The following is a 114627-nucleotide window of genomic DNA, read 5'->3' as shown; positions in this document are numbered from 1 at the left end:
CTCAACGTCGGCACGTCGCACATCGGTGAGTTCGGCTCACAGGAGGCGATCGCCCAGGCCAAGGGCGAGCTGGTCGAGGCGCTGCCGGCCGACGGGCTGGCCGTGCTGAACGCCGACGACCCCCGGGTGGACGCCATGGCGAGCCGTACGCGGGCCCGGGTGGTCCGCTACGGCGAGGCGCCGGACGCCGACCTGCGCGCCGAGGACGTCACGCTCGACGAGCGGGGGCACCCGTCGTACACCCTGGTCACGCCGGAGGGGCGCGCGGCCGTGCGGCTCGCGCTGACCGGCCGCCACCAGGTCGGCAACACGCTCGCCGCCGCCGCGGTCGCCCGGGAGCTGGGCATGCCGCTGGCCGAGCTGGCCACGGCGCTCGGCGAGCTGGGGCTGAAGTCCACCCGGCGGATGGACGTCTTCGACCGGCCCGACGGGGTGACGGTCATTGACGACTCGTACAACGCCAACCCGGCCTCGATGGCGGTCGCGCTCCGGGCGCTTGGCAGCCTCGGACGCGAGAGGCGTACCGTCGCGGTGCTCGGTTACATGGCCGAGCTGGGCCCGTTCGAGCGCGACGGCCACGCCGAGGTCGGCCGGCTGGCGGCCGAGCTGGGTGTCGACCGGCTGCTCGTGGTGGGCGAGCCGGCCGCGCCGATCCACGAAGGCGCGACAGCGGTAGCGAACTGGGGAGGAGAGTCGGTGCTGCTCACCGATCAGGCGGCGGCCGTCGAGGTGCTGCGGGGCGAGCTACGGCCGGGCGATGTCGTCCTGGTCAAGGGCTCCCGGTACCGGACCTGGGAGGTGGCTGACGCCCTGCGCGCCGACGCCGCCGAGGAGGCCACTCGATGAGGGCCATCATCGTCGCCATCGGGGTGGCCTTCGTCGTCTCGCTGTTCTGCACCCCGATCGCGATCAAGGTGTTCACCCGGCTCAAGGCCGGCCAGCCGATCCGGTCCGACGGCCCGGCCATGCACCAGGGCAAGAAGGGCACGCCGACGATGGGCGGCGTGGTCTTCATCCTGGCCACGGTGATCGCGTACGTGGCCGGCCACCTGGCCCTGACCACGCTGCCGGACGCGCAGATCGCGCAGGTGGAGCCGACCATCACGGCGCTGGTGCTGCTGGGGCTGATGGTGTTCTCCGGCGCGGTGGGCTTCCTCGACGACTTCCTCAAGGTGCGCAAGCGCAACAGCGCCGGCCTCAACAAGCGCGGCAAGCTGCTCGGTCAGATCCTGGTCGGCGCGGTCTTCGGCGTGATCGCGCTGTGGTTCCCGAGCACGATGACCGACGCGACGGGCCGGGCCACCAACACCCAGACCGTGGGCAGCACCACGCTGAGCTTCATCCGGGACATCGACTTCCTGGAGGTCAGCAAGGTCGGCGCGGTGATCATCTTCATCTTCGTGGTGATGGCCGCGACGAACGGCGTCAACCTCACGGACGGCCTGGACGGTCTGGCGACCGGCGCTTCGGTGATGGTGCTCGCCGCGTACGCGCTGATCGCGTTCTGGCAGTACCGCCACTGGTGCGCCGACCCGAGCTACCGCCAGCCGTACTGCTACGAGGTCCGTGACCCGTTGGAGATCGCGCTGATAGCCGGGGCCGCCGCCGGGGCGTGTGTGGGCTTCCTGTGGTGGAACACGTCCCCGGCGCGGATCTTCATGGGCGACACCGGGGCGCTGGGGCTGGGCGGCCTGATCGCCGGCATGGCCATGTCCACCCGGACGATCCTGCTGCTGCCGATCATCGGCGGGCTCTTCGTGATCATCACGATGTCCGTGGTGATCCAGATCATCTCCTTCCGAACCACCGGTAAACGTGTGTTCCGGATGTCCCCGTTGCAGCACCACTTCGAGTTGGCCGGCTGGAGCGAGGTCAACATCGTGGTCCGGTTCTGGATCATCGCCGGCATCGGCGTGGCCATCGCCCTGGGCCTGTTCTACAGCGAGTTCCTCGCCAACATGACCTAACCCCCCCCGGGGGGGCCTGCCCTGCCCCGCCGATCTTGCACCTTCTGTCGGTGGAATGTCCCGCTCTACGGCTTAGGTCGGGACAGAAAGTGCAAGATCGGCGGGGAGTGGGCTCGACACGCCCGGGGTGGCGTTCTGGAGCCGTCGGGGGTGTCGAGCGGTGATGATGTCGGGGTGGGGGAGGACATCGGCACTGAGGACAGAGCTGACGGCCGGCGGCGTCGGTCACCGAGCGCGGCGCGTACCGCGGTGACCGGTGGCGCTCGCGGGCCCGACGGCGCGCGTGGGCCGGAGCCGGGGGCGGCTCCGCGGGAGAGCGGCGCGGCGCGGGAGAGCAGTGCGGCGGAGAGCGCCGCCGGGGCGTCGGCGTCGCTGCGCGGGCTGGACGCGGCCGGTGGACTGGCCGCGCTGCGGGGCCTGCTGGACCGGCCGCTGGCCTCTTACTACCTGCTGCTGTCCAGCGCCGGCCTGCTGCTGCTCATCGGGTTGACCATGGTCTTCTCGGCGACCAGCGTGAAGGACTACGCCGAGGACGGCAACGCGTCGGCCTCGTTGACCAAGCAGGCCATCTTCGCGGTGATCGGCATCGGGGCGTTCTGGGTGTGTCAGCGGCTGCCCGCCAGCACCTACCGCTCGCTCGGCCGGCCGCTGCTGTTCACCGCGGTGGCACTGCTGCTGGTGCTCAACCTGCTGGTCGCGTACGGCCGGCTCGCCCACCTGAAGTCGGTTTCGTTCGGGCCGATCGAGGCGCGGCTGAACTGGCTGTTCGTCGGCGGGATCCAGCTCCAGCCCTCCGAGTTGGCCAAGTTCGCGCTGGTCCTCTGGGGCGCGCACGTGATCGCCCGCAAGGGGGCCGCGCTGGGCTGGTTGCGGGAGCTGGCCACCCCGCTCTTCCCGGTGATGGGCCTGCTCTTCGTGCTGGTCGGCTACAACGACACCGGCACGATGCTCTGCCTGTTGGCCCTCGTGGTCGGCCTGCTCTGGGCCGCCGGCGTGCGGATGCGGGTCTTCGGCGCGCTGACCGTGGCCGGTCTGCTCGGCGTCGGCCTGCTCATCGCGGTCGCCTCGCTGGGCGCCGGTTCCGGCGAGCGCGGCGCGGACAACTACCGGCTGGCGCGGCTGACGTCGTTCATCAACCCGCCCGACCCGCAGGAGTGCAAGCTCGACGGCTGCCTCCAGCTCTATCAGGGTCGGCTGGCCATCGAGCACGGTGGCTGGTTCGGAGTCGGGCTGGGCAAGGGCAGCGTCAAGTGGGACTGGCTGCCCGAGGCCCACAACGACTTCATCTTCGCGATCATCGCCGAGGAGTTGGGCGTGATCGGCTGCGCCGTGCTGCTCGCCCTGTTCGCCGTGCTCGCGTACACCGGTCTGCGGATCGCCCGGCGGGTCGACGACCCGTTCCGCAGGCTCGCGGCCGCCGCCGTCACGACCTGGCTGGTGAGCCAGGCGGTGATCAACATCGGCGGCGTGGTCGGGCTGCTGCCGATCACCGGTCTGCCGCTGCCGTTCATCTCCGACGGCGGAAGTGCCCTGGTCGTGACGTTGGCGGCGATCGGGATGCTGGCGTCCTTCGCCCGCGCCGAACCCGATGCGGCCAGAGCACTGCATGCCCGTCCGCCGGCCCGGTGGGTCCGACTACTCTGGGCCCCGTTGCCGCCGCTTCCCGGCCGGCGTCGCCGACCGGCGACGCCACCGGCGGCCCGAGGGCCAGTGCCCCGGGCGCGGGAGCGGCGGAAGGACGACCAGGCCGTACCGCGCGGTGTCCGGCAGGGCCGGAGCCGTCAGGGTACGGCGAGCGAGAGGAGACGCTGATGGGTCCGCTGCGTTCGGTGGTGCTCGCGGGAGGTGGCACCGGGGGGCACATCTACCCGCTGCTCGCCTTCGCCGACTGCCTGCGCCGACACGACCCGGGCGTCCGGATCACCTGTCTCGGCACACCCAAGGGCATGGAGAACGAGCTGATCCCACCGCACGGCTACGACCTGCGGCAGATCCCGGCGTACCAGCTACCCCGGTCGGTCAACATGAACCTGGTGCGTACCCCGGGCCGGATGTGGACCGCGGCCCGCGCGGCGGGCAAGGTGATCGACGAGGTGCGCGCCGACGCGGTGGTCGGCTTCGGCGGGTACGTCTCGGTGCCGGCCTACCTCGCCGCGTGGCGGCGTGAGCTGCCGATGGTGATCCACGAGGTGAACGTGCCGCCGGGCGTCGCGAACCGCCTCGGCATGAAGTTCACCAAGAACGTGGCGGTCGGTTTCCCGCACCAGCCGAGTCAGGCCGAGTCGCTGCGGGACGCCACCGTGGTGGGTGTGCCGCTGCGCCGCAGCATCGCCGCGCTGGACCGGTACGCGATGCGCAACGCCGCCCGCGCCCGGTTCGGCCTCCGCCCGGATCTGCCGGTGCTCTTCGTGGCCGGCGGGTCGTCCGGCGCCCGCTCGGTCAACCTGGCGGTCTCCGGCGCGGCCAAGGAGCTGGCCCGCAACGGCGTGCAGGTGCTGCACGTGATGGGCGCCCGCAACGAGCCGGTGCCGATCCCCACCGACCTGCCGGTTCCGTACGTGACGCTGCCGTACCTGTCCGAGATGGAGCTGGGCTACGCCGCCGCCGACCTGATGCTGGCCCGGGGCGGGGCGATGACCGTCGCCGAGGTGGCCGCGATCGGCCTGCCGACGATCTTCGTGCCGTATCCGCACAGCAACCAGGAGCAGCGGCGCAACGCCCTGCCCGTGGTGGAGGCCGGCGGCGGTCTGCTGGTCGACGACGCGGAGCTGACTCCGGACTGGCTGGAGCGTGCGGTCATCCCGCTGATCCGTGACCCGCAGCGGCTGTACGCGATGGGCGCGGCGGCGTCCGCGTACGGGCGGCGCGACGGTGACGAGGCGCTGCGCTCGTTCGTCCTCGAGGCGGTGGCCCGATGACCGCGCAGTTCACCCCGGCCGGCACGCTGACCGCCGAGGACCTGGGCGCGGTGCACCTGATCGGCGTGGGCGGGGTGGGCATGCTCGGAGTGGCCCGGCTGCTGCTCACGAGGGGCATCCAGGTCTCCGGTAGCGACCTGCGCGAATGGCCGTCGCTGGCAGGCCTGCGGGCGCTCGGCGGCACCATCTACCTCAGCCACGAGGCGTCCAACCTGGACGGGGTGGACACGGTCGTCTACTCCTCGGCCATTCCGAAGGACCACCTGGAGTTGGTCGAGGCCCGTCGCCGTGGCCTGCGGGTGCTGCACCGCTCGGAGGCCCTCGCGGCGGCGATGACCGGCCGCCGGGCGATCGCGGTCGCCGGTACGCACGGCAAGACCACCACCACGTCGATGGTGACGATGGTGCTCCAGCAGGCCGGTGTGGACCCGTCCTTCGTGATCGGTGGGGAGATCTCCGAGGTCGGCTCGGGCGCCCACCACGGCACCGGCGAGCACTTCGTGGTCGAGGCCGACGAGAGCGACCGCTCGTTCCTCATCTACCGCCCGTACGTCTCGGTCATCACCAACGTCGAGCCGGACCACCTGAACACCTACGGCGACCTCGCGACGCTGGAGGCGGCGTTCGCGGAGTTCGCGCGGCTCACCGACCCGAGCGGGTTCATCATCACCTGCGCCGACGACCCGGGCGGTCGGCGGCTGGCCGAGACCCTGCGCGCCGAGGGGCGGCGGGTGTTCACCTACGGCGCGGCCGAGGACGCCGACCTGCGGCTGACCGACATCGCCTCCTCCGCGCGCGGCGTGCGCTACCTGGCCGCGATCGACGGACGGTCGCTGGGCGAGTTCCGGCTGCCGGTGCCCGGGCGGCACATGGGGCTCAACAGCGCCGCGGCGGTGCTGACGGCGTACCTTCTCGAACTGCCCCTGGAGGCGGCGGAGGCCGCGCTCGCGGTCTTCCCCGGGGTGCGGCGGCGCTTCGAGCGCAAGGGCGTCGCGGACGGCGTGCTGGTCTACGACGAGTACGCCTACCACCCGACCTCGATCAGGCTGGCGTTGCAGACGCTGCGCGAGGTGGCCGGGGACGGGCGGCTGATCGTCGTCTTCCAGCCGTACCGGCTGTACCGCACCCGCGACAACCAGGCGGAGATCGCCGAGGCGCTGGCCATCGCCGACGAGGTGGTGCTGCTGGAGGTCTTCGGGCCGGGCGAGCTGCGCCAGCCCGGCGAGGGCTCGGCGGCGCTGATCGCGGCGGTGGACCTGCCAGCCGACCGCAAGGTGTTCGTCGACTCGTGGGAGGCTGTGCCGGGCGAGGTGGCCCGGCGGGCCGGTACGGGCGACGTCGTGGTCACCATGGGCGCCCCACCGATCTCGCTGATGGGTGACGAGCTGCTGGCGGCGCTGGGGGCGCGTACCGCCGGCTCCTCGGCGGCCGCGGCCGTTGATCCGCTGGCGACGACCCCGGCGATCGGCCAGCCGGTGCCGGGCGGGTCCACGGCGGGTGGCGACGGGGCGGCCCTCGGCGCCGCCGCACCGGACGGCGCGACGCCCACGGCCGGATGAGCCCCGGCCCCGCCCGCGGGCGGACCAGCCCTCCCGACGGCGGCTCTGCGCGGCGCGGTCCGGTCCGGCGTTGGCAGCTGGTCCGGGCCGGCAGCGACGCGGTGCCGGCGTCGACCCGCCGGTTCATGGCCCGCGCCCGCCAGCGCCGGATGCGGGCGGCGATGCCGTGGGCGGTGGCTGCCGGCGTGCTGGCGCTGCTCGGGCTGATCGCCTGGACGGTGCTCGGCACCGGACTGTTCGGTGTCCGGTCGGTCAGCGTCCAGGGCGCCAAGCTGGTCACGGACGTGCAGGTACGCGACGCGGTGGGGGTTGCCGACGGGGTGCCGCTGGCGCGGGTGGACCTCGCGGCCGCCGCGCGTCGGGTCGGTGGGTTGGCGCCGGTGGAGCGGGCCACGGTGTCGCGGGACTGGCCGGGCACGCTGGTGGTGAAGGTTACCGAGCGGACGCCGGTGGCGGTGGTGCCGCAGGCGGACGCGTTCGCCGTGATCGACGGCAGCGGTGTGGCGTTCCAGACGGTGGACCGCCGCCCGGCCGGGCTGCCGCTGGTGCGGGTGGTCCGACCCGCCGCGGCCGACCCGGACACCCGGGCCGCGCTGGAGGTGCTCGGCGCGCTGACCCCGCAGTTGCGTGCCGAGTTGGTGGACGTGAGCGTGGCGGGTCTGGCCCGGATCAGCCTGCGGCTGCGGGGGAACCGCACGGTGGTCTGGGGAGACGCCACGCGGAGCGCGGACAAGGCCCGGGTGGCCACCGCGCTGCTCGGGGAGGAGAGCGAGCGGATCGACGTGAGCGCGCCGGACGTGGTGACCTTCCGCTGACCGACTGAGCGGGCCGTGGACGTGACGAGTCGCGCTCCGGCCGGCGACACGCCGACCGGGTCCTTGGCTCATGGCGCGGCGGCGCTTACGTTGCCCCGAAGAGGTTCAGTGGTTGACATAACTGTAAGCCTCTAGTAGAGGGTGAGGGTTCACCTCTGATCCTCGCTGGTGGCGCTGTCGTCGGCCGCTGGGCTGGCCACGCCGTACCCGGTCGGCCGAAGCCAATCTCGAAGGGAAAGGACCGGAGATGACACCTCCGCACAACTACCTGGCGGTCATCAAGGTCGTCGGCATCGGGGGTGGCGGCGTCAACGCCGTCAACCGGATGATCGAGGTTGGGCTCAAGGGCGTCGAGTTCATCGCGATCAACACCGATGCCCAGGCGCTGCTGATGAGTGACGCCGACGTCAAGCTCGACGTCGGCCGCGAGCTGACCCGCGGGCTGGGCGCGGGCGCCAACCCGGACGTCGGCAAGAACGCCGCCGAGGACCACCGCGACGAGATCGAGGAGGTGCTCAAGGGCGCCGACATGGTCTTCGTGACCTGCGGCGAGGGCGGCGGCACCGGCACCGGCGGCGCGCCCGTGGTGGCGAACATCGCCCGCAAGCTCGGCGCGCTGACCATCGGCGTGGTGACCCGGCCGTTCTCGTTCGAAGGCAAGCGCCGGCAGGTGCAGGCCGAGTCCGGGATAGACGAACTGCGTAACCAGTGCGACACCCTGATCGTCATCCCGAATGACCGGCTGCTGGCGCTCGGCGACCGCAACATCAGCATGATGGACGCGTTCCGCACCGCCGACCAGGTGCTGCTCTCCGGTGTGCAGGGCATCACCGACCTGATCACGACCCCGGGTCTGATCAACCTGGACTTCGCCGACGTCAAGAGCGTGATGAGCGGCGCGGGCAGCGCGTTGATGGGCATCGGTAGCGCCCGCGGGGAGAACCGCGCGGTCGAGGCGGCCGAGGCGGCCATCTCGAGCCCGCTGCTGGAGCAGAGCATGGACGGCGCGCGCGGCGTGCTGCTCTCCATCGCCGGCGGCTCCGACCTGGGCCTCTTCGAGATCAACGACGCGGCGCAGCTGGTCACCGACGCGGCCCACCCGGACGCCAACATCATCTTCGGCGCGGTCATCGACGACGCGCTCGGTGACGAGGTGCGGGTGACGGTCATCGCGGCGGGCTTCGACGGCGGCACGCCGGCCTACAAGGCGGCCGAGCCGTCCCGCAAGACCAACACCAACCAGCCGGCGCCGCAGACCACCCCGGTGCCGCCGCCGGCCACCCTGCCGGCCCCGACGCAGTCGCCCCGCCGGGTGCTCTTCGACGACGTGGACGTGCCCGACTTCCTCAAGAACGGCTCCTGAGCGCCGCCGATGACCGACAGCTCAGCCACGGTACGACCGGACCGGAGCGCCGAACTCGCGGCCGGTCTGGCGACGGTACGGGCCCGGATCGCCGAAGCCTGCGCCGAGGCGGCCCGGGATCCCGCCGACGTCACCATGATCGCCGTGACCAAGACCTACCCGGCCGGGGACGTGCTGGCGTTGGCCGGGCTCGGGGTGACCGACATGGGGGAGAACCGCGACCAGGAGGCCGCCGGTAAGGCGGCCGAGGTGGCCGCCGCGGGGATACGTCCACGCTGGCACTTCATCGGGCAGTTGCAGCGCAACAAGGCCCGTTCGGTGGTCCGTTACGCCGACGTCGTGCACTCGGTGAACAGCGTACGGCTGGCCCGGGCACTGGATGGCGCGGCGGCGCAGCGGGAACGGCCGTTGGACGCCCTGGTGCAGGTGAGCATCGACGGTGACCCGGCGCGGGGCGGCGCTCTGCCCGGGTCGGCCGACCCGGAGTCCGGCCTGGACACGGTCGCCGCGGCGGTCGCCGAGTCGCCGGCGCTGCGCCTGGCCGGCCTCATGGCGGTCGCGCCGCTGGGCTGGCCGCCGGATCGCGCCTTCGCCCGGCTGGCCGAGATCGCCGAGGCGTTCCGATCGGTCCATCCGGGAGCGACAGCGTTGTCGGCGGGGATGAGCGGCGATCTGGAAATCGCGATCCGTTACGGCGCGACACATGTCCGCGTCGGTAGCGCGTTGCTCGGAATGCGTCCCACGCTGCGGTAGCCTGACCGCGAGACAGGCAAATTACATCAGTGTTGTTTCAGGGACGGCTGATCCTGTGGGGGTCGTGACACGCGACGCGAATCGCATGTCACGGGATTGCCGTCCCGGTCCGATGGGCATGGTTGTCCACTCGCGACGGGCGACATGGCACGGGGGCGAGTGCCGCACGGCGGACGGAAGGGCGCGGGATGGGTGCACTGCGCAAGGCGGGGGTCTGGCTCGGTCTCGTCGAGGAAGACGACGAGCGGGCCTACGACGACGGTGACTACGACAAGGGTGGTTACCGTGACTCGCGCTACCGGCAGAGCCGGTACGCCGAGGAGTTCGCCGACGAGGACGACGACGACACCGAGGAGCCGCCGGCTCCCCGGACGCGCGCGAGCGAGCGGGGCCGGCTCTCCGAGCGGTCGGCCGGGCGGCTCGCCGACTCCGACCGTGGCGACTCCGACCGGGCTGAGCGAGCCGAGCGGGCTGAGCGCTCCGAGCGGGCTGAGCGCTCCAGCGTACGGTCGATCACGCGGTCCTCGGCGAGCGAGACGTCGGGCGCGCTGACCTACCACACCCGCGACAACCTGGCCCTCGCGCCGCAGGCCGTGACGCGGGAGCGCGTGGTCGTGCCCGAGGAGGAGCAGCGCTACCAGATCACCACCCTGCACCCGACCACCTACCGGGAGGCGCGCACCATCGGTGAGCACTTCCGCGACGGCGTACCGGTGATCATCAACCTCACCGAGATGGACGAGGCCGACGCCCGCCGTCTGGTTGACTTCGCGGCCGGTCTGGCGTTCGGGCTGCGCGGTACGATCGAGCGCGTGACCAATCGGGTGTTCCTGCTCTCACCGGCCAATGTCCAGGTCACCGCTGAGGACAAGGCCAAGATCGCTGAGGGCGGTTTTTTCAGCCTGAGTTGACCCCGCCCGACCCGAGGGACGTCGCTGACCGTGTTGTCGATCTTGCTGCAAGTGTTGTACCTGGTCCTTTATGTCTTCCTGCTTCTTCTTCTGTCCCGGTTCGTGTTGAGCGCCGTCCTGCAGTACGGCCGCCGGTGGCAGCCGGGGCGCGGAGCGGCGGCAGGACTGGAATCCGTGTGGAGCGTCACTGATCCCCCTCTCAACGCGTTGAGGCGTGTGATCCCTCCGCTGCGAATTGGTACCGTGAGCATCGACCTGGCCTCCCTTGTGCTCCTGGTTATCCTGTTCGTGCTGATGGAGTTCGTGTTAGGGCCGTCGATCAGGGCATCTGCCTGATGACCGACGCGCTTTCGCGGCCGCAACTGACCCGAGGAGTTTCGATGCCGCTGACCCCGGCCGACGTACACAACGTCGCCTTCAAAAAGCCGCCGATCGGCAAGCGGGGGTATGACGAGGAGGAGGTCGACGCCTTCCTGGACGAGGTCGAGCGCGAGCTCGCCCGTCTCATCGAGGAGAACAACGAGCTGCGCGCCCAGGTGGAGCGCGGCGGCCGTGGCGGTGCCCCCGCCGGCCCCGGCGGCGACGCCCGACTGGCGGCGGAGCTCAACGACGTCAAGGCCCAGCTCGACCGGGTCCAGCGCGACAAGTCCGCCGCCGAGCAGGCCGCCCGCGCCATGCAGGCCGAGCTGGAGCAGGTCCGCGCGACCGGCGGCCCGGCCGGCGTCACCGGTGACGGTGAGCAGCAGGCGCTGCGGGTGCTGATGATGGCCCAGCGCACCGCCGACGACCACGTGTCCGACGCGCGCCGCGAGGCCGACTCGCTGCTGTCCGAGGCGCGGAGCAAGGCCGAGGAGGTGACCCGCGAGGCTCGCGCGAAGGCCGACGCCCTGGAGCGGGACGCCCGCCAGCGGCACCAGGAGGCCATGGGCGGCCTGGACGCCAAGCGCACGGCCCTGCAGAAGCACATCGAGGAGCTCAAGCAGTTCGAGCGCGAGTACCGCACCCGGCTCAAGGCGTACCTGGAGAGCCAGCTGCGGGACCTCGACGGTCGCGGCCAGGGCCTCGAAGCCGAGATGACCCGCTCCGAGGCGGGCCGGGTCGCCGGCGGCAACGGGCTGGCCGCGGCGGGCCTCGCCGGTTCGTACGGCGGCGGGCGCTCCGGCGCCCTCGAAGCCGGACGCTGAGCACCGGCCGGCGATCGCTCTCCGCAGATGGTGACGGTCGCCGGCCCCGCCTGGACGGTACGACGCGGCAGGGGTGAGCCGTGATAGTCGCGAGTCTCCTGCTCATCCTCGTCGCCGTGGTGCTGCTGGTGTTCGGCCTGGCCGGTGGCTCCAGCACTCTGTTGACCATCTCCATCGCGGCCAGCCTGCTGGCCGCCGTGGCGCTGGTGGTGGGCGCCCGCCAGGCAGCCGCCAACCGCGCCTCGGCGGATCCCGGCCGGGCCGGCCCGCGGGACCGCGGGGCATTCCGCACGGCCAGCCGGGCCGAGCCGGGTGCCGCGTACGGGCCACCGCTGGCCGAGCCGGATGTGCCGGTCCAGCACGTACCTTCGACGGTCGGCGACGGCGGCACCGGGTGGCGGCAACCACCCGAGCCGCCGTCCGACCCCGAGCCGGCGTATGACGTGGCCTCGCCGTACGAGCCCGACGCGGCGGCCGACGGCGGTGCACGCACCTCGCCCGTCAGCCCGGCGTCCCCGTTCGTGGCCCGCGCCGACGAGGCGTACCGGGCCGACGCCGTGACCGCCGACCCGCTGGCCGACGAGCCCGCGGAGCAACCGGTCACCCCCGCCGAGGCGGCCCGGATCTCCCGGCTGCCCGACTCCGTCGAGGTGGTGGACGGACGGCCCCGCTACCACCTGGCCGCGTGCCCGCACCTGATCGGCCGGACCCCGGAGACGCTTCCCGTCGCCGAGGCGGTCGAGCTGGGCTTCACGCCGTGCGCGGCGTGCGCGCCGGCCACCGCCCTGCTCATCGACGCCCGGCCGTTCTGAAAAGCGGTGCCGGTGCCCCCGCAGGACGCGCTCACCGTTGCGGTACGGGTGAAGCCGGGCGCCTCCCGCGATGCCGTCGGTGGTCGCTTCGACGGCCCGCACGGCCCCTCCCTGGTGATCGCCGTCCACGCTCCGGCGGTGGACGGTCGGGCGACCGAGGCGGCCCGCCGCGCCCTCGCCGCCGCGCTCGGCGTCCGGCCGGCGGCGGTGTCGCTGCGGACCGGCGCGACCAGCCGGGACAAGCTCTTCCTCGTCGACCGGCCCACCCCCGAGCTGCCCGACGTGCTGCGCCGACTGCGCGACGGAGCCGCGGGGTGAGGATCGCCCGGGCCCGGCGACCGTGACGCCCGGCCTGGACATCGCGCTGTTGCTCGGCGCGGCCGTGCTGCTGGTGGCGGTTGGCGCGGTCCGGCTCTCGACCCGCCTCGGGGTGCCCAGCCTGTTGGTCTACCTGGCGCTCGGCGTGGCCATCGGCGAGGCCGGGCTCGGTATCCGCTTCGACGACGTCGACCTGACCCGGACCCTCGGATTCTGCGCGCTGATCGTGATCATCGCCGAGGGCGGCCTCACCGCACGGTGGAGCACGCTGCGTCCGGTGCTCGCGCTGGCGTCCGCGCTCTCCACGGTCGGCGTGGTCGTGAGCATCGTGGTGGTCGGCGTCGCCGTACACCTGCTGCTGGGCCTGGACTGGCGGTTGGCGCTGCTCTACGGCGCGGTGCTCTCCTCCACCGACGCGGCGGCGGTGTTCGCCACCCTGCGGCGGCTGCGGTTGCCACCCCGGCTGGTGGCCACCCTCGAGGCCGAGTCGGGCATGAACGACGCCCCGGTGGTGCTGCTGGTGGTGCTGTTGTCCCACGAGGGTTGGGCGCACCCGTGGTGGTACGAGGTCGCGCTGGTCTGTTACGAGCTGGGCGTCGGCGCGGCCGTCGGTGTGGGCGCTGGCCTCGCCGGCACCTGGGCGCTGCGCCGGGCGGCGCTGCCCTCGGCCGGCCTGTACCCGATCGCGGCGGTGGGGATCACCGTCCTGGCGTACGCCGCCGGCGCCGTGCTGCACGCCTCGGGCTTCCTCGCCGTATATGTGGCGGGGGTGCTGCTGGGCAACGCCCGCCTGCCGCACCGACAGGCGATCCTCGGCTTCGCCGACGGGCTGGCCTGGCTCGCGCAGATCGGCCTGTTCGTGCTGCTCGGCCTGCTGGTCGCGCCCGGCCGGTTGGACGCCGCGGTGCTGCCGGCGGTGGTCGCCGGTCTGGCGCTGGTGCTGCTGGCCCGGCCGCTGTCGGTGGCGGTCTCGGCGTTGCCGTTCCGGGTCGGCCTTCGGGAGCAGGCGTTCCTGTCCTGGGCCGGACTGCGCGGGGCGGTGCCGATCGTGCTGGCCACCATCCCGCTCTCGCAACGGGTGCCGGGCGCGGAACGCCTCTTCGACGCGGTCTTCGTGCTGGTGGTGATCTTCACGCTGGTGCAGACCGGCACGCTCGGTCCGCTCGCCCGCCGGCTGGGGACCACCGCGCCGGCGGAGGCCGCCGAGATCCACGTGGAGACGGCGCCGCTCGAGCGGATGCGCGCCGACCTGTTGCAACTGGAGGTGCCGCCGGGCTCCCGGCTGGCCGGCGTGCACGTCGACGAGCTGCGGTTGCCGCTGGGCGCCTCGGTGACCCTGGTGCTGCGCGACGGGGTGGGTTTCGTGCCCGGCCCGGACACCCGGCTGAAGACCGGCGACAGCCTGCTGATCGTCGCCGCCGGTGGGGTACGCGACGCCGCCGAACGGCGGCTGCGGGCCGTCAGCCGACGGGGTCGGCTGGCCCGATGGTTTGGCGAGTACGGAGATGAAGCGGTCGGTTGATCTGCTAGCGTTCCCTTTGCCCCAGTTAGGCAGGGCTAGGGGCAGTTGAGCGGTGCGACGGTGCGCCACGTTGTCGGACGCCTGTACGTTCCGTATTCTTGCCAACCTCGGGAGTGCGCGGCCATTGTCGCCGTGCGCCCCTTTTCGTACTCAGGGGACGCCTTCGTCGGCGCCCCCTGACCAGGTGCCGCGACCGCGCGGCTCCCCGGCCGAGGGAGCGACCCATGGCGAAGCCAGCCGACACCAGGACCGCCGGCCGCAAGCCGGTGGCCAAGGCCACCCGCAGCGCGGCGGAGACCGAGAAGATCCGGGCGGCGCTGGCGGCGCGCCGGGACGAGCTTCGCGCCGAGTACGATCAGACGCTGAGCGAGATCACCGAGCTGCAGCGCGAGCGGTTGACGGACTCGGCCGGGGACGACCAGGCCGACACCGGCACCAAGACCTTCGAGCGGGAGCAGGAGATCTCTCTCGCCAACAGCATTCTGGAACGGATCACGCAGGTCGAGCGCGCCCTGGAGCGCCTCGACGAGGGTGGTTACGGCTGGTGCGAGCGGTGCGGCAACCCGATCCCGGTCGAGCGCCTCGCCGCCTTCCCGTCGGCCACCCTGTGTGTGACGTGCAAGCAGTTGGAGGAGCGGCGCTGAAAGCCCGGTCCCCGTCTGCGACGAGACGGTGAGCGATCACCGCCGAGACACCTCGATGGGGAGCGCATGACCGCAGCACCGCCCGCCGAACCCGGCCGCACCGACCCGGACGGCGGCAAGGCCCGTCCCCGGGCTGTCGCGATCCTCGCCGCAGTGGCCCTGGTGGCCCTGCTGGCCGACCTGGTGACCAAACACCTCGCCCTGGCCGGCCTCACCGACCGCGAGCCGGTCCGGATCCTGGGCGGGCTGGTCTACCTGAGCCTGACCCGCAACAGCGGCGCCGCGTGGAGCATCGGGGCGGACTACACCTGGGTGTTCCCGCTGATCACCATCGGCGTGGTCGGCTGGATCGTCTGGATGGCGCTGCGGCTGCGCTCGCTGCCGTGGGCGATCTCCCTCGGCCTGGTGCTCGGCGGCGCGCTGGGCAACCTCATGGACCGGATCTTCCGGGCGCCCGCGCCCTTCCACGGGCACGTGGTCGACATGATCAGCGTCTTCGGGCCGTACGGCGAGTACTTTCCGGTGTTCAACCTGGCGGACAGCTCGCTCGTCTGTGGCGTGGTGCTGGCCGTGCTGCTCGAGCTGACCGGTCGGCAGCGCGACGGCCGGCGGGCCGGCGGTGACGGCGCCAGCGGCGACGCGAACGCCACCGCCGATGCCGAGCAGCGGGAGCGGGCATGACCTCCGCCTTCGCCGCCGGCGGCGACCACCGTTCCCTGCCCGTACCCGACGGTCTCGACGGCATGCGCCTGGACCAGGCGGTGTCCCGGCTCTTCGGTCTCTCCCGGACCGCCGCGGCGGCCCTCGTCGACGCGGGCGACGCCCTCGTCGACGGCGCCGCCCGACCCAACTCCCACAAGGTCAAGGCCGGCTCCTGGCTGGACGTCACGCTGCCCGCTCCGGTCGCGCCGCCGACCGTGGTGCCGCAGGCGGTGCCGGGCCTGCGCGTCGTGTACGCCGACGACGACATCGTCGTGGTGGACAAGCCCGTCGGGGTGGCCGCGCATCCCAGCCCGGGATGGACCGGCCCGACGGTGATCGGCGCGCTCGCCGCGATCGGCCACCGCATCTCCACCAGCGGCGCCGCCGAGCGCCAGGGCGTGGTGCACCGCCTCGACGTGGGCACCACCGGGATCATGGTGGTGGCCAAGAGCGAGCAGGCGTACACCGCGTTGAAGCGGGCCTTCAAGTACCGCGAGGTCGACAAGGGCTACCACGCCGTGGTGCAGGGCCACCTGGACCCGTTGCGGGGCACCGTCGACGCGCCGATCGACCGGCACCCCACCCACGACTACCGCTGGGCCGTGGTGTCCGGCGGTAAGCCGAGCATCACCCACTACGACACTCTCGAGGCGTTCCCGGCCGCCAGCCTGGTCGACGTCCGGTTGGAGACCGGCCGGACCCACCAGATCCGGGTGCACTTCTCCACCCTGCGGCACCCCTGCGTGGGTGACCTCACGTACGGCGCCGACCCCACCCTCTCGGCCCGTCTCGGCCTGGCCCGTCAGTGGCTGCACGCCCGCGAACTGAGCTTTTTGCATCCCCGTTCGGGGGACGAGGTCCGGTTCGTCAGCGACTACCCTGACGATCTGGAACGTGCGCTTGAGATCCTGCGTGACTGAGCGGCGACCACCCGACATCGATCCGACGAGGGGATCCCGCCCGTGCGCGCCGGCGACCTGCTGCGGCAGCTGGACCAACGGCTGCTGCCGCCGTTGACCCGGGCGGTGGCCCGTCTCGGTGACACCCCGACGCGGTCCGGCGTGCTCAGCTGGGCCGCGGTGCTCTCCGCGGCGGCGGTGCTGGGCACGGCCGTCTGGGCCGTCGACGACGCACCGGTCAGCGACCCGACGGTGGGCGAGGTGACCCGCGTCGGGGTGGCCGACGGCGACTCCGTGCCGGGCTACCTCAGCTCCGCGGCGGCCGACCTGGCCGCGTTGGGTCCGACCGCGCCGGCCACCGGGGACGGGACGTACGCGTTGGTCACGCTCGGCACGTACCTGCCGCCACAGCGCCTGGCCACGGTCCTCGGCGACGTGTCGGTCTCGGCCGTCTTCGGGCGGGTCCCGTTGCCCGGTCGGCAGACCGAGATCGTCCGCATCCCGGCCCTGCGGGTGCCCGACGACGTGGTCGCCCAGATGGAACGCGTGGCCGCCCGCAAGGACGGCGAGGCCGCCGACTACCGGGCGCGGGCCGCCGCGGTGCGCGGCGACGGCGTCGCCGAGCGCGAGCTGCGGGAGCGGTACGCCGTCGACGCGGACGTGGCCGGCGCCGAGGCTCGGGCGTACCGGGCCGGCTGCGCCTGCGTCTACGCGGCGGTGGTGCGGGCCGCGCCGGAGGCGCTGCGCCGGGTGGCCGCCCGCCCGGACGTGCGGGCCGTCGATCCGGCGCCCGAGGTGTACCGGCTCGACCGTACGGTCTTCACGCCGCCGCTGCCCGAGCAGCGCGACGTGGTCCGCCCGCCGGCCGACACCGGGCCGAGTCCGTCGTCGACGCCGCGCCCGAGCGCCGGGTCGACGTCGAGCACGCCGATGCCGCCGGTGCCGATGGGCGAATCGTCGGAACCCGCACCGCTCGTAACGATTGCGTCACCCGAGCCGACCCCGGCGCAGTCCACCGCGCCTGCCCCGCCGGCGCTCACCACCTCCCCGGACGCGACCGACGCCGGGTTGCTGGCAACCTCCCCGCCGTGATCTACGCCGGGCGGCGTGCGCCCACAGGAGTGGTCCGAATAGGGTTTGGTTCGTAGCCTGTCAGGCAGAGATCGATGGCGCTGGGAGGGCGGGCCGTGGAGGGCAGTGAGACCGGCTGGGGCCGGCCGGCCGAACCAGCGCCGAGGTGGCGGGCGTTGCTCGACCGTGCCCGGCTGGGCGGTCGGGCGGCGGAGCAGCCCGAGTCCGAGCGCCGTGCCGACGAGGCGGCCCCGGACCCACTGCCGCGACGCGCGGCCCCCAACGGCTACGCGGGGCGCGCGTCGGCCATCGGGCATCCGGCCGATCTGTCGTACGGCCAGGAGCCCGGTTACCGGGCCGAGGGGACGTACCGGGTCGACCCCGCCTACCGGGCCGAACCGGGATACCGCTCGGAGCCGGATTACCGTGCCGAGCCGGCGTACCGCTCGGAGCCGGACTACCGCGCCGAGCCGGCGTACCGGTCCGAGCCGGACTACCGTGCCGAGCCCGCGTACCGCGCGGAGCCCGGGTACCGGTCCGAGCCGGACTACCGTGCCGATCCGACGTACCGCGCCGAGCCCGGCTACCGGGCCGAGCCGACCTACCGGGCCGAGCCGGGCTATCAGGTGGAGCCGGGTTACCAGGCGGAGCCCGAGCCGCCGCGCCGCGCCGAGCCGGAGTCGCGCTACGCCATCCTGGACAACGGCTACCGGCCGGGCAATCCCGTCGGCGAGTCCCGCTACGCGCTGCTGGAGACCGGTTACCAGCCGGAGACCGGCTACCCGGCGCCCGCGCCGCCGGTGACACCCGCCCCCCCGATCGCGCCACCGCCGGTCGTTCCACCCCCCGCCCCGCCGGTCGCGCCGCCGCCGGTCGCGGTGGTCACCCCGCCCGGCTCGGCCCTCGCCGAGCGCGGCTACCCGGCCCGGGTCGAGTGGCGCCCGCAGGGCGTCGACCAGGAGTCCGAGCGCGCCACCGGGGTGCTCCGCCGCGACCTGGGCACGCCCCGGGTGTTCGCGTTCGCCAACCCCAAGGGCGGGGTGCACAAGACCACCGCCACCGTGCTCGCCGCCGCCACCGTCGGCAGCGTGCGGGGGCGGGGCGTACTGGCCTGGGACGACAACGAACTGCGGGGCACCCTCGGGTTGCGGGCCGGCAGCGCCCGGCACGCCCGCACCATCCGACACCTGGTCAGCGACCTCGCCCAGATCGAGATCCTGGAGGGCGCGACCCTGCTGGAGCGGCTGGACGACTACCTGCGACACGCCTCCGACGGCTCGTACGACGTGCTGGCCGGCGAGGAGAGCCCCCGTTTCGCCCAGCGGCTCGACCAGTTCACCGTCAAGCGGGTGCTCGAGCTGCTGCGGCGTACGCACGACGTGATCTGCGTGGACACCGGCAACAACGTGGAGAGCCCCAACTGGCGCACCGTGATGCACGCCGCCGACCAACTGGTGGTCACCACCGTGCCCCGCGAGGACGCGGCGTTCAGCGCCGACTGGATGCTCGACCTGTTGCACGAGGAGGGGATGGGCGAGCTGGCCGACAACGCGATCACCCTCATCTCCTGCCCCACCCCCGGGCGCTCGGCACTACAGGACGACCTGGAACGGCACTTCGCCACGCGTACCCGCGCGGTGGCCGTGGTGCCGTACGACCCGGCGTTGGAGACCGGCTCGTCGATCGAGTATCACCAGCTCCAGCCGGAGACCCGCCAGGCGTGGCTGCGCGCCGCCGCGGCCATGGCGGAGCCGTTCGCCCGGTGAGCTGGTTCGCCGCCACCGGCGCCCCGGCCCGTCGCGCGGCCTGAGAGGATCATCGGGTGAGCCCGGACAACCCCGACCCTGAGCGGCACGCGGACATCTCCGACGACCGCCCCGCGCCACCCCGACCGTCGGCCGTGCCGCCGCCGAGCGAGTCCGCCCCGCCCGCCGGGTCGGCGTTCGGGTCGGTTCCCGACGGGAGTGCCGCCGTGACGGCGTACCCGAGCGGGGTGGAGCTGACCCCCGACGAGCCGCGCCGGCCGGTGCGGGCGGTGGCGACGGTGCTCGGCGCGGCGCTCGCCCTGGCCGTGCTGGGTGCGCCGCTCGGGCTGCTCTGGGCGGCGTTCGCGCCGGACACCCCGGTGCTCAAGACCGCCGAGGGGGCGATCTACGCCGAGCCCCAGCCGGAGCAGCCGATCGCCGCCGACGGCTGGTTCAGCCTGCTCGGGCTGGCGTTCGGCGTGCTCGCCGCGCTGGCCCTGTGGTTCCTGCTGCGTCGGCGACGCGGCCCGGTCGGACTGCTCGGCGCGGTGCTGGGCGCCCTCGCCGCGGCCCCGGTGGCCTGGCAGGTGGGGCGTCGGGTCGGGCTGGCGACGTTCGACCGGCTGTTGGCGAGCGCCCCGGCGGGGCAGGCCTTCACCAAACCCGCCGACCTGCGGGCCGGCGGGATCGACTGGCTCGGGCACGTGCTGCCGGTGCCGCACGGCAACCTGCTGCTGCCGGCCTTCGGTGCCGCCGTCACGTACACCCTGCTGGCCGGCTGGTCGCGGTGGCCGTCGCTGCGCCCGGAGCCCGACCCGGCGTCGTTCAGTTGGGTGTCGGCGGGGACGCCAGCTCCGACAACGACACCGGAACCGCCCGCACCTGGCGCAGCAGAGCCGCCTCGCGGTTGAGCAGCCGCAGCTCGGCGCGCAGCCGGGCGGCGGTGTCGTCGATGGCGAGCAGCCGCTGCCGGTCGTCGACGGTCAGGGCGGCGGTGGCCGCCACCAGGTGCGACAACACCGTCGGATCCTCCGGAAGCTGCTCGGAGATCTCCTCCGGGTCGGGCCGGATCAGGCTCAGGTACTGCCGGAACACCGCGATCACGCGGGCGGCCAGCAGGTCGGCCACCTCGTCCGGCCCGCTGGCCTCGGGCAGCCATTCCACCGCGGCCGTCAGGTACGGCGCGGTGTCGTCGTCGACGTCGGCGATCCGGAATCGACGTCGGCCGACCGTGACGATGTCGAAGCCGCCGTCGGCCAGCTCGGTGACCTGGCGCAGCTCGGCGGTGCAGCCCACCTCGTGCAGGGTGACGTCGCCGACCCCGTTGCCGGCGCGGGCGCCGGGCCCGGTGGGGGCCACCTCCCAGCCGGCCTGGATGGCCACCACGCCGAACTCGCGCGGCGCGCCCTCGGGCAGGTCGACGAGGTGCCGGACCAGGGCCCGGTAGCGCTCCTCGAAGATGTGCAGTGGCAGCACCAACCCGGGAAAGAGCACCGTTGCGAGCGGGAACACCGGCAGCCGTGCGGTCACGCCGTCGAGCCTAACCAATCCCGTCCGCGACGGCGTGGCCCGGCTCACCGTCCCGCCGACCGGACGGCCCGGGTGGGCGACGGGCGGGCCGCCTAGACTCGCAAGGGTGCTGAATCGGATCGACCTGCGCGACGGTCTCGGTGACCCGCGCCGTCTGCTGCCCCGTGCCCAGCTCGACGTGTCCGTTGCCGTCGAGCGGATCCGCCCGCTGGTGGAGGCGGTCCGCAAGCATGGGTACCCGGCGATCCGGGAGGCCAGCGAGCGGTTCGACGGCATCTCGCCGGAGGTGCTGCGGGTGCCCGTCGAGGCGATCGCCGAGGCCGAGGGGGTGCTCGACCCGGCGGTGCGCGAGGCGCTGCTGGAGTCGATCAGTCGGGCCCGCAGGGTGCACGCCGACCAGCGGCGTACCGACCACGTCACCCAGGTGGTGCCCGGCGGCACGGTCACCGAACGGTGGCTGCCCGTCGACCGGGTCGGCCTCTACGTCCCCGGCGGCCTGGCCATGTACCCGTCGACGGTGGTGATGAACGTGGTGCCGGCCCAGGCGGCCGGAGTGCGTTCGCTGGTGGTGGTCAGCCCGCCGCAGAAGGACAACGGCGGCCTGCCCGACGCCCGGGTGCTCGCCGCGTGCGCGCTGCTCGGCGTCGACGAGGTGTACGCGGTCGGCGGCGCCCAGGCGGTCGCGATGCTGGCGTACGGCTCCGCCGTCGACCCGGCTGGTGAGCTGCGCTGCGAGCCCGTCGACCTGGTCACCGGCCCCGGCAACATCTGGGTGACGGCCGCCAAGCGGCTGCTGCGCGGTGTGGTCGGCATCGACGCCGAGGCCGGTCCGACCGAGATCGCCATCCTGGCCGACGACACCGCCGACCCGGCGCACGTCGCCGCCGACCTGATCAGCCAGGCCGAGCACGACCCGCTCGCGGCGAGCGTGCTCGTCACCCCGTCGCTGGCGCTCGTCGACGCGGTCGAGGCCGAGCTGGCCCGGCAGGTACCGGCCACCAAGCACGCCGAGCGGGTGACCACGGCGTTGACCGGCGAGCAGAGCGGCGTGGTCCTGGTCGACGACCTTGAGGCGGGGCTGCGGGTGGTCGACGCGTACGCGGCCGAGCACCTGGAGATCCAGACGGTCGACGCGCGGGAGTGGGCGCTGCGCGTCCGCAACGCCGGGGCGATCTTCGTGGGCGCGTGGTCGCCGGTGTCACTCGGCGACTACTGCGCCGGCTCCAACCACGTGCTGCCCACCGGCGGCTGCGCCCGGCACTCCTCGGGACTGTCGGTGCAGTCCTTCCTGCGCGGGGTGCACCTGATCGAGTACACCGAGGCCGCGCTGCGTGACGTGGCGCCGCACGTGGTGACCCTGGCGACCGTGGAGGACCTGCCGGCGCACGGCCAGGCCGTCCAGGCCCGGTTTCCGCAGGAGTCGGCGTGAGCGGCCTCGACGATCTGCCGATCCGCGACGACCTGCGTGGCCTGTCGCCGTACGGGGCACCCCAGCTCGACGTGGCGGTGCGGCTCAACACCAATGAGAACTCCTACCCGGTGCCCGAGTCGGTGGTGGACGCCATCGGCAAGGCGCTCGCCGCCGAGCTGCGTGACCTGAACCGCTACCCGGACCGGGACGCGGTGGCGCTGCGCGCCGACCTGGCCGAATACCTGGGGCACGGGCTCACCGTCGAGCACGTCTGGGCGGCGAACGGCTCCAACGAGATCCAGCAGCAGATCCTTCAGGCGTTCGGTGGGCCGGGGCGCAGCGCGCTGGGCTTCGTCCCGTCGTACTCGATGCACCCGCTGCTGTCCCTCGGCACCGGCACCCGGTGGGTGCCGGCGCGGCGCGGCGTCGACTTCGGGTTGACCGCCGACGAGGCGGCCGCCCAGGTCCGCGAGCACCGGCCCGACGTGGTCTTCCTCTGCTCACCCAACAACCCGACCGGCACCGCTCTCGACCCGGCGGTCGTCGCGGCCGTGCTCGACGTCGCGCCCGGCATGGTGGTCGTCGACGAGGCGTACGCCGAGTTCGCCCGGCCCGGCAGGGTCAGCGCCCTCGCGGTGCTGCCCGGCCACCCGCGGCTCGTGGTGACCCGCACGATGAGCAAGGCCTTCGGCTTCGCCGGGGGCCGGCTGGGTTACCTGGCCGCCGACCCGGCCGTGGTGCAGGCGGTGCAGCTCGTCCGCCTGCCCTACCACCTGTCCGCGCTGACCCAGGCCGCCGCCCGCGCGGCGCTGACCCACCGCGACGCCCTGCTCGGTACGGTGGCCGCCGTGATGGCACAGCGGGACCGGATCGTGGCGACGCTGCGCGCTCGCGGGCTGCGGGTGGCCGACAGTGACGCCAACTTCGTGCTGTTCGAGGTCGGCGGCGACCAGGCCACCGTCTGGCACGCCCTGCTGGAGCAGGGGGTGCTGGTCCGTGACGTCGGCCTGCCCGGCTGGCTACGGGTGACCGCCGGCACGCCGGCCGAGACCGATGCTTTTCTGACTGCGATGGAGACCCTGTGATGAGCCGGACCGCCCGGGTGGAGCGGATCACCAAGGAGACCAAGGTCCTCGTCGAGATCGACCTCGACGGCACCGGCGCCGCCGAGATCAGCACCGGCGTGGGCTTCTACGACCACATGCTCCACCAGATCGCCCGGCACGGCGGCTACGACCTGACCGTCCGCACGGTGGGCGACCTGGAGATCGACGCGCACCACACGATGGAGGACACAGCTCTCGCGCTGGGCGCCGCGTTCGATCAGGCGCTGGGCGACAAGGCCGGCATCCGGCGGTACGGGTCGGCGACCGTCCCGATGGACGAGGTGCTGGTCCGGGCCGCGGTGGACCTGTCCGGCCGCCCGTACGTGGTGCACGACGAGCCGCTGCTCGCGCCGTACATCGGGCCGGTCTACGCGACGAGCATGACCCGGCACATCTGGGAGTCGTTCGGCCAGGCGGCCCGGGTGACCCTGCACGTCGACGTGCTGCGGGCGGCGCGTCCCGGTGGGCACCCGGACGCGCACCACGTGGTGGAGGCCCAGTTCAAGGCGGTCTCCCGGGCGCTGCGCGAGGCCACCGCGATCGACCCGCGGGCGGCGGGCGCGATCCCGAGCACGAAGGGTGCTCTCTGATGAGCGCGAGGAGCGCAGCGCAGCGGAGCCCCGCAGTCGCGAATGGAAGGTGGCTCTGATGGGTGCCGCGTTGCCGACGTTGCTGTTGATTCTCGCCGGAGTGCTGGTGGGTGGGGCGTGGTCGCTGCACCGGCAGGGCGCTCCGCGCGGCGCCGTCGTGGTGACCGCGCTGCTGGCGCTGCTCGCCACGGCCGCCGGGGTGCTGCGGCTGATCCCGGAGTCGGGGTCGTGACCGCCGACGTGGTGGTGCTCGACTACGGCTCGGGCAACCTGCGCTCGGCGGAGCGGGCCCTCGAAGCGGCCGGCGCGAGCGTCCGGGTGACCGACGACCTGGCCGCGGCGGCTGCCGCCGATGGTCTCGTGGTGCCGGGGGTGGGCGCGTACGCCGCGTGCATGGCGGGTATCGAGGCGCTCGGCGCGGGCCCGGTGATCGCGGAGCGGGTGGCGGCGGGCCGGCCGGTGCTCGGCATCTGCGTGGGCATGCAGGTGCTCTTCGAGTACGGCGAGGAGCACGGGGTCGTGACGAAGGGCCTCGGGCTGCTGCCCGGCGGGGTGACCCGGTTGGCGGCGCACCGCCTGCCGCACATGGGCTGGAACACGGTCCGCGCGCCCCGCGGCTCGGTGCTGTTCGCCGGGTTGCCGGCGCAGAGCCGCTTCTACTTCGTGCACTCGTACGCGATGGGCGAGCCGGCGGCGTTGGCGGGCGCGGGCGCGCTGGTGACCACGGCCCACCACGACACCGACTTCGTGGCGGCGGTGGAGCGTGGGCCGCTGTCGGCGGCGCAGTTCCACCCGGAGAAGTCCGCCGACACCGGTGCCGCGCTGCTGCGCAACTGGCTCGCCACGCTGCCCGCCGGTGACTGAGCGTCGACGCCGCCCGGCGTTCGCCCAGCGGGCGTCGCGGTGAGCCGCGAGCGGGCCCGCCGGCGGGCGGAACGTGAGGCGGAGCAGGCGCGGGAGCGGGCGGTCCGGCAGCGCCGGGTGGCCCGTCGGCAGCGCCGCCGCGCGGTTCTGCGCCGGTTGACGCCACAGGTCCGGCGGGGTCGTTCGGGCCGACTGGCCCGGCACTCGCGGGGTGAGCGCGCGGCGATCGTGCTGCTCACCGGGGCGGCGATGATTCTGATCTGGACGTTCGTCGACGATCTGGCGCTGCGGGTCGCGTTGATCGTGCTGTTGCTACTCGTACTGCCGGCGATCGTGGTGATCGCCCTGGACCGTCGTACCTGATCGAGGAGAAGACGTTGAGCCTCACCCTTTTACCCGCCGTGGACGTCGCCGACGGCCGGGCCGTCCGGCTCGTGCAGGGCGCCGCCGGCAGCGAGAGCGTCTACGGCGACCCGCTGGACGCGGCGCTGGCGTGGCAGCGCGACGGCGCCCAGTGGATCCACCTGGTCGACCTGGACGCGGCGTTCGGTCGGGGCAGCAACGCGCACCTGCTCGCCGAGGTGGTGCGCCAGATGGACGTGCAGGTCGAGTTGTCGGGCGGGATCCGCGACGACGAGTCGCTGCGGGCCGCGCTGGGCACCGGGGCGGCCCGGGTGAACATCGGCACCGCCGCGCTGGAGAACCCGGAGTGGTGCGACCGGGTGGTGGGGGAGTACGGCGACCGGGTCGCCATCGGGCTGGACGTCCGGGGTCAGACGCTGTCCGCGCGGGGGTGGACCCGCGACGGCGGTGACCTGTACGAGGTGCTGGAGCGCCTGGACAAGGCGGGCGCCACCCGGTATGTCGTCACCGACATCACCAAGGACGGCACGATGCGCGGGCCGAACCTGGACCTGTTGCGGGACGTGTGCGCCCGTACCGACCGGCCGGTGATCGCCTCCGGCGGCGTGTCCACCCTGGATGACCTGCGGGCGCTGGCCACGCTGGAGCCGCTGGGTGTGGAGGGCGTGATCGCCGGTAAGGCGCTGTACGCGGGCGCGTTCACGGTGTCCGAGGCGCTGCGCACCCTGGCCGAGGCGTGACGGTCACCCGGCTGGGCTCGGGCGGGCCGTGGGAGCAGAGTTACGGCTACTCCCGGGTGGTCCGCGCCGGTGACCTGGCTCTGACGGCCGGTTGTACGGCCACCGTGGACGGTCGGGTGGCGCACGTCGGGGACGCGGCCGCGCAGACCGCGCAGGCGTTACGGATCGGGTTGGCCGCGCTCGCCGAGGTGGGCGCGGAGCCGGGTGACGTGGTCCGGACCCGGATGTACGTGACCGACCGGCTGCACGCCGACGAGGTGGGCCGGGCGCACAACGCGGTCTTCGGCGCGGTCCGGCCGGTGGCGACGCTCGTGGTGGTGGCCGGTCTGCTCGATCCGGAGCACCTCGTCGAGGTGGAGTTGGAGGCGTACGTCGGCGACCGCTGACCGCTTCGGTGGCGGTCGTCACGGCCGCATTCCGCGCCGATAAGTTGTGCACAACTTAATTGCGGGCTACGGTTCACCGGTGACCGATGACCTGGTGCTGCGCCGGCAGGTGTGCTTCGCGCTCTACGCCGCGTCGCGCGCCCTCACCGACGTGTACCGGCCGATCCTCGACGAGGTCGGGCTGACCTACCCGCAGTACCTGGTGCTGCTGGTCCTCTGGGAACGCCCCGACGACCCGCCCGCCGTGTCCGAGCTGGGCGCCGAGCTGCGGCTCGACTCCGGCACCCTCTCCCCGCTGCTCAAACGGCTGGAGAGCGGCGGCCTGGTGGTACGCCGACGCGCGGCGCGCGACGAACGGCGGGTCGAGGTGAGCCTCACCGAGCGGGGTCGGGCGCTGCGCGAGCGGCTCTGCGACGTTCCGCTGCGGATCGCGCAGGCCACCGGCCTGGGCATCGACGAGCTCGTCGCGTTGCGCGACACGCTCACCCGGGTCACCGAGACCGTCCATCGACAGAAGGAGCAGTGACCATCATGAAGGTTCTCTACACCGCGTCCGCGACCGCCACCGGTGACGGCCGGGACGGCCACGTCGAGACCTCCGACGGCACCTTCGCCATGGACCTGGCGTCGCCGAAGGAACTGGGCGGCGAGGGTGGCGCCACCAACCCCGAACAGCTCTTCGCCGCCGGCTACGCCGCCTGCTTCCACAGCGCCCTGCGCATCGTCGGCCGCCGCGCCAAGGCCGACGTGACCGGCTCCGTCGTCTCCGCCGAGGTCGGCATCGGCCCCAACGGCAGCGGTGGCTTCGGGCTCACCGCCCAGCTCATCGTGGACCTGCCCGCCGTTGCGCGGGAGACCGCCGAGCAGCTCGTCGAGCAGGCCCACCAGGTCTGCCCGTACTCGAACGCCACCCGCGGCAACATCGACGTCGCGCTGACCGTCCGCGAGACCCTGGCCGCCTGACCGTCGCGGCCCCGGACCCCACCCGCGTACGAGAGGACGACCCCCCGATGACCAGCAACCGCGAGATCCACCTGGCCCGCCGCCCCGACGGCTGGCCCACCGAGGACACCTTCCGGCTCGTCGAGACCGACGTCCCGACGCCCGGACCGGGCCAGATCGTGGTCCGCAACCAGTACGTCTCCGTCGACCCGTACATGCGGGGACGGATGAACGACGTCAAGTCGTACGTGCCGCCGTTCGCGCTCGACGCCCCCCTCGACGGGGCCGCCGTCGGCGAGGTGGTGGCCAGCGAGTCACCCGACATCGCCGTGGGCGACACCGTCCTGCACGGGCTCGGCTGGCGGGAGTACGCGCTGCTCGACGCCGGCCGCGCCCGCACCGTCGACGCGAGCATCGCCCCGGCCAGCGCGTACCTGAGCGTGCTCGGCATGCCCGGACTCACCGCGTACGCCGGTCTGCTGGAGGTCGCCGCGATGCGGCCCGGCGAGACGGTCTTCGTCTCCGCCGCGGCCGGCTCGGTCGGCAGCCTGGTGGGCCAGATCGCCAAGCTCAAGGGCGCGGGCCGGGTCATCGGCAGCGCCGGGTCGGCCGCCAAGGTCGAGCGGCTCCGGGCACTCGGCTTCGACGCCGCGTTCGACTACCACGACGGGCCGGTCCGCGACTCGTTGCGCGCCGCCGCCCCGGACGGCATCGACGTCTACTTCGACAACGTCGGTGGCGACCACCTGGAGGCGGCGATCTCGGCCATGAACCTGCACGGCCGGGTCGCCATCTGCGGCATGATCGCCCAGTACAACGCCACCGAGCCGCCGGCCGCGCCGCGCAACCTGGCGCTGGTCATCGGCAAGCGGCTCACCCTGCGCGGGTTCCTGGTCAACGACCACAACAACGTGCGCGCGACGTTCGTCCAGGACGTGGCCGGCTGGCTGCGCGAGGGCAAACTCTCCTACGACGAGACGGTCGTCGACGGCATCGAGAACGCCCCGGCGGCGTTCCTCGGCCTGCTCCGCGGCGAAAACCTGGGCAAGATGCTCGTCCGGGTGTGACGTGCACCTGCGGCACGGCGGTCGGCCCCCTCGGGTCGGCCGCCGAGCCGTGCGCGGAGGATAGGCTGACCGCATGACGGTGGCGGTACGGGTGATCCCCTGTCTCGACGTGGACGCCGGGCGGGTGGTCAAGGGGGTCAACTTCCTCGACCTGCGCGACGCCGGCGACCCGGTGGAGCTGGCCGCCGTCTACGACCGGGCCGGCGCCGACGAGCTGACCTTCCTCGACGTCACCGCGTCGTCAAGTGACCGGGGCACCATGCTCGACGTGGTACGCCGCACCGCCGAGTCGGTCTTCATCCCGCTGACCGTCGGGGGCGGGGTCCGGCAGGTCGGCGACGTCGACACGCTGCTGCGCGCCGGAGCCGACAAGGTCGGCGTGAACACCGCCGCCATCGCCCGGCCGGAGCTGATCGCCGAGATCGCCGACCGGTTCGGCCGGCAGGTGCTCGTGCTCTCCCTCGACGTACGCCGCGCGCCCACGGGCGACACGCCCAGCGGGTTCGAGGTCACCACCCACGGCGGTCGGCGCGGCACCGGCATCGACGCGGTGGACTGGGCCCGGCGGGTGGCCGAGCTGGGCGCGGGGGAGATCCTGCTCAACTCGATGGACGCCGACGGCACCAAGGCGGGCTTCGACCTGGAACTCATCGCCGCGGTGCGAGCCGTGGTGGACGTGCCGGTCGTCGCCAGCGGAGGGGCCGGCGAGGTGGCGCACTTCCCGCCCGCGATCGGAGCCGGGGCCGACGCGGTCCTCGCAGCCAGCGTCTTCCACTTCGGCGAGCTGACGGTGGGCGAGGTCAAGGACGCCCTGCGCCGCAACGGCCACCCGGTCCGCTAGCCGCGCCGAGCCGTCGTCCGCGCCGGCCCCGGTGGGTACGCGTCGAGCGGTCCCGCCCGTGTCCCGCATCGAACGCGCACGCCGCTGGCTGGCATCTCGTGGACCCGGCGGAGCAGTCAGCGCAGCACGGGGATGGTGTCGAGCTGGTCGGCGCGGAGGTTCTCCCTGATGATGCCGGACGGTCGCTTCCGGTCCGGCACGCATGCGACGACCTCGTCGGGGGTGACCGCGTAGTCGACGCTGAAGTCGTGGTCGGCGTGCGGTAGTTCCTCGTCGAGGAGTTGGCTCTGGTGGACGGTGGTGGCGATGGTCGTCTCCTTGGACACGAGGCCGGCCTCGGCCAGGAGCGCGATCTCCAGGTCCGAGTAGCCGGCTCCCTTGCCGAGTCGCACGCCGTTGTGTCGGTTGATCGCGACGCTGCCGCAAACGATCAGATCCACCGGGCGCATGCCATCGGTGCCGACCGTGGGGGCGACCTCCGGGGCGCCACTGCTCGTGGCGGCCATCTCGAACGGGACGTGCAGAGCGGCCGGGTCGAGCAGGTAGAAGGGTTCCGGGGTGGCGAGTCGCGGAACCGCCATGTAGAGCAGCTTGCCCTCCTGGAGGGCGCGGACCCGGACCGGCAGTTGGGCGCGGTCGGGATTGCACTTGATGACCCGTGCCCGTTTCCAGATATCCAGTTCCGCGAGCCGGGCGGCCGCGTCTTCCTTGCCGGCGAAGTCGGGGATGTGGCCGTGAACGCCCGGCGGTGCGACGCCTCCGCGTTCGAGGAGGTCCCAGACGCGTCGTCGAACGGACTGCTTGGCGTCGTCGGTGCTTGTCACGCTGGTGCTCCTAGGGAGTCATGAGGGTGAGGAGCCGGTCGTTGACGGCAACTGCCTGCGTCGCCAACGCGACGGCAGCGGTTGGGCGCTTGGTGCCGTAGAGCGCGAGGTAGCTCTTGCGCAGCAACGCGTTGGCTTCGGCGACCGGATCGCGGGCCTCCCTCGCGGCGTCGGCCGCCTGGTCGAAGTAGGCCGCGCTGGCCGCGTGGTCGTGTCGCTGTGTGGCGTCCCATACCAGTTGGCCCATCAGCGTCGCCGCCTCGGCGACCGCCGCAGCCAGTTCCCGTTGAACTGAGCCGACCTGGGCGTGCTGGCGGAGGAAGACCGCCTGACCGTGCAACTGTGCCGCCTCGGCGAGCAGAAGAGTCGAAGGCGTTCGGTCGTAGCGCTCGTCCAGATGCCGTACGCGCTCCCGTATGTGTGCCACGGTGATCAGGTCGACGCGACCGGGCTGCCGCAACGCGTAGTCGAGACGTCCGTCGAGCGTGGCGGGTGGTCGGCGGGTGTCGGCCAACAGATCGGCCAGTTCCTCAACGGACACCTTGAGCGCCCTGGCCAGGTGTGGGCGGAGCCAGGGTTGCGGGTCGGTCTCCGCGCGTTCCCAGCGCACGATGGTGGAACGATCCACGCCGAGGACTTCGGCGAGGCGTTCCTGGCTGAGGCCGATCGCCTTGCGTCGTTGCGCGAGCCTGTGCCGCCGCAAGCCCGGTGCTCGCCGACCGTTGCCGCCACTGTGCATCACGGATCCATTTATCCAGCTCACCGTAGTCGTCGCAATGGGAGTGCATCGAAACTGCGCCAATGCCGCACTGGGATCAGCCGGCGCACCGTTGGGTGAAGACCAGCGATCAAGCGACCTACTGAGCTGGGGTGCAGGGTGAGCTGTTGGAAGCGCGATCGACCTCACGATCTGGCCGAACGCTCAGGTCCTGCTCGCGTCCGGACTACTCCCCATCTGCGTATCGCCATCGGGGCTGCGCGGGTGGGTGATCGGCGGCCTTCCCCGAGCCGCCGTTCGGTGGCGGTGGGCTTGCCAATCCCCCGGCGAGCCCACCGCCGGCCGTCCCGACGGGATGCCCATTCATGACGGTGCGGCGGGACCGGTCTCGGGAGAGCGGGCATCTGCCGATGCGTCCGCTGTGGCTGTGCTGCCGGTGCGGACAGCCGTGGCCGTGCGGAACGGCGAAAGTCGCTCTCGTGGTCGAGTACCGTGACATGTCGCTGAGCCTGTTCCTTTATCTCGCCGGCTGCCTACACGAAGCCATCGATGACCTGCACCGGCTCAACCCTGCCGTCACAGGCACTGCGGCCGATCTGTTCGATCGATTCCTCGGCTGGCCGGTTCGGCATCGTCGCCCATCCGCCGTCGAACCGCAGATACCGGAAGGCACTTGAGAGCGGCGACCAACCTGACATGTCCTCGATCTGCTGTCGAACGGACTAGGCTGCTCCGCCATGCCCGTCACGTACCGCATGCACACTCCCGAATCGGCCGCGGCCGTGTTTCCGGCGCTGGTACGTCTGTACGCGGTCGTCTACGCGGAGCCGCCGTACGTCGAGGGACCGGATCAGGTGGCCGCGTTCGCCGCCGCCCTGCCCGCTGAGACGAGGCGCCCTGGGTTCACCCTCGTGGTGGCGGACGACGCGGGGGAACTGGTCGGTGCGGCGTACGGTTCGACGATGGCTGCCGGGCGTTGGTGGACGCGTGCCACCGCCGAGCCGCCCGCCGATCTCCGCGCCGTCGACAAGTTCGCGGTCATGGAATGGATCGTGCGTCCCGGCCGGCGGGGTGAGGGCGTCGGCGCGCAGCTTATGTACCGGCTCCTCGACGGGCGGGCCGAGCGGCGGGCGACTCTCGCGTCCAACCCGGCCGCGCCGGCCCGCGACATCTACCAGCGCGCGGGTTGGCGGCAGGTCGGCGGGTCGGCGATGCCCGACGGCACACCCACGCACCTGCTGGTCCTGCCGCTACCCGCTCCGCCCGTCGGCGCGCCCTAACCGTGGCAATGTTGGACAGTTTTCGTTAGTAGCTAACGGAAACTGTCCAAGATCTCGTTGGGGGTCAGTGGCCGCCGGACTGCCCCTCGGGTGAGCGGCGGGGCGTGGGGATCGAGCGGACGGCGTACTCCTGCACGGCCGCCGCGTGGTCGGCCTCCTCCAGGATCCAGTCCGCGCTGCCGGGCGCGTGCCGGCGGGTCAGGACCCCCTGCACGGTGTCCACCATCGTGGCGACGCCGGCCCGGGGCCGGCTGCGCCAGAGCTGCTCACCCTCGGCGGTGATGCGGAACCACCCGTCGGCGACGGTGACCAGGCCCGCGCCGACCAGCCGCTGGACCGCGGCCTCCACCTCGTGTCGTTCGGGAATCGCGTGGTTGAGATGGTCGGCGGTGGACAGCACGTCGGTCAGACGTACGCCCTCCGGCCGGCGGCTGGTCGCGGAACGGCGGTGCCGTCCGGCGCCGCTCGCGATGACCAACGACACGAAGATCCATGCGTCGCTCCAGCGCCAACCGTTCTCCCCCATGCAGTGATGATGACGGCGAGCGACGCGGAAGGGAACACCCACCCTCCAACGAGCCCACTTCCACCAGCGCGGCGTGCCGGTCCGTGAACGGTCGGTGAACGTTCAGGCGGCCGGGGCACGCGACGGGTCACCGGCGGTGACCGCCGACTCGTCCTCAGCGTCGGCCTTGGCCGGGGGCACCGCGACGAGCGGGATGAAGAACTGCGCCAGCGGACCGATGGCCAGCGCGTACGCGACGGTACCCACGCCGACCGTGCCGCCGAGCAGCCAGCCCAGCGCGAGCACGGTGACCTCGATGACGGTACGCACCAGTCGCACCGAGAAGCGGGGCCGACGGGCGACGAAGCCGGTCATCAGCCCGTCGCGTGGGCCCGGACCCAGGCGGGCGCCGAGATAGAGCGCGGTGGCGGCGCCGTTGGCGACGATCCCGGTGATCAACAGGGCGATGCGGACGCCGAGGGGACCACCGGCGGGCAGCAGGGCCAGAGTGGCGTCCACCACGAGGCCGACCACCACCACGTTGCTGACGGTGCCGAGGCCGGGCCGCTGTCGCAGCGGAATCCAGAGCAGCAGCACCAGGGCGCCGACACCGATGGTGACCGTGCCGAAGGAGAGCCCGGTCAGCTCGGACAGCCCCTGGTGGAAGACGTCCCAGGGGTCCAGGCCCAGCTGGGAGCGGACCATCAGGGCCATGCTGACCCCGTAGAGGACGAGCCCGGCGTAGAGCTGGCTGAGCCGTCGTACCGGCCGCTCCCGCAGATTGCCAATCAGTGCCATGCATGCCACCCTAGGTGCCAATCCTCCCGGAGGAAGAGGCCAATATCCGAGGAGTGGTCATGACTGGTCAGGTGCGAGGGGTCCAATTAGCGCGCCTGCTGGGGCAGTGGCACGCCCTGCCGGGCCGTCGCCGCAGCCCCGACTACGCGGCGCTCGCCGGTGCGGTACGCGGGCTGCTCGCCGACGCCCGGCTTCCCCTGGGCGTGCGGCTGCCGGCGGAACGTGAGCTGGCCGAGGCGCTGCGGATCAGCCGTACCACGGTCACCGCCGCGTACCGGGAGCTGCGTGAGACCGGCCACCTGGCCAGCCGGCGGGGCGCCGGCAGTTGGACGATGCTGCCGGGCAACCACCGGGTCGCCAGCACCGGCCTGTGGACCCCACTGGACGACCGGGACATGATCGACCTCGGCGTCGCCGCGTTGGCGGCCCCGCCGCAACTGCTCGGGGCTGCGCGGGCCGCCGTCGAGGACCTGCCCCGCTACCTGGGCGGCGCCGGCTACCACCCGACCGGCATCGGTGAGCTGCGCGAGGCGGTGGCCGCCGGTTACACCGCGCGCGGGCTACCCACCTCGGCCGACCAGATCATGGTCACCAGCGGCACCCAGCACGCCCTGGACCTGGTGCTGCGCCTCGCCCTGGCCCCCGGCGGGAACGTGCTGGTCGAGTCACCGACCTACCCCAACGCGCTCGCCGCGCTGGCCGGCCGGCGGGCCCGGATCGCCACGCACGGTCTGTCCGCCGACGCCGGCGGCTGGGAGCCCGACCTGTTGCTGGGCAGCCTGCGGCAGACCCGCCCCAAGTTGGCGTACCTGATCCCGGAGTTCCAGAACCCGACCGGCCACCTGATGCCCGCCGCGTTGCGCGAGCGGGTGGTCGCCGCCGCCCACGCCGTGGGCACCGATCTCATCGTCGACGAGTCCTTCGTGGACCTCCCGCTGGACGGCGTCGAGCTGCCCCCGCCCACGGCCACGTTCGACCGGCACTCCCGGGTGGTCAGCATCGGAGGGATGAGTAAGCCCTACTGGGGTGGTCTGCGGATCGGCTGGGTCCGCGCCTCCGCGCCGCAGGTGCAGCGGCTGGCGGCGGTCCGGGTCGGCGTCGACATGTCCAGCCCGGTGCTCGACCAGTTGGTCGCGGTGCGCCTGCTCGCCGACGCGGCGGCCATCGTCGCCGACCGTCGGGCGCAGCTCGCCGCCCAGCGCGACGCGTTGCTCGGCGCGCTGGCGCACCGACTACCGGACTGGCGGGTGACCGTGCCGCGCGGCGGCGTGACCCTCTGGGCCGAGCTGGACGGCCCGGTCTCCAGCGCGCTCGCGCGGGCCGCCGAGGAGGTCGGCGTACGGCTCGCGCCCGGGCCGAGGTTCGGTCTGGACGGCACCCTGGAACGCTTCCTGCGGTTGCCCTTCACCCTGCCGGCCGCCGAGCTGGTGGAGGCCGTGGAGCGGATCGCCACGGTCCGCTACGACCTGGACCGCAGCGGCCGGCAGCGGTGGCCGGAGCCGTCGGTCATCGCCTGAGCGGACCCGAGGACGCCGGTGGCCCCACACCCGGGCGGGTGCGGGGCCACGACGACACGTTCCTAGAGCTCGGCGAGGGAGCCGGCGTACATCTTGTCGATCTCGGCGGCGAAGTTGCTCTCCACGCCCCGTCGCTTGATCTTCAACGACGGCGTGACCTCGCCGTCCTCGATGGTCAGGTCACGCGGCAGGATCGCCACCTTCTTGATCGTCTCCCAGCGGTTCAGCTTGGCGTTGAGCTGGGCGACGTACTCCTCGACCATCGCCTGCGCCTCCGGCGAGGCGACGATCTCGGTGTAGTCGCGGCCCTCCAGCGGGCCGCCGGCCACCCAGCCGCGGATGGCGTCCGCGTCGAGCGTGACGAGCATCGTGCAGAAGTTGCGGGCCTGCCCGATCACGACCGCCTGCGAGGTGTACGGGCAGATGGCCTTGAACATGCCCTCGATGTGCGACGGCGCGATGTACTTGCCGCCCGAGGTCTTGACCAGGTCCTTCTTGCGGTCGGTGATCCGCAGGTAGCCCTGCTCGTCGAGCGTGCCGATGTCGCCGGTGCGGAAGAAGCCGTCCTCGGTGAACGCGGCGGCGGTCTCCTCGGGCAGGTTGTGGTAGCCGCGCATCACCGGGCGACCCCGCACGAGGATCTCGCCGTCGGTGTCGACCCGGCACTCCAGGTCGCCCATCGCCCTCCCGACCGTGCCGATGCGCAGCCCGTCCGGTGGGTTGACGAAGTTGCCGGCGCTGGTCTCGGTGAGGCCGTAGCCCTCCGAGATCGGCAGGTTGGCCGCGGCGAAGAAGGTGGCGATCTCCGGGCTGAGCGGCGCGGCGCCGGAGACCAGCACCCGCATCCGGCCGCCCAGGCGGGCCTGGAGCTTGCTGAACACCAGCTTCTCGGCCAGCCCGTAGCGCAGCTTGAGCCCGGCCGGCACCGGCTTGCCGGCCTGCTCCAGCGCGACCTTCTCCTTACCGACCTGGACACCCCAGGCGAAGATCTTCGCCTTCGCGCCGCCGGCGCCCTGCGCGGTGGTGACCGCCCGGTTGTAGACCTTCTCGAAGACGCGGGGGGCGCCACACATCAGCGTCGGGCGGATCACCGCGAGCAGGTCGACCAGCTTCTCCACCCGCCCGTCCACGTACGTCGGCAGGCCGACGTGGATCGCGCCGCAGAGCAGCGTCTTGCCGAACGAGTGCGCCAGCGGCAGCCACAGGTACTGCAGGTCGTCGTCGCGCAGCAGCCCGCCGTCGGCCTGCGCCACCGCCTCCCAGCACCACCCACCGTGCAACAGTTCGACACCCTTGGGCTGGCCGGTGGTGCCGGAGGTGTAGATCAGCGTGGCCAGGTGGTCGCGGCCGATGCCGGCCACGAGCATGTCGATCAGATCGGGTTCGGCGGCCAGCGCCCGGCTGCCCCGCTCTTCCAGCTCGGTGAGGGTGAGCTGGGGGATCGCGGCGTTCGGGTCGGGGGCGCCGTCGAAGAGCACCACGTGGGTCAGCGCCGGCAGCTCCGCTCCGGCAATCTTGGCCGCCTGCGCCGGGTTCTCCGCGAAGAGGACCCGCGAGCCGGAGTCGGCGATGATGTACGTCGCGTCCGCCGGCTCGGTGGTCGGGTAGACGGTGGTGGTCGCCCCGCCGGCGCACATGATGCCCAGGTCGGCGACCACCCAGTCCAGTCGCGTGTTGGCGAGGATCGCGACCGGGTTCTCCTGGCCGACGCCGAGCGCGTGCAGGCCGGCGGCGACGGCCTTGGCGCGCTGGCCGACCTGCGCCCAGGTCAACCAGTTGGGCCCCGAGTCGTCAGGGGTCGGGGACGCGAACGCGTGCCGGTCGGGGGTGGCCGCCACGCGCTTGAGGAACATGTCCGGGATGGAACGGTACGGTACATCGAGAGCCATCGCTGTAGCCGCCTTCGGGGGTGGCGACGTGACGGTCGTCACGTCATAGTGGTTACCGAAGAGTATTGCCTGATACCGGGCATCGGCTAGTGCCGGTGATCGTCCGGCGACCCTGCCGCGCCGACCGGCGCCCTGAATCAGGCGTAGCGGGCAGCCACGACCGACCAGTCGTAGGTGGCCCGGACCCAGTTGCGCCGCGCGGCCAACGGCGAGCGCAACGCCGCGACACCGCTCGCCAGCAGGCCCTCCTCCGCCGCCTGGTACGCCGCCAACCCCCGGTTGAAGCGTTCCGCGGCGGCCCGTAACGCGCCCGCCTCGTCGAGGCCGCTCTCCTGGGCGATGACCGTCACCAGGTTGTGCGCGTCCGGGCCGGACCGGCTCTCCTTGCCGTACGAGAAGAGGTCGTTGCACCAGCACACCAGGTCCACCGCCAGCAGGTCCAGGGCGGTCAGCGCCGGATCGGCCCGCCGCGCCGGCCCGGGTGGCTGCTCCGACGCGAGGTCGGTCAGGGTGAGACAGGGATGTACGCCGCCGATGTGCCGACGCAGTTGGACGTACTCCGTGACCCCCGGTACCCGGCGGCGCTCCCGGTTGCTGGCCTCCCAGAGCAGCGCCAGCAGGTACTGGCGGACCTGGCTGACGAACCGCAGCAGCATCGGCGCCCGGCCCTCGGCCCGGGTCCGGCGGCACAGGTCGTGCAGCGCGGCGCCCAGCGGGCCGGCCTCCGGCGGTGGTACGGCGCGCGGGTCGCCGGCCCGGTCCAACACGTTGAGCAGGGCGGCGATGACCGGCGCCAGCCGGCTCGGATCGGCCCCGAGGCCGTCCTCGTCGCAGGCGTCGTCCATGACGAACAGCCAGGAGATCAGGTCGGTGAGGAGTCGCAGCCCCCGTGCCGGCCCGTCCGGGCAGGCTCGGCCCGCCAGGCCGGCGGCGTCCGCCCGTTGCAGTCGATGAATTTGACCGGAGTTGACCAGGCCGAAAGCGCGCGCCCAATCGACGCTCTCGTTGGCTACCAGATCTGTGGACTTGTGGCGCCCCGCCGTGAAGGAGGGTTCCCGTAGCGCCGAGATTGCGAAACTTCGCATCGTGTGCCCCCACATCGTGCCGCCCCGGCGCGGAACGGCGCGGTGAAGCGTACGGGAGGAGGTATCGGTATGCATCGTTGGGACTGGGGCATTCGTCCGACGTTGCTGTGACCGATTAGGCGCAGAAAGTCACATGCCCAGGCTGGCGTTGCGCAGCTGCCGCGCGGACGACGCCGGGCCGTCCAGCTGGACCCTGGCCACCCGCTGCCGTCCGGACAGGAACAGGGCCAACTCGGCCGGGGCACCCACCAGGCGCAGTCGTTCGCCGCCACGGCCGACGGAGACCTCGCCGTACCCCGGCGCCTGCACGTAGAGGTCCGCCGGGAAGCGCCGCAGCGTCAGCCGGGCCATCGGTGCGGCCCGCTTCCACAGGGTGGCCTGCAGGCCACGCGGCAACTCACGCGGCTGCCATCCCCCGACGGCCCGCCGAACGTCCTCGTGGTGGATGAAGAACTCCATGGTGTTGACCAGCTCGTCGGTCAGCGGGTTGCTGACCGGGCTCCACACCGGTGGCCGGCGTACCTTCGCCACCAGCTCCGGGTAGGGCCCGGCGGCGAGCCGGCGGCGGACCCGTTCGGCGTACCCCCGCAGAGGCGGCAGCAGGATCCCGCCGGCGGCGTCCAGACGGCGCTCGCGCAGCACCAGGTGCGCGGCGAGGTCGCGCGTCGCCCAGCCCTCGTTGATCGTCGGTGCGTCGGGCCCGAGGGCCAGGAGGAGATCGGCCAGCGTCTCGCGCTCGGCTCGGGCGTACCGCGACATGGGCCGATCGTAGGCCCGGACCCTGGCGGCCGCGCGGCGAGCGGGACCGGGTCGTACCGCTGGCGCGGGCGTGGAATACGTGATGGTCGACATATCCCGTCCGGGTCGGCGGCGCAGGCCCGCACCGGTAAGGATGAGGTAGATAATTGTGGCTTACGGCGGGGGAGAGCGTGGCGAGCAGGACAAGCCGGGACGTGCTCGGCAGAGGGCTGGGGGTGCTGCGGCAGGCGATCCGCGAGCAGCCACGGATCTTCACGGTCGCCGTGGTCGGCAGCGTGCTGTTCGGCTCGATGGTCATCGTGAGCGCGTACGTGGTGGGCGCGGTCGTCGGCGACGTGGTGGTGCCGGCGATCGCCCGGGGCGAGGTCGGCGTCGGCGCGCTGGTGCTGGCGGCGGTGGCCCTCTTCGGGATCAGCGTGCTGCGGGTGGTCGGCATCTTCGGCCGCCGGCTCGGCGCCGGTTACATGCAGTACCGGCTCCAGGCCGCCTACCGCCGCCGGGTCACCCGCCGCTACCTGGACCTGCCGCTGTCCTGGCACCACCGCAACGCCACCGGCACGCTGCTGTCCAACGCCAACTCCGACGTGGAGGCGGCCTGGTATCCGATCGCCCCGCTGCCCTTCGCGGTGGGCACGCTGGTGATGCTGGTCGGCGCGATCGTCTCGCTGTTCGCCACCGACTGGGCCCTGGCCCTGGTCGGCCTCGCGGTGTTCCCCGCGCTGTTCGCGCTCAACGTGGTCTACTCCCGCCGGATGGCGCCCCGCCAGGCCCGCGCGCAGCGGTTGCGCGCCGAGGTCAGCGGCATCGCGCACGAGAGCTTCGACGGCGCGCTGGTGGTCAAGACCATGGGCCGCGAGGCGCAGGAGACCGCCCGGTTCGCCGGCCGCGCCGGTGAGCTGCGCGACGCCCTCATCGCGGTCGGCCGGCTGCGGGGCGTCTTCGACCCGCTGCTGGAGACACTGCCCAGCCTCGGCACCCTGGCCGTCCTGGTGGTCGGGGCGTTCCGGCTGCGCCAGGGCGCGATCAGCGTCACCGAGCTGGTCAGCGTCGCCTTCCTCTTCACCGTGCTGGCCTTCCCGGTACGGGCCATCGGCTGGGTGCTCGCCGAGCTGCCGCGCAGCGTCGCGGGCTGGGACCGGGTGCGCCGGGTCCTCGACGCCACCGGCGAGATGCCGTACGGACAGCGGGTGCTCGACCCGGCCACCCCGGGCCCGGCCAGCCTCACCTTCACCGACGTGCACTTCTCCTATCCGCCCGCCGAGGCTCACCAGCCCGGCGCGCAGGTGCTCGGCGAGGTCGGCTTCACCGTCCCGGCGGGCCGCACGGTCGCCCTGGTCGGGCCGACCGGCGCGGGCAAGTCCACCATCGCCTCGTTGGCCGTACGCCTGGTCGACCCGGACTCGGGCACCGTCACCCTGGACGACGTGGACACGCGCGACCTGACCGCCGCGTCGCTGGCCGGCACGGTCGCGCTCGTGGCGCAGGTGCCGTTCGTCTTCGACGACACCGTACGGGCCAACATCGCCCTGGACCGGCCGGGCATCGACGACGAGGACGTGTGGGCGGCACTGCGCCTGGCCGAGGCGGACGGTTTCGTCGCGGCGCTGCCCGACGGGCTGGACACGATGGTCGGCGAGCGGGGCACCTCGCTCTCCGGCGGGCAGCGGCAGCGGCTCACCCTGGCCCGCGCCCTCGCCGGGCGGCCACGCCTGCTGGTGCTCGACGACGCGACGAGCGCCGTGGACCCGCGCGTGGAGGCGGCCATCCTCGCCGGCCTGCGCTCCTCGGCCGGCGAGCCGGGGGTTCCCGCCGCGTCGATCCTCGTCGTGGCGTACCGCCGGGCCACCATCGCCCTCGCCGACGAGGTCATCTACGTCGAGCAGGGGCGGGTGATCGCGCGGGGCACGCACACCGAGCTGCTGGCCACCGTGCCCGGGTACGTGGACCTGGTCACCGCCTACGAGCAGGCGGAGGTCGACCGCGCGCAGGAGCGCGCGTACGACGACGAGGTGGCGCCGCTCCCGTCGGGCCTGGAGATCGAGGTGGACCATTGAGTACGACGGTGACGACCGACGAGCGCGACGAGCGGCCGGAGACGACCTGGCGGACGTTGCGGCGGGGGCTGGCCCTCTCGCCCGAGCTGCGGACCGGGCTGGCCGCCACCCTGGCCCTGGCGCTGGTCTACATGGTGGGCCGGGTGGCCGTTCCGGTGGCGGTGCAGCAGGGCATCGACCGAGGCATCGTCGGCGGCCTGAGGCTGGACGTCGTCTGGTGGGTGGTGGCGGTCACCGCGGCGATCCTCGTGGTCACCACGGCCTGCGGCTACCTGATGATGCGCCGGCTGTTCACGGTCAGCGAGACCGCGTTGGCGAACGTGCGGACGCGGGCGTTCCGGCACGTGCACGACCTGTCGATGCTGCACCAGCAGTCGGAGCGCCGCGGCTCGCTGGTCTCGCGGGTGACCAGCGACGTCGACCAGATCACCCAGTTCCTCCAGTGGGGCGGGGTGATCCTGCTGGTCAACCTGGGCCAGCTCGTGGTGACGACGGCCGTCATGCTGGCGTACTCCTGGCAGTTGACCCTGGTGGTGCTGGTGGCGTTCCTGCCGGCGGTGCTCGTCATCCGGCAGTTGCAGCGCCGACTCGGCGCGGCGTACGCGACGGTGCGCCAGCGCACCGGCGCGCTGCTGGGCGCGATCGGCGAGAGCGTCGTGGGCGCGCCGGTGATCCGGGCGTACGGCATCGCGGGGCGTACCGAGCGGCGGCTGGACGAGGCCATCGACGCGCAGCGCATGGCGCAGCAGCGGGCCATCCGGATCAGCATCGTGGGCAGCTCGGTCGGTGAGTTGGCGGCCGGGTTGGCGCTGGCCGGCGTGGTGGTGCTCGGGGTGACGCTGGGCGTGGACGGCACGCTGTCGATCGGTCAGCTGACCGCGTTCCTCTTCCTGGTGACGCTGTTCATCCAGCCGGTGCAGATCGCCACCGAGGTGCTCAACGAGGCGCAGAACGCGATCGCGGGCTGGCGCCGGGTGCTGGACGTGCTGGACGTCGCCCCGGACGTCGCGGATCCCGGGGAGCAGGGCCGGGACCTGCCGATCGGTCCGTTGGACATCCGGTTCTCGGGCGTACGGTTCGCCTATCCCGGCGGCCCGCCGGTGCTGCACGACATCGACCTGGAGATCCCGGCGAAGAGCCGGGTGGCGGTGGTCGGCGAGACGGGCAGCGGCAAGACGACCTTCGCGAAGCTGCTGACCCGACTGATGGATCCGTCGGCGGGGGCGGTGCTGCTGTCCGGGGTGCCGCTGGCGCAGGTGCGTTTCGACTCGCTGCGCGCCCGGGTGGTGATGGTCCCGCAGGACGGGTTCCTCTTCGACGCGACGGTGGGGGACAACGTGCGGTTCGCCCGGCCGGAGTTGACCGACGATGAGCTGGGGGCCGCCTTTACGGAGTTGGGCCTGGCGGACTGGTTGGACGGTCTGCCCGCCGGCCTCAACACCCCGGTCGGGGAGCGCGGCGAGGCGCTGAGCGTGGGGGAGCGGCAGCTCGTCGCGCTGGCCCGCGCGTACGTGGCCGACCCCGACCTGCTGGTGCTGGACGAGGCGACCAGCGCGGTGGATCCGGCGACCGAGGTGCGCTTGCAGCGCACCCTGGACGCGGTCACGCGGGGGCGTACGACCCTCGCCATCGCGCACCGGCTCTCCACCGCCCAGGCCGCCGACGAGGTCATCGTGGTGGACCGGGGGCGCGTCGTGCAGCGGGGCCCGCACGACGAGTTGGTGCGCGACGCCGACTCGGTCTACGGGCTGCTGTACGCCTCCTGGCTGGAGCAGACCAGGTAACGGGTCGATGTCCATGGCATCGGCTGGTGGACGCGGTGGTGCTGGTGCTCTACGCTCCGGTTAGGTAAGGCTAACCTTTGAAGGAGGTTGCGCCATGCGGCCCAGCCCCGCCGAGATCGTCCGTACCCTCGTCGCCGGTCGCCTGCCCGGCCTCGTCCACCTGGCTCGCCGCCCGGGTCCGCACCACGCCCGGCACGTGACCGACCCCGACGGCCGCGTGTTGCTGCTGGTGCCGGTGGCCAGCCACCTGGGCGCCGCGCTACAGCCCGCCGCCGGGGGCGACGACGTCGCGGTGGTCCTGGACGTCCTCGACCTGCCGCCCGCGGCCGGCGCTCCCGGGCTCGGGCGGGCCTGGGTCTCCGGCTGGGCCGCCGAACTGCACGACGACGAGGCACGCCGCGCCGCGGTCGACTTCGCGGCCGTCGAGCCGACCGGCGACCTGCTCGACGTCGGCGCCCGGTTCCGGCTGTTCCGCTTCGAGGTGGCCGAGGTCCGCTGGGAGCGGGCCGGCGTCGTGCACCGGATCGACCCGGTGGAGTACGCCGAGGCGGAGCCGGATCCGGTGCACCCCTTCGAGGCCCTGCTGCTCGCCGACTTCGCCCAGCGCGAGCCCGCCGCCGTCACCGACTACCTGTGCCGGCAGCTCGGCCTGACCGAAGAGGCCCCGGACGGCCCGCCGCGCGTGGTGCGTGTCGACCGCTACGGGCTGGTGGTCGCTCTCGGACGCCCCGGCGCACGGCGGCGCGTCCGGCTGGCGTTCCCGTGCCCGCTCACCGGCCCCGACGAGCTGGGCCGGCTGCTCCCGCCGCTGCGCCGCCCCGCCGACGTGCACCCGCCCCGCTGACCGTGCCCGGCCCTAGATCGGCAGCGACCCGGTGAGGTACCGCTGGACGCTGGGGCCGATGGTGGCGACCAGGAGCTCCGGATCGGCCGACGCGACCGGCTCCAGCCGTACCACGTGTCGGATCATGGCGAGGCCGATGAGCTGGGTGGCGACCAGCGAGCCGCGCAGCGGGACCTCGGCCGGGTCGACGTCGAGCTGGTCGAGCACCCGGCGCAACACCTGCGTGGTGACGAACTCCCGCAGCAGCCGAGCGGTCCACTCGCTGCTGAGCACGGAGCGCACCAGCGCCACTCCGGCGCTGCCGGCCGGTGAGTCCCAGATGCCGATGAAGGCCCGTACCAGCCGCTCGCCGACGCCGTCCTGGTCACCGGCGAGCACCGCCGGCAGCAGCTCGGCGGGGTCCACGGGGAAGTTCATCGCGGCCCGGAAGAGCTGGTCCTTCGTGCCGAAGTAGTGGTGCACCAGAGCCGGGTCCACCCCGGCGGTGGCGGCGATGGCGCGGATCGGGGCGGCGTCGAAACCCCGTTCGGCGAACGTCGCCCGCGCCGCGTCGAGGATCGCCTCCCGGGTGTCCGGGTTGCCGGGTCGCCGGCCGGTACGCCGCGTCATCGCCGCCCCTCGTTCGTCCGCTGACGCCGCCGGTCTCCCGGCGGCGGGTGGCGACCCGCCCCGCGCGGGTCGCCGCCGGTCGGTCAGCCGGTGCGCCGACGCAGGGTCGCCGCCGCGAGCACCAGCGCCAACACCACCGCGCCGAACACCACGCCCACGTCCCGCCACATGGTCGCGGTCGGCTCGGCGTGGGCGCCGACCTCCTGCAACGCCTCGATGGCGTACGTCAGGGGCAGGGCGCCGCTGAGGCCCTGGAGCCAGCCGGCCATCTCGTCCCGGGCCACGAACAGCCCACACAGCAGGAGCTGCGGGATCACCACGACCGGGAGGAACTGTACTGCCTGGAACTCGGTGCGGGCGAAGGCGCTGCACAGCAGGCCGAGGGCGACCCCGAGCACCGCGTCGAGCACCGCGATCCCGATCACCAGACCGCTGCTGCCGAGAGTCCGCAGATCGAAGACCCAGTACGCCAGACCGGCCGCCAACGTGGCCTGCACGGCGGCGGCCAGCCCGAACGCGATGCCGTACCCGAAGAGCAGGTCGAGCTTGCCCAGCGGGGTGGTGAGCAGCCGCTCCAGGGTGCCGGACGTGCGCTCGCGCAGCATCGCGATGCTGGTCACGAGAAACATGATCACGAAGGGGAAGGTTCCCAGCATCACCAGCGCGACCCGGTCGAACACCGACGGCTGCCCCAGCGGTGTCGGCTTGTCGGCGTACATGTAGTAGACCAGCGTGAGCAGGACGGTCGGCACCACCACGAGCAGCGCGATCGTCCGCCGGTCGTGCCGGAGCTGGCGCAGGACGCGGCCGATGGTGGCCGCCAGGATCCGCACGTTCATGAGTTCTCCCGCCCGGCTGACGCCTTCGTCTCGCCGGCCCGGATCAGCCGCAGGAACGCCTCGTCGAGGTCGTCCACACCGGCGGCGGCCCGGATCGCGTCCGGGCTGTCGTCGGCGATCAGCCGGCCCTCGCGGATCAGCAGCAGCCGGTCGCAGCGGGCCGCCTCGTCCATCACGTGACTGGACACCAGCAGGGTGGTGCCGGCGGCGGCCATGGCGTGGAACCGGGCCCACAGGTCGGCCCGCAGCACCGGGTCCTGACCGACGGTCGGCTCGTCGAGGATGACCAGCTCCGGGTCGCCGACCAGGGCGCAGGCCAGGGAGGCCCGACTGCGCTGGCCGCCGGAGAGGGTGGCGACCAGCTGACCGGCCGCCTGGGCCAGCCCGACGGCGCTCACCGCCTCGTCCGCCTCGGCCCGCCCACGCCCGTACAGGGCCGCGAAGTAGCGGGCGTTCTCCCGCACGGTCAGGTCGGCGTAGACGCTCGGCGCCTGCGTGAGGTAGCCGACCCGGTGCCGCAGCGCCGGGGCCCCCGCCGGCTGGCCCAGCACGGTCACCGTCCCCGAGGTGACCACCTGCACGCCGACCACGGCGCGCATGAACGTGGTCTTGCCGCTGCCGCTGGGCCCCAGCAGACCGGTGACGGCGCCCCGCGGGACGGCGCAGGTGATGCCGTCCAGCACCCGCCGCCCGCCCCGATCGACCACCAGGTCGTGGACGCCTATCGCGTCGTCCATCGCGCACCTCCAAGAAACTCATCGCTCGTTGAATTCCAACGCTAGAGAGGAGTGTGCGGCCCGCGCAACGGCCGGCCTGTCCTCTGGTGCCCGCCCTCGCGCCTAGCGTGACAACGGGCAGTAGGCTTCGGACCGGACAGCAGGTCCGGCAACGGGCATTGCGTGCCGATCGGACGTACGGCACGATGACGCCGTGGGTCACGCTCCGTTACCGCACAGCGGATTTCTCGAGGACTGGGCCGCGCGGTTGCGGGACGCCGCCGAACGGCCGGTCGTCGGCATCCTGCTGCGCGGCAGTCACGCCCGGCGGGCGGCCACCGCGCACAGCGACGTCGACCTCGACGTGCTCGTCGGTGGCTCGCCGTACGCCGCCCGTCGCGCGTACCTGGCCGAAACCGCCGGTCGGGTCACCCACGTGTCGGTGGCGGCGCGGGACGTCCGCTCCTGGGTGCACCGGCTCGGCGAGCCGGCCGACTGGGCGTTCGGACTGCCGGTCACCGCGCCGGCCCGGCTGCTCTGGGCGGACCCGCACTGGCGGCCCCGGATCGACCTGCCGGTGCTCTGCCAGCCCGCCGAGCCGCCCCGGCTGGAGGAGCTGATCGCCCTGCTCGGCAAGGCCGCTGCCGCCCGCGCCGCCACCGACCGCCTCGGGGTCCGGCTCGCCGTGGCGGACCTGGCCCGGATCTGCCCGTCGGTGCTGCGCCCGGCGAACCCGTCGGTGCGGGTGTCGTCCCGCCGCGCGGCGTTCGCGGCGGCCCTGGAGCTGCCGGTCGCCCCGGCCGGCTACCGCGAGGACATGCTCCGCTGCCTCGGCCTGCGCCCGGGCGCCACCGGCCAGCTCTGGGCCGCCGCCGTGCGGCTGGTCGCCGGCACCGTGGCGCTGATCCGCCCGTACGCCGGGGAGATCGCCGAATCCTCCGGCACCGACCTGGCCGAGGCCCTGGTCGACGGCCGCCTCGACCGTTACGTGGCCCAGCTCGCGCGGCCCGTGGCCGACCGGCCGAACCCTCGGCGGGAGCCGTCGCCGGTGCCCACCCCACGTGCGGGACAATGGGCAACTGTGCCCGTACCTGACGCGCCGGTGACCGGCGTCCCCAGCGAACCGAGCGGCCCGGTGGCCTCGACGCCGGTCCGTCCGTCCCGGCTCGATCCGGCCATCGCGGCCCAGCTGCGCCGCAACGCCGACGGCCTGGTCGCCGCCGTGGTACGCGCGCACGACTCCGGCGAGGTGCTGATGGTCGCCTGGATGGACGACGAGGCGTTGCACCGCACCCTCACCACCGGCCGGGCCACCTACTGGTCGCGCAGCCGGCGCGAGTACTGGGTCAAGGGCGCCACCTCCGGGCACCACCAGTACGTGCGCTCGGTCGCCCTGGACTGTGACGGCGACGCCCTGCTGGTCAGCGTCGACCAGGTCGGCGCGGCCTGCCACACCGGCCACCGGACGTGCTTCTTCACCGAGCTGCCGGTCAGCGCGCCGGACGCCCGGTGAGCACGGTGCGGCGGCGCCCCGCCGGGACCGAGAGGCGGGCCGGCGCATGACCGACGGCGCGGTGAGCCCCGACCTGGCCACCTTCACCGAACTGGCCGCCGGCTGGCGTGTCGTACCGGTCACCCGACGGCTGCTGGCCGACGCCGAGACTCCGGTGGGGGTCTACCGCAAGCTCGCCGGCGGGCCCGGCACCTTCCTGCTCGAATCGGCCGAGCAGGGGGTCGGCTCGGCGGGCACGGCCTGGTCGCGGTACTCGTTCATCGGCGTCCGGAGCAGCGCCACCCTCGTCGAGCGGGACGGCGCGGCGACCTGGCTCGGGCAACCCCCGGCCGGGCTGCCCACCGACGGCGACCCGGTGCGGGTGCTGCGGGACACCGTGGCGGCGCTCGCCGGGCCGCCGCCCGGCCCGGGCGACGGTCTGCCACCGCTGACCGGGGGCATGGTCGGCTACCTCGGGTACGACCTCGTCCGCCGCTTCGAGCGGCTGCCCGAGCTGACCGAGTCCGACCTCGGCGTGCCCGAGCTGGGCATGATGCTCGCGACCGACCTGGTGGTGCTGGACCACTACGACGGCTCCGCGATCCTGGTCGCCAACGCGGTACTGCCACCGCTGGACGCGGCGGACCGCGACGCGCACGTCACCGCCGCGTACCACCACGCGGTGGGTCGCCTCGACGCGATGACCACCGCGCTGTCCCGACCCATCCCGCCGATGATCTCGACGGTCGCGCGCCCACCGGCCGGCGAGGTCGTCTGCCGTACGCCCGAGGGGGGCTACGTCAAGGCCGTGGAGGCGGCCAAGGAGGCGATCCGGGCGGGCGAGTGCTTCCAGATCGTGCTGTCCCAGCGGTTCGAGCGGGCCACGCACGCCGACCCGCTCGACGTCTACCGGGTGCTGCGCACCAGCAACCCCAGCCCGTACATGTACCTGCTGCGCTTCGACGGGTTCGACATCGTCGGCTCGTCGCCGGAGGCGCACCTGAAGGTCACCGCCGGCGCGGACGGGCGGCGGCGGGCGCTGCTGCACCCGATCGCGGGCACCCGCCCGCGCGGCGGCACCCCGGCGGCCGACGCGGGCCTCGCGGCCGAGCTGCTCGCCGATCCCAAGGAGCGCGCCGAGCACGTCATGCTGGTCGACCTGGGCCGCAACGACCTGGGCCGGGTCTGCGAGCCGGGCAGCGTCCAGGTGCCCGAGTTCGCGACCATCGAGCGGTACAGCCACGTGATGCACATCGTCTCCACCGTGACCGGCACGCTGCGTGACGACCGTTCGGCGTTCGACGCGCTCGCCGCGACCTTCCCGGCCGGAACGCTCTCCGGCGCGCCCAAGGTGCGCGCCATGGAGATCATCGAGGAGTTGGAGCCGGTACGCCGTGGCGTCTACGGAGGGACGGTCGGCTACTTCGGCTTCGGCGGCGACCTGGACATGGCGATCGCCATCCGGACCGCGCTGATCCGTGACGGCCGCGCCTACGTGCAGGCCGGGGCCGGAGTGGTCGCCGACTCGGATCCGGCCGCCGAGGAGCAGGAGACCCGCGACAAGGCCGCCGCCGTGCTGGCCGCGATCGCCGCCGCCGAAACGCTGCGGGCGGCCCGATGAACGTGAAGGGTCGGCGCGAGCTGACGTACGCGATGCTGCTCTGTCTCGCCGGCGCGGGCCTGGCGCTGTGGATGGCGACCCGGGGCTGGTCGGTCGAGCTGACCGCGCGGCCGGCGCCGCTGCCGCCGGTGCGCGAGGCGCGCAGCGGGGCCGCCCTGCTGCCGTGGCTGCCGGCGCTGGCCGTGGTGGCGTTGGCCGGTGGCGGCGCGGTGCTGGCCACCCGGGGTCGGGTACGGCGGCTGCTGGGTGTGCTGCTCGGCGCGCTGGGCCTGGCGGTGTCGGCCGGCGCTGGTTACGGACTGGTCGCCGACCTCGACGGTATGGTGAGTCGGCAGTGGCCGGCGCTCTGTCTGGTCGGCGGTCTGCTCGTCGCCGTGGGTGGTGGGTGGACGGCACTGCGCGGCGGCGGGTGGCCGGCGATGGGCGCCCGGTACGAACGGCCGACGCGGACCGTCACGGAGAGTAGGCCGAGCGCGGCTGCCACCCCGGGCCCGATGGCCGGTCGGCGGACCACCGAGGCGTGGGACGCGTTGGACCGGGGCGAGGACCCCACGGCCGGCTGATCAGCCGACCGGCTGACGGTCCCGCTCCCGGACGACCGGCTGACGGTCCCGCTGCGGGCGCGCGGCGGCGCGGGTGGCGGTCAGTTCGGCCACCAGGCGGTCCAGCTCGGCGCGTCGGTCGGCGCGGGCCCGGTCGGCGCAGACCGCCTCCCAGGCGTTACCGCGTGCCGTGCGCATCCGGCCCTCACCGACGACGGCCCGTTCCAGGGTGTGCACCACCCCGACGGCGAACGACGCCATGGTCCGCGAGATGGTGGTCAGTCCGATGCTGGAGTTCGACTCGGCAGTGTTCATGGCTCACTCCACACGAGGAGTCGGCGACGGTCGGGCAGGCGCGTCATCGAGTCTGCCCGAGGACGATGCTCACCGGCCGACGTTTCGTCCGGGTGACCACCCCGTCAACTGTCCCGCCGCGCCCGCGACCTGGGAGGGGCCGTTCGGCCTTGAGCTTGCTCACAACATCGACTGCTGTCGCTGTCATCGGGCGGCGATCGGCGGTGGGTGGCATGATCGATGGGTCGGCCCGGTTCGACCGGGGCCGCCGGGTTGTCGTCGTGTGACGGCGGTCGATACGGAGGTGGCGCTGCGTGACATCCCCTTCACGGCAAGTCGGCCATTATGCCGCAGGCCTTTTCGTGAGCAGCGCCATACCCCCGGCTCCCGGCCTCGGTCGGGTGCCCCTAGCATCGGCCCATGACACCCGGAGAGGGGAGTCCGTTGGTGACTGCTGAGCATGCGCACGCGGAGGGGGACGAGGCCGGTCAGGCGGCGTCCGTAAGCGTGCTCGACGAGATTCTGGCTGGCGTGCGCGAGGACGTCGCCCGTCGCCAGGAGCAGGTTCCGTTGGAACGGATCCGTGAACTGGCCGCGGCGGCGCCGCCGCCGCTGGACGCGTACGCCGCGCTGCGCAAGCCCGGTGTCGCGGTCATCGCCGAGGTCAAGCGCTCCTCGCCGTCCAAGGGCCGGCTGGCCGAGATCGCCGATCCGGCCGACCTCGCCGTCGACTACGCGGCGGGTGGCGCGCGGGCCATCAGCGTGCTGACCGAGGGGCGCTGGTTCGGCGGTTCGCTGGACGACCTCGCCGCCGTCCGGGCCGCGGTCACCGTGCCGGTGCTGCGCAAGGACTTCGTGGTCTCCAGCTACCAGGTGCACGAGGCGCGCGCACACGGCGCCGACCTGGTGCTGCTGATCGTGGCCGCCCTCGAGCAGAACGTGCTGATGGGCCTGCTGGAGCGGATCGAGTCGCTGGGCATGACCGCGCTCGTCGAGGTCCACGACGAGGAGGAGGCCGACCGGGCCCTGGAGGCCGGCGCGCAGGTGATCGGGGTCAACGCCCGTGACCTGCGTACCCTTCAGGTGGACCGCTCGGTGTTCGAGCGGATCGCGCCGGGCCTGCCGAGCAGCGTCGTCAAGATCGCCGAGTCCGGCGTTCGCGGGCCGCACGACCTGATCCGGTACGCCTCCGCCGGCGCCGACGCGGTCCTGGTCGGCGAAGGACTGGTCACCCAGAAGAGCCCACGCGAGGCGGTGGCCGAGTTGGTCAACGCCGGTAACCACCCGGCGACGCCCCGGCCGGTGCGCTGACCGCGCCGGTGTGACGCCCCACCGAGAGGATTGTCCGATGAGCGCCGACGCGCTGGCCCCGGTGGCCGGTTCGCAGCCCGACTCCGCCGGCCACTTCGGCCGCTTCGGCGGTCGGTTCGTGCCCGAGGCCCTGGTGGCCGCGCTGGACGAGCTCGACGGGGCGTGGCGGACGGCGATCGCGGACGAGTCCTTCCGAGCCGAGTTCGGCGCGCTGCTGCGCGACTACGCCGGCACGCCGTCGCTGCTCTACGAGGCCCGCCGGTTCTCCGCGAAGGTCGGCGCCCGGGTGCTGCTCAAGCGCGAGGACCTCAACCACACCGGCGCGCACAAGATCCGCAACGTGCTCGGCCAGGCGCTGCTCACCAAGCGGATGGGCAAGACCCGGGTGATCGCCGAGACCGGGGCGGGCCAGCACGGCGTCGCCACCGCGACCGCCGCCGCCCTGTTCGACCTCGAGTGCGTGGTCTACATGGGTGAGGTCGACACCGAGCGGCAGGCGCTCAACGTGGCCCGGATGCGGATGCTCGGCGCCACCGTCGTACCGGTCACCACCGGTTCGCGCACCCTCAAGGACGCGATGAACGAGGCGATGCGCGACTGGGTGGCGAACGTCGACGCGACCCACTACCTGATCGGCACCGCCGCCGGGCCGCACCCGTTCCCGGCGATGGTGCGGGACTTCGTCCGGGGCATCGGTGACGAGGCCCGGCAGCAGTGCCTCGACCTGACCGGCGCGCTGCCGGACGCGGTCACCGCCTGCGTCGGCGGCGGCTCCAACGCGCTGGGCATCTTCCACGCCTTCGTTCCCGACGAGGACGTGCGGCTGTACGGCTTCGAGGCCGGCGGCGACGGGGTGACCACCAGTCGGCACGCGGCCAGCATCACCGGCGGGTCGGCGGGCGTGCTGCACGGTGCCCGCACGTACGTGTTGCAGGACGCCGACGGGCAGACGTTGGAGTCGCACTCGATCTCCGCCGGCCTGGACTACCCGGGCGTCGGGCCCGAGCACGCCTGGCTGCACGACACCGGCCGGGCCAGCTACCTGCCCGTGACCGACGAGGAGGCGATGGCCGCCTTCGAACTGCTCTGCCGCACCGAGGGCATCATTCCGGCGATCGAGAGCTCGCACGCGCTCGCCGGCACCGTGACGCTGGCCCCGAAGCTCGCCGCCGAGCTGGGCCGGGAGCCCACCATCGTGGTGAACCTCTCCGGCCGGGGCGACAAGGACGTGCACACCGCCGGGGACTACTTCGGCATCCTCGACAAGGAGCGCTGAGGTGAGTCGCATCGGGGTGGCCTTCGACAAGGCCCGGGCCGACGGGCGGGCCGTGCTGGTGGGCTGTATGCCGGCCGGGTTTCCGACCGTCGAGGGCAGCATCGCGGCCATGACGGCGATGGTCGAGGCCGGCGTCGACGTCATCGAGGTGGAGATCCCGTACTCCGATCCGGTGATGGACGGGCCGGTCATCCAGAAGGCCAGCGACATCGCGCTGGCCGGCGGGGTCCGTACGGCCGACACGATGCGCATCATCGAGGCCGTCGCGGCGACCGGCGCGCCGGTCGTCACGATGACCTACTGGAACCCCGTCGAGCGGTACGGCGTGGACGTGTTCGCCCGTGACCTGGCCGCCGCCGGTGGCACCGGCCTGATCACGCCGGACCTGATTCCCGACGAGGCGGCGGAGTGGCTGGCCGCCTCGGACGCCCACGGGCTGGACCGCACCTTCCTGGTGTCGCCGTCGTCCACCGACGCGCGGCTCGCGATGACCGTCGAGCACTGCCGGGGCTTCGTCTACGCCACGGCGGTGATGGGGGTGACCGGCGCGCGGGCGCGTACCTCCGACGCCGCTCCCACCCTGGTCTCGCGGGTGCGCGGGGCCACCGACCTGCCCGTCGGGGTCGGCCTGGGCGTGGGCACGGGCGCGCAGGCCAGCACCGTCGCCGGGTACGCCGACGGGGTGATCGTCGGCAGCGCGCTGGTGCGGTGCGTCCTGGACGCCTCCTCCGAGGCCGAAGGGCTGGCCGCGCTGCGTACCCTGAGCGCCGAACTTGCCGAGGGCGTCCGCAACCCGGCCCGCTGAGCGCCGCCGCGGGCCGACCCGGCCCGCGTCGCTCGCCGCTCCTGCGGCACGGGTGCGACAACTCTGATGCCTGTGCGTCATCTTGATGACGCACAGGCATCACGCTCGACCGGGTGCCGCCCGTCCGTCGCCCGGCCTCTCCGGCGGCTCCGGCGCCGCGAACCAGACGTCATTCCGAGCGCGGTACGGCGGCCCGGGGTGCCGCTGCGGGGGTGCGCAGCGGTAGCGTGTGCACCCGTGACCATCGCCTCGCTATCTCCCCAGGCGGCCCTGCCCAGTCCCAGCACCGCCGTCTGGCAGCTCGGGCCGTTCCCGCTGCGGGCGTACGCGCTGTGCATCATCGCCGGCATCGTGCTGGCCTGCTGGGTGACCGAGCGTCGGCTGCGCCAGCGTGGCGTCGCGCCCGGGGCGGTGCTCGACATCGCCGTCTGGGCGGTGCCCGCCGGCATCATCGGCGCCCGGGTCTACCACGTGATCACCTCGCCGGAGAAGTACTTCGGCGCCGGCGGCGAGCCGCTGAAGGCGTTCTACATCTGGGAGGGCGGCCTCGGCATCTGGGGCGCGGTCGCGGGCGGCGCGGTCGGCGCCTGGATCGCGGCCCGCCAGCTCGGCATCCCGCTCGGCGTGGTGGCCGACGCGTTGGCCCCCGGGCTGCCGCTGGCCCAGGCGGTCGGCCGGCTGGGCAACTGGTTCAACAACGAGCTGTTCGGCGGCCGGACGACCCTTCCGTGGGGTCTGGAGATCCACCGGATGGACCCGGACAGCCCCGGGCACGCCCTGCGCGACGACGCCGGCCAGCCGATTCTCGAACCGGGCCTCTACCACCCGACGTTCCTCTACGAGTTGCTGTGGAACGTCGGGGTGGCCGGGCTGGTCCTCGTCCTGGACCGGCGGTTGAAGCTCGGGCGGGGCCGGGCGTTCGCGCTGTACGTCATGGGTTACACCGCCGGCCGGTTCTGGATCGAGCTGATGCGTACCGACGAGGCGAACCAGATCTTCGGCGTACGGCTCAACGTGTGGACCGCGGCCCTGGTCTTCCTCGGCGCGCTGGCCTACTTCGTGCGGGTTCGTGGCCCCCGGGAGTTCCTGATCCCGATCGGCGCGGCGGCCACCGCCACGCCGCCCACGACGTCCGACCTGTCGCAGGTCGACGTCTCCGCACGCGAGACCGGCGCACGCGCCGCCGCCCCCGAGGGTTACCGGGTGGTCAGCGAGGAGCAGTACGCCACCTGGCGGGACACCGGTGTGGCGCCACCGGAGCCGGCCGACGACGTGCTCCCGGAGGGCGCCGAGTCGTCCGCCGACGAGGACCGCGCCGCCGAGTCGACGGACGGTACGCCCGAGGGGCGCGACGGGGCCCGGGCCGACGCCACCGGCGTACGCCCCGCCGACCGGGACAGCTGAGCGGGGGCGGCCCGATGCGAAGCGCGGTGGTGGTCGGCGCCGGGGTCGGGGGCCTCGCGGTCGCCGGCGCGCTGGCCCGGTCCGGGTGGCAGGTAACCCTGCTGGACCGTGCCGAGCGGGTTCGACCCGAGCCGACCGCCGTGGTGCTCTGGCCCAACGGTGTGCGCGCCCTGCAGGCCCTCGGCCTGGGCGCCGGTCTGGCCGCCATCGCCACACCGCTGCCCGATGGCGGGGTACGCCGTCCGGACGGGCACTGGCTCGTGCAGCCCCGGCCGACGCCGGCCGACCGGATGCCGGTGGTGGTGCACCGCGAGGACCTGCACGACGCCCTGATCGCCGGCCTCGGCGACCGGGTCGAGCTGCGAACCGGGGTGACCGTACGCCACGTCCGCGTCGATCCGGGCGAACGACCGGGTGTGAACGACGGACGGCACACCATCGAAGCCGACCTGGTGGTCGCGGCGGACGGCACGGACAGCGTCATCCGCCGCCAACTGGCCCCCGAGTCGCGGGTGGTCAGCTCCGGCTGCGCCGCCTGGCGTGCCGTCATCCCCTGGTACCGGGCGCCCCGGCTGCCCGCCGACCAGCCGATCGGCGGCGAGGTGCTCGGCGCGGGCTACCGCTTCGTGGCCGCCTCGCTGGGCGAGCGGGGCTCCTCGGGTGGCTCCACGCGCGGTGGCATCTACTGGGTGGCCACGGCGGCCGGCGCTCCCCGCCCGGAGCCGCCGGAGACCCAGCTCGCTCTCCTGCGCCGCTGGTACGCCGGCTGGCCCGCGCCGATCGGCGCGCTGCTCGACGCCACCGACCCGAGCGACCTCGTCCAGCAGGAGGTGCGCGAGCTCCGCCCGCTGCCGCGCGCGTACGGCTTCGGGGTCGGGCCGGGCGGGGTGGTGCTGCTCGGCGACGCGGCGCACGCCATGCCGCCGCACCTCGGGCAGGGCGCCTGCCTCGCGTTCGAGGACGCCGCCACCCTCGCCTCCCTGCTGCGCGAGGCCCGGCTACCCGACGCCGTGCAGACGTACGACCGCGTGCGCCGTCCCCGGGCGGCGACCGTGGTCCGGCAGACCCGGCGGATGTCCGCGGTGCTGCAGACCCGGGGCCGGTTGGCGCTGCGTGCCCGGGACGCCGCGCTCGGCACGATCAACTCGCGGCTGCTCTCCAGCGCCGCCGCCTCCGCGGCCCAGTGGCGTCCGCCGGCCTGACCGACTCGCGCCGGTGCGGCCGGCGTGACAGCGGCCGGGCGGCTCAGGGAATCAGGGCGGCGGGTTCGGCGATGCAGGCGGTGCCGATGCGGCGGAAGCCGACCCGCAGGTAGACCCGGGCGATCTCCTCGCTGCCGGCGGAGAGGAAGACGAGCCCGGTCCCGGCGGCGAGCAGTTCCCGGGCGAGGGTGGCGGTCAGCGCGGCGCCCATTCCGCGTCGGCGGGCGGCCGGCAGGGTGGCCACTCCGGCGATCTCGGCGACATCATCCACGCGCATCGCCATGCCGCTGGCCAGCGCACCCTCGGTCGGCGTGCCGGCCAGCGCGGAGATCCGTCGACCGTCGGCGATGCGGGTCCGCTCCTCGTCGAGCGCGGCCACCTCCAGCTCGGTGACGGCCGCGTCCCGCTCGGCCGGTCCGGCCTCGCCGGGCGCGGTGCCGGGGACGCCGAACGCCACGGCCGCCACGGCCCGCCGGGCGGCCACGTCCGCGGCGAAGTCGGGTGAGTCCGCCGCCAGCACCCGCACGGGTACGTCGGAGAGCGTCGCCGGGTCGGGCAGGGCGGCCGGGTCGAGGACCATCAGCGGGGCCTCCAGCACGGACAGCCCGGCCGAGCGGGCCACCGCGAGCAGCTCCGGCGTCGTCTCGTGCACCCACTCGAACGCCTCCGGCAGGCCCAGCTCGCGCTGGCGTTCCCGTACCGAGGTCACGTCGGCCAGCGACGGCGGCTCGGTGGCGTCGATCCGGGGGCGGGCGTAGAACGGCCAGCCGGCACCCTCGCGGACGAACAGCGCCAACCCGCCGTGCTCCTCGACACCGGCGACGTCGCGGGGCACCGCGTCGTAGAAACGTTCCAACTGGTCGAAGATGTCTTTGTGCACCGAATCCACCGCGCGAGACTACACGTCCCAGACTCTGGACGGTGTGATCAATCTTGAGTGGCCTTGTCCCCCCAGCCCTAACGTAGACTCAATAGACCCACGGGCCGACGTCGTCCCCACCCATGATCCAACCTGAGTGACGACAGGAGGCCCGGTGGCTCAGCCGTACGCGGATTCGACACAGCCGCACCCGCACAGCCCGCAGGCGTCCCCGACGCCCGGCCCCCGCCCCGAGGCCCAGGGCCTCTACGACCCGGCGCAGGAGCACGACGCCTGTGGGGTCGCCTTCGTGGCGGACCTGTACGGCCGACGGTCCCATTCCGTCGTCGCCAACGGGCTCGGCGCGCTCTGCCGCCTGGACCACCGGGGTGCCCGGGGCGCGGAGCCCAACACCGGCGACGGCGCCGGCATCATGATCCAGGTACCGGACGCGTTCCTGCGCGCCGTCGCCGGCATTCCGCTGCCGCCGGCCGGCGAGTACGCCACCGGCCTGGTCTTCCTGCCCGACGACGACGCCGCCGAGGCGCGCGCCCGTCGGGTGGTCGAGAAGTACGCGCTGGTCGAGGGCGCGGACCTGCTCGGCTGGCGGGACGTGCCGATCGCGCCGGACGGGCTCGGCGACACCGCCCTGGCGGCCATGCCCCGGGTCCGCCAGGTCTTCGTGGCCGCGCACCGCCTCACCGACTCGCCCGCCGGACCGGCCGGCTCCCCGCTGCGCGGCATCGAGCTGGACCGGGTGGCGTTCTGCCTTCGTAAGCAGGCCGAGCGGGAGACCGCCGAGCGGGGCGTGCCGGCGTACTTCCCGTCGCTGTCCAGCCGCACGATGGTTTACAAGGGCATGCTCACGCCCGACCAGCTGCCGGCGTTCTACCCGGACCTGCGCGACGAGCGGGTCGACAGCGCGATCGCGCTGGTGCACTCCCGCTTCTCCACGAACACGTTCCCCTCGTGGCCGCTGGCGCACCCGTACCGGTTCATCGCCCACAACGGCGAGATCAACACGATCCGCGGCAACCGGAACTGGATGCAGGCCCGCGAGGCGCTGCTGCGCTCGCCGAACGTGCCGGGCAACATCCGGCGCGTCTTCCCGGTCTGCACCCCCGCCGCCTCGGACTCGGCGAACTTCGACGAGGTGCTGGAGCTGCTGCACCTGGCCGGTCGGAGCCTGCCGCACGCGGTGCTCATGATGATCCCGGAGGCGTGGGAGAACGACCCCGGCATGCAGCCGGACAAGCGGGCGTTCTACCGCTTCCACGCGAGCCTCATGGAGCCGTGGGACGGGCCGGCGTCGGTCGCCTTCACCGACGGCGAGATCGTCGGCGCGGTGCTGGACCGCAACGGGCTGCGCCCGGGGCGCTGGTGGCAGACCGACGACGGTCTCGTGGTGCTGGGCTCCGAGGCGGGCGTGCTCGACCTCGACCCCGCCCACGTGGTGGCCAAGGGCCGGCTCCAGCCGGGCCGGATGTTCCTGGTCGACACCGTGGCCGGCCGGATCGTGCACGACGACGAGATCAAGTCCGAGTTGGCCGCCGCCGAGCCGTACGCCGAGTGGCTGCACGCCGGGCTGATCGAGCTGGACGACCTGCCGGCCCGCGAGCACACCGTCTACACCCACGACTCGGTGCGTCGCCGTCAGCAGACCTTCGGCTACACCCAGGAGGAGCTGAAGGTCCTGCTCGCGCCCATGGCGCGGACCGGCGCGGAGCCGCTGGGCTCGATGGGCACGGACACCCCGATCGCGCCGCTGTCGACGCGGCCGCGACTGCTCTACGACTACTTCCACCAGCTCTTCGCACAGGTCACCAACCCCCCGCTGGACGCCATCCGCGAGGAACTGGTGACCAGCCTGGCGTCGACGATCGGGCCGGAGGGCAACCTGCTCGACCCGACCGCGGCGAGCTGCCGGCAGATCGTGCTGCCGCACCCGATCATCGACAACGACGAGCTGGCGAAGATCCTCTCCATCGACGAGGACGGTGACCTGCCCGGCTTCAAGGCCGTTCGGGTGTCCGGCCTGTACCGCCTGCGCGACGGCGCGGCCGGGATCAAGGCGCGACTGATCGAGATCTGCCGGCACGTCTCCGAGGCCATCGAGGACGGCGTGCGCATCCTGGTGCTCTCCGACCGGGACTCCAACGCCGATCTCGCGCCGATCCCGTCGCTGTTGCTCACCGCCGCCGTGCACCAGCACCTGGTCCGCGAGCAGACGCGTACGCAGGCGGCGCTGATCGTGGAGTCCGGCGACTGCCGCGAGGTGCACCACGCGGCGGTCCTGATCGGGTACGGCGCGGCGGCGGTCAACCCGTACCTGGCGTTCGAGTCCGTGGAGGACATGATCACCACTGGTGCGCTCGCCGGGGTCGAGCCGGCCGCAGCGGTGCGCAACTACGCCAAGGCGCTCGGCAAGGGCGTCCTCAAGATCATGTCCAAGATGGGCATCTCGACGGTCTCGTCGTACTGCGGCGCGCAGGTCTTCGAGGCGGTCGGCCTGGACAGCCGGCTCATCGACAGGTACTTCCGGGGCACCCCGAGCCGGATCGGCGGCGTCGGGCTGGCCGGTGTGCACGCCGAGGTGGCCGCCCGGCACGCGCTGGCCTGGCCGCCGGCGGGCACCGCCGACTCGGACCGGCTGGAGGTCGGTGGCGAGTACCAGTGGCGTCGCGAGGGTGAGCTGCACCTGTTCAACCCGGAGACGGTCTTCCTGCTGCAACACGCCACCCGCAGCCGGCAGTACGACGTCTTCCGCCAGTACACGTCCAAGGTGGACGGGCTCGCCGCGCAGGCCGGCTCGCTGCGGGGCCTGTTCACCCTGCGCACCGGGGTCCGTCCGGCGGTGCCGATCGAGGAGGTCGAGCCGGCCACCGAGATCGTCAAGCGGTTCGCCACCGGTGCCATGTCGTACGGCTCGATCTCGGCCGAGGCGCACGAGACGCTCGCCATCGCGATGAACCGCCTCGGCGGCAAGTCCAACACCGGTGAGGGCGGCGAGGACGTCGATCGGCTGCACGACCCGCTGCGCCGCTCCTCGGTCAAGCAGATCGCCAGCGGCCGGTTCGGCGTGACCAGCGAATACCTCGTCAACGCCGACGACCTCCAGATCAAGATGGCCCAGGGCGCGAAGCCCGGCGAGGGCGGCCAGCTCCCCGGCAACAAGGTCTGGCCGTGGATCGCCCGTACCCGGCACGCCACCCCCGGCGTCGGCCTCATCTCGCCGCCGCCGCACCACGACATCTACTCGATCGAGGACCTGGCGCAGCTCGTGCACGACCTGAAGTGCGTCAACCCGGCGGCCCGGGTGCACGTCAAGCTGGTCAGCGAGGTGGGCGTCGGCACCGTCGCCGCAGGTGTGGCCAAGCTCAAGGCCGACGTCATCCTGATCTCCGGTCACGACGGTGGCACGGGCGCGTCCCCGATGAACTCGCTCAAGCACGCCGGCACCCCGTGGGAGCTTGGCCTGGCCGAGGCGCAGCAGACGCTGCTGCTCAACAAGCTGCGTGACCGGGTCACCGTGCAGGTCGACGGCCAACTCAAGACCGGCCGGGACGTCCTGGTCGCGGCGCTGCTCGGGGCCGAGGAGTTCGGCTTCGCGACCGCGCCGCTGATCGTCTCGGGCTGCGTGATGATGCGGGTCTGCCACCTGGACACCTGTCCGGTCGGCATCGCCACCCAGAACCCGGTGCTGCGCGAGCGGTACACGGGCACCCCGGAGTTTGTCGAGAACTTCTTCCTGTTCCTCGCCGAGGAGGTCCGGGGATATTTGGCCGAGCTGGGCCTGCGGTCCATCGAGGAGGCGATCGGGCAGAGCGAGCTGCTCGACGTGGCCCCGGCGCTGTCGCACTGGAAGGCCCACGGTCTCGACCTGGCTCCCGTCCTGCACCTGCCGGAGCTGCCCGCCGGCACCGTCCGACGCGGGGTCCGCGCCCAGGACCACGGCCTGGAGCATGCCCTGGACAACGAGCTGATCGCGCTGGCCGCCCCGGCGTTCGCCGAGGGCGCGCCGGTGCGGGTCGAGGTGGCGGTGCGCAACGAGCACCGCAGCGTCGGCGCGATGCTCGGCGGCGAGGTGACCCGCCGCTTCGGCGGCGACGGCCTGCCCGAGGACACCATCGAGTTCGTGCTGCGCGGCACCGCCGGCCAGTCGTTCGGCGCCTTCCTGCCGAGGGGCGTCACCCTGCGGCTGCACGGCGACGCCAACGACTACGTGGGCAAGGGCCTCTCCGGCGGACGCATCGTCGTCCGTCCGGACGCCGCCGCGCCGTTCCTCGACCCCGACGCCGAGCCGGGGCAGCGCGCGGAGGACCAGATCATCGCCGGCAACACCATCCTGTACGGCGCGACGGCGGGCGAGGTCTTCCTGCGCGGCCGGGTGGGGGAGCGGTTCGCGGTGCGCAACTCCGGCGCGGTCGCCGTCGTCGAGGGCGTCGGCGACCACGGCTGTGAGTACATGACCGGCGGCACCGTGGTGGTGCTCGGCGCGACCGGCCGCAACTTCGCCGCCGGCATGTCGGGCGGAACCGCGTTCGTGCACCGGTTGGACCGGTCCCGGGTCAACGCGGAGCTGGTCGACCTGGCGCCGCTGAGCGAGCAGGAGCAGACGCTGCTGCACGAGCTGATCCAGCGGCACGTCGCCGAGACCGGTTCGGCGGTCGCCGAGGAGTTGCTCAAGCGCTGGCCGGAGGCGGTGGCCGAGTTCACCGCCGTGGTGCCCCGCGACTACCGCCGGGTGCTGGAGATCATGAAGGCCGCCGAAGCCGCCGGCCACGACGTCGACGACGCGGTGATGAGCGCACTCAGCGCGCCGGCCGCGTCCGTGCCGCCCGCGCCGCGGGCGGCCACCCCGGAGGTGGCCCGTGCCTGACCCGAACGGTTTCCTGCGTTACGACCGGCGTCTGCCGGCCCGCCGTCCGGTGCCGGTGCGGATCAGCGACTGGCGGGAGGTCTACCCGCCGGCCGGTGAGGAGCTGGTCCGCGAGCAGGCCACCCGGTGCATGGACTGCGGCATCCCGTTCTGCCACGACGGCTGCCCGCTGGGCAACCGCATCCCGGACTGGAACGACCTGGTGCGGACCGGCAACTGGGACGCCGCCGTCGAGTCGCTGCACGCCACCAACAACTTTCCGGAGTTCACCGGGCGGCTCTGCCCGGCGCCCTGCGAGGCGGCGTGCGTACTCGGCATCGCCGGCGGCCAACCGGTGACGATCAAGCAGGTCGAGGTGGAGATCGCCGACGCGGCGGCCGCCCGCGGGTTCACCCCGCGCCCGATCCCGACGCCGTCGGGCCGGTCGGTGGCCGTGGTCGGCTCCGGGCCCGCCGGGCTCGCCGCCGCCCAGCAGCTCGCCCGCGCCGGTCACGCCGTGACGGTGTACGAGCGCGACGACGCGATCGGTGGCCTGCTCCGGTACGGCATCCCCGACTTCAAGTTGGAGAAGCGGCATATCGACGCCCGGTTGGCCCAGCTCACCGCCGAGGGGGTGCGTTTCCGCACCGGCGTGCACGTCGGCGTCGACGTCACCGCCGAGCAGTTGCGCGCCGAGCACGACGCGGTGCTGCTGGCCTGTGGGGCGTTGCAGGGCCGGGACACGCCGGAGACGCCGGGGCGGGCGCTTCGGGGCGTACACCAGGCGATGGCGCACCTGGTCGCGGCGAACCGGGCGGTCGCGACCGCGACCACCGAGGAGGCCGCCGAGCGTCGGTTGGCGCAGGCGGTGCTGCCGGACGGCACCCCGATCGACGCGGCCGGCAAGCACGTGGTGATCATCGGTGGCGGTGACACGGCGGCGGACTGCCTCGGCGTCGCGCACCGGCAGGGCGCCGCCGGTGTGCACCAGCTCGACCTGTACCCGCAGCCGCCGACCGAGCGCGACGAGGCCCGGGATCCGTGGCCGACCTGGCCGTGGCTGCTGCGCAACTACCCGGCGCACGAGGAGGGCGGAGAGCGGGTCTTCGCCGTGGCGGTGCAGGAGTTCGTGGACGACGGAACCGGTCAGGTGCGTGCGGTACGGATCGCCGAGGTGACGGTCGAGAAGGTGGACGGCCGGCGGGTGCTGACCGTGGTGCCGGGGTCCGAGCGGGAGTTGCCCGCCGACCTGGTGCTGCTGGCGATCGGGTTCGAGGGCACCGAGCAGCAGCCGCTGTTGGAGCAGTTCGGGGTGGCCCGCAACGCCCGGGGCGCTATCGACGCCCGGGACGACTGGCAGACCGACGCGGACGGCGTGTTCGTGGCCGGGGACATGCACCGGGGCGCTTCGCTGATCGTGTGGGCCATCGCGGAGGGGCGCGCGGTTGCCGCCGCGATCCACGGCTACCTCGGTGGTGTCGGCGCGCTGCCCGCCCCGGTCGGGCCGGCCGCGCAGCCACTGGCCGCCCGTTGAGCTGAGGGGGGTCCGGTCGGCGCGACGGCGAGTCGCCGTGCCGACCGGACATTCCCCGAGGTGAGAACCTTCACAAATCTGGGCAAAAAGGTTTAGGCCGGCAAGACTTGTCGACTGCCGAACCGCGCCGCGATCGGCTCGCTGTTCTGTCGTCGATCGCTGGAGGTTCGTCGTGGCCACGGGTGCCACCTTCGCCGCGCTGCGCCACCGTAACTACCGGATCTGGGCGCTCGCCGGTTTCGTCTCCGTCATCGGAACCTGGATGCAGGTGCTCGGAGTCAACTGGTACGTGCTGAAGGAGACCGGCTCGGCGACCTCGATGGGCATCGCCGTGCTGCTCCAGGCGGCCCCCACGCTGCTGTTGAGCGTCTGGGGCGGTGTGCTGGCCGATCGTCTCCCCGCCCGTCCACTGTTGATCACCGCCCAGGTGGCCCACGCCGCGTTCGCCGCGGGCCTCGCGGCGGTCGCCCTGACCGGGGTCGGCGGCCTCCCGCTGATCTTCGCGATCTCCCTGGCCAGCGGCGCTGTCTCGGCGATCGAAGGGCCGGTCATGGGCCGCTGGTCCTCGACCCTGGTGGACCGCGAGACGCTGGGCAACGCGTTGGCGCTCGGGTCGCTCACCAACTCCGCCGGACGCATCCTCGGCATGAGCCTCGGGGCCGTCGGCGTCGCCGTCGTCGGCCCGGCGCTGCTCTTCGGCATCAACGCGGCGAGCTTCGCCGCCGTGGTGGTGGCGCTGTTCGCCGTACGGCCGGGGGTCGTGGCCGGCGCGGAGGCTCCCGGTGGCCCGACCCGCCACGGTGTCCGCGCCGGGTTCTCCTACCTGCGCGGACAACCGGTCCTGCTGCTCGCGCTCGCCCTGTCGTTCGTGCTGGGCAGCCTCGGTCGCAACTACCAGGTGACGATGGCGGCGATGAGCGACGGACCGCTGGCCGCCGGCGCTTCCGGCTACGGCCTGCTGTCCACGGTGTTCGCGGTCGGGACGGTGGTGGGCGCGCTCGCCGCCGCGCGCAGGCGGTCGCTGAGCTACGGGACCCTGGTCGGCGCCGGCCTGCTGGCCAGCGGTCTGCAGATCGTCGCGGGTCTCGTCCCGGGCGTCTGGAGCTTCGCCGCGGTGATCCTCCCGATCGCCGCCGCCGCGGTCGTCATCGACACCACCGTCGGCACCCGTGCCCAACTCGACACCGATGGCGCGATGCGCGGCCGGGTGCTCGCCGCGCTCGCGGTCACCGGCTCGATCTCGGCCGCGGTCGGCGCCCCGCTGCTGGGCTGGCTGGCCGAGCATGCCGGGCCACGGCAGACGCTCGTCCTGGCCGGCTCGGTCGCCGCGATCGCCACCACGGCGGCGGCGGTCGCCCTGGACCGGCAACACGGCCGCGCCGCGCCCCTCACGCTGGTCGTCCCACGGCCGCGCCATCCGGTACGTCGAGCGGCGTGGCGGGCGGCCCGCGTCGTACGGCCCGCCGGCGCGGTGTGCGTCGTCGCCACCGGTGGCACCGCCACGCGTCCGCTCCGACTGGGCGAGCTGGCCCTCGCGGGCGAGACCGCGCGGCACTGAGACAGCGGTCACCGATTCCGGGACCGGGCGACACGAAGATCATCGTTACGCTGCGATCATGGACAACGCGGAGCGGTTGCGGCGTACCCGCCGGTGGCTGTGGATCGTGCTGATCGGCCTCTTCCTGAGCGGGGCCACCGCGTTTCCACTGGAGATCGAGGTGCGCTGGCTGCTGCGTGCGCTGGACCCGCTCGCCGGCCAGTTCCCGGCGCTCGTCGACTGGATCGAACGGGTCCACAGCGGTCTGGTGACGGCGGACCGGGACTACCCGTTCCTGCTCTACGGCACCGACTGGCTGGCCTTCGCCCACCTGGTGCTGGCGGTCGCGTTCTGGGGGCCGCTGCGTGACCCGGTGCGCAACGTGTGGGTGGTCCAGGTCGGCATGATCGCCTGCGTGGGCATCGTCCCGTTGGCGCTGATCTGCGGCCCGATCCGGGACATCCCGTGGTTCTGGACGCTCGTCGACCTGTCCTTCGCGGTCGGGGCGTTCCCGCCGCTCTGGTTCGCCTACCGGCACATCCGCGCCGTCGAGGCGAATCGTGTCGAAGCGACAGGCCTGCCAGCGACCGTGTGATCGGTCGCGCACGGACGCCGCCGGGCGGGTGAGCACTACCTGTGCGGTGCCTGTCGAGCTGCCCCAAATGTGGGGCATTGGCCGGGACGGCTGCTCTCCGCACGGCGGTCGCGCTGTGCCCGCGCTCGTGCCCGCGCCCGCGCCCGTGCCCGTACCCGCGCCTTTGCTTTGCCTGTGCCCGTGCGGGTGGGGTCGAGCTGTGCGCTGCGGTCGTTCCATGCGCGCTCGTGGTGTCGGTGCCGCCGTCTGCCCCACAAACGGGGCAGCTCGACAGGCACCCAGCACACCCCGCACGACCGCAAGAGGCCGGGAGCGCCCGCCACACGACGGGCGCTCCCGGCCCCAGACCCTAGTGCGACAGCAGCTGGTGGGACTCGCGGATCTTGGCCCAGGACTTCGGCTCGGCCGGCGGGGTGGCCTTGCGCGCGGCGCTGGCCACGTCGGGACGGCCGGCGGTGAACAGCCAGGTGGTGAAGAGGTCGTCCAGGTCCAGGCCGGAGATCCGTTCGGCCAGGGCCTGGAACTCTTCGATGGTGCCGTTGCCGTACCGGTGTTCGGCCGTCCACGCCGGCAGGATCGCGAAGAACGCGTCGTCGCCGACGGCCAGCCGGAGCTGGTGCAGCGTCATCGCGCCCCGGTCGTACACCGCGTCGTCGAAGACCCGGTCGGCGCCCGGGTCACCGGGCAGCACCTGCCAAAACTCGTCGTCGGCGGGGTAGCTCGCGTAGGTGAAGTCGAAGACCTCCTGCGCGGTGCCCTCGCCCTGCTCCTCCGACCAGAGCCACTCGGCGTACGAGGCGAAGCCCTCGTTCAGCCAGATGTTGCGCCACTCGGCCACCGAGACCGAGTCGCCGAACCACTGGTGGGCGTTCTCGTGGGCCACCACGTACGTGTTGGCGCCGCGCCGCCAGAAGCCCGCGGCGTACACCGGGCGGGTCTGCGTCTCCAGGGCGAAGCCGATGCCGTCCACCGGGCCGGCCACGCCACCCAGCGCCTCGAACGGGTACGGGCCGAAGATCCCGCTCTCCCAGTCGACGATCTCACCGGTGCGCTCGATGCTGGCCCGCGCGGCCGGCCCGAGCGCGCCCAGCGACGTGCTGTACGCGTTGATCACCGGCTGGCCGCCCGGGGTGGTGTCGGTGACGATGTCGTACTGGCCGATGGCCATGAACGCCAGGTAGGTCGCGGTGGGGGAGGTGGTCCGCCAGATCCAGCGGGTGCGGTTGCCGGCCTCGGCCACCGGCGGCCTCGGCTGCACGCCGTTGCTGATCACCTCGACGCCGGTGGGCACCGACACGGAGATGTCGAAGGTGGCCTTGTCCAGCGGGTGGTCGTTGCTCGGGAACCACCACCACGCCGACTCGGGCTCGTTGACCGCGAGCGCCCCGTCGTCGGTACGCGTCCAGCCGGTGTAGCCGCCGACCAGGGTCTCGGACGGGATGCCGCCGTAGCGCACCACGATGGTGAGCTGCTGCCCCCGGCTGATGGTGCGGGCCGGGGTGACGACCAGTTCGTGCGTGCCCGCGGTGCTGGTGCCGGCCTCCCATCCGTTGACCCGCACCGACTCGACGTCGAGCAGGAAGTCCAGGTTGAACGTCGAGAGGTCCTGCGTTGCGGTGGCGAGGATCGTGGTGGTGCCGGTGAGTCGGTCGGTGGCCGGCTCGTAGCGCAGCCGGACGTCGTAGTGCGAGACGTCGTAGCCACCGTTGCCGTAGTCGGGGTAATAGGTGTCGCCCAGGCCCGCCGCTCCGGGTTGCGGCGCGGCGGTGACGACCGGTCGGCCCCAGGCCGTCGGGGCGGCGGCGGCGGGCGCGCCGGTGAGCATGGTGCCGGCGGTGGTGAGGGTCAGGGCGGCGGTGGCCGCCGTGAGGACTCGACGCACGAGGTGCACTCCCTCCATCGGGTTTTCGCACCGCCAACCTAATCGACAACTGTGAACGTCGCTGGCCTGGCGCGCGGGGGGAGGCGTCGTCGCCACGATCCGAAAGCGGGGGTCGGTTACTGTCCCGGCGTCACCGCTGTCCGTTAGGGTTTGCGCGAACCGGACGGCCGTGGCGTGGGAGGCGATGCGTGGGCAGGCTCGCGTCGGCGTACGGGCAGGCGGTCACCGCCCACCGGGCGGCCCGTACCCATCTGGACGCGGCCCGGGCCGTGCTCGGCGCGGCGCCGCCTCCGACGCCCCGCGCCGGTGGGGCCGACCTCGTCGCCCGGCTCGCGCGCCTCGGCGGCGCGCTGGCCACACCGACTCCCGGCGTCGCCACCCTGACCGACGACCCGGTCGCGGTGCGCGTCGGCGAGGCGTCCACCGAGGACGGCGGCTTCGCGGTGCTCGTGCCACTCGGCGGCGGCCACCACCTGGCACTGGACACCGACGCCCGGGACGGGCGGGTCGCCGCGCTGCTGCGGGCGTTGGTGCTGCGACTCGTGGCCACCGCGCCGCCCGGCCGGGTCCGGGTCGCCGGCATCGACACCGCCGCGCTGGGCGCGACCTTCGGCCCGCTGCGCCCGCTGCTCGACGCCGGGGTGCTCGACCCGCCGGCCACCAGCGAGGCCGAGGTGACCGCCCTGCTGGACGCCGCCGAACGGCACGCCCGCGCCGCCCAACACGCCGAGCCCGCCACCCGGCAGGTGCTGCTGGTGGTCGCCACCGCCGCCCCCGCGCCACGGGAGCTGGCCCGACTCGCCGCGCTCACCCACGCCGGCCCGGCCGCCGCCGTCTGCGTGCTCCTCGCCGGCCATCCGTCCCGGTTGCCCGGCGAGACGTCGCCGCCGCTGGGCAGCACCACCGCCATCCGGCTCAGCGACGGGTACGCGCACGTCGGCGACCCGCCCGGCGCCCCGTTCAGCGCCGACGGCAGCGGCCTCGCCGCCCCCGTGCTGCTCGACGGCGACCCGCCGCCGGCGTCGGTCCGCGCGCTCGCCGAGCACGTCGGCGCCGCCGCCCGACGCGCTGACGCGCTGCCCTTCGCCGCGCTGCTGCCCGAGCGGCGCTGGGCCGAGTCGGCGGCCAACGGCCTGCGCACCGTGGTCGGCCGGGCCGGCGGCACGCCGCTGACGGTCGCCTTCGACACTCTGCTGACGGTCGCCTTCGACGACGTCACCCCGCACTGGCTGGTCGGCGGGCGTACCGGCGCGGGCAAGACGGTCTTCCTCCTCGACGTCCTGTACGGCCTCGCCGCGCGGTACTCGCCCGCCGAGTTGCAGCTCTACCTGCTCGACTTCAAGGAGGGCGTGAGCTTCAGCGAGTTCGTGCCCACCGGCCGCGACCCGTCCTGGCTGCCGCACGCCCGCGCGGTCGGCATCGAGTCCGACCGCGAGTACGGCCTGGCGGTGCTGCGGGAGTTGCGCCGCGAGGCACAGCGGCGGGCCACCGCGTTGAAGCGGCACGGCGTCACCAAGCTCGCCGACCTGCCAAGAGACAGCCCGTTGCCGCGCATCGTGGCCGTCATCGACGAGTTCCACGTGCTCCTGGCCGGCAACGACGCCCTGGCCCGCGAATCGGTCGACCTGCTGGAGGAGTTGGCCCGCAAAGGCCGCTCGTACGGCATCCACCTGGTGCTGGCCAGCCAGAGCATGACCGGGATCGAGGCGCTCTACGGTCGGGCCGAGGCGATCTTCGGGCAGTTCGCCCTGCGGGTGGCGTTGCCCGGCGGTGGCGGCGTCCTCGACCAGCTCAACGATGCCGCCGCCGCCCTGCCTATCGGCGCCGCCGTCATCAACACCGCCGCCGGCGCGGTCGGCGCGGACACCGTGCTGCGCTTCCCCGACGCGCACGCCGCCGCCGGGGACCTCGCCGCGCTGCGCCACGAGCTGTGGCAGGCCCGCCCGCCGGGCTCGCGGGCACCGGCGGTCTTCAAGGGGTACGAGGCGGCCCGTGTCGAGGACGATCCCACCTTCGCCGGGCTGCGCCCCGGTGGCCGACGCCCCATGGCGCTGGTCGGCCGGACCGTCGACGTGCACGGCACCACCGCGCTGTTCCTCATGGACACCACCCCCGGCCGGCACCTCGCCGTCGTCGGCACCGCACCGGCCGGCGCGGACGTGCTGCGCGCCGCCGCCCTGAGCCTGGCCCGTCAACACAACCCCGGTGACGTCCGGTTCCAGGTGGCCTCCCTGGTCACCGCCGCCGACCCGGTCGCCGCCGAGACCGAGGCCACGCTCCGGGCCGCCGGTCATCCGGTGCACCGCCTCGACGCGGCCGGGCTGCGCGACCGGATCGCCGCGCTGGCCGCCGAACCGGCCGGCCGGGAATACCTGGTGGTGTTCGGGATGGACGCCGCCGCGCCGGTACTCGGGGCGGCCGACCCGGTGACGTTCCGCTCCGGCCTGGACGACCTGCGGGCCGTGCTGCGCCAGGGGCCCGCCCAGGGCGTGCACCTGCTGGCCTGGTGGCGTGGCCTGCGCCGGCTCTCCGACGACCTCGGCGGCACCCAGAACCGCGACGACGTCGCCTGCCTCGTCGCGCTCAACGTGCCCGGTGCGGAACTGGCCCTGCACCTCGGGGTGCATGACCTGGCCTACACGCCCCGCGCCGACCGGGCGCTGTTGGTCGACCGGCACGACCAGCGGACCAGGTTGATCGTGCCGTTCGCCCGCGACGGGCACGAGCCGGACGGGGAGCGCTGACGGTGTCCTTCGAGGAGTACGCGGCGCTGGCCCGACAGCTCGCCGAGCACCGCCGCGCCGGTGTGCGGGACGCCGCCGCCGAGTCCGCGCGCCGCCGCGACCTGCACGCCGCCGCCGACTACCTGCACCAGCGGCTGACCGCCCAGGGGCAGCGTCTCGACCAGCTCGGTCGCGCGATCGGCGTCGACCAGCCACCGGCTGCTCCGCCGCCGGACGCCGGTGCCGCCGGTGCCCCGCCCGGCCCACCGTTCCCGCCCGGCCCACCGAGTGACCCCGCCACCTGGCCGGCCCCACCTGCCGGGTCCGGTCCGTCTGCGGCACCCGGCCCGCCTGTCGGGTTCGGTCCGTCCGCGGCGCCCGAGGCTGGGGACGGGGATTTCGCCGGCGCAGCCGGCGCGCCGGGGCGGGCGGGTGTCGGGGCGTACCCCGAACTGCCGGCGGGCCAGGCGCGGCTGGCGCTGCCGACGGCCGTGAGCCCGGCGGGCGGCGGGGTGCCCACGCAGCGCGCGGCGGCGGTCGACCCGGTGGTGGAGCTGGAGCTGGCCCGGCGGATGGCCGACGAGGCCGACCGGCACGGGCAGCAGGCCGAGCTGCTGGCCCAGCGACCGGCGCTGCTGCCGACGTGGTCGCCGCTGGCGCGGGCGGTCGCCGTCTACGCGGCCTGCGGGGCGGCGGCCGGGGTGTTCATGCTGACGCTGGTGCTCGCGTCCGGGATCGGGCTGGTCGACGGCTTCACCCTCGGCGCGTGGATCTGCGCGGGCCTGCCGGCGCTGGCGTTCTTCGCGGGCTATCTGGTGCTGGGGCGGTGGGGGAGGCCCGCCATGGTCGCTGGCACGCCGCCGCGGTACCTGCCGCTCGGGTTCGCTATCTGCTTCCTGCTGGTGCCGCTGGGCTACTGCGGCTACCTGCTACTGTTCCGCGCCTTGCGCTGACGACCGTCGTCCGAGCCGCGCTGCCGTCAGCCGAGGGCCGACGGGCTCGCCCGCCGCAGCTCGGTCAGCTCGTGATCCAACAGGTCGGCCAGTCGCTCGAACCGGTCCGGCCGGTTCTGGCGGGTGATTCCCCGGCTGGGCATCTCGACCGTCATCAACAGGTACAGGTGCAGGCGGTACAGGCTGAGCCGACGCAGGGTGGCCTCGTCGAAGACCACCGGATCGGTCGCGGCGGCCCGGTAGCCCCGCAGGAACGGGTTGTCCGGTTCGTCCTCCACCCGCCGGTAGATCAGGGGCGACACCAGGTCCATCAGCGGGTCGCCGAAGAGGAACCGTTCACCGTCGACGATCCCGCGCAGGCGCAGCTTGCCGTCGGCCTCGGGCTCGGGCTCGGGTTCGGCCTCGGCGAGCACGTTGCCGTCCCAGCCGTCGAAGTGCAGCAGCGCCGGCCGGCGTACCTCGTCCAGCACCGACGCGTACCGCTCGGGCAGCTTCCGAATCTTCTCCGGCGAGGTGGGCAGCCGGACGTCCCAGTCCGCCGCGTCGGCCAGCAGCCCGTCGAGCATGGCGGTGAACGCCTCGCGCCACGTCGCGCCGCTGGCCCGGCCACCGTCGTACCCGTAGCGGTCGCCGCTGACCCGGTGCAGCGCGGCGATCGCGGCTCCGAACTCGTACCGGGCGGGGGCGTCGTCGAGGTACTGTTCCGACTCTGCCCACTCCCGCAGCGAACGGCCGGGAATCAGGCCACTGGCCAGCCACTCGCCGAGTTCCGGATCGTCGCCGTGGTGCAGCAACGGCGGCACGGGCACCTGCGGCACGCGCCTGGACACGAGGCGGAAGTACCGCGCCTCGGCCGCGCACAGACCCTGCTCGTAGCGCAGCAGCGGCACGTCGGCCCGGGGCGCCACCTTCAGCACCACCTCGCGCCCGTCGTCGAGCGCCACCCACCACACCGACGCGAAGCCGCCACCCGTGATCGGCCCGCAGTCCGCCATCGGGTGGCCCGCGCCGAAGGACGCCTGCACGTAGCGACGCACCTGATCGCGGTCCAGTGGCCGCTGCGTGGGGCTCAGCGCTTCCACCCGGCGTACCTTCCTCCCCGTCGTGACGCCCGCCAGAGTGCCAGATCCGGCGGAAAATGGCCGAGCGCCGCCACCCGGTGATGCGAGTCTTGATCACTTGATGCGTACCAGTTCGTCGGACGCCGGCGGTGACTGGTCAGCATCAGGTGATCTTCGCGAACGACTGGGCGATCGAGCGGTCGCACTCTGTGCGCGGATCTCGTACGCTCCCTTGTGGTCTCCGCCGGTGTGGTGGTGGAGGCGATGGTCGACCAGGGGGAGGGTGCGCGTGAGCGCAGCGCAGATCATCGCGAGGTTGGCGGCCGCGTCGCAGAAGCTCGACGAGGCGAAGGCCAAGACGGCAGCGGCGGCACAGGACGCGGCCGAGGCGCGGAGCCTCGTGGCCGGCGCGCTGGAGGGCGTCGCCGCCGGGCCGCTGGTCGGCATGATCGACGCGTACCGGCAGGCGTTGGCGCAGGCCTCCCAGGGCGGCGAGCCGGCCAAGCAGCACGTCCAGGAGACGATCGCCAAGGTCCGCGCGCTGGGGAACTGAGCACGAGTGGTGGTGGCACAACCCACCCACCACCTCAGCCGACGGATAGCTGACGAGGCCGGAGTGCTCGCGGGGGAGTTGCCGCGAGCACTCCGGTGACGGTCAGCGGGTGACGCGGACCTCGCCCTCGATACGCGGCGAGTAGTCGCAGTCGATTGGGGTGCACAGCGACACGCTCCCGGTGGCGAGCGCGATGCCCCGGTTGAAGGCGAAGCCGCCGCTCTCCGCGTACACCCGGCCGGTCACGGCCTGCGGAACGCCGGTGCAGCTGAAGAGCAGCCCGCCGCTGCCGTACGCGACGTTGTCGCCGGAGCGCTGACGCAAACTGATCTCCGCGCCGGCGGATCGGCCGGCCTCGCAGGTCACCGTGAGGGTGAGGTCGACGGCGACGCCGCGTGCGATCAGTTTCGCCGAGGTGACCTCGACGGTGCTGGCCGCGCTCGCCGGGGTCGGTACGAGCAGCGCGAACAGGGACAGGCAGAGCAGGGCGATGGTGGTGGTGACGCGGCGCACGGCGGTCCTCCTCGATGGAGTGGGTGCGTTTCCACGGTCACGGTAGCCATCGCCGGGACTCGCCACCATCGATCGATCGTGCCGGTGCCGGCTGGCCGTCGGCTGGGGGCGGTTGGACGGGTGAGCGTGATGCCTGTGAGTCATCTTGATGACTCACAGGCATCAGAGACTCGGGGGACATCGCTCCCCGGGAGCCGCGCAACGGCGCGGCAGCGATCAGGCGCGGCGCGCGATCAGGCGCGCGAGCGGGGCAGGCAGCACTTCTTGTACTTGGTACCCGATCCGCACCAGCAGGAGTCGTTGCGGCCCGGTGGCCAGGAGGTGATGCCCGCGTCGTCGAGGCTGTCGGCGTACTCGTCGAGGGTCTCCTCGTCGATGGGGTCGGCGCCCGCGAAGGCCGCCAGAGTCTCGACGCTGCCCGCCACGATGCCAAGGTCGCCGCCGCCGAGCCCGGACGCGTCGACGAGGCCGCGCTCGATCTGGGCGCGGTGCTCGTCCCAGGTGCTCGGATAGCTCTCGGCCAGGGCCGGCCAGCGCGCCAGCAGCGCGTCGAACTCCGGCTTCGGCCAGAACAGCAGCGTCGCCGGACCGTCGTCGAGCGTGTCTGCGGCATGGCTGGCCACGTCGCGCAGCCGGTCGGCGAGGGTGTCGTGCTCGTCGTGCGGCAGGCCCAACTCTTCGCGCAGGTCGTGCCGCCGCTGGGCCAACCCGTAGATCATTGCGGCGGCGGTGTCCTGGGCGTCCTCGGACTCGTGCTGGTGGGTGCGGCTGCGGTCCACCATCGCGTCGAGCGCCGCGGTGAGCCATTCGACCGCCATCTCGGCGTGGCCGGCTTCGGTCAGCTTGTCGACCAGGTGGACGGCGTCGGGGTCGGTCTCCAGCAGCGGACGCAGCTCGGACAGCTCCGCCAGGCCCTCGTCGACTCGGCCGAGGCGCAGCAGCAGGCCGCCGCGCACGGCGCGGACATGGGTGTTGTCGTCGGGCTGTTCGGCGATGGCGCGGGTGGCCAGGGCGAGCGCGTCGGCCAGGTCACCCGCCCGGTCCAGGATGTCCGCGGCGACCAGCAGGGCGTACCCGGTGTCGGCGGGGTCGGCCACCCGTCCCTCGTCGACGGCGCTCACCAGCTCGGTGACCAGCGCCGCCGGGTCGGGGCTCCCCGATCCGAGGGCGCCGATCTCGTCGATACGGTCGGCGGTGAGCAAGTCGGGCATGGCACATCCTGACGAACGACGGGTGACGACCGGCCAGCGTACTCCGACACACGGCGCAGCCCGGGCGGCGAACCGCCCGGGCTGCGACGCGGGCCTCAGCGGGTGGCCGGCATGGTGGCGAACTCGCCGGCTAGCTCGGACTCGACGATCGTCGTGGCGGACGGCCGGCGACCGGCCGACGCCCGCCGGGCGGACGGGACGGCGAGGGCCGCGAGCGCGGCGGCGAGGGCGATCGCGGTGAGGAGGAGAAACCCCGCCGTGAAGCCGGCCTCCCGGGGCAGGCCGCTGGCCTGCGGGTGGGCGGTGATCACGCCGCTGACCACGGCCGCGCCGATCGCGCCGCCGATGGTCCGGATGTTGGCGTTCATGCCGGTCGCCACGCCGGTCTGGCTGGCGGGCACGCTGGCGACGATGAGGTTGGCCATCGACGCGAAGGCCAGGCCGATGCCGAGGCCGACCAGGCCACCGGCGACGGCGACCTCCCAGCGGGTGGCGTGCGCGGCGGCGAGCATCGCCGACGCCGCCACGTTGAACGCCGCGCCGGTGGCGAGCTGCGCCTTGGCGCTGAACACGGCCTGGAGCCGGCCGGCGAGGATGCCCGCGACGAACATCGCGACGAGCATCGGCAGCATGAGCAGACCGGCCTGGCTGATGCTGGCGCCGAAGCCGTAGCCGGCCGCGGTCGGGGTCTGCACGAACTGGGGCAGGAACGCGTACACGGAGAACATCGATCCGCCGTAGAGCAGGGCGACCAGGTTGGTGGTCCAGACGCCGGGCAGGCGCATCATCCGCATGTCGATCAGCGGGTTGGCCGAGCGCAGTTCGGCGGTCAGCCAGCCGGCCAGCAGCACCACGGCGAGGGCGAGCAGGCCGAGCACCCGGGTGCTGGTCCAGCCCCAGGCCGCGCCCTGGCTGATCGGCAGGAGCAGCGCGACCAACCAGCCGGAGAGCAGCAGGGTGGCCCGCCAGTCGATCCGACCGGGGGTACGCACCGGGGACTCGGGGATGAACAGGTACGCGGCGACGGCGGTCAGCCCCACCACGACCAGCGGGATCCAGAACAGCCACCGGTAGTCCAGCGCGGTGACGATCGGGCCGGCCAGGACGACGCCCAGGCCACCGCCGGCGGCGACGATCGCCGAGATGGCGGCGACCGCGCCGGAGACCCGCGCGGCGGGGAACTCGTCGCGGATGATGCCGAACGACAGCGGGAAGACCGCGCCGCCGATGCCCTGCACGACCCGGGCGACGATGAGCACGCCGATGTTCGGCGCGATGGCGGCCACCAGGCAGCCGAGGGCGAGGGCGGCGAGCGAGACGACGAGCATCCGCTCCTTGCCGACCATGTCACCGACCCGTCCGAGGATCGGCGTGAAGATCGAGGCGGAGAGCAGGTAGGCGGTCAGGACCCAGGTCACGGTGTTCTGGGAGGTGTGCAGATCCTGCTGGATGGTCGGCAGCACCGGGGTGATCAGCGACTGGAGCATCGCGAAGAATCCGGCGCCGGCCGCGAGCACGGTGAAGGTGAGCCGACGCGAGCTGCGTCGGGAGGTCACTGCCACGAGAGAAAACTCCTGAAATGGTACGGAAGGAGGCGTCTGTCACCCGTCGTCGGCGGCGGGCGGGTTGTCGGGTCCGGGCGATCGGGTGGCCAGGCGGATCGGGCGGTTCCCGAGGTAAGCTATCCGGAGGCAGGCCTCCGGGAGTTCCGGAGGGGTGCCTCCACTAAGCTAGCGGAGGGTTGCCTCCGGATGCAACCAGGATGAGGTGACGCACGTCATGACCAGCGCGGGGGTGCCCGAGGTTTTCGCCCAGCGGCCCAAGCGGGCCGACGCGCGGCGCAACTACGACGCCCTGATCGCCGCGGCACGTGACGCGTTCGCCGAGAACGGCGCGGCCGCCTCCCTGGAGGACGTGGCCCGCCGGGCCGGGGTGGGCATCGGGACCCTCTATCGCAACTTCCCGACCCGGCGGCACCTCTTCGAGGCCGTCTACGTGGAGGAGGTCCGGGCGCTCAGTCGGTCGGCGGAGGACCTGGCCGAGCTGCCCCCGTGGGACGCCCTCGTCGCCTGGCTGCACCGCTTCGTCGCGTACGTCGCCACGAAGCGGGCGCTCGCCGAGCAGTTGCTGCACGACTCGGAGATCTTCGGGACCTGCCGGACGGAGATCTACGCCGCCGGCGAGCCGCTCATGCGTCGCGCCCAGGCGGCCGGCGTGGTCCGCGACGACGTCGGCTTCGACGACGTGGTGCGCCTGATCAGCGGGCTCACGATGGCCCAGTTCCCCTCGCCCGAGCAGCGCGACCGGGTCCTCGGTGTGGCCCTCGACGGGTTGCGCCCGAAGGCCGCCACCCGCTGACGAGGCTCACTCGTCGACGAGCACCAGCCACTCGTCGTCCAAGCGTCTGACCACCGTGCCCGTCGGCCACCGGTGGCCGGGATCGACGACCGCCCGGGCCTGCTCCACCTGGGGTGGCCGGCTGAACTGCGTGTCGCGGAAACTGGCCATGCGGTGGAACCGGGCCCGGCCGAAGTTCGCGGCGTCGGTGAAGCGGGCACGGTCGAACGACGCCTCCCCTTCGAAGACCGTCCAGCGGAACAGCGCCATGTTCGCGAAACGGGCGGAGTAGAAGCTGGCCGACTCGCCGAACTCGCTGTGCTCCATGGACAGGGCGCCGTCGAAGACCGACTCCCGGAAGGTGGTGTCGTTCTCGAAGCGGGTCGCGTCGAAGCTGCTGGGCTGACCGAACGTCGCCCCGCGGAACGAGGTCTGCCCGGCGAAGCGGGACCGCCGGCAGTACAGTCCGTCGGCGAAATCGGCCCCCTCGAAGCTCGCGAGGCCCTGGACGCGGGCGTCGTCCAGGACCACCTCGCCGCCGGCCGTGAGGCCGTCGAGGGCCAGGTCGCCGAAGCTCGCCGCTCGTAGCAGCAGCCGTCCCGTCGTCGTCGCGCCCGCGAAGCTGGTCGCGCCGGTGAACGTCGCTCCCGTGAAGGTCGCGTCGGTGAGCGTGCAGCCCGCCGCGTCGAAGTCGACGAGCGCCGCGCCGCTCAGGTCCAGCACGACGCCCGGCCAGTGCGCCGTCTCGTCGTGCTCGCGCAGGTGCCGGGTCAGGACCCGCTGCGCGGTGCGCCGGACCTCCGTCTCGCGCGGCTCGTCGTCCGGCGGGGACATCCGCAGGTACGCGCAGAGCACCGCCACGATCGTCGACCGCTGTGACGGATTGTCCTGCCCGAGGCGCTCCAGCGCGTGCAGCCCGCCGAGGCGTACCGCCGCGCTGTCGTTGCCGAGCAGCTCGACCGCCCGGGTGTAGAGCTCGGTGAGCCGGCGTTCGGCCGCGTCGTGTTCGGCGGCCGTCGACTGCCGGTCCTGCTGGCGCTGTGCGGCCTCGGCCACCGACTCGGCGTGTGCCTGCACCCGGTCCCGGTGGGCCTGGTCGCGGGCGGCGACGGTCTCCTGGTGGCGCTGGGCCCGCTCGGCGATCCACTGCCGGCGCGCGGCCAGCAGCAGGGCCAGCCCTCCGCCGGTGCCGGCGACCACGGTCAGGCCGGTGCGGATCGCGTCGATGCGCAGCGTGGCCCGGGTGTCCTGCTGGACGGCCCGGTCGGCCTCGGTGAGCAGCAGGCCGAGCACCAGCCAGCCCAGTACGGCGGCGAGCAGCAGGCCGACCAGGACCAGCCACCAGGGCATCACCCGCAACTGGCGTTCGGGGGGTTCGTCGGCGGCCACGGCCACAGCATGCCACCGGTCGTCGACGGGCGGGGGTGTGCGGGTGCCCCTCGGTGTCCGCTGTGGAGTGCGAGCGATTTGCCGGTTTGCGCCGTCGACGAGACAACGGGTTACTGGCGCGTAACAAGTCATTGACGTTGCCGAATTGTTGCGGGCATCATCGTCGCACGGTCGACCGGACACCCCCACCCACCTGCCCGGATCGTCGGGCGCCTCCCCCCGGAGGTGCAGCCATGCTGCTCCGAAAGACCGTCCTCGTCGTGTCCCTGGCCACCGCCGCCCTCCTCGCCTCGGCGGGAACCGCGATCGCCGCCCCCGTCGTCCCGGCCGCGACCACCGCCGCCGCCGTCGCCAACCCGGTCATCGTGGTCGGCGGGCTCAGCGGCGTCGCCGTCGCGTACGAACCGATCGCCGCCCGGCTGCGCGCCGACGGCTACCGGACCTTCATCTACCAGCTGCCCGGACTGGGCCTCGGTGACATCCCCGCCTCGGCCCGCGCGTTCGCCGGGTACGTCGAGCAGGTGCGCGCCAGCACCGGCGCGGCGAGCGTCGACGTCGTCGCCCACTCCGAGGGCGGGCTGGTCAGCCGCTACTACCTCAAACGACTCGGCGGCACCGCCACCATCGGCCGCTACGTCAGCCTGGGCACACCCCAGTACGGCACGTACGTCGCCAACATCGTGGCGTTCCTCGGCCTCGGGAGCTGCGCGGGCATCGTCGCCTGCCAACAGATGACCATCGGATCGGCGTTCCTCGCCGACCTCAACTCCGGCGACGACACCCCCGGCTCGGGGCGCTACACCACCATCCGCACGCTCCAGGACGAACTGGTGCGGCCGACCGGCAACGCCGTCGTCAACGACGGCGCGACGAACGTTCTCATCCAGGCGTACTGCCCGCTGCGGGTGGTGGGGCACCTGGGCCTGGTGCTCGACGGCACGGCGTACACCATCGTGCGCGGCGCCCTGGTCGACGGCCCGGTGCGACCCAACTGCCTCGCGGTCTGAGCCCTTCGGTGCGGCGGTCCTGCGGGGACCGCCGCACCGGGCCCGCGACGACGAGTGTCGGTTGCGTGACGATCCTCGGAAACGGTGTGGCAGACATCAGACGTCCTCGATAACCTGCTCCGGCCGTCCACTGCCGACAGTGGGCGTCACCCGTCGAGAGGGAGCAGCAGGCATGACCGAGCCGCAGCGTGTGCCGCCGGAGAGCACACCGCCGACAGTGCCGCAGCTCGACGTCCGGGCCGCCGAACCCCCGGCCGCCGACACCCCGCCACCCACCGGCGGGTTCGCCGACCGGCCACCGGGTTACCCGAACGCCCTGGTCTGGCTGCGCGCCGGAATCCTGCGGGACTGGCGGGGCGTGCTCGGCGCGTTCGTCGCCACCTGGTTCTACCTGCCGATCGCGCTGCTCCTGGCGTTCTGGGGCGGTCTCGGCTTCGCCGTCGTCGGCCTCTTCGCCGGCGGCGCCGGCGCGGACGACCAGCTCCCCACGGTGCTGCGCGACGCGCCACTGATCGGCTCGCTGCTGGACGCGTTCCTCAGCCGCTCCGGCGGGATGCTGGGCGGCATGGCCGGGTTCGTGGTCGGCTTCCTCGCCGGCTTCCTCGCCGTGCTGGTGCTGCCCTGGCTGACCGTCGTGGACGAGCCTCTCGCCCTGTTCACCGGCCTGATCGGCACGGTCGTCGCGGCGGCGCTGATCGGCGTCGTCTACACGCTGTACCGGGTGCTGCTCGAGCCGAGCCTGTTGGTGGTGTCCGGCGCGCGCCAGCCCAGCCGCCGCGAGAACGCACGACTGCGCCCGATCCTGGACGACTGCGCGCGACGACTCGGCCTGCCCAGTGTGCCCCGGCTGCTCATGGAGGACGACCCGGTCCTGAGCAACGCCCGCACGTACGCCCGACACGTGGTGGTCACCACCGCCGTGCTCGGCGAGCCGGACGACGAGGTTGCGGCGCTGCTCAGCCACGAGCTGGTGCACTGGCGCACCGGGGACGAGATCACCAGCGCCTTCGTGCGCGGCGTCGGCCTGCCACTCACCCTCGCCCACGCCCTGCCGACCTGGCTGATGCGGACGTTCCCGCACCCGGCCACCAACTTCGTGGTGTTCCTGTTCTTCTGGCCGGTGCTGCTCACCATGCGGTACGTGGTGCTGCCCCTGCACGCCCGCGACGTACGGGCCGCCGAGTACCGGGCCGACCTCGGCGCGGTGCTGACCGGGCACGTCGACGGGCTGCGACGCATCCTGGAGCGGCGGCTCTCCTTCGAGAGCGGGCGCAGCGGCTGGGACGAGGCTGTCTGCGCCACCCACCCGCCGCACGAGCTGCGGCTCGACGCGCTGGAGCGGGCGTCGGTGGCGGGTGCGCCCGCCCAGGCCGGCGTACCCGCCGACGTCGCCGCGTCGGTCACCGCCGAGCGGCTGTTCGGCCACAGCGGCCCGGTCGGCACCCGCCGCACCTGGCTGCTGGTCGGCATCCTCGCCCTCGTCGCCTGCCTCGGCGCCAGCGGGCTGAGCGTGGTGCAGTGGGCGTTCTTCCGCCCCCAGGCGACGGTCGACGGATTCTTCTCCGCCCTCGCCGACCGCGACAGCGAGGCCGCGCTCGACCACCTCGCCGACTCCGGCGACGGCACCGACCACAAGCTCCTCGCCCAACTGCTGCGCGGCAAGGGCTACCAGCCACCGGCCGACGTCGAGATCACTTCCCTGGAGCGTGACGACGACACGGCCACCGCCACGGTGGCGTACCGGCTGGGTGATGCGCCGAAGACGGCCACCCTCACCCTGCGGCGCGAGGAGGAGACCACCGCCGGTCTGTTCCACGGCTGGCGGTTGGCCGGTGGGCCGATCCCGCTCAACTCGTCGATCGCCGAGCCGGGCGTACGCCTCAACGGGGTGGAGCTACCGGTCGCCACCGAGGGTCCGCCGCTGGTGCTGCTGCCCGGCCTGTACACGGCGACCGGCCCGTCCAGCGCGCTGAGCGAGACGCCCGCCGAGACCCTGCTGGTCGGCCCGGGGGAGGGATCGGCGATCCTGGAACTGGCCCCGGTGCTCAAGCCGACGGCGGTCGAGGCCGTCCAGACCCGGGTACGCGCCTGGTTGGACGAGTGCGCCAAACAGACGGTCGCCGCACCGCCGGGCTGCCCGTTCCGCTACTACGGCGGGTCGGCGCAGAAGGTCACCTGGAAGATCCTGGAGTACCCGAAGGTCGCCGTCGAGCTGACCGGCCCGAGCACCGCCCGGGTGTCCACCCCACTGGAAGGTCAGGGCCGGGTGCAGGTCAGCGGCACCACCACGTACTTCGGCACCAGCTCACCGTTCAGTGACGACAGCGCGCTGACCGTCGCGGGTCTCGCCACCGCCGACGGGGATGCCGTCACCTTCCAAGCCGCCTCCGACTCCGACTGACCGGGAGACCCACCGTGACCGACAGCGACGCCGCCGCGCGGCTGCCCGTCCGGCTGACCATCAACCCCCGACAACGACAGCCCACCGCGGTCGACCTGCTGACCTGGATCCACCGCCGTCCGGAGTACCGGCCGGTGGTCCGGGCGGCCGGCGGTGGCGGGGGACGGCCCGGCTTCAGTGACGCCGTGATCATCGCGGTGCTGGCCCAGGGGTTGCTGCCAGGGCTGTTCAACCTGTTGCAGTCCTGGGTGGACCAGCAGCGAACGGAGGCGAGCATCCGGATCCAGTCCGGGGACACCGAGGTCGAGTTGCAGGTCAGCGGGCGCACCGACTCGGCCCGTCTGCTGGCCCAGGCCACCGAGGCGCTGCGCGCCGCCCAGGCCACCGAGGCGCTGCGCGCCGCCCAGGCCACCGAGGCGCTGCGCGCCGCCCGCGAGATCGGCCCGGACGCCGTCGACTGAACCGGCGGCGTCCGGACCAGCGAATCAGCTCGCCTTGGCCAACGCCTCGAACTCGTCGTCGGTGAGCCGTACGTCGGCGGCGCCGACGTTCTCCTCCAGGTGCGCCACCGACGACGTGCCGGGGATCGGCAGCATCACCGGCGACCGACGCAGCAACCAGGCCAACGCGAGCTGCGCGGGCGACGCGCCGTGCGCGTTGGAGATCGCGTCCAGCGGGCCGCCCGGCCGGGCCAGCTCGCCGGTGGCGATCGGGTACCACGGGATGAACGCCAGGTCGTTGCGCTCGCAGTAGTCCAGCACGTCCTCGGCGCTGCGGTTGGCGAGGTTGTACAGGTTCTGCACGGAGACGATCTCAGTGATCGTCCGCGACTGCTCGACCTGCTCCACGCTGACCTCGGACAGCCCGATGTGCTGGATCTTGCCTTCCTGCTTCAGCAGCGCCAGCTCGCCGAGCTGGTCGGCGAGCGGAACCAGCGGGTCGATCCGGTGCAGCTGGTACAGCGGGATGCTGTCCAGGCCCAGGTGACGCAGGCTCAGCTCGCACTGCTGACGCAGGTATTCCGGGCGGCCCACCGCACGCCAGTCGCCGGGGCCGGACCGGGTCAGGCCGGCCTTGGTCGCGATGACCAGGTCGTCGGCGTACGGGTGCAGAGCCTCGCGGATCAGCATCTCGGACACGAACGGCCCGTACGAGTCGGCGGTGTCGATGAACGTCACGCCCAGCTCGATCGCCCGACGCAGCACCCGTACCGCCTCGGCCGGGTCCTTCGGATCGCCCCACACGCCCGGGCCGGTGATCTGCATCGCCCCGTAGCCGAGGCGGTTGACCGTGATGTCGCCCCCGATCCGGTACGTGCCGGACGCCTTCGCGGGCTGCTTACTGATGTCGGTCGCCATACGCACATCCTTCATCGTCTTTCGCCGTGGCGGGGGCCGGACGACACTCCGCCGACCCCAGTGATCGTCCCCCGGGATCCGTCCACCATGCCGCGGCCCGCCCAATTGTGTGCCGGGACACGATGACGGCTAGCGCGCTCCGTGTCCGGTCTGCTACGCCTGATCCGAGTCGGCGCGGCCGGCGCGGGGGAGGCGCGATGTGGCGACGGTTCAGACCCGACCCGATCGGGCGGCTACGGGAGCGGCTGGAACGTTTCGGGGCCACCGGCGATCGACGGGCGGTCCTCGACTCCGGCGCGATCCGCGACGCGGAGGCCGTCGCCGACCTGGTGACCGCGACGTCCCCGGACGGGCCGCTGCCCGAGTGGGTCGCCGAGGGTATGTCCCTCCTGGCCGGCCTGCACTGGTACCGCTATCAGCTACTGCCGTCGGGTGAGGACGCCGACGACCTCGACCAGGCGTTGCGGCTCACCGAGTTTCTGCTGCGCTTCGCGCCGGAACGGGTGCCGCCGCCGCTGCTGGAGCTGCTGCGCTCCCGGCCCGCTCCCGCTGAGGCGGCGGGTCGGCCGCCGCGCCCCCGGCCCGCCCGAGTGGACACCACCGCCCGCGACGCGACGGCGAGTTCCCGGTACGTCGAGGCCGTCCTCCTGATGGCCGCCGCCGAGACCAGCCGCGACTACCGGGCGGCTGATCAGGCCGAGGTGCTGCTGCGGCAGGCGCTGGCCGGTACGCCGGCAGGTGCGCCCGAGCGCCTGCACTACCTGTCCGCCCTCGGCAGGGTCCACCGCGACCAGTTCCAGCATCTCGGCCGGCGGCGGGCCCTGGCGGGGGCCGTCGAGGCGCACCGGGAGAGCCTGGAGGCGACCGGCGTCGGCGACCCGGAACGTCCCGTACGGCTGTTCAACCTCGGCAACGTCCTGGGCGACACGTACGACGTCGACCACGACCCCGCCGCGCTGGACGAGACGATCACCGCGCTGCGGGACGCGGTCCGGGTCGCCGCGCCGGGCACACCGGTGCGCACGATGGCGCGGATGAACCTCGGCCAACGGCTGCGCGACCGGTGGCGGCTGCACCGGCGACCGGGTGACCTCGACGAGGCCGTCGACGCCTTCGCCGCCGCCCGGGACAGCGCCGACCCCCGGGTCGCCGCGTTGCACGGCGCCGCGCTCGCCGAGCGGTTCGCGCGCGACCGGATGCCCGCCGACCGGGACACCGCCATCGAGGCCTACCGGTCGGCGTTGACCGGGTTCGGTGGCCTCGCCCCGGATCTCGCCGGCACCGCCCAGTTCGGCCTCGCCACCCTGCTCGCCGAGCGGCACCACACCACCGCCGCCCCGGCCGACCTCGACGCGGCGATCGACGCGTACCGGGCCGCCACCGCGTCCGGGTCGACGCCCGACGGGACGGACGGCGACGACCTGCGGCACGTCGCGGGCGGTCTGCTGGTGACCCGGTACGAGCGGCGCCGACGCGCCGACGACATCACCGAGGCGGTACGGGTGCTGCGCGCCACCGTGGGCGCCGCCCGGGACCCCGTCCAGCGGGCGCGTCGGCTCGCCGATCTCGGCCACGCGCTCGCCCTGGGCCACGCCGACCTCGGCGGGGTGAGCGCGCTGCGCGCCGGCCGCGACGCGCTGACCGAGGCGGAACGGCTGCTGCCCCGCGCCGACCCGCTGCGCCCCCACGTGCTCAACAACCTCGGCAACACCCTGCGCGAACTCTCCGACCTGGCCGGCGAGCCAACGCTGCTGGAACCGGCTGCGGTCGCGCTGCGATCGGCCGTGGCCGCCGCCGATTCGGACACCGCGTCGCTGCCCCGGTACCGCTCGAACCTGGGCCTCGTGCTGCAGGCGCTCTTCGCCTCGACGCAGGACCTGGCGACCCTGACCGAGGCGATCGAGGTGCTGGCGCGGGTGGTCGAATCGACGCCACCCGGGCATCCGGACCGTCTGCCGGCGCTGACCAACTACGGCTCCGCCCTGAACCGTCGGGTCGAACTCTTCTTCGACGGCGCGCTGCCCGCGAGCGGCGGGCCCACGGACGGGGTCGCGACCGGTATCGCCCAGGACTCCGACACCGCCGTGGGCGCGCTGCGCGAGGCCGTTGAGCTGGCCGAACAGGAGGCCGACCCCACCGAGTACGCCCAGACGGTCGCCACCCACGCGCTGGCCCACCTGCTGCGGCATCGCCTCAACGGTGACCTGCCGGCACTGGACGAGGCGGTTCGGCTGCTCGATCGGCTGAGCCGACGGCCGTCGGCCGGCGGGGACCGGCACCGGATCCTCACGAACCTCGGCAACGCTCTCCTGCTGCGCCACCAGGCCGGCCGCGCCGACGCCGACGCCAGCGCCATGCTGACCGCCTACCGGGAGGCGGTCGACGAGCTGACCCCCGAGCATCCCGGCCGCGCCATGTGCCTGAGCAACCTGGCCACCGCCCTGGAGCGGGTCGCCGAGACCGGCGCGGGTGACTCCGGCGCGCTGGTCGAGGCGACCGCCGCGCTGCGCGCCGCCGCCCACGTCGAGTCCGCGCCGTCGCTGCTGCGGGCGACAGCCGCCGGCCGGTACGCGGCACACGCCGCCCAGGCGGGCGACCTGCCGGCCGCGCTCGACGGGTACACCACCGCCATCGAGCTGATCGACCTGGTGGCCTGGCACGGCATGGACCCCGACGACCAGACCCGCCTGCTCGGACGCTTCCCCGGCCTGGCCAGCGACGCGGCGGCGGTCGCCATCGCCCTGGACCGCCCGGAGCGCGCGGTCGAGCTGCTCGAATACGGCCGGGGAGTCCTGCTCACCCGCGCCCACGACGCGGGCGCGGACCTGGCCGCGCTCCGCGCGCGGGCGCCCCGCCTCGCCAACCGCTTCGCCGACCTCCAAGCCGCCCTCGACGGCTTCGGGTCGCGGCCGCCGGGCCAGGTGGTGTCGCCGGACGGGTGGGAACGTGGCGGGTCGGTCGCCGCGACCGGAACGACGCCGGAGCTCCGGTACGACCTCGCCACCCGCCGCCGCCACCTGCTGGCCGAGATCCGCGACCGGCCCGGCTTCGCCGACTTCCTCCGCCCGCCGCCCATCGACGATCTGGCCCGGGCCGCCGCGAACGGACCGGTGGTGCTGGTGAACGTCGCCGACCGGCGCTGCGACGCGCTGGTCGTCGCCGACGGCCGGGTCACCGTCGTGCCCCTGCCGGAGCTGACCCTGGCCGAGCTGATCGTGCGTACGGCGAGCTTCCTGGGCGCGATCGCGGTGCTCACCGGGCCCTCGGCGGCGGACGTCACCCCGCCGCAGGTACAACGTCGGCACGCGGCGGCCCGCGCCGAGGTCGCCCAGACCCTGGACTGGCTGTGGCGCGTCATCGCCGTACCCGTCCTGGAGGTGGCCCTGCCCACCCCGCCGGCCGCCGACGCCGAGCCGGCGGACGGTGGCTGGCCCCGGCTGTGGTGGTGCCCCACGGGCGTGCTCACCCTCCTACCACTGCACGCGGCCGGCCCGGCCGACGGCGGCGACGGGCTGCTCGACCGGGTGGTGCCGTCCTACACGGCCTCGCTACGGGCGCTGACGCACGCCCGCCGGGCCGGACCGACAGCTCCCGGACCGGTCGACGCGGCGCTCTTCGTCGGCATGCCACAGACGCCCGGCCTGGCCGACCTGCCCGGCGTGGCGCGCGAGGAGGAGATCGTCCGACGGCGCCTCGGCCGGGTGCGTTCGCTCATCGGCCCGGCGGCCGGCCCGGCGACGGTGCTCGACGCCCTGCCCGAGCAGCCCGTCGCGCACCTGTCCTGCCACGGTACGCAGGACCTGCGCTTCCCGACCCGGGGACGCCTCGAGCTGGCGGGCGGCGCGCTCAGCGTCCGCGACCTGTGGCGGCCGGCGGGGCGGCCGGCCGCGCTGGCCGTCCTCTCCGCCTGCGAGACGGTACGTGGCGGGGCGGCCCTGCCGGACGAGGCGCTCACCCTCGGCACGGCCTTTCAACTGGCCGGCTTCCGGCACGTCATCGGCGCGTTGTGGTCCATCTCGGACGCGCTGACGGTGCGGCTCTGCGTCGACCTGTACGACGGGTTGGCGGTCAGCGGAGGGATCGCTCCGGACCGCGCGGCGGTGGCCCTGCACGCCGCCGTCCGCCGCCTGCGCGCCGCCCTACCCGACCATCCGGAAACCTGGGCCGGCTACGCGCACCTGGGCCCCTGAGCGCCGCTCAGCCTAGGAGGATCAGCGGCCGGGGGCGTACCAGGTCACGCCGACGGCGGCGACCAGCAGCGTGGTGCACAGCAGCACCAGCCCCACCCCGATGCGCAGGGACCGGACCGCCGCCATCGCCTCCCGGTGATCGCCCAGCGGGGCCGGCGGGAGAGCCGCCACCGGGGTCACCGTCAGCGGCCCGTGTGCCGCGCGGAGCAGCGCGAGCGCTCCGGCCACGCCCGCGGCCAGCGCGGCGAGCAGCAGCAACCCGACCAGCGCGCCCCAACCCGCGGCGAGGGTGGTCACGTCGGAGCGGCCCCGGATCAGGCTGAACCCGACCAGCGCCACCAGCAGGCCACCCAGGCCGTTGCGCCAGGCCAGCGCCGCCGCGCGTACCCGCTCCAGCTCGCCGCGCAGCAGTCCGGCGAGCTGCTGCGCGCCGCGTAGGTCGGCCACGGTCGCGGGCGGGCCGGGACGGAGACGGATCACGCCTCGACCTCCAGCCACAGCGTCCAGTACGCCCCGCAGCCCCGCAGCCCGGCGGGGCACCCCGGGTGCTCGGCCTCGCACTCGCACAGCAGCGTCCGGTAGCCCGGGTCGGAGGTCGCCGCGTCCTTGCGGTAGATCGCGTCGACGAGCGTGGTGGCGCTCGCGTGGCCGCACCGGGGACAGCGCCCGCTGAGCACCACCGCGAACTCGAACTCCTGGGCCCGGAAGTCCGCCGCGGCCCGCGTGGCGTACGCCTCGTCGGTCACCTCGGCGTACGACAGAGGGCTCGACGTCGGCCCGTCGTCACTCATCCCGACCTCCCGCCACCGACATCTGGACCGTCCACCGTAGCCGGTGACCACACCGGGTGCGCCCACGTGCCCGTGTCCGGATGCCGTCCGTCCCGGTGACCGACCCGGGGGAGTTGCGCGGAGCGGCGGGTACCGCCCCTTTCGGCGTGCGAGGCTGGGCGCGTGCCGGTGACGCCGGCTCGGGCGTCGGCGTCGGACCGGGCCGGCGCGACGGCGGAGGGAGGGCCATGCCGCAGGTGCCGCAGGTCGACTTCGCGCTCGACACGTACGAGTGCATCGTGATCTATCCCGGAGCGGCCGGACGGGCCCTGCCCCCGGAGACCGTGCAGCGGTTGCAGGCCGAGCACGCCGAGCACATGCGGGCGCTACAGCGCAGCGGGATCATCCTGGTCTCCGGCTCGGTGGACGGTCCGGCCCGTACGCCGGAGCCGCCGATCGGCTTCGGGCTGGCCCGCACCGGCAGCGTCGAGGACGTGCGCAGCGTGTTGGAGGCCGATCCGGCGGTGCAGGCCGGCCTCTACCGGGTGGACGTGTTGACCTTCCTCTGCCCGGCCGGCTCGCTGGAGTTTCCGCTGGTCAAGGCCGGTAACTGACCGTCGATCCGGAGACGGGTGTCAGGCCGCTGACGGCGTCGTGGCCGGCGCCGGTGTTACCGTCGCGCGTACGGCGTGGGCCGGCCGTCCCCGGCCGTCCAGGCGGCGCACGAGCCGCGTGACCTGCTCACCGCCGTGCCCGCTCGGCCCGTCCCGGGGGCGTCGCAGAGGGCCGTCGCCGGGAGCGGCCCGACACCGGCTCCGCGCGGAGGCGTACGATTCCCGGCGCGCGGTCGCCGTTGCCCGTCGCCACAACGTTCCGGTGCGCTTGCGCCCGCCGGCCCGACGCGTGCCACGCGTCGTTGGACACCTGTTCCACTGCCTGCAAGGGGTCGGCCCCGAGTCCGACCTGAAGGAGAGACTAGCCTGATGGGCGTGACACGCCGCGCGAAGATCGTCTGCACTCTTGGACCCGCCACCTCGTCCCCGGAGCGCATCCGGGGTCTCGTCGAGGCCGGCATGAACGTGGCGAGGCTCAACTTCAGCCACGGCAGCCACGAGGACCACGAGGCCGTCTACCGGCTGGTCCGGGAGGCGTCCGAGGCCGCCGGCAAGCCGGTGGCGGTCCTCGCCGACCTGCAAGGCCCCAAGATCCGGCTCGGCAAGTTCGCCGACGGCCCGCACGAGTGGCGCACCGGTGACTCGGTCGTGATCACCGGCGACGACATCCTCGGCACCAAGGAGCGGGTCTCCTGCACCTACACCAAGCTGCCGCACGAGGTGAAGCCCGGCGACCGGCTGCTGATCGACGATGGTCGGGTCGCCGTCGAGGTCACCGACGTCACCGGCAACGACATCCGCTGCCTCGTCACCGAGGGCGGCCCGGTCTCCAACAACAAGGGCGTCTCGCTGCCGAACGTGGCGGTCAGCGTGCCCGCCATGTCGGACAAGGACGCCGAGGACCTGCGCTTCTCCCTGGGCCTCGGTGTCGACCTGGTGGCGCTCTCGTTCGTGCGCTCGGCCGAGGACATCAAGCTCGTGCACAACATCATGGCCGAGGAGGGCGTCTTCCGCCCGGTGCTCGCCAAGGTCGAGAAGCCGGAGGCCGTGGAGCACCTCGAGGCCATCGTGCTGGCCTTCGACGGCGTGATGGTCGCCCGTGGCGACCTCGGTGTCGAGATGCCGTTGGACGAGGTCCCGCTGGTGCAGAAGCGCGCCGTGCAGCTGTGCCGGGAGAACGCCAAGCCGGTCATCGTGGCCACCCAGATGCTCGACTCCATGATCGAGAACTCCCGCCCCACCCGGGCGGAGGCCTCGGACGTGGCCAACGCCGTGCTCGACGGCGCGGACGCGGTCATGCTCTCCGGCGAGACCAGCGTGGGCAAGTATCCGGTGCTCACCGTCAGCACCATGGCCAAGATCGTGACGACCACCGAGGCCGGTTCGATCGGCGTGCCGCGGTTGCAGCACGACCCGCGTACGCACGGCGGCGCGCTCACCGTGGCCGCCTCGTCGATCGCCCGGGCCATCAACGCCAAGGCGCTCGTCGCGTTCTCGCAGACCGGCGACACCGTGCGACGGCTGTCCCGCCTGCACTGCGACCTGCCGCTGCTGGCCTTCACGCCGGTCCCCGAGGTGCGCGACCAGCTCGCCCTCACCTGGGGCGTGGAGACCTTCCTGATGCCGTTCGTGCAGCACACCGACGACATGTTCCGTCAGGTCGACCAGGCGCTGCTCGGCCTCGACCGGGCCAACCCCGGTGACTACGTGGTGATCGTGGCGGGCAGCCCGCCCGGCACCCCCGGCTCGACGAACACGCTGCGCGTGCACCAGCTCGGCTCGCTGGTCGACGCGGCGTCGGCGCGGGCGCTGCAGTGAGCGATGGTCGGGTCGCGGTCGGCCAGGCGGCTGTCGACCAGCTGCTGGAGGTGCTGGACCTCGACCCGACCGGGGAGATGACCTTCCGGGGGATGAGCCCCCCGGTCGGTCCACAGCGGGTGTACGGCGGCCAGGTTGCCGGTCAGGCCCTGGTCGCCGCCGGCCGCACGGTGGATCCGGAGCGCTTCGTGCACTCGCTGCACGGCTACTTCGTCCGCCCCGGCGATCCGGCCGAGCCGATCGAGTACCAGGTGGAGAACATCCGCGACGGCCGGTCGTTCTCGGTGCGTCGCGCGGTCGCCCTCCAGCACGACAGGCCGATCTTCTTCATGTCGGCGTCCTTCCAGCGGGCCGAGGAGGGGTTGGACCACCAGGCCCCGGCCCCGCTGGACGTGCCGCCGCCGCAGGACGTGCCGACGATGTCCGACCGGCTCTCCCGCTACCCCGAGCGCCTGGGCATGTGGGGGCAGATCCCCCGCCCGATCGACGTGCGCTACGTGGGGGAGCCCGGCTGGGTCCGCCCCGGCGACCGACCGGCCGACCCGCACCAGCGGGTCTGGATGCGCATCGACGGCAAGTTGCCCGACGACCCGCTGCTGCACGCGTGCGCGCTCACCTACGCCTCCGACCTCACCCTGCTGGACTCGGTGCTCTCCGTGCACGGCGAGGTGTGGGGGCCGGGCGGCCTGGTCGGCGCGAGCCTGGACCACGCGCTGTGGTTCCACCGGCCGTTCCGTGCCGACGAGTGGTTCCTCTACGACTGCTGGAGCCCGTCGGCGTCCGGCGCGCGAGGGCTGGCGACCGGGCGGATGTTCACCACGGACGGCCGGCAGATCGCCAGCGCCGTCCAGGAGGGTCTGCTGCGCCGCGTCGGCGCCTGACCCGACCGGTCACGCCTGGTGGATGGCCTCACCGGCGATCTCGATCTGCACGGTCTTGCCGACGAGGACGCCGCCGCTCTCCAGGGCGACGTTCCAGAGCAGGCCGTAGTCCTCACGGTTGATCTCGGCGGTCGCGCTGAATCCGAAGATGTTCTGCCCGTACGGATCACGCCGCGCGCCGCCGAAATTCACCTGTAGGTCCACCGCACGGGTGATTCCCTTCACCGTCAACTCACCGGCGAGCACGAAACGATTGGGCTCGGACTGCGGCGGCGGATTGTGACTTCTGCCTCGTCCGCCGAGTCGGTGGTTGCGCAGGCGCGCCCAGTAGAAAATCGGGTCGTCGTTGCTCTGCCACGTGATGCCCGTGCTTCGATATTCGAGAGTGGGATAACGCTCCACGTCGAGGAAATCGGCGTTTTTCAGGTGAGTGTCCCGGTCGGCGCTGCCGGTGGAGATGCTCGCCGACGCGATCGTGGCGGTCACCCCGGAACGCAGCGGATCCTCCCCGACCGTGATCTCTGCGGTCGCCTCGGCGAACTCGCCGCGCACGGGGCTCACCATCATGTGACGGGACAGGAAACCGATCCGCTTGTGCGCCTGATCGAGGCGGTAGGTGCCGGCGATCGGGATGGTCATGCCATCCCAGGTGCGTGTGGCGACATCGGTCATCGTGTTGCCTTCCCCCGGGGTTAATCAACGTCCGGTCCGAACTCCATCAACCGGCCGGACAGGCGTACTACCCGCCCAGCATAGGGACGTTCGGAATCGGCCTTTCGGGCCCCACCGGTTAATGGATCAAGGTGCGCGGCGTAATTGGTTGTCGGTCGATGCGTGGCCGATCGGTTGAGGGTCGCCGGTACCGGCGGATGACCTGCGGGCTAACCTTGCCGGCATGCGTCTCTCCGCCCGGGTCGACTACGCCCTCCGCGCGGCCGCCGAGCTGGCCGCGACGGCCAGCGGCCCCGGGCGGGGCCGGCCGGTCACCGCCGACCAGATCGCCCGTGCGCAGGAGATCCCGCCGAAGTTCCTGGAGAGCATCCTGTTGCAGCTGCGCCGGGGTGGCATCGTGCACGCCCAGCGCGGTCCGGAGGGTGGCTACTGGCTGGCCCGCCCGGCCGAGGAGATCTCTCTCGCGGAGGTGATCCGGGTGATCGACGGGCCGCTCGCGCACGTGCGGGGGCAGCGCCCCGAACAGCTCGGCTACCACGGTCCGGCCCGCGCCCTCCAGGAGGTCTGGATCGCGCTGCGCGCCAGCGAGCGCGAGATCCTGGAACTGGTCAGCGTCGCCGACGTGGCCGCGGGGGCGCTGCCCGCGCGGGTCACCGAGCTGGCCGCCGACCCGCGCGCCTGGATCTGACGCCTCCCCGGGCGGACGCCTCGACGCCGACCTGCGGGCGTCCCATCCACCGATCAGACACTTGACCCCGGCTCTGCCGTGCCGCATTGTCGACCAAGTCGATAGGAGATACCGAAAAGTCAGGGGGCGCTCGTGCGCAAGCTACTGGTCCTCGCTCTGGTCGGGCTCGTCGCGCAGTTGATCGATGGTTCACTCGGCATGGCGTACGGGTTGACCTCGTCCACCCTGCTGCTGGTAGTCGGGGTCGCGCCCGCCGCCGCCTCGGCGTCGGTGCACCTGGCCGAGATCGGCACCACGCTCGCGGCCGGGATCGCGCACTGGCGGTTCGGCAACGTCGACTGGCGGGTGGTCACCCGCATCGCCCTGCCCGGCGCGATCGGCGCGTTCGCCGGGGCCACCCTGCTCAGCTCGATCTCCACCGAGTCGGCCGCGCCGTGGATGGCCGCCATCCTCTTCACCCTGGGCGCGTACCTGCTGGTGCGCTTCGCCCGACCGCTGCGTACCGGTCGGGTCGGCGGACGGCTGCGCGGACGCTTCCTCGGCCCGCTGGGCCTGGTCGCCGGCTTCGTCGACGCGACCGGCGGCGGCGGGTGGGGCCCGGTCGCCACCCCGGCGCTGCTGGTCTCCGGTCGCCTGGAGCCCCGCAAGGTGATCGGCTCGGTCGACACCGCCGAGTTCGTGGTCGCCGGAGCCGCCAGCGTCGGTTTCCTGATCGGGCTGGGAACGGAGGGCTTCCTCCTCCCCACCGTCGTCGCCCTGCTGATCGGCGGGTTGGTCGCCGCCCCGCTGGCCGCCTGGCTGGTGCGTATCGTGCCCGCCCAACTGCTGGGCGCGGCGGTCGGTGGCGTCATCGTGCTGACCAACGCCCGCACCCTGATCCGGTCGGCCGAGCTGGGCGGCCCGCTCCGCCCCACCCTCTACGTCCTGCTGGCCGCCGGATGGCTGACCGCGCTGCTCTTCGCCGTACGCGCCCTGCGCCGCACCCGTCGAGCCCGCGCCACCGCTGCCACCGCCACCGAGACGGCCACGGCAGCCGGCGCTGTCTTGCCGGTGCTTCCTGAGTCGGTCTCTGTCATCACCGGCGCTGCCGACGGCAGCGCACCGGCCGATCTCAGCGTGGCGGGCACCCCGGGAGGGCGCTGACTCGCGCGGCGGCTTCCGGTGACGTCGGTCGACTTGGTGCTCTCCCGTCGTTGTTCGCGGCGGAGTGCCTACCCCCTGTGAGCGTGATGCCTGTGAGTCATCTTGATGACTCACAGGCATCACGCTCATTTGGGTCCTCGCCCCGCAGGCGGCGCTGCCGCCGGCCATCAGCCCTGCCGGCGGGCTGCCGGGACGCGGCTCCTCTGCCGCCGTCGCGGCGGGAGGTCGACTGCGGATCGGTGATGTGGCGGTGTCTGCAGGCGGCGACGCCGCGACGTCGGCGATCTGGCGGGGTCTCCGCGTCGCGATGCCGCCACATCGGCGACCTGGCGGGCGGTAGCGTCCGGGCCGTCAGCGCGTCAGCAGCTTGTCCGCTGCCTCGGCGAGCAGCGCCCACGTCTCGTCGATGTGCGCCGCGGTGGTCTGCGGTGAGCCGACGGCCAGCCGCAGCGTGTACCGGCTGGCCACCCGGGTGTGGGTCAGATGTGCCCGCCCGCTGGCGTTCACCCGGGCCAGCAGCTCGGCGTTCGTGCCGTCGTCGGCCCGCAGCCGGAAGCAGACCAGCGAGAACGGGTGCGCCGCGGCCAGCTCGAACCGGTCGTCGGCGCGCAGGTGATCGGCGAACCGGGCGGCCAGGGCCACGCCCGAGCGGATGTGCGCCCGCAGCCCCTCGACGCCGTACCAGCGCAACACGAACCAGAGCTTCAGGGCCCGGAAACGGCGACCCAGCGGCACCTGCCAGTCCCGGTAGTCGAGCACCGCGCCCGAATCTGAGGCGGCGTTGCGCAGGAACTCGGGGAGCACGGTCAGCGCCTCGACCAGTTCTCGGCGGTCGGCCACCCAGAACGCGTCGCAGTCGAAGCCGGTGAGCAGCCACTTGTGCGGGTCGAAGCAGTAGGAGTCGGCGTACTCCAGGCCGGTGTGCGACCAGCGCAGTTCGGGGCAGACGGCGGCGGAGCCCGCGTACGCCGCGTCGACGTGCAGCCAGATGCCGTACTCGGCGCAGATCGCTCCGATCTCCGCCACCGGGTCGATGGCGGTGGTGGAGGTCGTGCCGATGGTCGCGACCACGATGGCGGGTACGTCCCCGACGGCCAGATCCGCCTCGATCGCCGCGCGCAGCGCGTCCGGGCGCAGCGCCTGGGTGTCCGGGTCGACGTCGATCGACCGGATGCCGTCCGCGCCCAGTCCGGCGATCCGCGCGGCCTTCTCGATCGAGGAGTGCCCGTGCACCGACGTGTACGCGCGGTAGCGCCGGTCGATGCCGGTCGCGCGCCAACGACCCCCGCTGGCGCGGTGCAGCGCGGCGAGGGTGGCCACCAGTGTCGCCGAGGACGCCGAGTCCTGGATGACGCCGCCACCGGGCCCGGTGGAGGAGAAGCGCGGCGGCAGGTCGAGCAGCTCGGCCAGCCAGTCCATCATGACCGTCTCGAGTTCGGTGCAGGCCGGGCTCGTCGCCCACATCATGCCCTGCACGCCGAGCCCGGAGCTGACCAGGTCACCGAGCAGGCTCGGACCGGAGGTGTTCGCCGGAAAATAGCCGTAGAAGCCGGGGTGCTGCCAGTGCGTCAGCCCGGGCAGGACGATGGTGTCCAGGTCGGCGAGGAGCGCTTCGACCGGTTCGCCGCCGGTGGTGGGCGGCGAGCCCGGTAGGGCCTTCGCCACCGTGCCCGGCGGGTCGGCGGAGGTGACCGGTCGTTGGTGCAGCGTCGTCCAGTAGTCGGCGATCCAGTCGACGACGGCGTGGCCGGCGCGGCGGAACTCGTCCGGGTCCATGTGCGGGGCGCTCATCCGGTCGAGTCGATCAGGCGGTGTGGGGCGGGGTCAAGAGCCGTACGGGGTGACGGTCGTCGATATTGCGGACCGGAAAGCGCTTGCCCTACGATGCGGCTGAGCCGGATCCGAGTTCCAGGGCGTCAACCCCGACCAGATCGCCGTTCCGTCGCCGCCGCGGCGGACCGTCCACCGTGCTTCCCGGGCAGGGCAGGTGGGCCAACAGCGGTCACCACCGGATCCCCCGGAGGCAGTTCATGCACCCGTCAAGACAACGGCTGACCCTGCTCGCCGCCTCGACGGCGGCAGTCGTCGTGGCCGGCACCGTCGGCACGGTCGTCGCCTCGGCCGCCGCCGTCGGCTGCCGCGTCGACTACCAGGTCACCAACCAGTGGCAGGGCGGCTTCGGCGCCAACGTCACCATCACCAACCTCGGCGAGGAGATCAACGGCTGGACCCTCGCCTGGTCCTACGCCGCCGGCCAGCAGGTCTCCCAGGCGTGGAACGCCACCGTCAGCCAGTCCGGCGCGCAGGTGAGCGCGCGCAACGTCGACTACAACGGCGCGCTCGCCACCAACGGCACCGCCTCGTTCGGGTTCAACGCCTCCTGGACGAGCAGCAACCCGGCCCCGGCCAGCTTCACGCTCAACGGCGTCACCTGCACCGGAGCGCCCCCCACAGGCGACCCGACCACCCCGGCCCCGACCACGCCACCGCCGACCACCCCGCCGCCCACGACGCCACCGCCCACGACGCCCCCACCGACCACGCCCCCGCCGACCACGCCGCCACCCACCACGCCTCCGGCCGGGGCGAAACAGCTGGAGAACCTGGACCGAGGGTTGGTCAGCGTCCGCTCCGGCAACGGCAACCTGGTCTCCTGGCGTCTGCTCGGCACCGAGACCTCCGGCGTGTCGTTCAACCTCTACCGCGGCTCGACCAGGGTCAACGCCAACCCCATCACCGGCGCCACGAACTACCTCGACAGCGGCGCGGCGGCCGGCTCGACGTACACCGTGCGGGCCGTGGTGGGCGGCGTCGAGCAGGCGGCGTCCGCGCCGGCCCTGCAGTTCGCCAACGGCTACCTGGACGTGCCCCTGCAGGTGCCGGCGGGCGGCACCACCCCCAGCGGGGAGAGCTACACCTACAGCGCCAACGACGCCTCCGTCGGCGACCTCAACGGCGACGGCAGCTACGAGATCGTCCTCAAGTGGGACCCGTCGAACGCCAAGGACAACTCCCAGTCCGGCTACACCGGCAACGTCTACGTCGACGCGTACACCCTGACCGGTACCCGGTTGTGGCGCATCGACCTCGGCCGCAACATCCGGGCCGGCGCGCACTACACCCAGTTCCAGGTGTACGACTACGACGGCGACGGTCGCGCCGAGGTGGCCATGAAGACCGCCGACGGCACCCGCTCCGGCACCGGCCAGCTCATCGGCTCGTCGTCGGCGGACTACCGCAACTCCAGCGGTTACGTGCTGTCCGGCCCGGAGTACCTGACCATGTTCAACGGCCAGACCGGCGCGATCGCATCCACCGTCAACTACGACCCGCCGCGCGGCACCGTGTCGTCCTGGGGCGACTCGTACGGCAACCGGGTGGACCGGTTCCTCGCCGGCACCGCGTACCTGGACGGCCAGCGCCCCTCACTGATCATGGCGCGGGGCTACTACACCCGGGCGGTGATCGCGGCCTGGGACTTCCGCAACGGCTCGCTGACCAAGCGCTGGACGTTCGACTCGAACTCCTCCGGCAACGGCGCGGCGGCCGGCCAGGGCAACCACCAGCTCTCCGTGGCCGACGTCGACGGCGACGGCCGCCAGGAGATCGTCTACGGCGCCGCCACCATCGACGACAACGGGCGGCTGCTCTACTCGACGGGCAACGGGCACGGCGACGCCCTGCACGTCGGGGATCTCGACCCGGGCCGCGCCGGCCTGGAGGTGTTCAAGGTCGACGAGGACGGCAGCAAGCCCAGCTCGTGGTTCGCGGACGCCCGTACCGGTCAGATCTTGTGGTCGACGCCGGCCTCCGGCGACAACGGCCGGGGCGTCTCGGCGGACATCTGGGCCGGCAGCCCCGGCGCGGAGTCCTGGTCGGCGGCGGTCTCCGGCCTCGCCAACACCCGTGGGCAGAACATCGGCCGCAAGCCGTCGTCGACGAACTTCCTCGCCTGGTGGGACGGTGACCCCGTCCGGGAGTTGCTGGACGCCACGAGGATCGACAAGTACGGCGCCGGGGGCGAGACCCGACTGCTCGACGGCAGCGGGGTCGCGTCCAACAACGGCACCAAGTCCACGCCGTCGCTCTCCGGCGACATCCTGGGTGACTGGCGCGAGGAGGTGATCTGGCGGACCACCGACAGTCGGGCGTTGCGGATCTACAGCACACCCACTCCGACCAGCACCCGGATCTACACCCTGATGCACGACCCGCAGTACCGGGTGGCGATCGCGTGGCAGAACACCGCCTACAACCAGCCGCCGCACCCGGGGTTCTTCATCGGTGATCAGATGGCGGGCCCACCCACCCCGAACATCTACCTACGCTGATCTGACCCTGGCGGTACTGATCGAGTTCGCCTAAGGTGGCAGGCACCGGGCCGCAGCCGCGGAATCCGCACAGCTACAGCCCGGTGCTCCACACCGCGGCATCCCCGACCCGTCCCGACCGGGAATGCCGTACCACCACCGGCACCAACATTAGGCACCGTCCGGGTCGCGGGAGTGACGCTGACGTGAAGATCGTGTTTCACGCGTCCCGGCGCAGGCCCCCGGCCACCTTCTCGGCGATCAACTCGTACGACCGCACCCGGTCGGCCACGTCGTACACGAGCGTGGTGAGCATCAGCTCGTCCGCGCCGGTGCGCTCCTGCAACTCGGTCAGCTGCCGCCGCACCGTCTCCGGCGAGCCCATCGCCTGACCCTCGCGCCGTTGCAGCACGAACTCCCGCTCGAACTCCGTGTACGGGTACGCCGCCGCCTCGTCCGGCGTCGACAACGGCTCCGGCCGACCGGAACGCAGCTTCAGGAACGACAGCGCGCTCGGCGCGGCCAGCCACTCGGCCCGCTCGTCGGTGTCGGCGCAGACCGCGTTGACAGCCACCATCGCGTACGGCTTGTCCAGCCACTGCGACGGCCGGAAGTTCTGCCGGTACAGCGCCAGCGCCGGCAGCGTGTTCGCCGCGCTGAAGTGGTGCGCGAACGAGAACGGCAGACCCAGCAGACCGGCCAGCTGGGCGCTGAAGCCGCTGGAACCGAGCAGCCAGACGGCCGGCTGCTCGCCCCGACCGGGGGTGGCGATGATCTGCCCCGGCTTCTCACCGCTGAAGTAGTTCATCAGATCGGCCAGCTCACGCGGGAAACCCTCCGCCGACAGGCCCTCCATGGTGCGGCGCAACGCCAGCGCGGTCACCTGGTCGGTGCCCGGGGCCCGCCCGATGCCCAGGTCGATCCGGCCCGGGTGCAGCGCCTCCAGGGTGCCGAACTGCTCGGCCACCACCAGCGGCGCGTGATTCGGCAGCATCACCCCACCGGAACCCAGCCGGATGGTCGACGTGTTCGCCGCCAGGTGCGCCAGCAGGACCGCCGGCGCGGAGCTGGCGATCGCCGGCATGTTGTGGTGCTCGGCCACCCAGAAGCGGTGATAGCCCAGCTCCTCGGTGCGTCGGGCCAGCTCGGTGGTGGCCTGCAAGGCCGCGCCGGCGGTGGCGCCCTTGGCGACCGGGGCAAGATCAAGAACAGACAACGGTACGGTGATCACACGCAGTGCCAACTCCCCGGCCTGCCCGTTCATTCCGACGGCCGCTCAGCCCACCCCACGCGCCTGCTCGAAGATCAGGCTGGTCTGCGTGTGCTGCACCACCGGATCGACCGCCAACTGGTCCAGCACGAAGTCCCGCAACGCGTCACCCGACGCGGCCCGCACGTGCAGCACGTAGTCCTCGGCGCCCGCCACGTGGAACACCGACACCACCCCGGGCAGCCGCACCGACCGCGCCCGGAACGCGTCCACCGCCGCCCGCTCGTGCGCCGTCAACCGCACCGACACCAGCGCCTGCAACGGCAGGCCCAACGCCGCCGGATCCACCTCCGCGTGGAAGCCCCGGATCGCCCCGCGCTCGCGCAACGCCCGGGTACGCGTCAGACACGTCGACGGCGCCACCCCCACCCGCTCGGCGAGCGCGTTGTTCGGCAACCGGCCGTCCGCCACCAACTCGGCGAGGATCGCGCGGTCCACCTCGTCCAGGGCCGGATACGGCCGTACATCGTTCGACTCAGAGGGCATCCGAGCATCGTCCTCCGAACCACCGGCCAAAACCAGGGCTCTCCACAGAATCATCCACCAAACTGTTGCACCCAGGTTGGCAGATGTTCGACCCTACCCGCATGACGACGGTGGACACCCGAGCCGTACACGCCGGCCGCGACGACCTGCGCACGCTCGGCGTGCACGTACCACCGATCGACCTCTCCACCACCAACCCACTGCCGTCGGTCGACGACGGCGGCAACGCCTACGAGCACCTCGCGACCGGCGGCACCCTGCCCGCCGACGCCAGCGCCGTCTACCAGCGGCTCTGGAACCCCACCGTCGCCCGCTTCGAAACCGCCCTCGCCACCCTCGAAGGCACCGAACAGGCCGTCGCCTTCGCCAGCGGCATGGCCGCCCTCACCGCCACCCTGCTCGCCGCCACCCGCGACGGCCACCGCCACATCGTCGCCGTCCGCCCGCTCTACGGCGGCACCGACCACGTCCTCGCCACCGGTCTGCTCGGCACCACCGTCACCTGGGCCCACCCCGACGAGGTCGCCACCGCCCTCCGCCCCGACACCGCGATGGTCGTCATCGAGACACCGGCCAACCCCACCCTCGACCTCGTCGACATCGCCGCCATCGCCGCGGCGGCCGGCGACGTGCCCCTGCTCGTCGACAACACCGTCGCCACCCCCGTTCTGCAACAACCCGCCCGCCACGGCGCCGCCCTCGTCCTGCACAGCGCCACCAAGAGCATCGGCGGACACGGCGACGTCCTCGCCGGCGTCGTCGCCTGCGACGAGGCATGGGCGGCGCGCCTGCGCCAGGTCCGCGCCGTCACCGGCGCGATCCTGCACCCCCTCGGCGGCTACCTCCTGCACCGCGGCCTGCAGACACTCCCGCTGCGGGTCCGCGCCCAACAGGCCACCGCCGAGAAACTCGCCGGCTGGCTCGCCGACCACCCCGGCGTACACCGGGTGCACCACCCCTCGGTGTACGACCCGGCGGCGCTCGTCGGCCGGCAGATGTCCGGACCCGGCAGCCTCCTCGCCTTCGAGGTACGCGGCGGCGCGTCCGCCGCCGCCACCGTCGCCGCCGGCTGCCGGCTCATCACCCACGCCGTGTCCCTCGGCGGCGTCGACACCCTCATCCAGCACCCCGCCTCGCTCACCCACCGCCCCGTCGAGGGTGACGCGAAGCCGGACGGCGCGCTGCTACGCCTCTCCGTCGGCCTCGAAGATCCCGAGGACCTGCGCGCCGACCTCGCCCGCGCGCTCGACGCGATCGCCTGATCAGCGCAGCTCGCGGTTGCCCAACACCCGCGTCGGCGCGCCCTCCCGCGCCACCCGCAACATCGCCCGGCCGATCCCGTCGGTGGTCGTCACGTGGTTCGGCAGCAGCCCCCGCAACACCGGGAACAGCGGACGCGTGACCGCGTACCCGATCCGGTAGGCCCGGGTCCGCGACACCGCCCCGTACGTCGGCTGGATGAACCCCGGCCGCGCCGCGTACCCGTTGGGCAGCAGGTCCATGACCGCGTTCTCGGTGCGGCCCTTCACCCGCGCCCACATCACCCGACCCTGACCGGTCGAGTCGGTGCCGACGCCGGAGACGTAGACGAACGTGACCTGCGGGCTCACCTCGGCCAACAGTCGCGCCGCAGCCATCGGGAAGTCGTAGCTGATCCGGGTGTACGCCGCCTCGTCCAGACCCAGCGACGACACACCGAGGCAGTAGAAGCAGGCGTCGACGCCGGTCAGCTCCGCCCGTACCGACTCCAGGTCACCGACGTCGGCGACGGTCAACTCCCGCAGCTTCGGGTCCCGCTGACCGGTCGGCCGGCGACCGATGGTGAGCACCTCCCGCACGTCCTCGGCGAGCAGGCACTCGCGCAACACGCCCTGACCGACCATGCCGGTCGCACCGAAGATGACCACCCGCATCAGATCCACCCCTGTCATCGGTCCCGCCACAGGCTCCCACGATCGGCATGACCGTCAAGGCCCGGGGAAACCCACTGCGGCCGACAACGCCGAACCGACTCAAGGGGGACGAACATGCCGTTCATCACCGTGGGCACCGAAAACAACGCCGCCATCGATATCTACTACGAGGACCACGGCTCCGGCCAACCCGTCGTGCTCATCCACGGCTTCCCCTTCAACGGCGCCACCATGGAGAAGCTCGCCGACCCCCTGCTCCAGGCCGGCTACCGGGTCATCACCTACGACCGTCGCGGATTCGGGGCCTCCAGCCAACCCGACACCGGGTACGACTACGACACCCTCGCGGCCGACCTCGACACCCTCATGACCGAGCTGGACCTGCGCGACACCATCCTCGCCGGCCACTCCATGGGCACCGGCGAGGTGACCCGCTACCTCAGCAGGTACGGCTCCGACCGGGTCAGCCGGGCAATCCTGCTCGCCCCGCTCGCGCCGTTCCTGCTCAAGACCGCGGACAACCCCGACGGCGTCGACGGCAGCGTCTTCGACGGCTTCAAGCAGGCCGTCGTGGCCGACCGGTTCGCCTTCCTCACCGCCTTCTGCACCAGCTTCTTCAACTACGAGCAGACCAGGGGCAAGCAGGTCAGCGAGGAAGCGTTCAAGGCGCACTGGGCCATCGGCGCGCTGGCCTCCGCCCGCGCCATGTACCAGTGCATCGACGTCATTCCCACCGACTTCCGCGCCGACGTGCCCCGACTCGACGTGCCGATCCTCATCGTCCAGGGCGACCAGGACGCCGTGCTGCCCTACCCGGTGACCGGCCAACGGCTCGCCCCGATGCTGCCCGACGGCACACTCGTCACCCTCAAGGGCGCCCCGCACGGCATCCCGTGGACCCACGCCGACGAGGTCAACAAGGCGATTATGGACTTCATCGGCGCACCGGCCATGGCCCGCGCGTGACCGTGGTCAGGACTTCGGGCCGACGTGTCGGTCGAGGGTGGCGACGGCGTCGCGCCGCGCCACCGACAGGCAGTTGCGGCGGTTCATCCGCCAGGCGATACCGAGCAGGTCCAGACTCCACTGGCAGAGCCCCATGATGTCGGTCGACTCGTTGACGAACGTGTAGCGCGGGTAGACGTAGTCCCTGCCCCGCACGGTCACCCGGTTGGCGAACCGGCAGCCGTCGGAGTGGAACAGACCGCGCAGGAAGTCGCCGGGGTGGCTCTCGACGAGCGACAGCTGCCAGTCGGCCAGGACGATCGGTCGCTCGTGCTTCGTGCCGGTACCGTGCTGCGGAAACAGACACGGCCAGTGCATGCCGCTGCTCTCGACCGAGACGCAGCCCTGCTTGGGGACTCGCTGTACGCGTGACGCGAGCACGGAGAGCATGGCTGACTCGCACGCGTCGACGAGGTGTGGATAGCTAGCCGTGCAGGCGATCCGTAGTACCGGCACCTTCGGTGAGACGGCCAGATGGCCGTCGCCCAGGTAGAGGCCGAGCAGGTAGACGTAGGCGGCGGGGTCTGTCGGACTGTCGACACCGTCGCGACAGCGGAAGCACCGAAGCTGCGTGCCTCGGAGGCGAGCCTCCGGGCGATCGGTACACCAGTGCCAGACTGTCCGGTACGGCACTCCGGTCGCGCGGGCGGTGTCGGCAACCGTGCTGCCGGCGAGGAACATCTGCCGTGCTCGTGCGCGAATCTCAGGTGGGTGCACGAGAGGATTCTCGAACACCCGTACGACAATTTGGTGCCCCCGGTGGGATTCGAACCCACACTGTCGGAGGTTTGAGCTCCGTTTCTCTGCCAGTTGGAATACGGGGACGCTTCCCTGATTCGGCCCTGACAGGATACCCACTACGCTGAGAGCGGTGACACCCGGCTGGGCGGGTGTCGGGTTCTAACTGGTGGGGGTAGGGCTGGTGGCTGAGACGCCGACGGATGCCGAGCGCAGGCGCGTACTGATCGCCGAGGACGAGGCGCTGATCCGGCTGGACCTCGCCGAGATGCTGGTCGAAGAGGGCTACGAGGTGGTGGGGGAGGCCGGCGACGGCGAGACCGCCGTGCGCCTCGCCGAGGAGCTGAAGCCCGACCTCGTCATTCTCGACATCAAGATGCCGATCATGGACGGGCTGGCCGCCGCCGAGCGGATCGCGGGCGCGCGGATCGCTCCGGTGATCATCCTCACCGCGTTCAGCCAGCGGGATCTGGTGGAGCGGGCGCGGGCGGCGGGCGCGATGGCGTACCTCGTGAAGCCTTTCCAGAAGAGTGACCTGGTCCCGGCGGTGGAGATCGCGTTGTCGCGGTATTCGGAGGTCGCGGCCCTGGAGGCCGAGGTCGCGAGCCTGACCGACCGCCTGGAGATCCGCAAGACGGTGGAGCGCGCCAAGGGCGCGCTGATGACGACGTACGGGATGACCGAGCCGCAGGCGTTCAAGTGGATCCAGCGCACGGCGATGGACCACCGGATGACCATGAAGGAGGTCGCCGAGCGGATCCTCGCGGAGACCGCCGGCGGCGAGGTGGCGCAGCAACCGTCCGTCTGAACCCTGGTCGACCCTCGGCGGCGGGTGATCGGATCGATAGCATCAGTTGCGTGTCGGTCCGGCGTACGGTCGCGGTGGTCGGGGTTGTCGTCACGCTGCTCGCCGGCTGCCGGGCCGCCGACGACGGGCGGCTCCCCGAACCGGTGCGTCCACGGTGGGAGATGGCCGATCTGCCGGTGCCCCCGGGTGCGCCGGGTCGGCTCATCGCACGTGATGTGACCGCCTGCGCGGGTCGGTGGTACGCCGTCGGCGCGGTGGGCGCGCCCGATGGTGGAACCCGGCCGGCCGCCTGGCGGAGTGTGGACGGTCGCGGGTGGACGTCGTTGCCGTTGCGGCCGATCAGCTACTACGGCGAGCGCGCGATCATGTACGCGGTCGGCTGTCACGAGGGTCGGATCGCCGTCATCGGGGCACGGTCGGGTGGCGCGCACGGCAATCCGCGGGTGCGGACGTGGCGGCAGGACGCCGACGGTGGTCTGTCCGAGGTGCCGGCGGAGTTCGAGCTGTACGGCGGACCGGAGGCGGTCAGCGCGAGTCGTATCGCGGGTGGCGCTGGCGGGTGGCTGATCGCGGGCGCCCGCACGGGTGGGGCGGCGGTGTGGCGTTCCGCGGACGCGACCGACTTCGCGCTGGTCGACGATGCTCCGGGGCTGGCCAGTGACGCGGGGTTGACGACGATCGCCACGGATGTGGTGGCGGCGCCCGATGGCTGGCTGGTCGCGGGCGGGGGTCGGCCGGCGGGTCGGGCGGACCGTGATCCGTACGTCTGGTCGTCGGCCGACGGCCGGGCGTGGACGCGGACGGCGTTGCCGGCGACGGGTGCGGACGAGGTCGCGCAGCGTCTCGTCCGGGTGGGTGCCGTGGTGTACGCCCTGGGGGTGCGGGGGAGCGCATTCCAGGCCTGGAAATGGTCGCCTGGGGCGACGGTTGGCGCCGAAGAATGGCGGGCCGTCGCGGATTTCGGGGCGACGGGCGCGGGCGCGGTGGCGGGGGTGGAGGCGGTTGCCGGCGACGGCGGCGTGGTGCTGGCGATGACGGTGGCGAGCGACGGGCACCGGCTGTGGCGGTCCGCCGGGGACGCCTCGTCGTGGGTGCCGGTGACCCTGCCAGGTCACGTTTCCGCTGGTGGGGACACGTCGGCGGCGGTCGCGGCAGCGGACGGTCGGATGGTGGTCACCGTCGACGACGGGGTGGCGGCGCGGGTGTGGTTCGGGCCTTCTGGGCCCGTTTGACGAGTTGTCGACAGGCGCCGATGTGACATCTAAACGCGAGCTTTTCCGCTTCTGGTAACGGTTGAGTCAACGCCGCCTACGACACCTTACGGGGAGTAGTGGTTGTGGGATAACGTCCCGCCCCAGACCGGGTGAACGGTCCGGTCCGGTGTGGCCTTGGCGTTCTACGAGGCGCCACCGGGCTTCTGGACGGAGGAGGGTTCCAGCCTTGAGGCAAAACTTCGTGCGCGTCCTCGGCAGCGTCGCCATCGTGGCGCTTGTTGCCGGCGGCGCCAGCGCGTGTAAGAAGGACGAGGGCACGTCGGGTGGTTCCGCCAGCAAGGCGTGCGACCTCAAGATCGGTTTCTTCGGGGCGCTCTCGGGCGCCGACGCCGGCCTGGTCACCCCGATGAAGCAGGGTGCCGACCTGGCCGTGGAGAAGTACAACGCGGAGAACGCGGACTGCAAGGTCACCGTTCAGGCGTTCGACTCGCAGGGCAAGGCCGACCTCGCGGGTGGTCTCGCGACCAGCGCGGCGGCCGACACGAAGATCGTGGCGATGGTCGGGCCGGCGTTCTCCGGTGAGAGCGAGGTCGCGCTGCCGATCTTCGACACCGCGGGTCTGTCCGTCATCAGCCCGTCGGCCACGCGACCGAGCCTGTCGACGAAGGGCTGGAAGGTCTTCCACCGCGGTGTGGGTAACGACTTCTCCCAGGGCCCGGCCGTCGCCAGCTACATCAAGAACGTGCTGAAGTCTGACAAGGCGTTCGTCATCGACGACCAGTCGGCGTACGGCGCGGGTCTGGCCGACGAGGTCAAGAAGGGCCTCGGCTCGGTGGTCATCGGCACCGACAAGGTGGTCGACAACGCGCAGGAGTTCGGTGCGCAGATCTCCAAGGTCAAGACCAGCGGTGCCGCTGTTCTCTTCTACGGCGGTTACACCGAGGAGGCGGCGCCGTTCCTGAAGCAGCTGCGGGCTGCGGGCTGGACCGGCACGTTCATCGGTGGTGACGGCATCAACGACGCGAACATGCTGTCGGTCGCCGGTCAGAAGGACGTCGAGGGCACCATCGCCACCTGCCCGTGTGGCCCGGCGACCGCCGCCAAGGGCACCTTCGTGACCGACTTCAAGGCCAAGTACAGCGTGGACCCGGGCGTGTACGCCGACGTCTCGTTCGACCTGGCCAACATCTACCTTGAGGCGATCAAGGCCGGCAAGACCACCCGCGCCGACATCCAGGCCTTCCTCTCGACCTACAACAAGGCCGGTTCCGCCTCTGGCGTGACCTACAAGTGGGAGCCGACCGGCGAGCTGGACCCGGCCCAGGTCAAGGTGTGGGCCTTCAAGGCGAAGGCCGGCGCGTGGGCTCCGGACGTGGAGATCCCGAAGGCCTGATCCCCGCCAGGGTCACAGGTTTGAGGGCGTGACGATAAGAGTTGTCTCAATGCGGCCGGGGTTGCGAAATCCCGGCCGCATTGGCTCAACGCAACACCCTTCGGAGCATCGGTGGACTTTGCAGAACTCGTCCGGGGCTTCCCGGAACTGACCACAACCGGGTTGGTGCAAGGCGCGATCTACGCGCTCATCGCCCTCGGCTACACCCTCGTCTACGGCGTACTCCGCCTGATCAACTTCGCGCACTCCGAGGTCTTCATGATCGGCACGTTCGGTGCCATCTGGACCTGGGCGGCCTTCGGGCTCGACAGTAACAGCGGCGCTCCGTCGGTAGGCCGCTCGCTGCTGCTGATCGCGCTGGCGATCGTCGTCGCGGCGCTGCTGTCCGGCAGTGTCGCTCTGCTCATCGAGGTTACCGCATATCGGCCGCTGCGACGGCGTAACGCGCCGCCGCTGGCCTTCCTGATCACGGCCATCGGCGCCTCGTACGCGCTGATGGAGCTGATGGGAACGCTGACCCAGCGGCGTCAGATCGGCGCCCCGGCCCTGCTGCCCGCCGACACGCTGTTCAAGATCGGTGGCTGGAGCGTCACGCCGGTCCAGATGCTGACGCTGAGCGTGGCCATCATCATGATGGTGGGGCTGGACTGGTTCGTTAACAAGACCCGGTTCGGCAAGGGCATCCGCGCCGTGGCGCAGGACGCCAACACCGCCGCGCTGATGGGTGTCAACAAGAGCCGAGTGATCGCGTTGGTCTTCGTGCTGGGCGGTCTGATGGCCGGCGTCGCCGCCGTCTTCAGTGACATGAAGAGCGGAAACACCCGCTACAACATCGGCTTCCTGCTCGGGCTCAAGGCGTTCTCCGCCGCGGTGCTGGGCGGTATCGGCAACCTGCGGGGTGCGGCGATCGGCGGCATCCTGCTGGGTCTGGTCGAGAACTACGGCTCGGCGCTCTTCGGCTCGCAGTGGCGGGATCTCATCGCGTTCGTGGTGCTGATCGTCCTGCTGATGTTCCGGCCGACCGGCCTGCTGGGCGAGTCGTTGGGGAGGGCGCGGGCATGACCGCTCTGCGAGAGCGCTGGCACTCCGCTTCGAGTGCCATCGGTCGGCGGGTCGACGGGCTGCCGAAGTCCGCCCGGATCACCGGGTTGCTGGCCTTCCTCGCCTTCCTCTACATCCTGCCGAACAAGTGGTTCTACGAGTACCTGAACATCCCGGGTCTGTGGATTCCGCTGTACACCACGCGCAACGACATGGCGGCGGTGCTGTTCTACTGCGCGTGGATCGTGCTGCTGTCGCTCGGTCTCAACGTCGTGGTGGGCTACGCGGGTCTGCTGGACCTGGGGTTCTTCGGCTTCTTCGCCGTCGGCGCGTACACGGTGGCGTTGTTGACGTCGCCGGAGAGCAAGCTCATCACCGAGTACAACTGGCTGGAGAGCCCGTGGCCGTGGTTGGTCACGGTGCCGATCGCGATCGCGCTGGCGCTGTTGTCCGGTGTGCTCCTCGGCGCTCCGACGCTGCGGCTGCGGGGTGACTATCTGGCGATCGTGACCCTCGGTTTCGCGGAGATGATCCGGATCGTCGCCAAGAACCAGGACTGGGTCCTGAACGGCGACCGGGGCATCCCGCAGGTGGGACACCCGCCGGGCAAGTACCCGGACGGGACGGCCATCTTCCAGTTCGAGTTCAAGCCGTACTACTGGCTGCTGCTCACCGTGATCATCGGTGCGGTCTTCCTGATCCGGAACCTGGCCAACAGCCGGGTGGGTCGCGCCTGGGTGGCGATCCGTGAGGACGAGGACGCGGCGGAGCTGATGGGCGTGCCGACGTTCCGGTTCAAGCTGTGGGCGTTCGCGATCGGCGCGGCGGTCGGCGGACTGTCCGGCACGTTGTGGGCCGGTCAGGCCAACTTCGTCAACTCGTCCACGTTCTCCCTGGAGAATTCGATTCTGGTGTTGGCGGCGGTGCTGCTCGGTGGCGCCGGCAGCATCGGTGGCGCGATCCTCGGCGGCTTCCTGGTCATCTACATTCCGGAGTGGCTGCGGTCGGTGGGTGACGTCTTCGGTCTGCCGGAGACGGCCACCGTCTTCGGCAACGACTTCGACGTCAGCCCGACGTCATTGCGGTACTTCATCTTCGGGGTCCTGCTGATCATCGTGATGATCTTCCGCCCGCAGGGTCTGTGGCCGAACCGGCGGCGTGCCGCCGAGCTCAAGGACCGGCAGAAGGAGGTGGCTGTCGTTGAGTGAGCCACGGATGGGTAGCGAGCGCGACGTCACCAGCGAGCGTGACATGGCGATCGACGCGCGGACGACGGTGGGCAGCCCGGCGGAGACCTCGTCGACGCCGGACGAGGCCGTCAGCGAGCCGGCCACCCCGGTCGACGGCCGCAAGCCGCTGCTGGAGGTCGACCATGTCACGCTGCGGTTCGGTGGCGTGGTTGCCCTCAACGACGTCAACTTCACCCTCTACGAGGGGGAGATCCTCGGGCTGATCGGGCCGAACGGCGCGGGCAAGACGACCTGCTTCAACGCGATGACGGGCGTCTACACCCCGACGACCGGCCAGATCCGGTTCCGGGGCGAGAAGGTCAGTGGCCGTAAGCGGTTCCAGATCACCAAGCTCGGGATCGCGCGTACCTTCCAGAACATCCGTCTCTTCCCGGAGATGACGGCGCTGGAGAACGTGCAGGTCGGCGCGGACGCCAACCACAGGACCAGCGTGCCGAGCGCCCTGCTGCGGTTGCCGCGGCACTGGCGGGAGGAGCGGCAGGGCAAGGCCAAGGCCCTTGAGCTGCTGGACTTCGTCGGCATCCAGGGTCGCTCCGGCGACCTGGCCCGTAACCTGTCGTACGGTGACCAGCGTCGGCTGGAGATCGCCCGAGCGCTGGCGACCGATCCCACGCTGCTCTGCCTGGACGAGCCGGCCGCCGGGTTCAACCCGGCGGAGAAGGTGGCCCTGCTCCAGCTGATCCGCAAGATCCGCGACTCGGGCGTCACCGTCCTGCTGATCGAGCACGACATGCGACTGGTCATGGGCGTGGTGGACCGGCTGGTGGTGCTGGAGTTCGGGCAGAAGATCGCCGAGGGGTCGCCGGCCGAGGTGCGCGACGACCCGAAGGTGATCGCCGCGTACCTGGGAGGTGTCGAGGATGCTGCTTGAGATCGACAACCTGAAGCTGCTCTACGGCCGTATCGAGGCGCTGCACGGCATCAGCCTGCACGTCGACCAGGGCGAGATCGTGGCGCTGATCGGTGCGAACGGCGCCGGCAAGACCACGACGATGAAGGCGATCTCCGGGCTGCACGCCATCTCCGGCGGCAGCATCAAGTTCGACGGCGCCGATGTCAGCCGGCTGCGCGCCGACCTGCGGGTGATCCGGGGGATCGGGCAGTCGCCCGAGGGGCGCGGCGTCTTCCCCGGTATGACCGTGCTGGAGAACCTGGAGATGGGGGCCTACACCCGCAAGGACCGGGCCGACATCGCCAAGGACCTGGCGATGGTGTTCGAGCTGTTCCCGCGGCTGCACGAGCGTCGCAAGCAGGCCGGTGGCACGCTCTCCGGCGGTGAACAGCAGATGCTGGCGGTGGGTCGGGCGTTGATGACCCGTCCGAAGCTGCTGCTGCTGGACGAGCCGTCGATGGGGCTGGCGCCCAAGCTGATCCAGCAGATCTTCGAGATCATCACGCGGATCAACGAGCAGGGCACGACGATCCTGCTGGTCGAGCAGAACGCGCAGCAGGCGCTGTCCCGGGCCCACCGGGGGTACGTGTTGGAGACCGGCCGGATCGTCAAAGAGGGCACCGGCCAGGAACTCCTGCACGACCCGGCGGTCAAGGAGGCGTACCTCGGGGTGGCCTGAGTCACCGACGACGAAACGGCCGGCGGGCGATCGCCGGCCGTTTCGTCGCGTCTGCGAGGCGACGACGAGGGTTGTCGGTGCGACGGACTAGAGTCGCTGCCGTGACAGCTACGACGCCGCGCCTGCTCCTCGTCGACGGACATTCCATGGCATATCGGGCGTTCTTCGCCCTGCCCGTGGAGAACTTCTCCACCACGACGGGTCAGCCGACCAACGCGGTGTACGGCTTCACCTCGATGCTGATCAACGTGCTGCGCGACGAGCAGCCCACCCACATCGTCGTGGCGTTCGACGTCTCCCGGCGGTCCTTCCGCACCGAGCAGTACGCGGAGTACAAGGCCGGCCGCAGCGAGACCCCCAACGACTTCAAGGGCCAGGTCAGCCTCGTCAAGGAGGTCCTGGCCGCCCTCCAGATCCCGGTTGTGGAGAAGGAGGGCTTCGAGGCCGACGACGTCATCGCCACGCTCGCCTGCCAGGCCCGCGACCAGGGCATGTCGGTGCTGATCAGCAGCGGTGACCGGGACGCGTTCCAGCTGGTCGACGACCAGATCACCGTCCTCTACCCGCGCAAGGGCGTCTCCGACCTGGCCCGGATGGACCCGGCCGCGATCGAGACCAAGTACGGCGTCGGCCCGCAGCAGTATCGGGACCTCGCCGCGCTGGTCGGCGAGACCAGTGACAACCTGCCCGGCGTGCCCGGTGTCGGCCCGAAGACCGCCGCCAAGTGGATCACCACGTACGGCGGGGTGGAGGGCGTGATCGCCCGCGCCGACGAGATCAAGGGCAAGGCCGGTGACAGCCTGCGGGAGCGACTCGCCGACGTGATCCGCAACTACGAGATCAACCGGCTCGTCTCCGATTTGGAGCTGCCGCTGCGCCCGGAGGACACCCGCTGGACAGGGTGGGACCGGGAGGCGGTGCACCAGGTCTTCGACACCCTCGAGTTCCGCATCCTGCGCGACCGCCTCTACCAGTACCTGGAGGCCGTCGAGCCGGAGGCCGAGTCGGGCTTCGACCTGACCGGCGAGGTGCTCACCGAGTCGGGCGCGCTCGCCGCCTGGCTGGACGCCCACGCACCGACCGGCACCCCGGTCGGGCTCGCGGTCAAGCTCGACACCGGCCCCAACCGCCGGCACACCGCCTCAATCACCGGGCTCGCGCTCGCCAGCGCCGGTGGCGCGGCCGCCTGGGTCGACCCCAGCGGGCTCGACGCCGCCGACGAGAGCGCCCTCGCGTCCTGGCTCGCCGACGCGCAGCGGCCCAAGGTGCTGCACGACAGCAAGCCCGCGGTGCTGGCCTGCGCCGCGCACGGCTGGGAGCTGGCCGGCATCGCCCGTGACACCCAGATCGCCGCGTACCTGGCCCGCCCCGACCAACGGTCCTACGACCTGACCGACCTGGCCCTGCGCTACCTGCACCGCGAGCTGCGGGTGGACGTGCCCGAGACCGGCCAGCTCACCCTCGACGGGCTGGGCGAAGAGGGGGTGGCCGAGCAGAACCTCATGCTCCAGGCCCGCGCCACCCTCGACCTCGCCGACTCCATCGACGCCGAGCTGTCCCGGGACGGCGAGCAGTCCGCGCGGCTGATGGCCGGGGTGGAGCTGCCGCTGATGCGGGTGCTCGCCGGCATGGAGCGCACCGGCATCGCCGCCGACACCGACTACCTCTCCGAGTTGGAGGCGCACTTCGCCGCCGAGGTGAAGGCCGCCGCCCAGGGCGCGTACGAGGCGGTGGGCCGGGAGTTCAACCTCGGCTCGCCCAAGCAGTTGCAGGAGATCCTCTTCACCGAGCTGGGCCTGCCGAAGACCAAGAAGATCAAGACGGGTTACACCACCGACGCCGACGCCCTGCAGTGGCTCTACGCGCAGCAGCCGCACCCGGTGCTGGCCCACCTGCTGCGTCACCGCGACGTCGCCAAGCTCAAGTCGACAGTGGACGGTCTACTCAAGTCCGTCTCCGACGACGCTCGGATCCACACCACCTTCAACCAGACGGTCGCGGCCACCGGCCGGCTCTCCTCCACCGAGCCCAACCTGCAGAACATCCCGATCCGTACCGAGGAGGGCCGACGCATCCGCCGGGCCTTCGTGGTCGGCGCGGGGTACGAGTGCCTGCTCACCGCCGACTACAGCCAGATCGAAATGCGGATCATGGCGCACCTCTCCTCGGACGACGCGCTCATCGAGGCGTTCAACTCCGGGGCCGACTTCCACGCCGCCACCGCCTCGTCGGTCTTCGGCGTGCCGGTCGACGAGGTCACGCCGGACCAGCGGCGCAAGATCAAGGCGATGAACTACGGCCTGGCGTACGGGCTCAGCGCGTTCGGCCTGTCCCAGCAGCTCAGCATCGGCACCGAAGAGGCGCGCGGGCTGATGGAGAACTACTTCGCGGGCTTCGGCGGGGTGCGCGACTACCTGCAGCAGGTGGTCGGCAAGGCCCGCCAGGACGGTTACACCTCGACCATCCTGGGCCGCCGCCGCTACCTGCCCGACCTGGTGAGCGACAACCGGCAGCGCCGCGACATCGCCGAGCGGATGGCGCTCAACGCCCCCATCCAGGGATCAGCCGCCGACATCATCAAGGTGGCGATGCTGCACGTCGACACCGCGCTCGCCGACGCCGGTCTGCGCTCCCGGATGCTGTTGCAGGTGCACGACGAGCTGGTCTTCGAGGTCGCGCCCGGTGAGCGGGAGGCCCTTGAGGCGCTGGTACGGCGCGAGATGGGCGGGGCGTACCCGCTGTCGGTGCCGCTGGAGGTGTCGGTCGGCGTGGGCCGGGACTGGAACAGCGCGGATCACTGATCTTCCGGTTGTCCGCTGGTCGCCGTGGGGGTTCCGGGGCAGCCCGACCCGCTCCGGGCGGCAGGCTTGATCCCTGCGCGGGTCGGGCTGCCCCGGAACCCCCGACCTGGTCGGCGTAGTCCCGTCGTTGTCCGTTTTCTCTCGCAGCCATACCCGTCGGGTTGCATGCTGCCCGTCCGCTCTCGCGGCACCCGCACCCGACGAGGTGGGCATGCGCGATGATCCGCGCAACTTCGGGGAAAGTGCTGCATCCGGGACGTCTGAGGCAGCAACGTCGCCGAAGTTGCGCGGATCTTGGCGGCGCCTGGTGCGGATCCTGTGGCAGGAAGTCCGCGGGAGGCGGTCGGGGTCGCTATTTCATCGGGTCGTGGCCCCAGTTCATCAGGGACCAGCGCCACTTCGTGTCGCGCACGTTGCCGGACGGGCGCTGCGCCATGTGCCGGCGGACGTAGCCGACCACCTTGCGCATGTGCTTGTAGTCCGCCTCCGAGAGGTCGGCGCGCTTGCGGCGGAGCAGGTTGATGATCTTCCGGCCGGACTCGTGCCCGACCGACTCGCCGCCACCGGTACGGCCACCCTTGTGCCAGCCGACCTGCTTCGACTCGTCGGTCTCCAGCCACGTCGACAGCTCGCCGGGCTTCATGTTCACCGCGTCGGTGAACTCCCGGTAGGTGTCCCGGCCCTGCTCGTCAGCTCTGCTCATGGCGCAGCGCCTCCGGGCGGTGGGCCACGTCGCGGCCCGTGCCGTCACTGCGGACCCGGTACTGCGGGTCGTTGGGGGCCGCGCTCACCGCCCGCCCGCGAATCCGCGTCCGCTCGGTGATCGTGCCCTGCACCACGCCGTACGCGCGGCTGCCATGGGCCGACCAGGAGACACGGTCGCCCTGGTGGAATCTCTGTTCGGCCATGCCCCCGGCTACCCGACCCCGCCGGGGCGAAACGACTACGGCCTGATCTCGGCGATCGACAGCTTCATGTCGAACGGCTCGGTCAGCTCGATCACGTCGGCGCCGTCGGCGACCAGCTCGTACTGCCGCTCACCGCCCGGCCCGACCCGGTCGCCGATCCGGTACGCGTACACGTGTACCGGGTCCTGCTCGATCCGCCAGTAGAAGGGGATGCCGGCGGCGGCGTACTCACCAGGCTTCGCGAACCGGTCGATCCGTCGCGTGCCGGGCGAGACGACCTCCACGGCGAGTACGACGTCGTCTGATCGCAGGATGCAATGGGCGGACGCCACCCCGGCACGGTGCAACAGCACGTCGGGCTGTCGGCTCGTGTTGTGGCTGAGCCTGACACCGATGGCCTGGGCGGCGCCGAGGTGCTTCGGCGCGTGGCTGTGTAGCCAGAGCCACAGCAGGCTGGCGATGTTCTGATGGCCCAGGGTGGGGGACGGTGTCACCTGGATAACTCCGTCGACGAGTTCGACGCGGGGGGCGTCGTCCGGCAGGGTGAGCAGGTCCTCCAGCGTGTAGTCGGCACGCTGCTGCCGCATCGGGTCCGGACACCAGGGGCCAGGTGATGTCGGGATGGGCTCGGCGCTCATGGGATCGAGCCTACCGGCGATCGATGGATTGCAGGTCGGACCGCGGGTGCGACGCGCTCACCCCGCGGGCTTCTCGGTGACGAAGATGGCGGTGCCGGGGAAGAGCCGCCCGCGCAGCGGGCTCCACTGCCCCCAGATGCCCTCGTGTCCCTCCGGCCACTCCGGCTCCACGAGGTCCAGCAGCCGGAACCCCGCGCCGACCAGTTCCCGGATCCGGTCACCGAGGGTCCGGTGCTGCTCGACGTAGGTCGCCACGCCGTTCTCGTCCTGCTCGACGTAGGGGGAGCGGTCGAAGTACGAGTGCACGGCCTTCAGTCCGCCCTCGCCGGGGTCGTCGAGGAAGATCCGGCGCATCGGGAGGGTATGATCTTGCTAGCATTGATGCATGACGTTGTTGAGCAGCCAGGACCGGCGAGCCGCGATCTGTCTCCGCCTCTCTGACGACCCGCACAAGGGCACCAGCCGCGAGGGTGAGGGCATCGCCCGGCAGGGCGAGGACTGCGAAGGCCACGCGGACTACAACAGTTGGCGGGTGGCACACCG

General features: G+C 72.7%; 104 protein-coding genes, 1 tRNA gene and 4 pseudogenes (2 of these 109 running past the window's edge). 76 read left to right on the top strand and 33 right to left on the bottom strand.

Annotation, left to right across the window (positions count from 1 at the left end):
- The 20 genes from murF to ACIBTX_RS21400 all read left to right on the top strand — a co-directional run.
- A protein-coding gene (murF, locus tag ACIBTX_RS21495) for a UDP-N-acetylmuramoyl-tripeptide--D-alanyl-D-alanine ligase (RefSeq protein ID WP_396832892.1) crosses the window boundary here: on the top strand, positions 1 to 846 show its 3' portion. 552 nt of this gene lie to the left of the window's left edge; only the last 846 of its 1398 coding nucleotides appear in the window; the start codon falls outside the window, past its left edge; it ends in the stop codon at positions 844 to 846.
- Positions 843 to 1967, top strand: coding sequence for a phospho-N-acetylmuramoyl-pentapeptide-transferase (mraY, locus tag ACIBTX_RS21490; protein WP_357126949.1), 1125 nt, complete (start codon positions 843 to 845; stop codon positions 1965 to 1967). The genes murF and mraY overlap by 4 nt, the downstream gene beginning before the upstream one ends.
- A gap of 399 nt (positions 1968 to 2366) precedes the next feature.
- On the top strand, positions 2367 to 3779 hold the full coding sequence (locus tag ACIBTX_RS21485) for a putative peptidoglycan glycosyltransferase FtsW (protein WP_357127330.1): 1413 nt from the start codon (positions 2367 to 2369) through the stop codon (positions 3777 to 3779).
- Positions 3779 to 4885: an undecaprenyldiphospho-muramoylpentapeptide beta-N-acetylglucosaminyltransferase gene (gene murG / locus ACIBTX_RS21480; protein WP_357170709.1), complete on the top strand. Its 1107-nt coding sequence runs from the start codon at positions 3779 to 3781 to the stop codon at positions 4883 to 4885. Before ACIBTX_RS21485 ends, murG begins: the two co-directional genes overlap by 1 nt.
- Positions 4882 to 6444 carry a UDP-N-acetylmuramate--L-alanine ligase gene (gene murC / locus ACIBTX_RS21475; protein WP_357126955.1) on the top strand — a complete coding sequence of 521 codons (1563 nt, stop codon included), beginning with the start codon at positions 4882 to 4884 and terminating at the stop codon, positions 6442 to 6444. The genes murG and murC overlap by 4 nt, the downstream gene beginning before the upstream one ends.
- Positions 6441 to 7259: an FtsQ-type POTRA domain-containing protein gene (locus ACIBTX_RS21470; RefSeq protein ID WP_357126958.1), complete on the top strand. Its 819-nt coding sequence runs from the start codon at positions 6441 to 6443 to the stop codon at positions 7257 to 7259. The genes murC and ACIBTX_RS21470 overlap by 4 nt, the downstream gene beginning before the upstream one ends.
- A 247-nt stretch (positions 7260 to 7506) precedes the next feature.
- Positions 7507 to 8622: a cell division protein FtsZ gene (ftsZ, locus tag ACIBTX_RS21465; protein ID WP_357126961.1), complete on the top strand. Its 1116-nt coding sequence runs from the start codon at positions 7507 to 7509 to the stop codon at positions 8620 to 8622.
- A 9-nt stretch (positions 8623 to 8631) separates the two neighbouring features.
- Positions 8632 to 9375: a YggS family pyridoxal phosphate-dependent enzyme gene (locus tag ACIBTX_RS21460; protein WP_396832891.1), complete on the top strand. Its 744-nt coding sequence runs from the start codon at positions 8632 to 8634 to the stop codon at positions 9373 to 9375.
- Positions 9376 to 9563: 188 nt separating this feature from the next.
- Positions 9564 to 10286 (top strand): cell division protein SepF, encoded by a 723-nt coding sequence (locus tag ACIBTX_RS21455; protein WP_357398333.1) that lies wholly within the window; start codon positions 9564 to 9566, stop codon positions 10284 to 10286.
- A 30-nt stretch (positions 10287 to 10316) separates the two neighbouring features.
- A complete protein-coding gene (locus ACIBTX_RS21450) occupies positions 10317 to 10622 on the top strand; it encodes a YggT family protein (RefSeq protein WP_355049471.1) in 306 nt (101 codons plus the stop codon).
- Positions 10623 to 10666: 44 nt separating this feature from the next.
- Positions 10667 to 11470 carry a DivIVA domain-containing protein gene (locus ACIBTX_RS21445; protein WP_355049472.1) on the top strand — a complete coding sequence of 268 codons (804 nt, stop codon included), beginning with the start codon at positions 10667 to 10669 and terminating at the stop codon, positions 11468 to 11470.
- Between the two features lie 80 nt (positions 11471 to 11550).
- Positions 11551 to 12282, top strand: a complete 732-nt coding sequence (locus ACIBTX_RS21440; protein ID WP_396832890.1) for a hypothetical protein — start codon at positions 11551 to 11553, stop codon at positions 12280 to 12282.
- A gap of 6 nt (positions 12283 to 12288) precedes the next feature.
- A complete protein-coding gene (locus ACIBTX_RS21435; RefSeq protein ID WP_357126977.1) occupies positions 12289 to 12600 on the top strand; it encodes a DUF167 domain-containing protein in 312 nt (103 codons plus the stop codon).
- 22 nt (positions 12601 to 12622) lie between these two features.
- Positions 12623 to 14122, top strand: a complete 1500-nt coding sequence (locus ACIBTX_RS21430; protein WP_357170716.1) for a potassium/proton antiporter — start codon at positions 12623 to 12625, stop codon at positions 14120 to 14122.
- Between the two features lie 224 nt (positions 14123 to 14346).
- Complete coding sequence (locus tag ACIBTX_RS21425; protein ID WP_355049476.1) at positions 14347 to 14766, top strand: TraR/DksA C4-type zinc finger protein; 420 nt, start codon at positions 14347 to 14349, stop codon at positions 14764 to 14766.
- A 66-nt stretch (positions 14767 to 14832) separates the two neighbouring features.
- The gene (gene lspA, locus ACIBTX_RS21420; protein ID WP_357126984.1) at positions 14833 to 15447 is read left to right on the top strand and encodes a signal peptidase II; all 615 of its coding nucleotides are present in this window, start codon (positions 14833 to 14835) and stop codon (positions 15445 to 15447) included.
- Positions 15444 to 16388: an RluA family pseudouridine synthase gene (locus tag ACIBTX_RS21415; protein ID WP_355049478.1), complete on the top strand. Its 945-nt coding sequence runs from the start codon at positions 15444 to 15446 to the stop codon at positions 16386 to 16388. The genes lspA and ACIBTX_RS21415 overlap by 4 nt, the downstream gene beginning before the upstream one ends.
- A gap of 42 nt (positions 16389 to 16430) precedes the next feature.
- On the top strand, positions 16431 to 17459 hold the full coding sequence (locus tag ACIBTX_RS21410; protein ID WP_357126988.1) for a hypothetical protein: 1029 nt from the start codon (positions 16431 to 16433) through the stop codon (positions 17457 to 17459).
- A 95-nt stretch (positions 17460 to 17554) separates the two neighbouring features.
- Positions 17555 to 19204: an AAA family ATPase gene (locus tag ACIBTX_RS21405; protein WP_396832889.1), complete on the top strand. Its 1650-nt coding sequence runs from the start codon at positions 17555 to 17557 to the stop codon at positions 19202 to 19204.
- A gap of 56 nt (positions 19205 to 19260) precedes the next feature.
- Positions 19261 to 20094, top strand: a complete 834-nt coding sequence (locus ACIBTX_RS21400) for a DUF2567 domain-containing protein (protein ID WP_396832888.1) — start codon at positions 19261 to 19263, stop codon at positions 20092 to 20094.
- Here the strand turns inward: ACIBTX_RS21400 and ACIBTX_RS21395 are convergent.
- Complete coding sequence (locus ACIBTX_RS21395) at positions 20009 to 20713, bottom strand: LON peptidase substrate-binding domain-containing protein (protein ID WP_357126994.1); 705 nt, start codon at positions 20711 to 20713, stop codon at positions 20009 to 20011. The two genes, ACIBTX_RS21400 and ACIBTX_RS21395, sit on opposite strands and share 86 nt — an antisense overlap.
- A 106-nt stretch (positions 20714 to 20819) precedes the next feature.
- Here ACIBTX_RS21395 and hisD point away from each other — a divergent pair, with 106 nt between their 5' ends.
- The 12 genes from hisD to hisF all read left to right on the top strand — a co-directional run bounded on the left by hisD (position 20820) and on the right by hisF (position 29023).
- Entirely contained in the window at positions 20820 to 22142 is a 1323-nt protein-coding gene (gene hisD / locus ACIBTX_RS21390; RefSeq protein WP_357170722.1) for a histidinol dehydrogenase, read from the top strand.
- Positions 22139 to 23209 carry a histidinol-phosphate transaminase gene (locus ACIBTX_RS21385; RefSeq protein ID WP_357170725.1) on the top strand — a complete coding sequence of 357 codons (1071 nt, stop codon included), beginning with the start codon at positions 22139 to 22141 and terminating at the stop codon, positions 23207 to 23209. Before hisD ends, ACIBTX_RS21385 begins: the two co-directional genes overlap by 4 nt.
- Complete coding sequence (gene hisB / locus ACIBTX_RS21380) at positions 23209 to 23820, top strand: imidazoleglycerol-phosphate dehydratase HisB (RefSeq protein WP_355049484.1); 612 nt, start codon at positions 23209 to 23211, stop codon at positions 23818 to 23820. The genes ACIBTX_RS21385 and hisB overlap by 1 nt, the downstream gene beginning before the upstream one ends.
- A 58-nt stretch (positions 23821 to 23878) precedes the next feature.
- Positions 23879 to 24052, top strand: a complete 174-nt coding sequence (locus tag ACIBTX_RS21375) for a hypothetical protein (RefSeq protein ID WP_266244462.1) — start codon at positions 23879 to 23881, stop codon at positions 24050 to 24052.
- Positions 24049 to 24684 carry an imidazole glycerol phosphate synthase subunit HisH gene (gene hisH, locus ACIBTX_RS21370; RefSeq protein ID WP_357170727.1) on the top strand — a complete coding sequence of 212 codons (636 nt, stop codon included), beginning with the start codon at positions 24049 to 24051 and terminating at the stop codon, positions 24682 to 24684. The genes ACIBTX_RS21375 and hisH overlap by 4 nt, the downstream gene beginning before the upstream one ends.
- Before the next feature lie 39 nt (positions 24685 to 24723).
- Positions 24724 to 25047, top strand: a complete 324-nt coding sequence (locus ACIBTX_RS21365) for a hypothetical protein (protein WP_357127008.1) — start codon at positions 24724 to 24726, stop codon at positions 25045 to 25047.
- A 14-nt stretch (positions 25048 to 25061) separates the two neighbouring features.
- Positions 25062 to 25787 carry a bifunctional 1-(5-phosphoribosyl)-5-((5-phosphoribosylamino)methylideneamino)imidazole-4-carboxamide isomerase/phosphoribosylanthranilate isomerase PriA gene (priA, locus tag ACIBTX_RS21360; RefSeq protein ID WP_357127011.1) on the top strand — a complete coding sequence of 242 codons (726 nt, stop codon included), beginning with the start codon at positions 25062 to 25064 and terminating at the stop codon, positions 25785 to 25787.
- Entirely contained in the window at positions 25784 to 26173 is a 390-nt protein-coding gene (locus tag ACIBTX_RS21355; protein ID WP_357127014.1) for a RidA family protein, read from the top strand. Before priA ends, ACIBTX_RS21355 begins: the two co-directional genes overlap by 4 nt.
- A 79-nt stretch (positions 26174 to 26252) precedes the next feature.
- Positions 26253 to 26699 (top strand): MarR family transcriptional regulator, encoded by a 447-nt coding sequence (locus tag ACIBTX_RS21350; protein WP_357127017.1) that lies wholly within the window; start codon positions 26253 to 26255, stop codon positions 26697 to 26699.
- A 5-nt stretch (positions 26700 to 26704) separates the two neighbouring features.
- Positions 26705 to 27136 carry an organic hydroperoxide resistance protein gene (locus ACIBTX_RS21345; protein WP_357127020.1) on the top strand — a complete coding sequence of 144 codons (432 nt, stop codon included), beginning with the start codon at positions 26705 to 26707 and terminating at the stop codon, positions 27134 to 27136.
- 47 nt (positions 27137 to 27183) lie between these two features.
- Positions 27184 to 28182 (top strand): NADP-dependent oxidoreductase, encoded by a 999-nt coding sequence (locus ACIBTX_RS21340; protein ID WP_357170730.1) that lies wholly within the window; start codon positions 27184 to 27186, stop codon positions 28180 to 28182.
- A 73-nt stretch (positions 28183 to 28255) separates the two neighbouring features.
- A complete protein-coding gene (gene hisF / locus ACIBTX_RS21335) occupies positions 28256 to 29023 on the top strand; it encodes an imidazole glycerol phosphate synthase subunit HisF (RefSeq protein WP_357127026.1) in 768 nt (255 codons plus the stop codon).
- 116 nt (positions 29024 to 29139) lie between these two features.
- Here the strand turns inward: hisF and ACIBTX_RS21330 are convergent, their stop codons facing one another.
- Positions 29140 to 29847: a 5-formyltetrahydrofolate cyclo-ligase gene (locus ACIBTX_RS21330; RefSeq protein ID WP_357170732.1), complete on the bottom strand. Its 708-nt coding sequence runs from the start codon at positions 29845 to 29847 to the stop codon at positions 29140 to 29142.
- 10 nt (positions 29848 to 29857) lie between these two features.
- Positions 29858 to 30550, bottom strand: coding sequence for a helix-turn-helix transcriptional regulator (locus tag ACIBTX_RS21325; protein WP_357170734.1), 693 nt, complete (start codon positions 30548 to 30550; stop codon positions 29858 to 29860).
- A gap of 380 nt (positions 30551 to 30930) precedes the next feature.
- On the opposite strand from ACIBTX_RS21325, the gene ACIBTX_RS21320 reads away from it, so the two are divergent.
- Both ACIBTX_RS21320 and ACIBTX_RS21315 read left to right on the top strand, forming a co-directional pair.
- Entirely contained in the window at positions 30931 to 31242 is a 312-nt protein-coding gene (locus ACIBTX_RS21320; protein WP_357170736.1) for a hypothetical protein, read from the top strand.
- Between the two features lie 60 nt (positions 31243 to 31302).
- Entirely contained in the window at positions 31303 to 31845 is a 543-nt protein-coding gene (locus ACIBTX_RS21315) for a GNAT family N-acetyltransferase (RefSeq protein WP_357170738.1), read from the top strand.
- A gap of 64 nt (positions 31846 to 31909) precedes the next feature.
- On the opposite strand, the gene ACIBTX_RS21310 is transcribed toward ACIBTX_RS21315, so the two are convergent.
- Positions 31910 to 32371, bottom strand: coding sequence for a hypothetical protein (locus ACIBTX_RS21310; RefSeq protein ID WP_357170740.1), 462 nt, complete (start codon positions 32369 to 32371; stop codon positions 31910 to 31912).
- Positions 32372 to 32478: 107 nt separating this feature from the next.
- A pseudogene (locus ACIBTX_RS21305) lies at positions 32479 to 33148 on the bottom strand (YitT family protein); the annotation flags it as partial.
- 59 nt (positions 33149 to 33207) lie between these two features.
- Here ACIBTX_RS21305 and ACIBTX_RS21300 point away from each other — a divergent pair.
- Positions 33208 to 34665 carry a PLP-dependent aminotransferase family protein gene (locus ACIBTX_RS21300; RefSeq protein ID WP_357127047.1) on the top strand — a complete coding sequence of 486 codons (1458 nt, stop codon included), beginning with the start codon at positions 33208 to 33210 and terminating at the stop codon, positions 34663 to 34665.
- 62 nt (positions 34666 to 34727) lie between these two features.
- Here ACIBTX_RS21300 and ACIBTX_RS21295 read toward each other — a convergent pair whose 3' ends face one another.
- From ACIBTX_RS21295 to ACIBTX_RS21285, 3 genes are all read right to left on the bottom strand, one after another.
- A complete protein-coding gene (locus tag ACIBTX_RS21295) occupies positions 34728 to 36554 on the bottom strand; it encodes a long-chain fatty acid--CoA ligase (RefSeq protein WP_357170744.1) in 1827 nt (608 codons plus the stop codon).
- A 137-nt stretch (positions 36555 to 36691) separates the two neighbouring features.
- Positions 36692 to 37639 carry a terpene synthase gene (locus ACIBTX_RS21290; RefSeq protein ID WP_396832887.1) on the bottom strand — a complete coding sequence of 316 codons (948 nt, stop codon included), beginning with the start codon at positions 37637 to 37639 and terminating at the stop codon, positions 36692 to 36694.
- A 129-nt stretch (positions 37640 to 37768) separates the two neighbouring features.
- Complete coding sequence (locus ACIBTX_RS21285; protein WP_357127055.1) at positions 37769 to 38398, bottom strand: TIGR03085 family metal-binding protein; 630 nt, start codon at positions 38396 to 38398, stop codon at positions 37769 to 37771.
- Between the two features lie 170 nt (positions 38399 to 38568).
- Here ACIBTX_RS21285 and ACIBTX_RS21280 point away from each other — a divergent pair, with 170 nt between their 5' ends.
- The 3 genes from ACIBTX_RS21280 (at position 38569) to ACIBTX_RS21270 (ending at position 43080) form a co-directional block, all read left to right on the top strand.
- Positions 38569 to 40452: an ABC transporter ATP-binding protein gene (locus ACIBTX_RS21280; RefSeq protein WP_396832886.1), complete on the top strand. Its 1884-nt coding sequence runs from the start codon at positions 38569 to 38571 to the stop codon at positions 40450 to 40452.
- An 8-nt stretch (positions 40453 to 40460) separates the two neighbouring features.
- Complete coding sequence (locus ACIBTX_RS21275; RefSeq protein WP_396832921.1) at positions 40461 to 42236, top strand: ABC transporter ATP-binding protein; 1776 nt, start codon at positions 40461 to 40463, stop codon at positions 42234 to 42236.
- A gap of 94 nt (positions 42237 to 42330) precedes the next feature.
- Entirely contained in the window at positions 42331 to 43080 is a 750-nt protein-coding gene (locus ACIBTX_RS21270; protein ID WP_357170746.1) for a DUF2470 domain-containing protein, read from the top strand.
- A 12-nt stretch (positions 43081 to 43092) separates the two neighbouring features.
- Here ACIBTX_RS21270 and ACIBTX_RS21265 read toward each other — a convergent pair whose 3' ends face one another.
- From ACIBTX_RS21265 to ACIBTX_RS21255, 3 genes are all read right to left on the bottom strand, one after another.
- On the bottom strand, positions 43093 to 43689 hold the full coding sequence (locus ACIBTX_RS21265; RefSeq protein ID WP_357127064.1) for a TetR family transcriptional regulator: 597 nt from the start codon (positions 43687 to 43689) through the stop codon (positions 43093 to 43095).
- A gap of 83 nt (positions 43690 to 43772) precedes the next feature.
- Positions 43773 to 44528 carry an ABC transporter permease gene (locus ACIBTX_RS21260; protein ID WP_357127067.1) on the bottom strand — a complete coding sequence of 252 codons (756 nt, stop codon included), beginning with the start codon at positions 44526 to 44528 and terminating at the stop codon, positions 43773 to 43775.
- Complete coding sequence (locus tag ACIBTX_RS21255) at positions 44525 to 45265, bottom strand: ABC transporter ATP-binding protein (protein WP_357127070.1); 741 nt, start codon at positions 45263 to 45265, stop codon at positions 44525 to 44527. The genes ACIBTX_RS21260 and ACIBTX_RS21255 overlap by 4 nt, the downstream gene beginning before the upstream one ends.
- A gap of 193 nt (positions 45266 to 45458) precedes the next feature.
- Between ACIBTX_RS21255 and ACIBTX_RS21250 the strand changes: the two are divergent.
- The 4 genes and pseudogenes from ACIBTX_RS21250 to ACIBTX_RS21235 all read left to right on the top strand — a co-directional run.
- Positions 45459 to 46145: pseudogene (locus tag ACIBTX_RS21250) on the top strand (phosphoribosyl-AMP cyclohydrolase); the annotation flags it as partial.
- A gap of 180 nt (positions 46146 to 46325) precedes the next feature.
- The gene (hisI, locus tag ACIBTX_RS21245; protein WP_357394904.1) at positions 46326 to 46757 is read left to right on the top strand and encodes a phosphoribosyl-AMP cyclohydrolase; all 432 of its coding nucleotides are present in this window, start codon (positions 46326 to 46328) and stop codon (positions 46755 to 46757) included.
- Positions 46758 to 46803: 46 nt separating this feature from the next.
- Positions 46804 to 48357, top strand: a complete 1554-nt coding sequence (locus tag ACIBTX_RS21240; RefSeq protein ID WP_357394864.1) for an anthranilate synthase component I — start codon at positions 46804 to 46806, stop codon at positions 48355 to 48357.
- Positions 48354 to 48920 (top strand): Trp biosynthesis-associated membrane protein, encoded by a 567-nt coding sequence (locus tag ACIBTX_RS21235; RefSeq protein ID WP_396832884.1) that lies wholly within the window; start codon positions 48354 to 48356, stop codon positions 48918 to 48920. Before ACIBTX_RS21240 ends, ACIBTX_RS21235 begins: the two co-directional genes overlap by 4 nt.
- Here the strand turns inward: ACIBTX_RS21235 and ACIBTX_RS21230 are convergent, their stop codons facing one another.
- Complete coding sequence (locus ACIBTX_RS21230; RefSeq protein ID WP_357127078.1) at positions 48921 to 49214, bottom strand: hypothetical protein; 294 nt, start codon at positions 49212 to 49214, stop codon at positions 48921 to 48923.
- A 486-nt stretch (positions 49215 to 49700) separates the two neighbouring features.
- Here ACIBTX_RS21230 and trpC point away from each other — a divergent pair, with 486 nt between their 5' ends.
- From trpC to ACIBTX_RS21205, 5 genes are all read left to right on the top strand, one after another.
- Positions 49701 to 50504 (top strand): indole-3-glycerol phosphate synthase TrpC, encoded by an 804-nt coding sequence (trpC, locus tag ACIBTX_RS21225; protein WP_039906616.1) that lies wholly within the window; start codon positions 49701 to 49703, stop codon positions 50502 to 50504.
- A gap of 37 nt (positions 50505 to 50541) precedes the next feature.
- On the top strand, positions 50542 to 51780 hold the full coding sequence (gene trpB, locus ACIBTX_RS21220; RefSeq protein WP_396832883.1) for a tryptophan synthase subunit beta: 1239 nt from the start codon (positions 50542 to 50544) through the stop codon (positions 51778 to 51780).
- Between the two features lies 1 nt (position 51781).
- Positions 51782 to 52585 (top strand): tryptophan synthase subunit alpha, encoded by an 804-nt coding sequence (trpA, locus tag ACIBTX_RS21215; protein WP_357127084.1) that lies wholly within the window; start codon positions 51782 to 51784, stop codon positions 52583 to 52585.
- A gap of 237 nt (positions 52586 to 52822) precedes the next feature.
- Positions 52823 to 53989 (top strand): prolipoprotein diacylglyceryl transferase, encoded by a 1167-nt coding sequence (lgt, locus tag ACIBTX_RS21210; RefSeq protein WP_357170754.1) that lies wholly within the window; start codon positions 52823 to 52825, stop codon positions 53987 to 53989.
- Positions 53990 to 54003: 14 nt separating this feature from the next.
- Complete coding sequence (locus tag ACIBTX_RS21205; protein WP_357127090.1) at positions 54004 to 55191, top strand: NAD(P)/FAD-dependent oxidoreductase; 1188 nt, start codon at positions 54004 to 54006, stop codon at positions 55189 to 55191.
- Positions 55192 to 55234: 43 nt separating this feature from the next.
- Here ACIBTX_RS21205 and ACIBTX_RS21200 read toward each other — a convergent pair whose 3' ends face one another.
- A complete protein-coding gene (locus ACIBTX_RS21200) occupies positions 55235 to 56071 on the bottom strand; it encodes a GNAT family N-acetyltransferase (protein ID WP_357127342.1) in 837 nt (278 codons plus the stop codon).
- Between the two features lie 154 nt (positions 56072 to 56225).
- On the opposite strand from ACIBTX_RS21200, the gene gltB reads away from it, so the two are divergent.
- From gltB to ACIBTX_RS21180, 4 genes are all read left to right on the top strand, one after another.
- Positions 56226 to 60929 (top strand): glutamate synthase large subunit, encoded by a 4704-nt coding sequence (gene gltB, locus ACIBTX_RS21195; protein WP_396832882.1) that lies wholly within the window; start codon positions 56226 to 56228, stop codon positions 60927 to 60929.
- Complete coding sequence (locus ACIBTX_RS21190) at positions 60922 to 62442, top strand: glutamate synthase subunit beta (RefSeq protein ID WP_357170756.1); 1521 nt, start codon at positions 60922 to 60924, stop codon at positions 62440 to 62442. The genes gltB and ACIBTX_RS21190 overlap by 8 nt, the downstream gene beginning before the upstream one ends.
- 172 nt (positions 62443 to 62614) lie before the next feature.
- The gene (locus ACIBTX_RS21185) at positions 62615 to 64000 is read left to right on the top strand and encodes an MFS transporter (protein ID WP_357127100.1); all 1386 of its coding nucleotides are present in this window, start codon (positions 62615 to 62617) and stop codon (positions 63998 to 64000) included.
- Positions 64001 to 64058: 58 nt separating this feature from the next.
- Positions 64059 to 64574: a hypothetical protein gene (locus tag ACIBTX_RS21180; protein ID WP_357127103.1), complete on the top strand. Its 516-nt coding sequence runs from the start codon at positions 64059 to 64061 to the stop codon at positions 64572 to 64574.
- Between the two features lie 349 nt (positions 64575 to 64923).
- On the opposite strand, the gene ACIBTX_RS21175 is transcribed toward ACIBTX_RS21180, so the two are convergent.
- A complete protein-coding gene (locus ACIBTX_RS21175) occupies positions 64924 to 66456 on the bottom strand; it encodes a M1 family metallopeptidase (RefSeq protein ID WP_396832881.1) in 1533 nt (510 codons plus the stop codon).
- Positions 66457 to 66644: 188 nt separating this feature from the next.
- Here ACIBTX_RS21175 and ACIBTX_RS21170 point away from each other — a divergent pair, with 188 nt between their 5' ends.
- Both ACIBTX_RS21170 and ACIBTX_RS21165 read left to right on the top strand, forming a co-directional pair.
- Positions 66645 to 69200 carry an FtsK/SpoIIIE domain-containing protein gene (locus ACIBTX_RS21170; protein ID WP_363660748.1) on the top strand — a complete coding sequence of 852 codons (2556 nt, stop codon included), beginning with the start codon at positions 66645 to 66647 and terminating at the stop codon, positions 69198 to 69200.
- Positions 69201 to 69202: 2 nt separating this feature from the next.
- Positions 69203 to 70132: a hypothetical protein gene (locus ACIBTX_RS21165; protein ID WP_396832880.1), complete on the top strand. Its 930-nt coding sequence runs from the start codon at positions 69203 to 69205 to the stop codon at positions 70130 to 70132.
- A 26-nt stretch (positions 70133 to 70158) separates the two neighbouring features.
- Here ACIBTX_RS21165 and ACIBTX_RS21160 read toward each other — a convergent pair whose 3' ends face one another.
- Positions 70159 to 71214 carry an aminoglycoside phosphotransferase family protein gene (locus tag ACIBTX_RS21160; RefSeq protein ID WP_363660746.1) on the bottom strand — a complete coding sequence of 352 codons (1056 nt, stop codon included), beginning with the start codon at positions 71212 to 71214 and terminating at the stop codon, positions 70159 to 70161.
- Between the two features lie 268 nt (positions 71215 to 71482).
- On the opposite strand from ACIBTX_RS21160, the gene ACIBTX_RS21155 reads away from it, so the two are divergent.
- Positions 71483 to 71746 carry a DUF6244 family protein gene (locus tag ACIBTX_RS21155; RefSeq protein ID WP_007462863.1) on the top strand — a complete coding sequence of 88 codons (264 nt, stop codon included), beginning with the start codon at positions 71483 to 71485 and terminating at the stop codon, positions 71744 to 71746.
- A 102-nt stretch (positions 71747 to 71848) separates the two neighbouring features.
- On the opposite strand, the gene ACIBTX_RS21150 is transcribed toward ACIBTX_RS21155, so the two are convergent.
- From ACIBTX_RS21150 to ACIBTX_RS21140, 3 genes are all read right to left on the bottom strand, one after another.
- Complete coding sequence (locus tag ACIBTX_RS21150; protein ID WP_396832879.1) at positions 71849 to 72259, bottom strand: hypothetical protein; 411 nt, start codon at positions 72257 to 72259, stop codon at positions 71849 to 71851.
- A gap of 233 nt (positions 72260 to 72492) precedes the next feature.
- Positions 72493 to 73470: an SEC-C domain-containing protein gene (locus ACIBTX_RS21145; RefSeq protein WP_396832878.1), complete on the bottom strand. Its 978-nt coding sequence runs from the start codon at positions 73468 to 73470 to the stop codon at positions 72493 to 72495.
- A gap of 95 nt (positions 73471 to 73565) precedes the next feature.
- Positions 73566 to 75032 (bottom strand): MFS transporter, encoded by a 1467-nt coding sequence (locus ACIBTX_RS21140; protein WP_357127124.1) that lies wholly within the window; start codon positions 75030 to 75032, stop codon positions 73566 to 73568.
- A gap of 217 nt (positions 75033 to 75249) precedes the next feature.
- Here ACIBTX_RS21140 and ACIBTX_RS21135 point away from each other — a divergent pair, with 217 nt between their 5' ends.
- Positions 75250 to 75828, top strand: a complete 579-nt coding sequence (locus ACIBTX_RS21135) for a helix-turn-helix domain-containing protein (RefSeq protein WP_357127127.1) — start codon at positions 75250 to 75252, stop codon at positions 75826 to 75828.
- A 6-nt stretch (positions 75829 to 75834) separates the two neighbouring features.
- Here the strand turns inward: ACIBTX_RS21135 and ACIBTX_RS21130 are convergent, their stop codons facing one another.
- Positions 75835 to 77196, bottom strand: a complete 1362-nt coding sequence (locus ACIBTX_RS21130) for a pentapeptide repeat-containing protein (protein ID WP_396832877.1) — start codon at positions 77194 to 77196, stop codon at positions 75835 to 75837.
- A 233-nt stretch (positions 77197 to 77429) separates the two neighbouring features.
- Between ACIBTX_RS21130 and ACIBTX_RS21125 the strand changes: the two genes are divergently transcribed.
- The 3 genes from ACIBTX_RS21125 (at position 77430) to ACIBTX_RS21115 (ending at position 81065) form a co-directional block, all read left to right on the top strand.
- On the top strand, positions 77430 to 78203 hold the full coding sequence (locus ACIBTX_RS21125; protein ID WP_396832876.1) for an esterase/lipase family protein: 774 nt from the start codon (positions 77430 to 77432) through the stop codon (positions 78201 to 78203).
- 172 nt (positions 78204 to 78375) lie between these two features.
- Positions 78376 to 80604, top strand: a complete 2229-nt coding sequence (locus tag ACIBTX_RS21120; protein ID WP_396832875.1) for a M48 family metalloprotease — start codon at positions 78376 to 78378, stop codon at positions 80602 to 80604.
- Between the two features lie 14 nt (positions 80605 to 80618).
- Positions 80619 to 81065, top strand: coding sequence for a hypothetical protein (locus tag ACIBTX_RS21115; RefSeq protein WP_396832874.1), 447 nt, complete (start codon positions 80619 to 80621; stop codon positions 81063 to 81065).
- Between the two features lie 24 nt (positions 81066 to 81089).
- Here the strand turns inward: ACIBTX_RS21115 and ACIBTX_RS21110 are convergent, their stop codons facing one another.
- A complete protein-coding gene (locus ACIBTX_RS21110) occupies positions 81090 to 81962 on the bottom strand; it encodes an aldo/keto reductase (protein WP_396832873.1) in 873 nt (290 codons plus the stop codon).
- A 197-nt stretch (positions 81963 to 82159) separates the two neighbouring features.
- Between ACIBTX_RS21110 and ACIBTX_RS21105 the strand changes: the two genes are divergently transcribed.
- The gene (locus tag ACIBTX_RS21105) at positions 82160 to 86152 is read left to right on the top strand and encodes a CHAT domain-containing protein (RefSeq protein WP_396832872.1); all 3993 of its coding nucleotides are present in this window, start codon (positions 82160 to 82162) and stop codon (positions 86150 to 86152) included.
- 21 nt (positions 86153 to 86173) lie between these two features.
- Here the strand turns inward: ACIBTX_RS21105 and ACIBTX_RS21100 are convergent, their stop codons facing one another.
- Positions 86174 to 86632, bottom strand: coding sequence for a hypothetical protein (locus tag ACIBTX_RS21100; protein ID WP_355049531.1), 459 nt, complete (start codon positions 86630 to 86632; stop codon positions 86174 to 86176).
- The gene (locus ACIBTX_RS21095; protein WP_357127151.1) at positions 86629 to 86943 is read right to left on the bottom strand and encodes a hypothetical protein; all 315 of its coding nucleotides are present in this window, start codon (positions 86941 to 86943) and stop codon (positions 86629 to 86631) included. The genes ACIBTX_RS21100 and ACIBTX_RS21095 overlap by 4 nt, the downstream gene beginning before the upstream one ends.
- A gap of 227 nt (positions 86944 to 87170) precedes the next feature.
- Here ACIBTX_RS21095 and ACIBTX_RS21090 point away from each other — a divergent pair, with 227 nt between their 5' ends.
- The 3 genes from ACIBTX_RS21090 (at position 87171) to ACIBTX_RS21080 (ending at position 90235) form a co-directional block, all read left to right on the top strand.
- Entirely contained in the window at positions 87171 to 87536 is a 366-nt protein-coding gene (locus ACIBTX_RS21090; RefSeq protein ID WP_355049533.1) for a YciI family protein, read from the top strand.
- 369 nt (positions 87537 to 87905) lie between these two features.
- A complete protein-coding gene (gene pyk / locus ACIBTX_RS21085) occupies positions 87906 to 89354 on the top strand; it encodes a pyruvate kinase (protein ID WP_355049534.1) in 1449 nt (482 codons plus the stop codon).
- Complete coding sequence (locus ACIBTX_RS21080; protein WP_357170780.1) at positions 89351 to 90235, top strand: acyl-CoA thioesterase II; 885 nt, start codon at positions 89351 to 89353, stop codon at positions 90233 to 90235. The genes pyk and ACIBTX_RS21080 overlap by 4 nt, the downstream gene beginning before the upstream one ends.
- Positions 90236 to 90244: 9 nt before the next feature.
- Here ACIBTX_RS21080 and ACIBTX_RS21075 read toward each other — a convergent pair whose 3' ends face one another.
- Positions 90245 to 90907, bottom strand: coding sequence for a YceI family protein (locus ACIBTX_RS21075; RefSeq protein WP_396832871.1), 663 nt, complete (start codon positions 90905 to 90907; stop codon positions 90245 to 90247).
- Between the two features lie 223 nt (positions 90908 to 91130).
- Here ACIBTX_RS21075 and ACIBTX_RS21070 point away from each other — a divergent pair, with 223 nt between their 5' ends.
- Together ACIBTX_RS21070 and ACIBTX_RS21065 are read left to right on the top strand one after the other, a co-directional pair.
- Positions 91131 to 91595 (top strand): Rrf2 family transcriptional regulator, encoded by a 465-nt coding sequence (locus ACIBTX_RS21070; protein WP_030334362.1) that lies wholly within the window; start codon positions 91131 to 91133, stop codon positions 91593 to 91595.
- 132 nt (positions 91596 to 91727) lie between these two features.
- Positions 91728 to 92738, top strand: coding sequence for a sulfite exporter TauE/SafE family protein (locus tag ACIBTX_RS21065; protein WP_357127161.1), 1011 nt, complete (start codon positions 91728 to 91730; stop codon positions 92736 to 92738).
- Between the two features lie 351 nt (positions 92739 to 93089).
- Here the strand turns inward: ACIBTX_RS21065 and ACIBTX_RS21060 are convergent, their stop codons facing one another.
- A complete protein-coding gene (locus ACIBTX_RS21060) occupies positions 93090 to 94529 on the bottom strand; it encodes a pyridoxal-dependent decarboxylase (protein WP_357392792.1) in 1440 nt (479 codons plus the stop codon).
- Between the two features lie 239 nt (positions 94530 to 94768).
- On the opposite strand from ACIBTX_RS21060, the gene ACIBTX_RS21055 reads away from it, so the two are divergent.
- Positions 94769 to 97069 carry a cellulose binding domain-containing protein gene (locus ACIBTX_RS21055; protein WP_363660742.1) on the top strand — a complete coding sequence of 767 codons (2301 nt, stop codon included), beginning with the start codon at positions 94769 to 94771 and terminating at the stop codon, positions 97067 to 97069.
- 199 nt (positions 97070 to 97268) lie between these two features.
- Here the strand turns inward: ACIBTX_RS21055 and ACIBTX_RS21050 are convergent, their stop codons facing one another.
- Both ACIBTX_RS21050 and ACIBTX_RS21045 read right to left on the bottom strand, forming a co-directional pair.
- Entirely contained in the window at positions 97269 to 98279 is a 1011-nt protein-coding gene (locus ACIBTX_RS21050; protein WP_396832870.1) for an LLM class flavin-dependent oxidoreductase, read from the bottom strand.
- 45 nt (positions 98280 to 98324) lie between these two features.
- Positions 98325 to 98804 (bottom strand): Lrp/AsnC family transcriptional regulator, encoded by a 480-nt coding sequence (locus ACIBTX_RS21045; RefSeq protein ID WP_357127173.1) that lies wholly within the window; start codon positions 98802 to 98804, stop codon positions 98325 to 98327.
- Positions 98805 to 98887: 83 nt separating this feature from the next.
- Here ACIBTX_RS21045 and ACIBTX_RS21040 point away from each other — a divergent pair, with 83 nt between their 5' ends.
- Complete coding sequence (locus tag ACIBTX_RS21040) at positions 98888 to 100066, top strand: trans-sulfuration enzyme family protein (protein WP_396832869.1); 1179 nt, start codon at positions 98888 to 98890, stop codon at positions 100064 to 100066.
- Here ACIBTX_RS21040 and ACIBTX_RS21035 read toward each other — a convergent pair whose 3' ends face one another.
- A complete protein-coding gene (locus tag ACIBTX_RS21035) occupies positions 100067 to 100735 on the bottom strand; it encodes an NAD-dependent epimerase/dehydratase family protein (RefSeq protein WP_357127179.1) in 669 nt (222 codons plus the stop codon).
- Positions 100736 to 100831: 96 nt separating this feature from the next.
- Here ACIBTX_RS21035 and ACIBTX_RS21030 point away from each other — a divergent pair, with 96 nt between their 5' ends.
- Positions 100832 to 101683, top strand: coding sequence for an alpha/beta hydrolase (locus ACIBTX_RS21030; protein ID WP_357392796.1), 852 nt, complete (start codon positions 100832 to 100834; stop codon positions 101681 to 101683).
- Between the two features lie 6 nt (positions 101684 to 101689).
- Here ACIBTX_RS21030 and ACIBTX_RS21025 read toward each other — a convergent pair whose 3' ends face one another.
- Complete coding sequence (locus ACIBTX_RS21025; protein ID WP_396832868.1) at positions 101690 to 102439, bottom strand: transcriptional regulator; 750 nt, start codon at positions 102437 to 102439, stop codon at positions 101690 to 101692.
- Between the two features lie 31 nt (positions 102440 to 102470).
- Positions 102471 to 102547 (bottom strand) — tRNA-Leu (locus ACIBTX_RS21020).
- Positions 102548 to 102644: 97 nt separating this feature from the next.
- On the opposite strand from ACIBTX_RS21020, the gene ACIBTX_RS21015 reads away from it, so the two are divergent.
- From ACIBTX_RS21015 to polA, 8 genes are all read left to right on the top strand, one after another.
- On the top strand, positions 102645 to 103268 hold the full coding sequence (locus tag ACIBTX_RS21015) for a response regulator (RefSeq protein ID WP_355049623.1): 624 nt from the start codon (positions 102645 to 102647) through the stop codon (positions 103266 to 103268).
- A gap of 50 nt (positions 103269 to 103318) precedes the next feature.
- Positions 103319 to 104500 (top strand): hypothetical protein, encoded by a 1182-nt coding sequence (locus ACIBTX_RS21010; RefSeq protein ID WP_357170796.1) that lies wholly within the window; start codon positions 103319 to 103321, stop codon positions 104498 to 104500.
- 208 nt (positions 104501 to 104708) lie between these two features.
- Positions 104709 to 105875, top strand: a complete 1167-nt coding sequence (locus ACIBTX_RS21005; protein ID WP_357127192.1) for a branched-chain amino acid ABC transporter substrate-binding protein — start codon at positions 104709 to 104711, stop codon at positions 105873 to 105875.
- Between the two features lie 111 nt (positions 105876 to 105986).
- Positions 105987 to 106937, top strand: a complete 951-nt coding sequence (locus ACIBTX_RS21000) for a branched-chain amino acid ABC transporter permease (protein WP_357127195.1) — start codon at positions 105987 to 105989, stop codon at positions 106935 to 106937.
- Entirely contained in the window at positions 106934 to 108124 is a 1191-nt protein-coding gene (locus tag ACIBTX_RS20995; protein ID WP_357127198.1) for a branched-chain amino acid ABC transporter permease, read from the top strand. Before ACIBTX_RS21000 ends, ACIBTX_RS20995 begins: the two co-directional genes overlap by 4 nt.
- 43 nt (positions 108125 to 108167) lie before the next feature.
- Entirely contained in the window at positions 108168 to 109037 is an 870-nt protein-coding gene (locus ACIBTX_RS20990; protein ID WP_396832920.1) for an ABC transporter ATP-binding protein, read from the top strand.
- Positions 109027 to 109737 (top strand): ABC transporter ATP-binding protein, encoded by a 711-nt coding sequence (locus ACIBTX_RS20985; RefSeq protein WP_357127204.1) that lies wholly within the window; start codon positions 109027 to 109029, stop codon positions 109735 to 109737. The genes ACIBTX_RS20990 and ACIBTX_RS20985 overlap by 11 nt, the downstream gene beginning before the upstream one ends.
- A gap of 101 nt (positions 109738 to 109838) precedes the next feature.
- The gene (polA, locus tag ACIBTX_RS20980) at positions 109839 to 112538 is read left to right on the top strand and encodes a DNA polymerase I (RefSeq protein WP_396832867.1); all 2700 of its coding nucleotides are present in this window, start codon (positions 109839 to 109841) and stop codon (positions 112536 to 112538) included.
- A 355-nt stretch (positions 112539 to 112893) separates the two neighbouring features.
- Here polA and ACIBTX_RS20975 read toward each other — a convergent pair.
- The 4 genes and pseudogenes from ACIBTX_RS20975 to ACIBTX_RS20960 form a co-directional block, all read right to left on the bottom strand.
- A pseudogene (locus ACIBTX_RS20975) lies at positions 112894 to 113181 on the bottom strand (DUF3140 domain-containing protein); the annotation flags it as partial.
- A 46-nt stretch (positions 113182 to 113227) separates the two neighbouring features.
- Positions 113228 to 113446 (bottom strand): DUF2945 domain-containing protein, encoded by a 219-nt coding sequence (locus ACIBTX_RS20970; protein ID WP_357127213.1) that lies wholly within the window; start codon positions 113444 to 113446, stop codon positions 113228 to 113230.
- A 35-nt stretch (positions 113447 to 113481) separates the two neighbouring features.
- Positions 113482 to 114084, bottom strand: coding sequence for a Uma2 family endonuclease (locus ACIBTX_RS20965; protein WP_363660738.1), 603 nt, complete (start codon positions 114082 to 114084; stop codon positions 113482 to 113484).
- 57 nt (positions 114085 to 114141) lie between these two features.
- Positions 114142 to 114447: pseudogene (locus ACIBTX_RS20960) on the bottom strand (SAM-dependent methyltransferase); the annotation flags it as partial.
- Positions 114448 to 114469: 22 nt separating this feature from the next.
- Here ACIBTX_RS20960 and ACIBTX_RS20955 point away from each other — a divergent pair.
- A protein-coding gene (locus tag ACIBTX_RS20955) for a recombinase family protein (protein ID WP_396832866.1) crosses the window boundary here: on the top strand, positions 114470 to 114627 show its start. 1261 nt of this gene lie beyond the right edge of the window; the window shows 158 of its 1419 coding nt (coding positions 1-158); the start codon lies at positions 114470 to 114472; its stop codon lies off the right edge, out of view.

Origin of the sequence: Micromonospora sp. NPDC049359, from assembly GCF_044466585.1 — a bacterium.
Taxonomy (GTDB): Bacteria; Actinomycetota; Actinomycetes; order Mycobacteriales; family Micromonosporaceae; genus Micromonospora.
Note: the sequence above shows the minus strand (reverse complement) of the source record. Positions and strands in the feature narration are given on the sequence as shown.

What these genes read in the sequence shown, in the direction of transcription:
- ACIBTX_RS21230 (WP_357127078.1), bottom strand. Translation starts at nt 49,214, where the DNA reads ATGAACACTGCCGAGTCGAACTCCAGCATCGGACTGACCACCATCTCG.
- ACIBTX_RS21030 (WP_357392796.1), top strand. Translation starts at nt 100,832, where the DNA reads ATGCCGTTCATCACCGTGGGCACCGAAAACAACGCCGCCATCGATATC.
- hisB (WP_355049484.1), top strand. Translation starts at nt 23,209, where the DNA reads ATGAGCCGGACCGCCCGGGTGGAGCGGATCACCAAGGAGACCAAGGTC.
- ACIBTX_RS20990 (WP_396832920.1), top strand. Translation starts at nt 108,168, where the DNA reads ATGGCGATCGACGCGCGGACGACGGTGGGCAGCCCGGCGGAGACCTCG.
- ACIBTX_RS20995 (WP_357127198.1), top strand. Translation starts at nt 106,934, where the DNA reads ATGACCGCTCTGCGAGAGCGCTGGCACTCCGCTTCGAGTGCCATCGGT.
- ACIBTX_RS21090 (WP_355049533.1), top strand. Translation starts at nt 87,171, where the DNA reads ATGCCGCAGGTGCCGCAGGTCGACTTCGCGCTCGACACGTACGAGTGC.
- ACIBTX_RS21035 (WP_357127179.1), bottom strand. Translation starts at nt 100,735, where the DNA reads ATGACAGGGGTGGATCTGATGCGGGTGGTCATCTTCGGTGCGACCGGC.
- ACIBTX_RS21285 (WP_357127055.1), bottom strand. Translation starts at nt 38,398, where the DNA reads ATGTCGCGGTACGCCCGAGCCGAGCGCGAGACGCTGGCCGATCTCCTC.
- hisF (WP_357127026.1), top strand. Translation starts at nt 28,256, where the DNA reads ATGACGGTGGCGGTACGGGTGATCCCCTGTCTCGACGTGGACGCCGGG.
- mraY (WP_357126949.1), top strand. Translation starts at nt 843, where the DNA reads ATGAGGGCCATCATCGTCGCCATCGGGGTGGCCTTCGTCGTCTCGCTG.
- ACIBTX_RS21315 (WP_357170738.1), top strand. Translation starts at nt 31,303, where the DNA reads ATGCCCGTCACGTACCGCATGCACACTCCCGAATCGGCCGCGGCCGTG.
- ACIBTX_RS21180 (WP_357127103.1), top strand. Translation starts at nt 64,059, where the DNA reads ATGGACAACGCGGAGCGGTTGCGGCGTACCCGCCGGTGGCTGTGGATC.
- trpB (WP_396832883.1), top strand. Translation starts at nt 50,542, where the DNA reads ATGAGCGCCGACGCGCTGGCCCCGGTGGCCGGTTCGCAGCCCGACTCC.
- ACIBTX_RS21045 (WP_357127173.1), bottom strand. Translation starts at nt 98,804, where the DNA reads ATGCCCTCTGAGTCGAACGATGTACGGCCGTATCCGGCCCTGGACGAG.
- ACIBTX_RS21295 (WP_357170744.1), bottom strand. Translation starts at nt 36,554, where the DNA reads ATGGCTCTCGATGTACCGTACCGTTCCATCCCGGACATGTTCCTCAAG.
- ACIBTX_RS21460 (WP_396832891.1), top strand. Translation starts at nt 8,632, where the DNA reads ATGACCGACAGCTCAGCCACGGTACGACCGGACCGGAGCGCCGAACTC.
- ACIBTX_RS21110 (WP_396832873.1), bottom strand. Translation starts at nt 81,962, where the DNA reads ATGGCGACCGACATCAGTAAGCAGCCCGCGAAGGCGTCCGGCACGTAC.
- ACIBTX_RS21205 (WP_357127090.1), top strand. Translation starts at nt 54,004, where the DNA reads ATGCGAAGCGCGGTGGTGGTCGGCGCCGGGGTCGGGGGCCTCGCGGTC.
- ACIBTX_RS20965 (WP_363660738.1), bottom strand. Translation starts at nt 114,084, where the DNA reads ATGAGCGCCGAGCCCATCCCGACATCACCTGGCCCCTGGTGTCCGGAC.
- ACIBTX_RS21470 (WP_357126958.1), top strand. Translation starts at nt 6,441, where the DNA reads ATGAGCCCCGGCCCCGCCCGCGGGCGGACCAGCCCTCCCGACGGCGGC.
- ACIBTX_RS21120 (WP_396832875.1), top strand. Translation starts at nt 78,376, where the DNA reads ATGACCGAGCCGCAGCGTGTGCCGCCGGAGAGCACACCGCCGACAGTG.
- ACIBTX_RS21235 (WP_396832884.1), top strand. Translation starts at nt 48,354, where the DNA reads ATGAACGTGAAGGGTCGGCGCGAGCTGACGTACGCGATGCTGCTCTGT.
- ftsZ (WP_357126961.1), top strand. Translation starts at nt 7,507, where the DNA reads ATGACACCTCCGCACAACTACCTGGCGGTCATCAAGGTCGTCGGCATC.
- ACIBTX_RS21145 (WP_396832878.1), bottom strand. Translation starts at nt 73,470, where the DNA reads ATGCCCGACTTGCTCACCGCCGACCGTATCGACGAGATCGGCGCCCTC.
- ACIBTX_RS21075 (WP_396832871.1), bottom strand. Translation starts at nt 90,907, where the DNA reads ATGACCGATGTCGCCACACGCACCTGGGATGGCATGACCATCCCGATC.
- ACIBTX_RS21340 (WP_357170730.1), top strand. Translation starts at nt 27,184, where the DNA reads ATGACCAGCAACCGCGAGATCCACCTGGCCCGCCGCCCCGACGGCTGG.
- ACIBTX_RS21105 (WP_396832872.1), top strand. Translation starts at nt 82,160, where the DNA reads ATGTGGCGACGGTTCAGACCCGACCCGATCGGGCGGCTACGGGAGCGG.
- ACIBTX_RS21095 (WP_357127151.1), bottom strand. Translation starts at nt 86,943, where the DNA reads ATGAGTGACGACGGGCCGACGTCGAGCCCTCTGTCGTACGCCGAGGTG.
- murC (WP_357126955.1), top strand. Translation starts at nt 4,882, where the DNA reads ATGACCGCGCAGTTCACCCCGGCCGGCACGCTGACCGCCGAGGACCTG.
- ACIBTX_RS21290 (WP_396832887.1), bottom strand. Translation starts at nt 37,639, where the DNA reads ATGCGAAGTTTCGCAATCTCGGCGCTACGGGAACCCTCCTTCACGGCG.
- murG (WP_357170709.1), top strand. Translation starts at nt 3,779, where the DNA reads ATGGGTCCGCTGCGTTCGGTGGTGCTCGCGGGAGGTGGCACCGGGGGG.
- ACIBTX_RS21070 (WP_030334362.1), top strand. Translation starts at nt 91,131, where the DNA reads ATGCGTCTCTCCGCCCGGGTCGACTACGCCCTCCGCGCGGCCGCCGAG.
- ACIBTX_RS21345 (WP_357127020.1), top strand. Translation starts at nt 26,705, where the DNA reads ATGAAGGTTCTCTACACCGCGTCCGCGACCGCCACCGGTGACGGCCGG.
- lspA (WP_357126984.1), top strand. Translation starts at nt 14,833, where the DNA reads ATGACCGCAGCACCGCCCGCCGAACCCGGCCGCACCGACCCGGACGGC.
- ACIBTX_RS21260 (WP_357127067.1), bottom strand. Translation starts at nt 44,528, where the DNA reads ATGAACGTGCGGATCCTGGCGGCCACCATCGGCCGCGTCCTGCGCCAG.
- ACIBTX_RS21310 (WP_357170740.1), bottom strand. Translation starts at nt 32,371, where the DNA reads ATGGGGGAGAACGGTTGGCGCTGGAGCGACGCATGGATCTTCGTGTCG.
- ACIBTX_RS21425 (WP_355049476.1), top strand. Translation starts at nt 14,347, where the DNA reads ATGGCGAAGCCAGCCGACACCAGGACCGCCGGCCGCAAGCCGGTGGCC.
- ACIBTX_RS21255 (WP_357127070.1), bottom strand. Translation starts at nt 45,265, where the DNA reads ATGGACGACGCGATAGGCGTCCACGACCTGGTGGTCGATCGGGGCGGG.
- ACIBTX_RS21300 (WP_357127047.1), top strand. Translation starts at nt 33,208, where the DNA reads ATGACTGGTCAGGTGCGAGGGGTCCAATTAGCGCGCCTGCTGGGGCAG.
- ACIBTX_RS21270 (WP_357170746.1), top strand. Translation starts at nt 42,331, where the DNA reads ATGCGGCCCAGCCCCGCCGAGATCGTCCGTACCCTCGTCGCCGGTCGC.
- ACIBTX_RS21060 (WP_357392792.1), bottom strand. Translation starts at nt 94,529, where the DNA reads ATGAGCGCCCCGCACATGGACCCGGACGAGTTCCGCCGCGCCGGCCAC.
- ACIBTX_RS21445 (WP_355049472.1), top strand. Translation starts at nt 10,667, where the DNA reads ATGCCGCTGACCCCGGCCGACGTACACAACGTCGCCTTCAAAAAGCCG.
- ACIBTX_RS20970 (WP_357127213.1), bottom strand. Translation starts at nt 113,446, where the DNA reads ATGGCCGAACAGAGATTCCACCAGGGCGACCGTGTCTCCTGGTCGGCC.
- ACIBTX_RS21320 (WP_357170736.1), top strand. Translation starts at nt 30,931, where the DNA reads ATGACGGTGCGGCGGGACCGGTCTCGGGAGAGCGGGCATCTGCCGATG.
- ACIBTX_RS21375 (WP_266244462.1), top strand. Translation starts at nt 23,879, where the DNA reads ATGGGTGCCGCGTTGCCGACGTTGCTGTTGATTCTCGCCGGAGTGCTG.
- ACIBTX_RS21135 (WP_357127127.1), top strand. Translation starts at nt 75,250, where the DNA reads ATGACCAGCGCGGGGGTGCCCGAGGTTTTCGCCCAGCGGCCCAAGCGG.
- ACIBTX_RS21415 (WP_355049478.1), top strand. Translation starts at nt 15,444, where the DNA reads ATGACCTCCGCCTTCGCCGCCGGCGGCGACCACCGTTCCCTGCCCGTA.
- ACIBTX_RS20985 (WP_357127204.1), top strand. Translation starts at nt 109,027, where the DNA reads ATGCTGCTTGAGATCGACAACCTGAAGCTGCTCTACGGCCGTATCGAG.
- ACIBTX_RS21055 (WP_363660742.1), top strand. Translation starts at nt 94,769, where the DNA reads ATGCACCCGTCAAGACAACGGCTGACCCTGCTCGCCGCCTCGACGGCG.
- ACIBTX_RS21125 (WP_396832876.1), top strand. Translation starts at nt 77,430, where the DNA reads ATGCTGCTCCGAAAGACCGTCCTCGTCGTGTCCCTGGCCACCGCCGCC.
- pyk (WP_355049534.1), top strand. Translation starts at nt 87,906, where the DNA reads ATGGGCGTGACACGCCGCGCGAAGATCGTCTGCACTCTTGGACCCGCC.
- ACIBTX_RS21455 (WP_357398333.1), top strand. Translation starts at nt 9,564, where the DNA reads ATGGGTGCACTGCGCAAGGCGGGGGTCTGGCTCGGTCTCGTCGAGGAA.
- ACIBTX_RS21240 (WP_357394864.1), top strand. Translation starts at nt 46,804, where the DNA reads ATGACCGACGGCGCGGTGAGCCCCGACCTGGCCACCTTCACCGAACTG.
- ACIBTX_RS21265 (WP_357127064.1), bottom strand. Translation starts at nt 43,689, where the DNA reads ATGACGCGGCGTACCGGCCGGCGACCCGGCAACCCGGACACCCGGGAG.
- ACIBTX_RS21040 (WP_396832869.1), top strand. Translation starts at nt 98,888, where the DNA reads ATGTTCGACCCTACCCGCATGACGACGGTGGACACCCGAGCCGTACAC.